Raw genomic sequence first — 115,343 nt, 5'->3', positions numbered from 1 at the left:
TAGCTACGATCAAGTTCCTCTGCGGGGATGATATTGGCATTGGCCAGACCCACCATCTCCTCCAGTGACTCAAACCCTTGATCGGCGAGGTAATGTGACAATCCGCTGCTCATATCCTCCACAATCCGATATCCATATTGCATGATCGCGGTGGTCACCTGCAGCGTGGCCGCGCCTAACAGTAAAAACTCAGCGGCATCCTCCCAGGTTTCAATTCCCCCTATGCCGCTAATTGGGAAATCGCGCAGTTCAGGGTGCATGCGCAGTTGTTGGATAAAACGCAGGGCGATAGGTTTAACGGCCTTGCCGGAGTAGCCGGAAATACTGGATTTACCATTGACGACCGGCATCCCGATCTTCCGCTTCAGGTCGATATTGGTGATGGATTTAACCGTATTGATGGTCGCGATACCGTCGGCACCTCCGCGTTTTGCCGCCAGCGCCACCTCGCACATATCACCAATATTTGGCGTCATTTTAGCCAGCATTGGCAGGATAGAGCCGCGTTTAACCGCCCGACAGTATTTTTCAACCAGCTCAGGGCTTTGCCCCACATCGCTGCCCATGGCATGTGAGGTCATTTGCGGGCACGAGAAGTTACACTCGATCATATCTGCACCCGCTTCTTCAACCAGACGGGCCAGTTCCTGCCATTGCTGCTCATTTTCTCCCATGATCGACGCAATCAGGACCTTGTCAGGGTAGTCCTGTTTCAGTCGGCGGATCGCGGCCAGATTCTCCTCCAGCGGATGCTCGGCAATTTGCTCCATGTTTTTGAAGCCAATGAAGCCAGTATCTTCTTTGGTGAGATGGTCGAAACGTGGGGAGACTTCATTCGCAATAAAGAAACCGATCGTTTTAAAAACAATACCGCCCCAGCCGCTATCATAGGCTTTGGCGCACATTTCATAACAGTTGCCTACCGGCGAGGAAGAGAGGCAGAATGGGTTGGGGAATTTGACGCCGCAAAAAGTAATAGAAAGATCTTTCGTTAACATGAGCAAGCTCCCTCTAAATAGTGATGAATGGCCTGAGCGGCTTCCTTACCGGTTTTCACGGCGTAAACCACCGTTTTATCGCCTTCAACAATATCGCCCGCAGCAAACAGGACCGGATCGGCGGTTTGGTAGTTTTGCGTATCAATAAGATTACGCTGCGGCTTTAACGCGGCGAAATTAGCAAGCTGAGCATGTTGGCCGACTGCGAGAATAATGTGTTCGGCTTCAAGCGTGAGTTCGCCCGGCAGGCGTACGTGCTTAAAGGTGACGCGATTTCCGCTAACCGCTACCGGCGTGAAACCGTCAATAATCGATACCCCTAATGCCTGAGTGCTGCTGAATTCTTTGTCGCTGGCCGGGAAGTCGGCCAGTTCTTCACGCGCGACGCAGGTGACTGATGGGCAACCCAGCAGCTTCAATGTACTGGCGACATCCATCGCCACGTCGCCGCCACCGATGATTAATGCACTTTGCGCGACGGTAATATCACCGCTGGCTTGCCGGGCCCGTTGCAGAAAATCGACGGCAATTTCGACGTTTTCCGCATGGTCAAACATGGGTAATGTGGAACCGTAAGACATGCCTACGGTAACCAGTACGGCGCGATATTCTGCTTTGAGTTGCTCAACGGAAAGGGCATTGCCGACTTCACAATTGCACTTGATAGTCACGCCCATTTCAACGATACGGGCAATTTCATGATCCAAAACCGAGTGCGGCAGACGAAACTCTGGAATGCCATGGCGCAACCAGCCGCCTGGCTGGGCCTGTTTTTCGAAGATGGTGACGTCATAACCCAGATTGCTCAGCGTTACGCTGGCCTGTAACCCTGCCGGCCCCGCACCGATGACGGCGACCTTACCCAACGTTTTTGTTGCGGGCTGATAGATTTTCATTGCAGTCTGCTGTTCAAAATCGGTAATAAAACGCTGCAGACGCGCAATATCAATAGGCTTATCAATTCCTGAGCGCGTGCATCCGCGCTGGCATAATTTTTCTGTCGGGCAAACCCGGGCGCACACCGCACCGAGCGCATTATTTTCGCGGATAGTTTCGGCGGCGCCTTTAAAATTACGAAAATAAATGGAGCGAATAAATTTCCCCGGGTCGGTTTGCGCCGGGCAATCCTGACTACAGGGAGCATCGTGACATAATAAACAGCGGGAAGCCTCTTTTATTGCTAATAATGGAGTAAAACCAGGCGTGAGCTCATCCAGATAATTTTGTAGTGGCATATTTTCTTCCTTAATGCTTGAGTAAATTAAGGCAAACCGTTAATAACAAAATATAAAAAGTGAAAGGCTATTCTTAAGGCTAAGCACTGCAGGAAGAGTATTCTGTGAAAGAATTCACAAATAGAAGATAGTTTGAGGGAAATGCTGGGGGACAGCATTAATCCCTTATATTGAAATGGTAACTATTATCAAAATATTAGCTATTCTCAAATGCTAATATAAAGGCAATATCCTTAACGATAAAAAACTAAGTAAATAACCATACCGAAGGATAAACATCCGCATCCGGCATAAACCAGTACATAAGACCAAAATTGCAGGGGCTCTTCATGGCGATAAGCGTAGACCGGTTCGCGCGCATTCTTCTTAATTTTATCTACGGCCCCGGAGCGCCAGCCTTTCCAGGCTTCGCGAAAACAAAATACGGGAATGAGCAGAAAGGCCAACACGACGAAAAGGGTTTGTACATCCATGCTTATTTTCCTTGTTTCTTTTGTAATTCGAGCAGTTGTTCAGGCGTAACCGCCGGATATCCCTGTGCGTCGTCCGGTACCTGATGCATGGTAGGGATAGGCACCAGTGGGCCTAAAAAGCGGGGTTCACGTTTAAAAATGTAGAGATCGGCAAGTGCGCCAAAACGGGCGCCAAATTCACGTACCCGCACGGTGAGCATATCCTTTGGCGAAGGTACGGCGTAGCACTGAGCCTGGATACCCATATGCAGCGCAATAAACAAGGCACGCTCGCAGTGGAAGCGCTGGGTAATAATGATGAAATCGTTGGTATCGAACACTTTGCGGGTACGCACGATGGAGTCAAGCGTCCGGAACCCGGCGTAATCAAGCACGATGTCTGCTGGATCGACGCCTGCGGCAATAAGATCCTTACGCATCGTCATGGGTTCGTTATAGTTTTGCTGCGCGTTGTCGCCGCTTAACAGCAGATAGTTAACCTTCCCGCTGTTATAGGCGTTCAATGCGCCCTGAATGCGGTAGCGATAATACTGATTGATGACGCCGGTGCGGTAATACTTCGCCGTGCCCAGAACCACACCAACCTGGCGGTAGGGTAAATCCTGCAATTCGTCGTAGATGTAGGGGGCTGTCTTCCAGCTCATCCACCGGTCGAGTCCAAGCACAGTCAAAAGCAGCAAGCCTACCAGGACTAACAGGCTGTAAAACACGCGCTTTAACATGCAGAAAACTCGTTATTTGGATGGAATTTCAATCAGGCTACTGTACCGGAAGACGTAGCGCAAGAAACAGCAATCTGATTGAGGGGATTTTCAGCAAAACGGTCATATTGAATGGTCGTCTTGCAGGCCGGACGGCGGTATTGGCCGATCCGCCCTGCAGTACGAATTTTTACGCTAACAAAACGCGCTCAATATTATCGCAGCCTAACGCTTTCAGGGTGGCGGAGGTCGCATCCCACTGAATCAACGGCGCATCGGCTTTTTCAGCCAGCACGGCGCGTTGGATGTCCGGGTAGTCATAACCATTCAAATTCAACAGGTTTAACGCGCCCTGCAGCGGCGGCAGGGTCGGATTGAAGGCGGCGTTCTCAGCATAGCTGCCGCTAAAAATTCGACCATCTTTGCATTCCAGCGCAACGCCGCTTGGGGATTTGCTGTACGGCATATGGCATCTGTTGGCGGCGGTAATTGCCGCCTGGGTCAACGCATCGCCCTGCAGCGCGAAGCCGTGATCCTGATCGTCCATCAGCAGCGTTTTGATCTCCAGATCTTTCGGTCCGAAGGCATCTGGCAGGTAATCGCGCAGCACGTGCGGCGCACGCCCCGGCAGATGAATGCGTAAGTCCAGTCCGCTGTTCAGTTCGTTCATAAACTGGCGACAGTGTCCGCACGGCGTGTAGTTGACGGTGATGGCGGCGAGCCCTTTTTCACCGCGCAACCAGGCGTGGCTGATGGCGCTTTGCTCGGCATGAACGGTTTGCTGCATGGTCGCGCCCAGGAACTCCATGTTCCCACCGAAGTACCAGTTACCGCTGATGCCGCGAGAAATTGCCCCAACGTTGAAATTGGACAGCGGGGTACGCGCGCAGGCCGCAGCCAGCGGCAGCAGAGCGAATGCCAGCGCGTCTTCGTCCAGTCCCGATTCGCGTTTCAGCAAAGAGACCTGCTCAGCAGTCAGCATGGCGGGGAAATGCACATCCGCCAGAACAGGCGCCAGGGCTGATTGCAAGTTATCCGCGAGTTGGGCAAAAGCAGTTTGAAAACGTGGATGCATGGCGATGCCTCATAACAATGTAATGGAATCGTAGTTTACGGGCCTGTTACGGCTTTATATGTGATCCAAATCTCATTGCGTGTGCAACTTATGAAACTTAAATGAAAAATGTGCAACGCATCGCAAATAAATTACCAAAAAATGAAGGTTAACCGACCACCGCCAGAATAATCGGGAACAGGAATGGGGCGACTAACGAGGTGATAATCCCGCAAATAACCAGCGCCAGAGAGCCAAACGCGCCTTCCTGGTAGTCCAGCTCCGCACAGCGAGCGGTGCCGAGGGCATGCGAAGCAGTGCCCATTGCCAGCCCACGTGCGGCTTTGGTGCGAATACGCATCGCATTAAGCAACGTATGTCCAAACACAGCTCCGAGGATACCGACAAAAATGACGCAAACGGCGCTGATAGCCGGAATACCGCCAATACTGCCTCCCACCGCCATAGCGATAGGCGTAGTGACCGATTTCGGCATGATAGACGCGGCAATTTGCGGCGATGCGCCCATTAACAGGGCGACTGTTGTACCCGTAACCATCGCCACGATGCTTCCCACAAAACAGATAGCGATGATTGATTTCCAGCGGGCGCGGATCTGGTGCAACTGTTCATATAACGGATAGGCCAGCGCGACCACGGCAGGTTGCAACAAATCGTTCAGCACCTCACTGCCTTTGAAATAATGATCGTAGGGAATACCGGTCAGCAGCAGAATGGGAATAATCACCACCATGGCGACCAGCAGCGGGTTCAATAGCGGCATTTTAAATCGTGCAGCCAGCTTACGTGCGCCGAAAAATACCGCCAGCGTCAGAGGTAACGACCACCATATATACGACATCATTCTTTAGACCCTTTTTGCCCAACGATTTTGCGCTCACCGTGCACAATGTGCGAACTCCAGCTCACCACCAGGAAAACGACCAGCGTACTGATGGTGCAGGACACCACCACCGGACCAAATTGTGCGCGGAGCAGATCAAAGTACTGCATGATCCCAACGCCAATTGGGACAAACAGCAGGGCCATATAACGAATCAGCACGTAGCAGCCAGGGTTAACCCATTTTGCTGGTAACACCTGCAAAGCCAGTAAAACAAACAGAATCAGCATGCCGATAATGCTGCCCGGAATGGTGATAGGAAGTAGTGACGCAAGAAAAATACCTGCATAGAGGCAGGCATAAATCAGGACGAATGCGCGCAAATATTGCCAGATAGTGTTCAGTGCTTTGCTCATAGTTGAAACCCTTGACGAGACTGATTCATCATACAATTAAACTTCAAAACGTGCTACCGATCACATCATGAATTCTAAGCATAGAGGAAATAGATATCTGGAACATCGGGCGATGGCCCTAACTATCCACGCTAAACCTGTGCCAGGTAATACAGAAAACGATTCAAAGCGGTAGTGGGCGTTTCATTGTTGCGCCAGAATACGCCTACGCTGCCTTTTTGTTCAATTTTCGGCAGATTCAGAATAGCCAACTGTCCCTGGGCGGCATAACGCTGCGCCAGGCGTAGAGAAAGAATAGAGATCATGTCGCTACTTTGCAGCAGGTTGGTGCTGACGTTAATCGACGCCGATTCAATGATGTTTTCCGGCAGCATGACGCCGTTATCTACTAGCGCGTTATCAATGCTTATCCGGATGGGCGTTCCCGTCGGCCAGACAATCCAGCGCCAGCTAGCCAGATCGTGCCAGGTGAGTAGGGGATATTTTGCCAGCGGATGGTCGGGACGTGCGACGAAGCAGACCGGCTCGGTATACAGCACCTGATAATTGAGCGGCAACTGAAGCGCCCGGCCGCCGACGCGACCGACGACGACATCCACCGAACCCGCAAGCAGATCGTGCAGCAGCGGGGTCATCACCTTTTCTTCAATATTAAGATGCAGGGTGGGCAGTTCTGTGAGTAAACCCAGTATCGCCTGTGAAACGCAGTCGGTCGCCACCGGCGAGCAACCAATCTTCAGGCTCCCTACCAGGCCGCCTTGCTTAAAACGGGCGATTTCATACTGCGAACGTTCCATATCATTGATCAGGCGTTGGGCATGCTGAAGTAGCAGTTTACCGCCTTCGGAAGGACGCAAGCCTTTGCTGTGACGTTCAAAGAGCGTGATGCCAATCTCATCTTCGAGCTGTGATAACCATTTTGACAACGCTGGCTGGGTGATATTCATCATCCGGGCAACGTGAGTCAAATTCCCCTGTTCGCCCAGCGCGATAAGCGTTTGCAGGTGGTGCAACTTCAGTTTCTGCGCCCAGTTAGCCATTTGCTATAACCTCCAGGTTATGCCTCTGCATGAAAAGCCATTGTACATTTCATCTCCAAACATACAAAGTCGCAACATACCGAAAACAAAACAGACATCTACTCTACCTGCACTGAGGCATTCACTATGACTCACCAACGTGATCTACAAGCACTGATCGATTCCGCCCCCGTCGGCAAGACCCAGTGGCGCGTTATCATCTGTTGTTTTCTGGTCGTCATGCTCGATGGTTTTGATACCGCGGCGATTGGTTTTATCGCACCCGACATTCGCACTCATTGGCAACTGACTGCCGGCGATTTGGCGCCGCTGTTTGGCGCGGGCCTGCTGGGTCTGACCGCTGGCGCACTGCTCTGCGGTCCGCTGTCCGATCGTTTTGGTCGCAAACGCGTGATAGAACTCTGCGTGGCGCTGTTCGGCGCACTGAGCCTTTTATCGGCTTTTTCTCCCGACCTACAAACGCTGGTCATTTTGCGCTTCCTTACCGGATTAGGTCTGGGCGGCGCGATGCCAAATACCATCACCATGACGTCAGAATACCTGCCAGCGCGTCGGCGCGGCGCGCTGGTTACCATGATGTTCTGTGGATTTACCCTGGGGTCGGCGATGGGCGGGATTGTCAGCGCGCAGCTGGTGCCGGTCATTGGCTGGCACGGCATCCTGGTGCTGGGAGGCGTTCTACGGCTGATGCTGTTTGTGGCCCTGTTGTTTGCCTTACCGGAATCCCCACGCTGGCAGGTTCGTCGTCAGTTGCCGCAAAACGTGATTGCCAGAACCGTTAGCGCCATCACCCGGGAACGTTATGAAAATACCCAATTTTATCTCAACGAGGGCACCGCGATTGCTAAAGGCAGCATTCGCCAGCTGTTCGTCGGGCGACAGCTACCCATTACCCTGATGTTATGGGTGGTGTTCTTTATGAGCTTGCTGATTATTTATCTGCTCTCCAGTTGGATGCCGACGCTGTTAAACCATCGCGGAATAGACCTGCAGCATGCCTCATGGGTGACCGCCGCCTTCCAGATTGGCGGTACGCTCGGCGCGCTGGCGCTGGGAGTGCTGATGGATAAATACAACCCTTTCCGCGTGCTGGCTGTGAGCTATGCGCTGGGTGCGGTGTGTATTGTCATGATTGGCCTGAGCGAAAACGGCTTGTGGCTGATGGCGCTGGCCATTTTTGGCACCGGCATTGGTATCAGTGGTTCTCAGGTGGGCCTCAATGCGTTAACCGCCACGCTTTATCCGACGCAGAGTCGGGCGACGGGCGTCAGCTGGTCTAATGCGATTGGCCGCTGCGGCGCGATTGTCGGCTCGCTATCTGGCGGCGTGATGATGGCGATGAATTTCTCATTCGATAACCTGTTTTTCATTATCGCCGTTCCGGCGGCCATCAGCGCGGTGATGCTAGCCCTGCTGACGGTTGTTATCCGCCAGTCGGCCTCTGCCTCAAATACTCTGCCACGTGCAAGTGTTGTGAATGAATAAGGAGAATCCCTATGTCTGAACTGAATCAGGATGTTAAGAACAGCCGTCAGCAGTTTTACCAGCATATTTCCGGGCAGAATCTGACCCCGTTGTGGGAGTCGCTGCATCGTCTGGTGCCGTCAACGCCGAACGCGAATTGCGCGCCTGCGTACTGGAACTATCAGGAGATCCGTCCGCTACTGCTGGAAAGCGGCGATCTGATTGGCGCGAAAGAGGCGATTCGCCGCGTGCTGGTGCTGGAAAACCCAATGCTACGCGGACAGTCTTCAATCACCCCGACGCTGTACGCGGGATTGCAGTTAATCATGCCGGGCGAGGTTGCGCCGAGTCACCGCCATAATCAGTCTGCGCTGCGCTTTATTGTCGAAGGGAAAGGGGCATTTACCGCCGTGGATGGTGAGCGTACCCAGATGCATGAAGGCGATTTTATTCTGACGCCGCAGTGGCGCTGGCACGATCACGGCAACCCAGGCAGCGAACCGGTGGTGTGGCTGGACGGTCTGGATCTGCCGCTGGTGAATCTTCTGGGCTGCGGCTTTGCAGAAGACTACCCGGAAGATCAACAGCCGGTCACGCGCAAAGAAGGGGATTATTTACCGCGCTATGCGGCCAATATGCTGCCGCTGCGTCATCAGAAGGGTAACTCATCGCCCATTTTCAACTATCGCTACGATCGCAGCCGTGAAGCGCTACATGACCTGACCCACATGGGCGACGCCGATGAGTGGGACGGTTACAAGATGCGTTACGTGAACCCGGTAACCGGTGGTTATCCCATGCCTTCAATGGGGACCTTCCTGCAACTGTTGCCGAAGGGCTTTGCTTCGCGGATGGCGCGTACCACCGACAGCACTATCTACCACGTGGTGGAAGGAAGCGGGCAGGTCACCATCGGCAACGAAACCTTCAATTTTTCACCAAAAGATATCTTCGTGGTGCCAACCTGGCACGGCGTGTCGTTCAAGACCCACGAAGATACCGTTTTATTTAGTTTTTCGGACAGACCGGTTCAGGAAGCGCTGGGGTTGTTCCGTGAAGCACGTTATTAATTTGGGAGAGAGAAAATGACGCAATACGTATTCGAACCACAAGCGCCTGTTACCGTTCCGGTGGTTGGCAGTGATGAACAATTTCCCGTACGCCGCGTGTACTGTGTGGGCCGCAACTATGCCGCTCATGCGCGTGAAATGGGCTTTGATCCTGATCGCGAACCGCCGTTCTTCTTCTGTAAACCTGCCGATGCGGTGGTTCCGGTGGCGGCAGGTCAAACCCTCGAACTGCCGTACCCTTCGCAGACCGATAACTATCACTATGAGATAGAGCTGGTGGTGGCGATTGGTAAAAAGGGCAGCGATATACCACTGGAAAAAGCGCACGAATATATCTGGGGCTATGCCACCGGTCTGGATATGACCCGCCGCGACAGGCAGATGGAGATGCGCCAGATGGGGCGTCCGTGGGAAATCGGCAAAGCGTTCGATCTCTCTGCCCCCATCGCGCCGCTGCATAAAGCCAGCGAAAGCGTGGATGTTAACCATGCGCCTATCTGGCTGCAGGTCAACGGCGACGATCATCAGCGGAGCGATATTCGCCACCTCATCTGGTCCGTTAATGAAACCATTAGCTATCTGTCCGGCTTTTTCGAACTGCAGCCGGGCGATTTGATCTACACCGGTACTCCAGAAGGCGTGGGGGCGGTGGTGAAAGGGGATGTGATCACCGGAAACGTAGACGGTTTAACCCCCATCGCCGTGAAGATTGTCTGAGGTGGATGATGAAGCTGTACAGTTTCTTTAATAGCTCCGCGTCATATCGTGTACGCATTGCGCTGGCGCTGAAGGGGCTCGATTACCAGACGGTGGGCGTCAACATTCGAATTGGTCAGCAGAACGAGTTGGCCTACCGGCGGATGAATCCTGTGGGGCTGGTGCCTACGCTGGTTACCGACGACGGAGAATCACTCGGGCAGTCGCTGGCGATAACCGACTGGCTGGACGGCCACTTTCCGCAGTCGCCGCTGCTGCCTGCCGATTTCCCGGCGCGTAGTAAGGTGCTGGAAATCGTCTATGCCATCGCCTGTGATATCCATCCCGTGAATAACATGCGGGTATTGCGCTACCTGAGTGAAGAATTAAAGGTCAGTGAAGAAGATAAAAAACGCTGGTATGCGCACTGGATCCAGCAGGGGTTAAGCGCGGTGGAACAGATGCTGCGCCAGAGTCATTCGGGGACGTTCTGCGTGGGTGATGCGCCGACGCTGGCGGATTGCTGTCTGATCCCACAGTGGGCGAACGCGTTACGTATGGGCTGCGATCTGAGCGGATATCCGCGTTGTAAGGCGGTATATGATGCCTGTATCCAGCTTCCGGCGTTTATCGCCGCCGCGCCCGAGAATCAACAAGACAAAATTCCAGCCTGATAAGGAGAACGACAATGGCTAAAGTGACACGCGCAATTATCGTGGGTGGTGGGATTGGCGGCGCGGCGACTGCGCTATCGCTGGCCCGTCAGGGCATTAAAGTGATGTTGCTGGAGAAAGCGCACGAGATTGGTGAAATTGGCGCAGGTATTCAGCTTGGACCGAACGCGTTCTCTGCTCTGGACAGCCTTGGCGTGGGTGACGTCGCCCGCCGGCGCGCCGTTTTTACCGATCACATCACCATGATGGATGCGGTAAACGCGAAAGAGGTGGTACATATTGAAACCGGGCAGGCGTTTCGCGATCACTTCGGCGGCCCTTATGCGGTTATCCATCGGGTTGATATTCATGCTTCTGTCTGGGAAGCGGCGCTGGTTCACCCCAACGTTGAGTATCGCACTTCAACGAACGTGGTTGATATTCGCCAGACCGAGAATGACGTGACGGTATTTGATGAGCACGGCAACAGCTGGACGGCGGATATTTTGGTGGGCTGTGACGGTGTGAAATCGGTCGTTCGCCAGTCTCTGATTGGCGATGCGCCACGCGTGACCGGGCATGTGGTCTACCGGGCGGTGATTGATTGCGATGATATGCCGGAAGATTTGCGCATTAACGCGCCAGTGTTGTGGGCCGGACCGCACTGCCACCTGGTTCACTATCCGCTGCGCGGCGGCAAACAGTACAATCTGGTGGTGACCTTCCACAGTCGTCAGCAGGAAGAGTGGGGAGTGAAGGATGGCAGTAAAGAGGAGGTTCTCTCCTATTTCGCCGGAATTCACGCGCGACCGCGCCAGATGCTGGATAAACCCACGTCCTGGCGGCGTTGGTCCACTGCCGACCGCGAACCGGTAGAAAAATGGGGCACCGAACGTATTACGCTGGTGGGTGATGCCGCACATCCGGTGGCGCAATATATGGCGCAGGGAGCCTGTATGGCGCTGGAAGATGCCGTCACGCTTGGTAGGGCGTTACAGCAGTGTGACGGCGATGCGGCTGATGCCTTTGCCCTGTATGAGTCGGTGCGTATTCCGCGTACCGCCAGGATTGTCTGGTCGACGCGCGAAATGGGCCGTGTTTATCACGCTGCGGGAGTCGAACGTCAGGTGCGTAATCTGCTGTGGAAAGGGAAATCACAGGCTGAATTTTATCGTGGTATGGAATGGCTGTATGGCTGGAAAGAAGATAACTGCCTGTTGCCGCGCTGAGCCTCTTTAATCTCCCTAACGGAGGCGCTACCATAGCGCCTCTTTTTTTGCGGGTGACGATATGCGTGTTTTACTGGCGCCGATGGAAGGCGTGCTCGACTCACTGGTGCGCGAGCTGCTGACAGAAGTGAATGATTACGACCTGTGCATCACCGAGTTTGTGCGCGTGGTGGATCAGCTCTTGCCGGCAAAAGTATTTCATCGGCTCTGCCCGGAACTGCATAACGACAGTCGGACGCCATCCGGCACGCGGGTGCGCATACAGCTACTGGGGCAGTATCCGCAGTGGCTGGCGGAGAACGCCGCGCGCGCGGTTGAACTGGGATCGTACGGCGTCGATCTGAACTGCGGCTGTCCGTCGAAGCTGGTCAACGGCAGCGGCGGCGGTGCTACGTTATTGAAAGATCCTGAGCTTATCTACCGGGGCGCAAAAGCCATGCGCGAAGCGGTTCCGGCTCATCTCCCGGTGACGGTGAAAGTGCGTCTGGGCTGGGATAACAGCGACCGGCAGTTTGAAATTGCCGATGCCGTCCAGCAGGCTGGCGCCAGCGAACTGGCCGTGCATGGCCGAACCAAGGAGCAGGGCTATAAGGCCGAACATATCAACTGGCAGGCGATCGGTGAGATCCGCCAGCGGCTTTCCATTCCGGTTATCGCGAATGGCGAAATCTGGGACTGGCAAAGCGCCCAGGATTGCATGGCCATCAGCGGATGCGATGCGGTGATGATTGGACGTGGCGCATTAAATATTCCGAACCTGAGTCGCGTGGTGAAGTACAACGAGCCGCGTATGCCGTGGCCTGATGTGGTGAGGTTGTTGCAAAAATATACCCGTCTTGAAAAGCAGGGGGACACCGGGCTGTACCACGTGGCGCGGATTAAACAATGGCTGGGGTATTTGCGAAAAGAATATTCAGAGGCAACTGCACTGTTTCAGGAGATTCGTGCGTTAAACAATTCGCCGGATATCGCGCGCACGATTCAGGCTATTACCCTGTAAACGCAGCCGATGCGCCAGACCGGATTAAATACTAATACCTTATCCGGCCTGGCTGATATCGTAGCAATATCAGAAAATCATCTTAAACACGCCCGTTACCACCAACAGTCCAATCAGAAAAATAATCAGAATTACCCACAGCAGAATTTTCATTAATTTTCCCTTTTTTTGGTAAGTTCAGATTGAGTATAGGAAAGTATCAATCATTCTGCCTGGGGGGACTGTTATGCTGGTTTACGTGCGCTGAGCAAAAACACCATTGGCCGCTCTTTTTCTTCATCCAGCGCCGGGTTTTCAGCAATCTGTTGCGCAGACGGTCCCCATTCATCGACACAGACGATGTCGAATCCGGCCCCAACCAACGCATTAATCCAGGTCGCCAGTTTACGGTGCTGTTTTTTGACGCCTTCAGCAAACCAGTTACTGATGCGTTCGCCTTCCTGCTGATAATGATTGACCGGCCAGGACTGTTGCCCGGTTTTATCTTTTATCCAGCCCTGGTTAAGCGGTGCGGTATAAATTGGATGCTCGGCAGAAAAAACTAACATGCCGCCTGGTGTTAATGACTGGTAAATCGTTACCAATAATCGTTCTATATCGCGCAAATAGTGCAGGGCAAGCGAGCTATAAACCAGATCAAAGGAATTTGGCGACAGGGTAAGCATTTCGAGATCTTCACGCTGATAAACGATGCCACTACCCTGAGTCATACTGTGCGCCTGGGTTAACATCTTTTGTGAAATATCCAGTCCCAATACGCTGGCAGCCTGATTATCGCGCGCGTAGCGACAAAACCAGCCATATCCACAGCCCAAATCGAGAATGTTTTTTCCCTGCAGAGAGGGGAGCATAGCTTGTATTGTCGGCCATTCTGGCGCGCCATCGAGTCCTTTCACCGAACGATCCAGCGTGGCGTATCCTGCAAAGAACTCAGGGTCGTCATAGATATTCTGTGACATAACGTCTCCATCTATTAATTATTAAAATTATTTAATCTATATTATTTGTCTGGTGTATATTTTTCCGATTATATAATTTTATTGCCAAAGATGTATTGCCACGCGTAACTAAAAAAGCAGGAACGACAAGTCGTAATCTCTGCACATCTTTTCTTACCTGTATATCTCCATGAATCGTAATTCCGTTTTAGTCCCGGCGGCATTGTTGCCGCTTTTTATTCTGATGTCAGGCTGCGCGCCAATGCATGATGACCGCCAGTCTCTGTCGCAGCAGGCTCCTGCTGCGAATGTCGATACCACATTGCCCGCAGCGTTAAAAAATGGCTGGCCGGACAGCCAGTGGTGGAAGGCATACCATGACCCCCAGCTTAATGCGTTGATTGACAGCACGTTGCGAAATTCTCCTGATATGCAGGTAGCGGAACAGCGCATTCAACTGGCGGAGGCACAGGCTAAGGCGGTGGAGGCGCAGGATGGCCCGGAGATCGACTTCTCCGCGGACGTTGAGCGTCAGAGAATGTCAGCCGAAGGGCTGATGGGACCGTTTGCCATTACCGATCCGGCCGCCGGGACGACAGGGCCGTGGTACACCAACGGCACCTTTGGTTTAACCGCAGGCTGGAATCTGGATCTGTGGGGTAAGAATCGGGCTGAAGTGACGGCGCGTATAGGGGCCGTTAAGGCGCGTGAAGCCGAGCGTGAGCAAACCCGACAGCTGCTGGCGAGCGGCGTGTCTCGACTGTACTGGGAATGGCAAACGCAGGCCGCGCTGAAAACCGTGCTGACGCAAATCGAAACTGAGCAGCAAAACGTGATTACCGTCGATCGTCAGCTGTATCAAAACGGTCTTACTTCTTCAGTGGAAGGCGTTGAAACTGACATCGATTCCAGCAAGACAGAGCAGCAGTTAAACGACGTCAGCGGTAAAATGAAGGTCATCGAGGCGCGACTGAGCGCGCTGACTAATGCCCAGTCCACTGCCCTGAAGCTCCATACGACCAAACTGCCTGCGGTCGAAAGTCAGCTCCCGTCCCAGTTAGGTTACTCGCTACTGGCCCGCCGACCGGATTTACAGGCGGCGCACTGGTACATCGAATCATCGCTGAGCAGCATTGATGCGGCGAAAGCGGCGTTTTATCCCGATGTGAATCTGATAGCGTTTTTACAACAGGATGCGTTACATCTGAGCGACCTGTTCCGCCATTCCGCACAGCAAATGGGTGTCACAGCCGGACTCACGCTGCCTGTCTTCGACAGTGGCAGACTAAATGCGAATCTCGACATAACCAAAGCCCAAAGCAACCTGACGGTGGCGAATTACAATAAAGCCGTGGTAGATGCAGTGAATGACGTGGCGCGAGCAGCTTCGCAGGTGGAAACACTGGCGCAGAAAAATCAGCATCAGCAGCAGATTGAGCATGATGCCCAGCGCGTCGTGGGTCTGGCGCAGGCGCGCTTTAATGCCGGTATTATTGCTGGCTCCCGGGTCAGCGAGGCAAAGATCCCGGCTTTACGCGAGCAGTGCAACGGTCTGCTTTTACAAGGCCAGTGGCTGGATGCCTCAATCCAGTTGACCAGCGCGCTGGGTGGTGGTTATCACGCGTCCTGACTGTTCGGCCCGCGGTGTTAAGCTGTCGGGCCATTTTCATTGCGCTTACGTGCGCTTCGCCGTTTCATCCACCAGCGGACGCCCGCGACTATCCCGATAACCAGCACCAGCCAGATGCCATGCTTGATATGCTGGTCAAGGCTGTGCAGCCACGGCGCAATCACTTCGCCACCGACATAGCCGAGAGTGGTAAATAGCGATGCCCAGACAAATGCGCCAAGAATATTCAACGGTAAAAAAATCTTCGGCGGCAGGTGACTGGCGCCAATCAGCAAAGGACCAATAACGCGAAAGCCATACATAAAGCGCGTACCGACCACAAACAGGTAAGGACGTCGCTGGATCATCTTTTGTGCATAATCAATTTTTGCCTGATGGCGCGAGAAACGCTGCAAAATTTTGCCGCCAAAACGGCGTCCGAGTAAATAGAGCAACTGATCGCCAATCATCCCACCCAGTGCGACCGAGAGTACCACCAGCGGAAATTTCAGAACGCCCTGATGTGCCGCCACGCCGCCTAACAGGGTAATGGTTTCGCCTTCCGCCAGGCTGCCGATGATTAACGCAGCATAGCCGTATTGCGCAACATAATGATTTATATCCATACGATTGTATGACCTCCACTACTAATAGCATACACCCTATGAATATTTGATGCCGGAAAAGCACAACCTGGCGCTTCGGTATTTTTCCTGTGTACATAAAATAATCAAAAGCTGAATTATACTTGAAGTGTTGAGGTCCGGAGCTGACAAGAAGGGGGCGGTATGAACCATGTCTGGGGGCTGTTTTCCCATCCCGATCGTGAAATGCACGTGATCAACAGCGAAAACGAAAGTGTTTCGCATCACTACACCCACCATGTACTGCTGATGGCGGCAATCCCGGTTATTTGCGCGTTTATCGGCACCACGCAAATCGGCTGGAATTTTGGCGATGGCAATATCCTGAAATTATCCCTGTTAACCGGATTGGCGATGGCGATTCTGTTTTACGGGGTGATGCTGGCAGGCGTCGCCGTCATGGGCCGGGTTATCTGGTGGATGGCGCGAAATTACCCGCAGCGTCCGTCGCTGGCGCATTGTATGGTGTTTGCCGGATATGTCGCGACGCCGCTGTTTTTAAGCGGGCTCGTCGCACTTTATCCGCTGGTCTGGCTGTGCGCATTGGTGGGGACCATCGCGCTGTTTTACACCGGCTATTTACTTTACCTCGGTATACCGACGTTCCTGAATATCACTCGTGAGGAAGGGTTAAGTTTTTCCAGTTCGACGCTGGCGATCGGTGTGCTGGTACTGGAAGTTTTGCTGGCTATTACGGTAATCCTGTGGGGTTACGGCTATCGGTTATTCTGACGGATAAACCTGTCTGCGCTGCGTTGTTGACGTAAAAGTCAGCAACGCAGCATTTCGAGACGATTCTCCTGTGGCGGCAAACCTGCCGGATCGCTATGATGCCTGAGCTAGCTTGAGATAATACTTAGTCTCAGGCGGTGTGCGTTGTGACGTGCGTGAACCATTATCAGAAATCTCATCATGCTGAAATTCCGAGTTTCATTATTAAGCCTTGCCCTGGTGCTGGCCGTTCCTTTTGCACCCCAAGCCGTGGCTAAAACGGCAACTACCGCAGCGGCTTCTCAACCTGAGATAGCATCCGGTAGCGCGATGATTGTTGATCTGAATACCAACAAAGTTATCTATTCGAACCATCCGGACCTTGTGCGTCCGATTGCGTCGATTACCAAATTAATGACGGCGATGGTGGTGCTTGATGCGCGACTGCCGCTGAATGAAAAGCTGAAAGTTGATATTAGCCAGACGCCGGAAATGAAAGGCATTTACTCTCGCGTTCGACTTAACAGCGAAATTAGCCGTAAAGACATGCTGTTGCTGGCGCTGATGTCATCAGAAAACCGCGCGGCGGCGAGCCTGGCGCATCATTACCCGGGCGGATATAACGCGTTTATCAAAGCCATGAATGCCAAAGCGAAATCGCTCGGTATGACTCAGACACGCTTTGTGGAACCCACCGGCTTATCGATTCATAACGTTTCGACGGCCCGGGACTTAACCAAACTGCTGATTGCCAGCAAACAGTATCCGCTGATTGGCCAGCTAAGTACGACGCGCGAAGATATGGCGACGTTTGCCAATCCGGCGTATACGCTGCCGTTTCGTAACACCAACCATTTGGTATACCGCGATAACTGGAATATTCAGTTAACGAAAACCGGGTTTACCAATGCGGCGGGTCACTGTCTGGTGATGCGCACGGTGATTAATAACAAACCGGTGGCGCTGGTGGTGATGGATGCATTTGGTAAATATACCCACTTTGCCGATGCCAGCCGTTTACGTACCTGGATTGAAACGGGCAAGGTGATGCCGGTTCCGGCGGCGGCGCTGAGCTATAAAAAGCAAAAAGCCGCGCAGATGGCGGCGGCAGGTTCGGCGACGGGCGAGCAAATCGCACAGAACGATTAAACAAGACGTCTTATCCGGCCTGCACAAAACTAATGTGGCTGTAGGCCGGGCAAGCGAAGCGCCCCCGGCAACATGCCCGGTGGCGCTTATCTTTTTTTTGCTTTACGACTCTTTCCAAAACTTCTGCTTACTCGTTTTCCCAATACCCGGATTCATACTGTTGGTGGGATCGTTCTCACGGTAAAAACGGGTCAAGGTTTCCGGCGCCTGATACAGATGCCCGACGTTGTGCTCTGCCGGATACTGCGCCCCACGCTCGCGCAGGAGTTCCAGCATTTGCTCTTTCAGCGCATGCGCGTCCACGCCTTTTTTCACAATGTAATCCTGATGGAAGACGTAGCACATAAAGTGACCGTAATAGAGTTTGTGCACCAGTTGGCTGTCGATCTCTGGAGGCAGATGCTCGTACCATTCGGTATCGTTACGGCGTAGCGCGATATCCAGCGCCAGAATATCTTCCACTTCATCGGCATGCACGGCCTGATAACGTATAGCCGCGCCAGCCGCCGCAAAGCGGTGTAAAAACGCCTTGCTGCCTTCTTCCGCGGTACAGGCAAAGAAATCGCCTTCAGCGGTTTTGAAATATTCGCTAAGCCAGTTTTGCGCTTCAGCCACGCCGCCGCCGGCCATTTTTAACAGCAGGTGATGTTCGTACTTATCGCGCCAGCTTTTCATGCGTGCCGGTAAGTGGCTGGGGAACAAATGACCAAATTTCTGCATTGCGCGATCGGTGAAGTGCGGACGGAAAATTTTCACTTTTTCCAGCATCGCATCGGTGCGACCTTTCAGGGTGAAGAAGAACGGCATTTTGTCGGTGCCGAGCTTGTCGATCATCAGAAACGTATCTTTGCCGTATTGCTCAGCAATGTCGTAAATATCGCGGTGCATGTATTCACCGGCGACCGGCAGATGCTCAAATTTTGCCAGAATATGCCGGCGGATCTCTGTCAATACCTCTGGCTGGTTGGTGCCGATATAAAAGACCTGCTGGTTTTTTTCGGCTTCGAAGGTGTCCAGGCGCACGGCGAAAACCGCGAGCTTGCCGGCACAACCGGATGATTCAAACAATCTATCCGGGTCGGCGTTATAGCGTGCAGGCGTGTCCGCCTCGATATCTCTGACGCGGGTAACGTAGTCGTGATCGTGCGCATGACGCCCGTCATGGCGGACATCGTCATCTTTAATCCGCTCGTCATCAAGTTTGCTCAGGATCTGCTCCGGGGTCTGGCCCAGCTCGATACCCAGATGGTTAACCAGCTGTAATTTGCCCTGTTCGTCAATACGCGCAAACAGCGACATCTCCGTGTATGCCGGACCGCGCTGTACCAGCGAGCCGCCGGAGTTGTTGCAAATGCCGCCGATAACCGAAGCGCCGATGCAAGACGAACCGATCACTGAATGCGGCTCACGGCCAAACGGTTTGAGCGCTTTTTCCAGCGAATAAAGCGTGGTTCCAGGGTAAGCCAAAACCTGTTCGCCTTTGCCAATGACGTGCAGCTTATCAAGACGCAGAGTGCTGATAATGACAATCTCGCGGTCATAATCATTACCGCTCGGCGTAGAGCCTTCGGTCAGACCGGTGTTTGCGGCCTGCATCAGGATGATTTTATCTGCGGCGACGCAGGCGCTCAAAACGCGCCACAGTTCTAAAAGCGAGCCCGGGAACACGACGGCAAGCGCATCGCCCTGGCCGGAGCGGAAGCCCTTGCGATAGCGGGCGGTTTTAGCAGGGTCTGTGAGCAGGTGTGAATGACCCACCAGACGGGTCAGTTCATTCAGAAAAGCTTTATTATCTGTTTTAATGGAAGACATTCTCCACTCCTTGTGGTGGGACTCAATATCAGGAACAAGCATAGCGCTTTGTATGACAATACGCTTTCTCATTCATAATGTCTCTGGTTCGTCTTCTACTGATTCGCGCTGGTTTTGAAAATTAGGAGAATAACCTTAGCTTTCTTTATCGCTCCCGTTTAGTCTTACGGCAAACTGCGGTTTTTGTTATATTTTCGCTGCCTCGTCGGGAAAAAATAAAGAGAGAATCAACATGAAATGGCTATGTTCTGTAGGTGTCGCGGTGAGTCTGGCGTTGCAACCCGCGTTGGCGGACACTCTGTTTGGTAACCATCCGCTGACGCCAGAAGCGCGGGATGCCTTCGTTACCGATTTACTCAAGCAGATGACCGTGGATGAGAAAATTGGGCAACTCCGTTTGATAAGCGTCGGGCCTGATAATCCGAAAGAAGCCATCCGCGAGATGATCAAAGACGGGCAGGTTGGGGCTATTTTTAACACCGTCACACGCCAGGATATTCGCAAAATGCAGGATCAGGTGATGGAACTCAGCCGCCTGAAAATCCCTCTCTTTTTTGCCTACGACGTATTACACGGTCAGCGTACCGTGTTCCCAATTAGCCTCGGTCTGGCGTCCTCCTTTAATCTCGATGCGGTCAGAACCGTTGGTCGGGTTTCTGCGTATGAAGCCGCCGATGATGGTCTGAATATGACCTGGGCGCCGATGGTCGACGTCTCGCGCGATCCGCGCTGGGGGCGTGCCTCAGAAGGATTTGGTGAAGATACGTATTTGACCGCCACAATGGGCAAAACCATGGTGGAAGCGATGCAGGGGAAAAGCCCGGCCGACAGGTATTCGGTGATGACCAGCGTTAAGCACTTCGCCGCCTATGGCGCGGTTGAGGGCGGCAAGGAATATAACACCGTCGATATGAGCCCGCAGCGTCTGTTCAACGACTACATGCCGCCGTACAAAGCCGGACTGGATGCTGGTAGCGGTGCGGTGATGGTAGGGCTTAATTCGCTGAACGGCACGCCAGCAACCTCGGATGCCTGGCTGTTAAAAGACGTGCTGCGCGATGAGTGGGGCTTTAAGGGCATCACCGTTTCCGATCACGGCGCGATTAAGGAACTGATTAAGCACGGCACCGCCTCCGATCCTGAAGATGCAGTGCGCGTGGCGATCAAGTCCGGCATCAACATGAGCATGAGCGATGAGTATTACAGCAAATACCTGCCGGGGTTGATTAAGTCAGGCAAAGTCACGATGGCGGAACTGGATGACGCCGCGCGCCACGTGCTGAACGTGAAATATGATATGGGGCTGTTTAACGATCCGTACAGCCATCTGGGGGCCAAAGAATCTGACCCGCAGGACACCAATGCGGAAAGCCGATTGCATCGCAAAGAAGCGCGTGAAGTGGCGCGTGAAAGTCTGGTGCTGCTGAAGAACCGTCTGGAAACATTGCCGCTGAAAAAATCCGCCACCGTGGCGGTTGTCGGTCCGCTGGCTGACAGCAAGCGTGATGTCATGGGCAGTTGGTCTGCTGCCGGTGTGGCCGATCAGTCGGTAACGGTGCTTACGGGGATTAAAAACGCCATCGGTGAGCAGGGTAAAGTGGTGTACGCGAAAGGGGCGAACATCACCAACGACAAAGGCATTGTTGATTTCCTCAATCTGTATGAAGAGGCGGTGAAGGTTGACCCGCGTTCGCCGCAGGCGATGATCGATGAGGCCGTTAACGCCGCGAAGCAGTCTGACGTCGTGGTCGCGGTCGTCGGCGAGGCGCAGGGAATGGCGCATGAAGCTTCCAGCCGCACCGATATCACTATTCCGCAGAGTCAGCGTGACCTGATTACTGCGCTGAAAGCCACGGGTAAACCGTTGGTTCTGGTGCTGATGAATGGGCGTCCGCTGGCGCTGGTTAAGGAAGACCAACAGGCCGATGCGATCCTTGAAACCTGGTTTGCCGGGACGGAAGGCGGTAACGCCATCGCCGATGTGCTGTTTGGCGATTACAACCCGTCAGGTAAGCTGCCGATGTCTTTCCCGCGCTCTGTTGGACAGATCCCGGTCTATTACAGCCATCTCAATACCGGCCGCCCATATAATGCCGATAAGCCGAATAAGTACACGTCGCGCTACTTTGATGAAGCGAATGGTCCGTTGTATCCCTTTGGCTATGGCCTGAGCTATACCACGTTCACGGTTTCTGATGTGAAACTCTCCTCCCCAACGATGAAGCGTGACGGGACAGTGACGGCCAGCGTGCAGGTGACCAACAACGGCAAGCGTGAAGGTGCGACGGTTATTCAGATGTATTTGCAGGATGTGACCGCGTCAATGAGTCGTCCGGTAAAACAGCTGAAAGGTTTTGAGAAAGTAAATCTTAAGCCGGGCGAAACCCAGACCGTAAGCTTCCCGATTGACGTTGAAGCGCTGAAGTTTTGGAACCAGCGCATGCAATACGATGCGGAACCGGGCAAGTTCAACGTCTTTATCGGCGTTGATTCCGCCAGAGTGAAGCAGGGCGAATTTGAGCTGCTGTAATTGATGAATAAAGCCACGCATCATGCCTGATGGCGTTACGCTTACCAGGCTGACTAAATAGAATCATCCGGCAAATTCACTTTGGGTTTGCCGGATTTTTTTATTTTATTATCGCCTTACCGCTAATAACTCTCAGTGTTACTACCCAATTGCCAGGTTAAGGCTTGATTTTTCGACTATGCTTTTTCCTCAAGTCTCTGAAAAGGGCCGCAAAAGGATGAGGAGTACAGCATGATAATCACAAAAGTATGGGTGGGCTCACTGGCGCTTTTAGCCGCGATAAGCTTACCCTTACAGGCCGCGTCACCCGTCACGGTCGGTTCAAAAATAGATACCGAAGGGGCGCTGCTCGGCAACATTATTTTGCAGGTGCTCGAAAGTCACGGCGTGAAAACCGTCAATAAAGTACAGCTGGGTACCACTCCGGTAGTGCGTGGCGCCATCACCTCCGGTGAGCTGGATATTTATCCGGAATATACCGGCAATGGGGCATTCTTTTTTAAAGATGAGAATGATCCTGCGTGGAAGAATGCGCAGGCCGGTTTCGACAAAGTGAAAAAGCTGGACGCAGAGCAAAATAAGCTGGTCTGGCTAACGCCTGCGCCCGCCAACAATACCTGGACCATTGCTATACGCCAGGATATCGCACAAAAGAACAAGTTAGAGTCGCTTGCTGATTTAGGCCGTTACCTGAAAGACGGGGGAACGTTCAAGCTTGCCGCCTCTGCGGAATTCATCGAACGCGCTGACGCGTTGCCTGCGTTTGAAAAAGCCTATGATTTCAAACTGAAGCAAAATCAGTTGTTGTCGCTGGCGGGGGGTGATACCGCGGTGACAATTAAAGCGGCGGCGCAGCAGACTTCTGGAGTCAATGCGGCGATGGCCTACGGCACCGATGGCCCGGTTGCGGCGCTCGGTCTGCAAACATTAAGCGATCCAAAAGGCGTCCAGCCCATTTATGCCCCTGCGCCCGTTGTGCGTGAATCGGTACTGAAGGACTACCCGCAAATGGGAGAATGGCTACAACCGGTATTTGCCAGCCTGGATGAAAAAACGCTGCAACAACTGAATGCCAGTATTGCCGTGGAGGGGCTGGATGCGAAAAAAGTCGCAGCAGACTACCTGAAGCAAAAAGGATGGGTGAAGTAACGGAGTTTGCAGCGGGTGGGTGTTTTGTCGAAAATTTCAGTAAATCGGGTGTTGCTGCTGCTGGTGCTTCTTACCTTCGCGGCGGCAGCGCTTCCTTTCATTAGCTATGCTCCCAATCGCCTGGTTTCCGGCGAAGGTCGTCAACTCTGGGATATCCGGCCCGACATGGCGTGGGGATTGGCGGTGGCTTGCTTGCTGCTGTTTCTTCTGTGCTTTGTACCGGGAAAGTCCGGCAATATATTGACGCTTGTTATTAGCCAGCTGTTGGTGATTGCGGCGCTGGTAACCGCAGGAGCAACGGCAACGTATCTGGCCCAGACCGGTAGCCCGCTGGCCAGAACCAGCCTGGGCAGTGGGTTCTGGTTGGGACTGGGGCTGATGCTGCTGGCCGCCAGTGACGCCATTCGTCGCATCACCGAACAGGCGTCATGGCGATGGCTGTTGCATGCGCAAATGTTTATTTTGCCGCTGGTGCTTTTGTTCTCCGGCACGTTTAGCGATCTTTCTCTGCTTAAAGAATATGCCAACCGTCAGGATGTCTTTAATGACGCACTGGCGCAACATCTGACAATTCTGTTCGCTACCGTGGTGCCCGCGATGCTCATTGCCGTGCCGCTGGGCGTCTGGTGTGCTTTTTCTGTCGCTCGCCAGGGGCCGGTATTCGCGGCACTGAATATCATCCAGACCATTCCCTCCGTCGCGCTGTTTGGCCTGTTAATTGCGCCCCTCGCCGGGCTGGTGAAGCACTTTCCGGTGTTGGGTTCGCTTGGCGTCGCCGGAACCGGTCTGACGCCTGCGCTTATTGCGTTGGTACTGTATGCGCTCTTACCGCTGGTTCGCGGCGTAGTGGCTGGATTGAATCAGGTTCCACGCGATGTGCTGGAAAGCGCCCGGGCGATGGGGATGAGCGCGCGGCAGCGGTTTATCTCGGTACAATTTCCACTGGCGTTGCCGGTCTTCTTGCGCAGCTTGCGGGTGGTCATGATCCAGACAGTGGGGATGGCGGTGATTGCCGCGCTGATTGGCGCAGGGGGATTTGGCGCGCTGGTCTTTCAGGGATTGCTCAGTAGCGCCGTTGATTTAGTTCTGCTGGGTGTGATCCCGGTAGTTGTGCTGGCAGTGTTGATTGATGCGCTGTTTGATTTAGGTCTCGCGCTGCTAAAGGTATCGAATAATGATTGAATTTCGCCATGTCAGTAAAACCTATGGTCAGCACAGGGCCGTCGATGACCTTAATCTGCAGTTAGGGGAGGGCAGCTTTTCGGTATTAATTGGTACGTCGGGTTCGGGGAAGTCCACCACGCTGAAGATGATCAACCGTCTGGTGGAGCATGACAGCGGGCAGATCCGATTTGCCGGGGAGGAGATCCGCAGCCTACCGGTGCTGGAGTTACGACGACGTATGGGGTACGCGATTCAGTCGATTGGTTTGTTTCCACACTGGACCGTTGCGCAGAACATCGCCACCGTACCACAGCTGCAAAAGTGGTCGCGCTCACGTATTGATGACCGAACAGATGAACTGATGGCACTGCTGGGTCTTGAGGCGAGTTTGCGTCACCGTTATCCGCATCAGCTTTCCGGCGGACAGCAGCAGCGGGTCGGGGTTGCGCGTGCGTTGGCGGCAGACCCGCAGGTGCTATTGATGGATGAGCCTTTTGGCGCGTTGGATCCGGTCACCCGCGGTGCGCTGCAACTGGAGATGACGCGCATTCACCGTCTGCTGGGGCGTACCATTGTGCTGGTGACACATGATATCGATGAGGCGCTGAGGCTGGCGGAGCATCTGGTTCTGATGGATGCAGGAAAGGTTGTGCAGCAAGGTGCGCCGCTGTCGATGCTGACTGCGCCAGCGAATGATTTCGTGCAAACCTTTTTTGGCCGTAGTGAACTGGGCGTAAGGCTGTTGTCACTGCGCACGGTAGGTGATTTTATCCGTCGCGGCGAACGCTCAGATGGTGAACCGCTGGTGGATGAGATGACGCTTCGTGATGCGTTGTCGGTGTTTGTGGCGCGCGGTTGCGAGGTTTTACCGGTTGTGACGCCGCAGGGGTTGCCTTGCGGGACGCTTCATTTTCGCGATCTGCTTTCGGAGATGCCGACCCGTGAAACGTCTTGCTGATCCGCTGCTTTGGCTGGTTGTCCTGTTCCTGATCCTGTTGGTCGGGTTACCGCACAGTCAGGCCCTGTTTAGTTCGCTGTTTCCTGAGTTGCCGCGACCGGTGTATCAGCAGGAAAGTTTTACGACGCTGGCGTTAAGCCACTTTGCGCTGGTGGGGATTTCAAGTTTTATCGCCGTCATCATCGGCACGGGGGCGGGAGTTGTGGTAACCCGGTCCTGGGGCGTGGAATTCAGGCCGATGGTGGAAACGATTGCCGCCGTGGGGCAGACTTTTCCTCCGGTCGCCGTGCTGGCAATCGCCGTACCGGTGATGGGGTTTGGGCTTGAACCCGCGATTATCGCGCTGATCCTGTATGGTGTGTTACCGATCCTGCAGGCAACGCTGGCGGGACTCGGCGGCATTTCTCCCAGCGTGATGGAGGTAGCCAGCGGAATGGGAATGAGTCAGAGCCAGCGGCTGCGCAAAGTGGAGTTGCCGCTGGCGGCGCCGGTCATCCTGGCGGGGATTCGCACGTCGGTGATTATTAATATCGGCACCGCAACAATCGCCTCAACCGTCGGGGCGAACACGCTGGGCACGCCGATTATTATCGGGCTTAGCGGGTTCAATACCGCTTATGTGATTCAGGGCGCGCTGCTGGTCGCGCTGGCGGCAGTGATAGTTGATCGCGGGTTTGAGCGATTAGCGAGCCGCCTTACCCGGCACGTAAAATGAATGTGTAGCCTGCCAGCATGACGCCGCCGATACCGCCGATAGCCATTAGCAGAAAGAGGGTGATAACACCGATTTTAGCTGCGCTCATTATGCACTCCTTATGTGAATTCAAGGATTGTACACGTTTGTTAATAGAATATTAAATACCGAGTGGATAAATATCGTGACCCAACGCGCGCCATTCGTTCAACTGTTGCTGCTGTGCGGGCGTTTGGCTCTCGCCGCACCAGACGAGTAAGGTTCGACCTTCAAACAACTCCGGTCGCAATTGGTTCAGCGAGTGGGCGAGGACGTCAACGCGCCATCCCTGCTGGCTGGCTACCCAACCCTCCAGCCATAAACGGGTGGTATCGTGAATGTTCCAGCCGACAACCAGGGCGTCTTTACCCTGTTTCTTGCGCGCCGAAGCCAGACAAATTGCGATGTAGTTGATGAGGACGCCGTCGAGGATCCCCAGTAACGCCTGCAGGATCGGCTGTTGGCATTGCAGGCGTCGGCGTAACGGAATGAACAAATGGGTGTTGAGCGTTTGTGCGGGATAATCCTGACCGCGCTCCTTGATCCACAGTCTGAGGCTATGCAAATTATTACTTTGCAAATAGCTCAATAGCGTCTCTTGTTGTTCGCGCCAGCCGTTATGGACATCAATGTTCTCATTGCTGAGCAGCATTTTTACCTTACTGACCTGAACGCCGTTGTTTATCCAGCGTTTTATCTCACGGATCCTGTCGATATCCGCGTCGTTAAACAGGCGATGCCCGCCGTCTGTCCGCTGCGGTTTGAGTAATCCGTAACGCCTCTGCCACGCGCGTAAAGTGACAGGGTTGATATCACAAAGCAAAGCCACTTCACCTATTGTGTAAAGCGCCATCGTCGTCTCACTTATGCTCGCGAGGTCCCAGTTTTACTTTAGACGCTCTTTTGCGAACCAGGTAGTTTTGTCTGTTTTTTGTTCAACGAATGGGTGAATTTGTAGTCATGCTCGCGCTTTCGAGTGATCGTTCTCACAAATTCCTTTTTTTTTGCAACACTTCAAAGAAAGTTACGCGCAGCCCATGTATGTTACGCGCTTTTAAGTGATATGTGGTTGGCGGGTATGTACGAGTTTAATCTGGTGTTGCTGCTGCTTCAGCAGATGTGTGTGTTTCTCGTTATCGCGTGGCTCATGAGCAAAACGCGTTTGTTTATCCCGCTGATGCAGGTCACGATCCGGCTCCCGCATAAGCTGCTTTGCTATGTCACCTTTTCCATTTTCTGCATTTTGGGCACCTATTTCGGGCTGCACATTGATGATTCTATTGCCAACACCCGTGCTATCGGCGCGGTGATGGGCGGGCTGCTTGGCGGCCCGGTGGTTGGCGGTTTAGTCGGCCTGACCGGCGGCTTACATCGTTATTCCATGGGAGGAATGACGGCGCTCAGTTGCATGATTTCAACCATTGTGGAAGGTTTACTCGGCGGGCTGGTGCACAGCGTACTCACCCGTCGCGGTCGCACCGATAAAGTCTTTAGCCCACTGACCGCGGGGGCTATTACCTTTGTTGCCGAACTGGTGCAGATGCTGATCATCTTGTTAATTGCTCGTCCGTTCGATGACGCGTTTCGACTGGTCAGCAATATCGCCGCGCCGATGATGGTGACTAATACCGTGGGCGCGGCCCTGTTTATGCGTATTTTGCTCGATAAACGGGCGATGTTTGAAAAATATACCTCCGCTTTTTCCGCCACAGCGCTCAAAGTTGCTGCTTCCACGGAAGGTATATTGCGCCAGGGATTCAACGAGGTTAACAGCATGAAGGTTGCCCAGGTGCTGTATGAGGAGCTGGATATCGGCGCCGTGGCGATTACCGATCGCGAGAAGCTGCTGGCATTTACCGGTATTGGCGACGACCATCATCTGCCCGGTAAACCGATTTCCTCCTCGTACACCCAACGCGCGATAGAAACCGGCGAGGTGGTGTATGCCGATGGGAATGAAGTCCCTTACCGCTGCTCTTTGCATCCGCAATGTAAATTAGGCTCAACGTTGGTCATCCCTTTGCGGGGCGAAAACCAGCGGGTGATGGGGACTATCAAGCTGTATGAAGCCAAAAACCGTCTCTTTAGCTCGATCAACCGCACGCTGGGGGAAGGGATCGCCCAACTGCTTTCGGCGCAGATTCTGGCCGGGCAGTATGAGCGGCAAAAAGCGATGCTGACGCAGTCGGAAATCAAACTCCTGCATGCACAGGTGAATCCCCATTTTCTGTTTAATGCGCTCAACACCATTAAAGCCGTGATCCGACGCGATAGCGAGCAGGCCAGTCAATTGGTGCAGTATTTGTCGACGTTCTTTCGCAAAAACTTAAAGCGCCCGTCGGAGATTGTGACGCTGGCCGATGAAATTGAGCACGTTAACGCCTATCTGCAAATTGAAAAGGCGCGCTTTCAGTCGCGCCTGCAGGTGACCTTAACGGTGCCAGATGCGCTTGCTCATCAGCAATTACCCGCTTTCACCTTACAACCGATCGTGGAGAATGCCATCAAGCATGGTACCTCTCAGCTACTGGATACCGGGGAAGTGTCGATTACCGCCCGCCGCGAAGGGCTGTATCTGATGCTGGATATTGAAGACAACGCCGGGTTGTATCAGCCAACGTCTGAGGCCAGCGGATTGGGTATGAATCTGGTCGATAAACGACTGCGCGAGCGGTTTGGCGACGATTTTGGCATCAGCGTAGCGTGTGAACCTGACCGTTTTACCCGAATCACTTTACGACTTCCTCTGGAGGAACTGGCATGATCAAAGTGCTGATTGTCGATGACGAACCGTTAGCGCGGGAGAATCTGCGGATCCTGTTGCAGGAGCAAAGCGACATCGAGATTGTCGGGGAATGCTCGAATGCGGTGGAAGCCATCGGCGCGGTACATAAGCTGCGTCCGGATGTCCTGTTTCTTGATATTCAGATGCCGCGTATCAGCGGCCTGGAAATGGTCGGCATGCTTGATCCCGAGCATCGCCCGTACATTGTTTTCCTTACCGCCTTTGATGAGTATGCGGTGAAGGCCTTTGAAGAACACGCGTTTGATTATCTGCTCAAACCGATTGAAGAAGCGCGGCTGGAAAAAACGCTGATCCGTTTACGCCAGGAGCGCACCAAGCAGGATGTATCACTACTGCCCGAGAATCAGCAGGCGCTGAAGTTTATTCCGTGCAGCGGTCATAGCCGAATTTATCTGCTGCAAATGGATGATGTGGCGTTTATCAGCAGCCGTATGAGCGGCGTGTATGTGACCAGTAGCGATGGTAAAGAGGGGTTCACCGAACTGACGCTCAGAACGCTGGAAAGTCGTACTCCTCTGCTGCGCTGTCACCGGCAATATCTGGTGAATATGGCGCAATTGCAGGAGATCCGTCTGGAAGATAACGGTCAGGCGGAGCTGATTTTGCGTAACGGCCTGACCGTTCCGGTAAGCCGCCGTTATCTTAAAAGTCTAAAAGAGGCGATTGGACTGTAAAACTGGTACACTGCGCGCCATTGCATCACCGACAGTTGAAGGCTCTATGCTAAGTAACGATATTCTTCGTAGCCTGCGCTACACCCTGAAAGCGAACAATAACGACATGGTGCGTATTCTTGCGCTTGCTGACATGGAATCCACCTCCGCAGGTTTCGATACCTGGATGACAAAAGAAGATGAAGACGGGTTTGTGCGCTGCCCGGATATCATTCTCTCCGGTTTTTTAAACGGACTGATTTATCATCTGCGTGGTAAAGATGATTCTGCGCCGGAACTGGCGCTTGAGCGTCGTGTTAACAACAATACGGTACTGAAAAAGCTGCGTATCGCCTTTTCGCTGAAAACCGATGATATTCTGGCCATTATGACCGGGCAGAAGTTTCGTGTGTCGATGCCGGAAATCACCGCCATGATGCGCGCGCCGGACCATAAGAATTATCGCGAATGCGGCGATCAGTTTCTACGTTATTTCCTGCGAGGTTTGACCTTCCACGTGCATAACGCGAAGTCTTAAAGCGTAAAGCGGGCGACCACGATGAATATCGGGTCGCCGGTGGTTTACTTCACTTCTTTAAAACCCGCCGATTCCATTACCGTTTGCATTTGCTTCATGCTGATGTTTTTATCGGCATTCTCAGAAAGCTTCATCCCGGAAATTGCCTGCAATGCTTTTATATCAACTTTTTCCATATCGATAGTGACATTTTCCTGCGCGTAGGTATCTGTATAGCTGAGCTTTTCTTCTATACCAGCGATATTTTGATATTTAGCGCTCAGCGCGTCGAATACTTTCGCGGCTTCTTCTTTATTGCTGGCGCCGATCGATGCATAGCTGATTTTACTTTCGGAGATCTGTTTCAGAACCTTATCGCCTTTATAGGTGTAAGAGACGGTAATATCCGAACCGTTAAGGTTGGCATTAAAGGTTTTTGTCTCTTCTTTATCACCACATCCCGTCAGAGAAAAAACGACAACCGACGCAGCGACAAGTGAAACTAATTTTTGAAACGCTTTCATGTAAAACTCCATTTCATGAATGTTGGATGCTAAATAATAGCGCCAATGAATTTGATGGGACCGAACGGCCTTAATAGCAGAGCAGTATAGAATAAATCTAATCGCGTTGGCTGAGCAGTCCGAAAATGGAGTGAGGCAGTGTGTTTAAGATTAGGGATAAAATCATTCAGCAAAAAAAGCGCTGCAGTTGCAGCGCTTGAGATGTCTGATTTACTTCACCTGTTGGCCAGGTTTTGCGCCTTCGTCCGGGCTTAACAGGAAGATATCTTTCCCGCCAGGACCTGCCGCCATTACCATCCCTTCAGAAATGCCGAAGCGCATCTTACGAGGAGCCAGGTTAGCAACCATAATGGTCTGGCGTCCAATCAGGGTTTGTGGATCCGGATAAGCAGAACGAATGCCGGAGAAGACGTTACGCTTCTCGCCGCCGAGATCCAGCGTCAGACGCAGCAGTTTGTCGGAACCTTCCACGAATTCAGCGTTTTCAATTAGCGCCACGCGCAGGTCAACTTTGGCGAAATCGTCAAAGGTGATGGTTTCCTGAATCGGATCATCCGCCAGCGGGCCGGTTACCGGTGCGGCAGCGGCTTTCACTTCTTCTTTCGATGCTTCCACCAGCGCTTCAACTTGTTTCATGTCAATGCGATTGTAGAGCGCCTTAAAGGTGTTGACCTTGTGACCGAGCAGCGGCTGCTCAATGGCATCCCAGCTCAGTTCGCAGTTCAGGAACGCTTCCACACGTTCAGCAAGCGTTGGCAGAACCGGCTTCAGGTAAGTCATCAGCACACGGAACAGGTTGATACCCATGGAACAGATCGCCTGCAGGTCGGCATCGCGGCCTTCCTGTTTAGCCACGACCCACGGGGCTTGTTCGTCAACGTAGCGGTTTGCCACGTCGGCCAGCGCCATGATTTCACGGATAGCTTTGCCGAATTCACGACTTTCCCACGCTTCGCCAATCACCGTTGCGGCGTCGGTGAAGGTTTTATACAACGCCGGATCGGCCAGCTCAGCCGCCAGAACGCCGTCAAAACGCTTAGCGATAAAGCCCGCGTTACGTGAAGCCAGGTTGACCACTTTGTTAACGATATCGGCGTTTACGCGCTGGACAAAGTCTTCCAGGTTCAGGTCGATGTCATCAATGCGTGAAGAAAGCTTCGCGGTGTAGTAGTAGCGCAGGCTGTCGGCATCAAAGTGCTTCAGCCAGGTGCTTGCCTTAATAAAGGTGCCGCGAGATTTGGACATCTTCGCGCCGTTCACCGTCACATAACCGTGTACGAACAGATTGGTCGGCTTACGGAAATTGCTGCCTTCCAGCATGGCAGGCCAGAACAGACTGTGGAAATAGACGATGTCTTTGCCAATGAAGTGATAAAGCTCGGCGTCGGAATCTTTCTTCCAGTACTCTTCAAAACTGGTGGTGTCACCACGCTTATCGCACAGGTTTTTGAATGAACCCATGTAGCCAATAGGCGCATCCAGCCAGACGTAGAAGTACTTGCCTGGCGCATCCGGGATTTCAAAACCGAAGTACGGGGCATCGCGGGAAATATCCCACTGCTGCAGGCCGGACTCGAACCATTCCTGCATTTTGTTGGCAACCTGCTCCTGTAACGCGCCGCTGCGCGTCCAGGCCTGCAGCATCTCGCTGAAGGACGGCAGGTCAAAGAAGAAGTGTTCGGAGTCGCGCATTACCGGCGTCGCGCCAGAAACGACGGATTTCGGCTCGATAAGTTCGGTCGGGCTGTAGGTTGCGCCACAGACTTCACAGTTATCGCCGTATTGATCCGGTGATTTACATTTCGGGCAGGTGCCTTTAACAAAACGGTCCGGCAGGAACATGCCTTTTTCCGGATCGTAATGCTGGGAGATTGTACGGTTCTTAATAAAACCGTTCTCCTTCAGGCGCGTGTAAATCAGCTCAGACAGCTCACGGTTTTCTTCGCTGTGCGTAGAGTGGTAGTTGTCATAGCTGATGTCAAAACCTGCAAAATCAGTCTGATGCTCCTGACTCATTTCACCGATCATCTGCTCTGGCGTGATCCCAAGCTGCTGCGCTTTCAGCATGATTGGCGTGCCGTGTGCGTCGTCCGCGCAGATGAAGTTAACCTGGTGGCCGCGCATTCGCTGGTAACGGACCCAGACATCAGCCTGGATGTGCTCCAGCATATGGCCGAGGTGGATTGAGCCGTTGGCGTACGGCAGTGCGCACGTTACCAGAATTTTCTTCGCGACTTGAGTCATAGTGGGCAATTACTTCTTTTGTAGTGAAAAGGGCTTTGATAGTACCAAAATGGTAATTACTGCGCCAAGCGATAAGGGCATTTATCCGTAAATGAATAATTGTTGCGGTTGGAGTAAACTACCTGGTGACTATTGTATATTCAGAACAACAAAAAGGAGTCGGGATGAACGCACAATCCCAGGCCAAATCACCAGAGACCCTGCGCGCCATGGTCGCCGGGACGCTGGCGAATTTTCAGCATTCAACCCTGAAGCATAATCTGACGACGCTTAAAGCGTTGCACCACGTCGCCTGGATGGATGACACGTTGCACGTTGAGCTGGTCATGCCGTTTGTCTGGCATACCGCGTTTGAGGAATTAAAAGAGCAATGTAGCGCCGATCTGTTGCGTATTACCGGTGCGAAAGCGATCGACTGGAAGCTGTCGCATAACATTGCGACGCTGAAACGCGTGAAAAACCAGCCAGGCATTAATGGTGTAAAAAACATTATCGCCGTCAGTTCGGGTAAAGGCGGCGTGGGCAAATCTTCTACCGCCGTGAACCTGGCTTTGGCGCTGGCTGCGGAAGGCGCGAAGGTAGGGATTCTGGACGCCGATATTTATGGGCCGTCTATCCCAACGATGCTCGGCGCGGAAAACCAGCGGCCAACCTCGCCAGACGGTACCCACATGGCGCCTATCATGTCTCACGGTCTGGCGACGAACTCTATTGGTTATCTGGTCACTGACGATAACGCAATGGTGTGGCGTGGTCCGATGGCCAGCAAAGCGCTGCTGCAGATGCTGCAGGAAACCCTATGGCCGGATCTTGATTACCTGGTACTGGATATGCCACCGGGCACCGGTGACATCCAGTTGACGCTGGCGCAGAACATTCCGGTCACGGGGGCTGTTGTGGTGACCACTCCGCAGGACATTGCGCTTATCGATGCGAAAAAAGGCATCGTGATGTTCGAAAAAGTCGAAGTGCCGGTGCTGGGTATTGTTGAGAATATGAGCATGCATATTTGCAGCAACTGCGGTCATCATGAGCCAATCTTTGGCACCGGAGGCGCGCAGAAGCTGGCTGAGCAGTATCACACCCAACTGCTGGGACAGATGCCGCTGCATATCTCTCTGCGTGAAGACCTCGATCGTGGTACCCCGACGGTTATCAGTCGTCCTGACAGTGAATTTACCGCCATTTACCGTGACCTGGCTGGGCGTGTAGCTGCCCAGCTTTACTGGCAGGGTGAAGTTATTCCGGGCGAGATTGCCTTTCGCGCCGTGTAATTAACCGCGTGACAGATATTCACCGCATCATAATAAATTGATGCGGTGAATGTATGGGGTGAATAAACTTCGTTATATTGTTTATCCTGCCTGTATAATCCATGTCTTTTTCTGAATAAATCGCTTCAATGCATCATTTGAATTGATCAAATTCATCCTATTAATCTACAATCTCAATTAGTTCTGGTGAGAGAGTTAACCATTACTCACAGCCAGACGGCTTGCACGCTGTTTCCGCCCAATACAGGAATAATGAATGCTATGAAAATTAGTTTATTCTTGGGAGTTATTACTCTGATGTATGGAATGAGCGCTTCTGTTTTTGCCGCAGAGACTGCCACCGTGAATATAAGTGGTCGAGTAACCGAGCCTACCTGCAGCACTGATGTTGTCAATAACGAAGTGCAGCAACGCTGTGGCAATGCCGTTTCCTTTTCAAACGTCAGAGAGGGTGTCTCCAAACCGACAAAAGGTGCGGTAACGGAAATTGTTACTGTTCCCGGCGACGCTACACGGCAGATTGTGCTGACTCGTTATGATTAAAAAGTCTTTTATTAACCATGTATTTTTGTGGTGAATAATGCGTGGTTAATTATTTCCTCAAAGAATTTCACTCCGGCAGTTAATCTCCTAAATTTATTAATTTATAAACAATAAAGAACTCTATTTATTTGTTGCAATTATATTGCTCTTTGCAACTTGTTTTAAATCAATAAAACAACGTGTTTACATTGCGGTAACGTTTCTGGTGTGCGAATTTAATTTCAAGAGTTAAACCCTCTTAATAAATAGAATTCAATTCATTAAGGAAGATACTATAAAACGTTCAGTTATTTCTGCTGTTGTGCTGTCTGCTGTATTTATGAGCGCTGGGGCTTTTGCTGCTGATACCGATCAGGGTGAACTGATTATTACTGGTAAGGTGGTTGGAACAACCTGTAAATTTACGGGTGACACCACGGCGACCATTGGTATGAACCAAATTGGTGCTGACAGATTAAATACCTTAAGTGCGGGTGGTGTTTATGACGGATACTCAAATAAGACTACCGTGCCATTGACTGTTGAATGTACGGGGGATAAAGCACCGAAAATTACTTTCTCCAGTTCTCAATTTGACAGCACTAATAAATATATTACACGAAATACTGCCGCAAATAATGGTGCTGGCTTCTCCGTTTACTATGGTGATGACTTTACTAAACAGGTTAACCCCGATACAGGTATTGAGTTAACCAAAACCGCAGACAATAAATATACGCTGAACTTTAGCGCACGCTACGCGAAAATTGGTACTGCCGCTGTTTCCGCTGGTGACGTTGCCTCTTCGCTGACGATGACTGTTGTTACTGATTAAGATTGCTATCCTGTTTATCGGCGGCTCTGGTCGCCGATTATTTCCGTAGTAAGGATAATTATAATGAAAAAAATAATAGTATTATTATTAGTTGGCACAGTATTGCCTGCGTGGGGTGGCGTGTACATTTACGGCACGCGTGTCATTTATCCGGCACAGAAAAAAGAAATTACCGTACAGTTAATGAATGAAGGTAGCCGTAGCTCCCTGGTTCAGTCCTGGATAGATGACGGAGATACCAGCCTGCCACCAGAAAAAATCCAGGTGCCATTTGTGATGAATCCTCCCGTGGCTAAGGTCAGCGGAGGTTCTGGTCAACAACTCAAAATCAAGCAACTAGCAAATACGCTGCCAAAAGATCGTGAAAGCCTTTTTTTTCTTAATGTGTTGGATATTCCTCCTAATTCTGCGGAATCAGCAGGGAAGAATATGATTAAATTTGCTATGCAGAATCGCATCAAATTTATATATCGTCCTCAGGGCATTGCCGGTGTAGATGAAAAAAGCTTTTCTCGCTTAAGCGTCAGATATGTCAGTGGTGGCATTAATATCAAAAACAATTCTGCCAACTGGATAACGATACCTGAGCTCGTGGGTAATTCAAAAATAAACAGCGAGACAGTGTTGCTTGCTCCGTGGTCAGATAAAAAGGTTGTCACTGCTGCTGTCGTTAATCATTACAAGGTTACTCTTATTGACGATCACGGAAACTACTTAAGTGAAAAAATAAAAACGGAAAGATAGTCAAGGACTGATTATGTCAAAGATAAACTCCATTACACTGGCAATCTTGTCAGTGTTAGCCACTTCATCCGCATGGGCTGAAGAAGACACGTTTGATACAAATTTTATGATCGGTGGTTTGAACGGCGAGAAAATCTCTCGCTATCAAATTGATGGTGATAAGCCAATGCCCGGCATATATGAAATGGATGTTTATCTTAATAACCAGTGGCGTGGCCGGTACGAAATTAATATCAACGCTGATCCTGATGCGACATGTCTGTCCTGGGCACAATTGCAGCAAATTGGTATTCGCACAGAGAATATTAAAACGGATAAAAAAGAGGAGTGCGTGCCGCTTCGTGAAGCAGTGCAGGGCGGCAGTGTTGGTTATGACATCGGGCAATTTATTTTGAATCTAAGCGTTCCGCAGGCGTATGTGCTGGAATATGAACCAGGATATATGCCGGCTGAAACCTGGGATCGCGGTGTTAACGCTTTTTATACCTCTTATTACGCCAGCCAGTATTACAGTAATTATAAACACGGTGGTGATGATAAAAGCAGCTATGTGAACCTGAATAGCGGGTTGAACCTGCTAGGGTGGCAGTTGCACTCAAATGCCAACTATACCAAAGGCAACGAGGGCAGCGGCAACTGGAAAAGTAACACGCTATATATGGAGCGAGGTATCCCACAAATACTTGGCACGCTACGTACCGGAGATATGTATACCGGCGCGGATATCTTTGATGCGGTACGTTTTCGTGGTGTGCGTATCTGGCGCGATATGCAAATGTTACCGAACTCAAAACAGAATTTTACCCCAGTAGTCCGCGGGATTGCCCAGAGCAACGCGCTGGTAACCATCGAACAAAACGGCTTTGTTATTTACCAGAAAGAAGTTCCACCTGGCCCATTTGCTATTGATGATCTCCAGCTCGCTGGCGGCGGTGCGGATTTAGATGTGAGCGTGAAAGAAGCGGATGGTTCGGTATCTCGTTATCTGGTGCCTTATTCATCTGTACCAAATATGCTGCAGTCGGGCGTATCGAAATATGATTTTGCTGCTGGGCGCAGTCATATAGAGGGGGCTGGCAATCAGTATGATTTCCTGCAAGGTAGCTATCAATATGGTCTGAACAATCTGCTTACGGTCTATGGCGGCACTATGCTGTCACAAAACTATACCTCATTTGTGCTCGGGACCGGTTGGAATACACCCATTGGCGCAGTATCGGTAGACGCCACGCGATCGCATAGTGAGCAGGACAATGGTGATGTTTTTGATGGTCAGAGTTATCAGGTTGCGTGGAATAAGTATGTCGCTCAGACCGGCACGCAGTTTGCGCTGGCAGCTTTTCGTTACTCCTCGCGAAATTATCGTACCTTTAATGACTACGTATGGGCGAATAACAAAAATCACTATGACCGCGATGAAAATGATGTTTATGACGTTGCGGACTACTATCAGAACGATTTTGGACGTAAGAACAGCTTTTCGCTGAATATCAATCAAGCGTTACCCGAGAACTGGGGATCCCTGGCCGTCAGCGGCCTGTGGCGCGACTATTGGCAGCGCAGTGGAACCGGCAAAGATTATCAGCTGAGCTACTCGAACGCCTGGCAGCGAGTCAGTTACACCTTGTCTGTTAGCCAGACCTATGATGAGGACAACCACGAGGATAAACGTTTTAACCTGTATATCTCCATCCCATTCTCGTGGGGGGATGGGATTTCCACGCCGCGACGCGATTTGTTCGTATCCAACTCGACGACGTTTGATAATGACGGCTTTCAGTCGAGTAACACCAGTCTCAGCGGTGTTGCCGGAAACCGCGATCAGTTTAGTTTAGGGGCAAATCTGAGCCATCAACGTCAGGAGAGTGAGACAACGGTAGGTGGTAACCTGGTCTGGCGCGCGCCGATGGCGACCTTTGGCAGCAGTTATAGTCAATCGAATAAATATCAGCAGGCCAGCGGCAATATTCAGGGTGGGTTAGTCGTGTGGTCAGATGGTGTCGCGTTAGCCCCTCGGCTTTCAGATACATTCGCCATTGTTAAAGCGCCTGGGTTACAGGGCGCGGCCGTGCAGGGACATCGTTATCTAACAACTAACAGCAAAGGTTACGCGGTTTACGACAGTCTGACGCCGTATCGTGAAAATATGCTGATGCTGGATCTTTCCGACAGTAATAGCGATGTGGCGTTGCTGGGCAATCGAAAAGGCACAGTACCTTATCGCGGCGCGGTCGTGATGACGGAGTTTGAAACCGATCGGCGTAAACCCTGGTATTTCATTGCCGAGCGTTCGGATGGCTCTCCGTTATCGTTTGGTTATGAAGTGGAAGATGAACTTGGTAATAATGTTGGCCTGGTGGGGCAGGGTAGCCGGTTATTTATTCGTACCAATGATATTCCCGCTTCGGTACGCGTTGCAGTTAATAAACAACAGGGGCAGTTCTGTACGATTACCTTCGATAAGGCGATTGATGAGAATAAAGTCTATACTTGCCGCTAAGGATGCAAGATATGAAAGGATACGTATTTTTGATGTTTCTGCTGCTGTCATCCTTTGGCGCCGATGCCGGATGTACATTTCAGACAAAAAATGGTGCATTAACGACAATTAATCTGGATATGACATCTGGAACAGCAACGAACAAAATCAATCTCAGCTCCGGTAGCGATATAGTGTGTACTGCCAATAGTGACAGCTTATATTATACAACACCTCTCAAGGATTACATTGTTGCAATTCAGGGTAGCGGTGGCAAAAAGGTTTTAATAAATATCAATCTAACCAGCAATGATTTTCCTGTTAGCATTGGGAAGAAAACGGTTAGTGCCAACGAAGTGTTGAATACCAAGATTTTCACTATTACAGCAAGTTATGTAAATTCAGGAACGGCTAAGCAAACGGTTTCCGGTGATGCATTTAGCCTGAGCGACTCGGCGGTAAGCATAACCTCTGATAACTCGTGTACTTCAAACTGGCTTGCTTATCTTTATTGTTGGATTACCGGGCGTTTATCGAGTAATTCTGCATTTACGCAGAATATTAACTTTACTGTTACGCATAAACCGACGACCTGCCAGTTCTCCTTACCTCGATACGAAATTAAAATGCCAGATACCACATTAAATGAAATGAATACGGCAAATAATACAAAATCAGGATCTGCAAATTTGGTACTGAATTGCAATAGTGTTTATAACGTTACTACCAACCCCGTGAGTTTTAAGGTGGCTCGCGGTGACTGGGATGAAAGCGGGAAAATACTAAAAAATACGCTAACGAATGGCGCAAAAGGAGTGGGGTTCCAGATATATAACGGCACCGCGACGACTCCCCTAAAACTGGGGGATACTCTGATGAACAGAATAGCTAAACTGGATACAATCAACAATCAGTACACTTTCCCTATTACTGCGAAATATGTTCGTGTGACAGGAGAATCGTTACGGCCTGGTGAGGTTCAAAGTAAAGTCATATTTGCGGTATCTTATGACTAATTAGTGCGGTGTGATGTTTCTAAAAAATGTACCTTCGTGATGAAGGTACGTTTTTTTTATCGGTGATAAAAAATCTCGCCGTCGTAGGCTTTAATGATCTTAGCATCAGCATCATTGACCAGCACGTACGCGCCACCCATGTAGGTCCAGTGGGTGCCTGCGGTCGGTGCAGGCAGGTTGCGCAGATTCCACTGTTTAATGGTGTATTCTTCGGTGAGATACAGTGGTGGAACCTTGTCACCGGGTTTGAAATGGGTGAAGTCAGCAATAAAGCTGCTCAGCTCATACTTATCGATACCTGTGGGCGCAGCTGTTGCAGCCGGCGCGGCCCAGACGACACTGCTTGCAAGCAGGAGTGCACCCAGCAACATTTTATTCTTCATACCCATCCTCTCTACCTCTTCGGGTCATCAAAATCAGTCATGTATCATTCCTGGCTTACAGGGCATCTGACAAGGACTTTTTTGTTATCACACCAGTAATTTCGTAAAAAGTGTAAATGAATGTACAGCATTGCGACAATTTCAAGCGGCATTTTAGCGATGAAGTATCACGTTTTTGCATATCAACTCAGAGTGGAGCTGTTACACGACATACAGGAGTTGCTCCGGTCTCTGTGACCCGGAACAGTTGTCTTCAAGAAGACCCATTACTGGAATAGCGTTAAAAATTGATGCTTGTTTAATCAATTTATTTACTTTACTGTAAAGTAAATAAATTCATGGGATTTTGCTATGGTTAACTGGGAAAAATTATTTTTTTTCATTATGTTAATGGCTTTTTCATGTCATCTTAACGCATCTCTGCATGAGGGGGTATCTGTGGAACCAAAGACTGTTGAACGCTGTCTGGTAACGCGGGACCGTGAGCTGGCTTGCTCTCAGTGCACTGATTTGAATTATCAGCATATGCAGCTACGACTCAGCTATTTACGTTTTTTACTACTACAAAATAGTTTCACTATCCAAACCTATGACTATCTCTGGCGTGAACATCAACGAACAATGTCTTGCCTTGAAATCAGCAGATACATTGTCGCAAAAGCAATCAATATTCTGCTATGCCCAGCAACGGTCACATTGCCCATACCTCAACCTGTTTTTAATTTGTGGCAAACATCGCATATGGCTTTTATTCAGCGTGCCAGGCCTCCGCACGTGTTTTCACTGCGCGACCCCAATGACTAAACGGAGGAAAACACGATGCTGGCTCACTTCTTTATTTTCCGTCCTGTATTCGCCGCGGTCATTGCTATTTGCATCGTTTCTGCCGGTATCCTGGCTCTTTTCACATTGCCTGTTGAGCAGTATCCGGATATTGCGCCTCCGGGGGTGAACGTTACGGCAAACTACCCAGGCGCTTCTGCGCAAAACGTTGAGGACAGCGTAACGCAGCTACTTGAACAGCAAATCAAAGGAATTGATGGTCTGCTTTATTTTTCTTCAACCAGCAGTTCAGCTGGTCAGTCTCGTATTAGTCTTAGCTTTGAACAAGGTATTAATCCCGATATAGCGCAGGTCCAGGTGCAAAATGCTGTAAATCAGGCTATGACACGGCTACCGCAGGAGGTGCAACAACAGGGGCTTTCTGTGACTAAATCACAGGGAGATAGCCTGATGGTTATCGCCTTATATGACCAGAACGATCGTTTAACCAGTGTCGATATTAGCGACTTCCTTATCAATACGTTGCAGGAGCCCTTAAGTAGAATAAAGGGGGTGGGAGAAACAACTGTTTTTGGTGCGCAATATGCCATGCGGATTTGGCTCAACCCACATCAACTCAATAATTATGGTTTGATGCCATCAGATGTACAAACGGCTATCGAAGCACAAAACTCGCAAGTGACCAGCGGAGAGATTGGCTCTCTTCCTTCTCTCAATGATCAGTATCTGAATGCGACGGTGACCGCCCAGTCCCGCCTGGAAACATCAACGCAATTTGAAAGTATCATTCTTCGGACAAATAATGATGGTTCAGCTGTATATTTGCGAGATGTTGCTCGAATCGAACTTGGGGCTGAAAACTATCAGAATCTGACCACACTTAATGGTCATCCTGCTGCTGGAATATCTATTCAACTCGCATCCGGAGCTAATGCACTGGAAACTGCTGAAAAGATTCGCGTTGAAGTTAACAGATTAAAAGATCGGTTTCCGCAAGGCATTGTCGTTGCTTATCCTCGTGACAGTACACCGTTTGTGACGGTGTCCATCGGAAATGTTGTGCAGACGCTGATTGAAGCGATTGTTTTTGTTGTGGCGGTAATGTATCTATTTTTACAAAACTGGAGAGCCACATTAATCCCCTCATTGACGGTGCCCGTCGTATTATTGGGCACATTCGGCATCCTCAGTCTGCTGGGTTATAGCATCAATACCTTAACACTCTTTGCCATGGTGCTTGCCATTGGGCTACTTGTCGACGACGCGATTGTCGTGGTTGAGAATGTCGAACGAGTGATGGAAGAAGAACATCTCGATCCGCTGCAGGCTACGCTCCACTCCATGCGGGAAATAACCGGTGCATTAATAGGTATCGCGCTGGTCTTATCCGCCGTTTTTATTCCAATTGCGTTTTTTGGTGGTTCAGTCGGCATTATTTACCGCCAGTTCACAGTGACCATTGTTTCTGCTATGTCGCTTTCCGTGCTGGTTGCACTGACTTTAACCCCTACGTTGTGCGCTCATTTGCTTAAAAGACGAAATGAGAAGAAAGGTAAATTCTTCACTCATTTCAACAGGTATGTCGAAAAAAGTCAGCATCGCTACATTAATATGCTTGCGCAAATATCAGCGCGTCCTGTGAGAATCATTATTCTCGCTTTTCTGATGTCGATGTTCATGGTTTGGCAATATCAAAAACTCGCGACCAGTTTTCTTCCGGAGGAGGACCAGGGGGCAATATCAATCCAGTTCACTCTTCCTCCAGGGGCGCCAATGTCAATGACTCAGAAGGTTGGAGATGAAATCACACGCTATTTTATGACACAGGAGAGTGCCAATCTTAACGCTATATTTACGGTCGCTGGCCGAAATAACGCAGGTAGCGGGCAAAATGTGGGAATGTCCGTTGCTGAGTTAAAGCACTGGGACGAGCGTCAGGGTGAAACGAACAGCGCTCAGGCTATTATCGCAAGGGCTAATCAATATTTTAATCAAACGTCTCAGAACGCCGCTATCAGCATTGTATCTCCACCCACAGTTCGTGGGCTGGGACAATCCAGTGGGTTCGAATTATGGCTTCAGGATATTTCAGACCGCGGTTATCACAGTCTTAATCAGGCGCAAACAATGTTACTTACGGCCGCCAGAGAAAACCAAAATCTGAACGCTGTGCGAGTGAACAGCCTTGCCGCAAAGGCGTTGCTGCAGGTAGATATTGACAGACAAAAAGCACAAGCTCACGGCCTTGAACAGGCGGATATCAACGAAACTCTTTCTGCTGCATGGGGAGGGATTTATGTTAATGACTTTATTGACCGTGGCCGAGTAAAACGGGTTTATATACAAGGTGATGCGCCATGGCGTTCAATACCTGAAAACTTATCCGCCTGGTTTGTACGTAACAGTAGCGATGATATGACCTCATTCGCCAGTTTTGCCTCCTTCCGCTGGACTACTGGTCCACAAATGCTTCAGCGATTCAATGGATTACCTGCTGTGCAATTTCAAGGAGATGCAGCTCCCGGCATAAGTTCTGGGGCAGCAATGGCTGAAATGGTCAGGCTGATAGCGCCAATCGAAGGATTTGATCTGCAGTGGAGCGGGATATCATGGCAAGAACAGGCTTCCTCGGCACAGACACTGTGGGTATATCTTGCCTCCGTTGCGTTCGTATTTTTGTGTCTGGCTGCTTTATATGAAAGCTGGTCTGTGCCTATTGCTGTGCTTCTGATTATCCCACTTGGGGTTCTCGGCGCAGTGAGCGCAGCCTTAATCGCCGGGTTCGAAAATGATGTCTACTTCCAGGTAGGTATACTAACAACGATGGGGCTGTCAGCAAAAAATGCAATTCTCATTATTGAATTCGCTTTGGCGCAAATCCGCAGGGGTAAACCGTTGATTCAGGCCGCTTTTGAAGGCGCAAGATTACGCTTACGTCCTGTCATCATGACGTCTCTGGCATTTGTTGTTGGAGTTATCCCTCTGGTACTCTCTACGGGCGCAGGGGCCTCCAGCCAGAAAGAGATTGGAACTTCGGTAATCGGCGGTATGCTCACAGGCACGTTACTGACGCTGCTCTTTGTCCCACTATTTTTTGTTCTCATTCAGCAGGGAATCTCGAGACTAAAAAAAGGCAAACGTAAGGAATGCAATAATGGTTAATCAACGTGGGCGGCCAATGAAGTCCCGCCCTCGCATTTTACAAACGGCATGTGAGCTGTTTCTCAAGCATGGCATTGACGTGTCCCTTGATACTATCGCCAGTGAAGCAGGGACAACGCGGCCGACCCTTTACAGCCATTTTCCGGGGGGAAAGGATGCTCTCCTGCTGGCGACGTTTGAATTTCTGAATGACAAAATGCAGCCGCCTTTACGCCAGTTACTCCAGGAGCAACTGGATTTTCCCGATCTCCTGAGAGGTTTTGCCCGGGTTGTACAGAATCATTTCTATACCCCTGAGAATATCCATTTCCAGCGATTATTGATTCAAGTGCTGGTTCAAAAGCCCGATTTACACGTCATGCTGGAGCAAAGAAACTCTGGACGCGTTTTGCAGGCGCTGACAGAAATTCTGGAACAGAAAAATAATGAAGGAATAGTCACGTTAGATAATCCGGAATTACAGGCTACTGCTTTCCTCGGGGCCATTATGGGATATCTGCTTCCTGGAGCAATAATCTCGCAAAAAGCAGTTGATCCCCATAAACTTGAGAAACTGGCTGAATGTTCAATTGCAACCTTTCTGTCTGCCTGGGAATTTAAGAGCGGATGATCGTGGTGTCTCAGCATTGAGACGCGCTACGAAATGCCTGAGTGGATGACGACGCCTGCGGCAATGAGCGCCCCTTCCAGAATAAACCGCTGCTGTTCACCTCCCTCGCTGGCTGGTAAAGTATGCGGTGTGGATACATTCCGCCATTCAGTAAATGGATAGCAGGGGCTTAAGTATGTAAGTTTCCCTTACTGTCCTTTTAATATTATTGAGTTTTATGTAACAACGACTCGGGGTGCCCTTCTTCATTGAAGGCTGAGAAATACCCGTACCACCTGATCTGGATAATGCCAGCGTAGGGAAGTCTGACACTGCTCGTGTCCCTTCTTCGCGCGGGCAGGAGCTGAACCATGCAGCCTGACCTGCACAGCCGCGCACTCGCGGCTCACACCTTGCACCAATTTAGAACGCTTTCACCACTCACACACTGTATGACCAACGAGGTCGTGCAAAGCTTTACGGCCAATACGCTACTGGCGCTGGGCGCATCCCCTGCGATGGTAATCGAGCCTGAGGAAGCCAGCCAGTTTGCGGCTATCGCCAGTGCGTTGCTGGTGAATGTCGGCACTTTAACCCAGACGCGGGCTACGGCGATGCGTGCCGCCGTTGAGCGGGCACATCTCGTTAAAACCCCGTGGACGCTCGATCCCGTTGCCGTGGGCGCGCTAGAGTTTCGCCGTCGCTTCTGTCTGGATTTACTGGTACTACAGCCTGCCGCTATCCGTGGCAACGCCTCGGAAATACTTGCTCTGGCGGGTATGAACAGCGGGGGCCGCGGCGTCGACACGACAGATACGCCAGCCGCTGCGCTTTCCGCTGCGCAGGCGTTGGCTCGTCAGGTTGGGACCATTGTCGTGGTTACCGGCGAAGTGGACTACGTGACCGATGGTCAGCGTACCGTCTGCGTGAACGGCGGTGATCCGTTGATGACCCGCGTGGTGGGCACCGGATGCGCGCTGTCGGCGGTCGTTGCGGCCAGTTGCGCCCTGCACGGTGACCGGCTTGATAACATCGCCTCCGCCTGTAGCTGGATGAAACAGGCCGGGCAAATAGCCACACAACAATCAACCGGACCGGGCAGTTTTGTCCCGGCTTTTCTCGATGCCCTCTATAACCTGAACGCACAGGAGCAAGCATGAAACGGATTAACGCATTAACGATCGCCGGAACCGATCCAAGCGGCGGTGCGGGTATTCAGGCCGATTTAAAAACCTTCTCGGCGCTGGGCGCTTACGGCTGTTCGGTTATCACGGCGTTGGTGGCGCAAAATACGCGCGGGGTGCAGTCGGTTTATCGCATAGAACCTGACTTTGTTGCCGCACAACTGGACTCGGTGTTGAGTGATGTGCGTATCGACACCACCAAAATCGGTATGCTGGCGGAGACGGATATTGTTGAAGCGGTTGCCGAACGTTTGCGTCGCCATCGGGTGCAAAATGTCGTACTGGATACGGTGATGCTGGCGAAAAGCGGCGATCCGTTGCTGTCGCCCTCGGCGGTAGAAACACTGCGTACCCATTTGCTGCCGCAGGTTTCGATTATCACCCCTAATTTACCCGAAGCTGCGGCACTGCTCGGGGCTCCCCATGCGCAGACTGAGCAGGAGATGCTAGAGCAGGGAAGGGCACTGCGGGCGCTGGGCTGCGAGGCGGTGTTGATGAAAGGCGGTCATCTGGAGGATGCGCAAAGCCCCGACTGGCTCTTTACCCGTGAAGGAGAGCAGCGTTTTACCGCGCCAAGGGTGATGACCAAAAATACCCATGGCACCGGCTGTACGCTATCCGCGGCGCTGGCGGCGCTGCGTCCGCGCCATGACAACTGGGCACAGACAGTGCAGGAAGCTAAGTTGTGGCTTTCTGCGGCGTTGGCGCAGGCCGACACCCTGGAGGTTGGTGAGGGAATTGGTCCGGTACATCATTTCCACGCGTGGTGGTAATGGGTATACTGGCTGCAGAGAAGGCTGCAGGAAAAAGATAAATGGAACAAGCGCATACCCAGCTTATCGCGCAACTGAATGAACGCATTGCAGCGGCAGATAACACGCCGCTGTATATGAAATTTGCGCAAATAGTGAAAAACGCTGTGCGTAGCGGGATTCTGGAGCATGGAAATATCCTGCCCGGCGAGCGCGATCTCAGCCAGTTAACCGGCGTTTCGCGAATTACGGTACGCAAGGCGATGCAGGCCCTGGAAGAAGAAGGCGTAGTGACGCGCGCCCGTGGTTACGGGACGCAGATCAACAACATCTTCGAGTATTCGCTAAAAGAAGCGCGTGGTTTTTCACAGCAGGTGGTTTTGCGCGGTAAAAAGCCAGATACGCTGTGGGTCAACAAGCGTATTGTGCCTTGCCCGGAAGAGGTGGCTCAGCAGTTGGCTGTTGCCGCGGGGAGTGACGTCTTCCTGCTCAAGCGCATTCGCTATGTAGATGAAGACGCGGTTTCTATTGAAGAGTCATGGGTTCCTGCCCATCTTATCCATGACGTGGATGCCATCGGCGTTTCACTGTATGACTATTTTCGCAGCCAGCATATTTTCCCGCAGCGCACGCGCTCCCGCGTCAGCGCCCGAATGCCTGATGCGGAGTTCCAGGCGCACATTCAAATGGACAGCAAAGTGCCGGTACTGGTGATCAAGCAAGTAGCGCTTGACCAGCAGCAACGGCCCATTGAATACAGCATCAGCTATTGTCGAAGCGATCTATACGTCTTTGTGTGCGAGGAGTAACGCCTCGCGCGAAGGGGCGCAATCGCCGCCGCGATGCCCTACCACCCAGGACGCAACTGCGTTACCCAGCAGTACGGCATCAGCCAGGGTCCAGCCAGACGCCAGTCCGGCCAGCATGCCGCCCGCGTGGCTGTCGCCTGCGCCGATAGTATCAACGACCGCTGTCGCAAATGCCGGTACGCAACCGGATGTCTGAGCGCTGAAATACCACGCGCCGTCTTTATCGTGGCGTACCACTACCGGCGCGGCGAAACGTTGTACCCATTCTGCGCCAAAACCTTCTACATCATGACTTAATGTAAACCGCTCGGCGGCAATTTCCGCCTCCTGACGATTAAGTGACACCAGCGGATGGCAGGCCATAATTCTTGCCAGTAAGGGCTCGGGAATGTCGCCGATGCGTGGCCCAAAATCAATAAACGGCGTCACCTCCTCCAGACCTTCCAGCCACTGCACCAGCAGTTCGCCACACCCAGAGGCTAACTGATAGCCCGAGAGATACACCAGACTATGGCGTGGGATATCCAGCTGTGCCAGCCAGTCAGCGTTCCACTGATTTTCAACGCCGCTAAAGGACATAAAGGTACGTTCGCCATCCGGCTCGACCAGAGCCAGACACCAGCCGTTATCGCCCGCGGCATTGTCGATCAGGCTGTGCAATCCCTCTTTTGCCATCCGGTTGCGGATAATGTCGGCCCACACCCCTTGACCCAGCGGTAAAGCATTACTGGCGTCGATACCTAAACGTTTGAGCGCCACGGCAATATTGAGCGCGCAGCCGCCAACGTTCACCCCCTGCTGTTTGAGTTCAATGTCACATCCGCGCCAGGGAAGGGCATATGCATCGGCAATGACATCAATTACCGCCGCACCCACCACCGTAACGGGCCGCTGTGTACGCAACTGCGGGAGGAGGTGTTGCAGATGCGTGGCGATCATAGCGCCTCCCGCTGCTCGCGCAGTCGCATCAATCCACTGGCGTAACGGATAAAGTCGAGCTGATTTACCGCATCCAGCTCATGTTTCAATGTCGGGTTAATCGCGCTTACGCCATGGATAGCGCCACAAATGGCGGTTGCCATCGCCCCGATGGTGTCGGTATCACCCCCGAGGTTTGCGCACAGAATAGCGCAGCGGTTAGGATCGGTCTGCGCCAGTTCAACCATAGCAATGGCGCAAGGCACGGATTCAATGGTACTGGTTCCGGCGCCCACAACCTGATACAACTGCTCGCAGGCAGACTCAATGCCGTCAGCATTACGGACGATTTTCAGTGCCAGCTCAAGTCGTGCAGAGAGTGATGCGCTAAAGGTCGTGATCCTTTTTTGCTGCGCATGTTGGGCAATGGCAGGTAGCGCATCGACAATCTCTGACCACTGGCCTCCGTCGATAGCGCGTGATACCGCCCACGCGACCACAACAGCGCCAGCGATAGCCAGATCCGATTTATGCGTCGGGCTGGAGGCCAATGCCACATCATCGATAAAAGCATCGACATCGCGGGCGGGTAGCAGGCATCCCAGCGGCGAAACGCGCATTGCCGCTCCGTTGGTCACGCCGTTGTTTTCCAGTTCGGCGACAGGTTTGCCGTCGCGAATGGCTTTTAGCGCGATTTTTGAAGTTGGGCCGAGCACGTTTTTATTAAAGGCGTCAAAACGTTCGGCCCAGGCCAGAATATTGCGGCCAATAACGTCTGGCACAATCTCTCCGTCGCACTCGAGCAGGGCATCAGCCAGACACAGCGCCATTGACGTGTCATCAGTGAACTCCGCCTGGTTAAAATAGCAGGCGGCATTATTCTCCGCTGGGCCGGGCAAAAAACGGTCGATCCAACCGAAATGAGCTTTTACCCGGGTTCGTGGCCACAGTTCCGACGGCATACCCATCGCATCCCCTAACGCCTGCCCGTAAAGAGCACCGAGAATACGTTCTGCTTTCATTTCACTTCCCCTTGTTTCAACGCTACATCGCGATCGTCCACCTTAATGGCGGTGATTTCTTTATCTGATTCGCGAAAGAAAATCATAAACATCACGGCAATGACGGCGATCATGACTGCGCCAAATCCCCACATGCCAGCCCAGTTGAAGGTAAGACCATTAACCGGTTCCTGATAAGCAAACATTTTTTCCATCATCACGCCGCCCAGACGGTAACCGAGCAGGCTGCCGAATCCCTGACAGCAGAGGGTGATAAGCCCTTGCGCAGCGGTGCGCATATGTACCGGTGCTTTTTTATCGACATAAATGTAGGCCGTGACGTAGTAGAAGTCGTAACTAACGCCGTGCAGCAGAATGCCGAGAAACAGCAAAGCATAAGTGAAATATTCCTCCGCGCCGCCGTAAACGAAAAATCCGTAGCGGATAGCCGCAGTAATAAGACCAAGCAGCAATACCTTTTTAATGCCAAAGCGTTTGGTGAAAAACGGTAACGCCAGCATAAAGAAGATTTCAGAGAACTGGCCCAGCGTCATCCAGCCGGTGGCGTTTTTCATTCCAACTTCTGTCAGGTAGCCGTTGGCGAAGATGTAATAGAACGCCAGCGGCATTGCGAACAGGAAAGAGCAAAAGAAAAAGACGAGGAAGTTCTTATCACGCAGCAGGATCAGCGCATCCAGACCCAGCATGACTTTGAAATCCATCTTGCCGGTACTTTTTGGCGGCGTATCCGGTAAAAAGAACGCAAAGACGCCCAACAGCGCAGAGCTTCCGGCAGTGATAAGCAGGGGGATATTAGTGGGTGAAATATCGCTATAGCCAAGCATTTGCGGTAAGAAACCGCAGGCCAAACCAGAAGCAATCCAGCCGATGGTCCCCATCACACGGATGCGTGGGAAATCACGTTCAACGTCCGGTACGTTGGCAAAAGCGATGCTGTTGGTCAGCGCAATCGTCGGCATATAGGTTAACGAATAGGCCAGTAACAGCGGGAAGAATCCACTGAAGGTGGTTTGCTGGGCGGCGAAATACATCAAAATAGCGCCAGCGAACATCAATACCGCCAGCACTTTCTGCGCGGAGAAAAAGCGGTCAGTGATTGAGCCGACCAGGATGGGCGACAGGATCGCGGCAATCGCGGTACAGGCGTAAGACCAGCCGATCTCCCCGGCGCTAAAGCCGCTTTTACTCAGCCACAGCCACAGCGGTACAAACCAGGCGCCCCAGATAAACCACTCTACAAACATCATGAACGACAGCTTAACTGTAGTTTTCATCTTTAAATCCTTCATGACAGGTAAGGTACGCCATGATAGTACCATTCGATAATACCTTTAAAATACCTTTGAGGTCTAAATTTGACCGCCTTAACATTATTTCTTCCTGAATCGAGCCAGCAGAAGTTGCTGAAAAGTGCGCTAAAGATGGAAAAAAAACGCAGTCGGTACCAGGCTTATTGCTGCCCGCAACAAAACGGGCCAGGACAATCCACATTCCGTTTTCAAAGCGGAACTTACGGGAGCATAGCTATGACTGATATTGCGCAGTTGCTTGGCAAAGACGCCGACAACCTTTTACAGCATCGTTGTATGACCATTCCTTCTGATCAACTTTACCTGCCTGGACATGATTACGTCGACCGCGTGATGGTGGATAACAACCGTCCGCCAGCCGTGCTGCGTAATATGCAGACGCTGTATAACACGGGCCGACTGGCCGGGACAGGTTATCTGTCTATTCTACCGGTGGACCAGGGCGTGGAGCACTCCGCTGGGGCATCGTTTGCGGCTAACCCGCTGTACTTTGATCCGAAGAATATTGTGGAGCTGGCTATCGAAGCAGGGTGTAACTGCGTGGCATCGACCTATGGCGTGCTGGCTTCTGTTTCCCGTCGCTACGCGCACCGCATTCCGTTCCTGGTAAAAATTAACCACAACGAAACGCTGAGCTATCCCAATACGTTTGACCAGACGCTGTATGCCAGCGTAGAGCAGGCGTTCAATATGGGTGCGGTTGCGGTGGGGGCAACCATCTATTTCGGTTCAGAGGAGTCTCGCCGCCAGATTGAAGAGATTTCTGCCGCATTCGAGCGTGCTCATGAGCTGGGTATGGTCACGGTGCTGTGGGCGTATCTGCGTAACCCGGCGTTTAAAAAAGATGGCGTGGATTACCATGTTTCTGCCGATCTTACCGGGCAGGCTAACCATCTGGCGGCCACTATCGGGGCGGATATCGTGAAGCAAAAAATGGCGGAAAATAACGGCGGGTATAAAGCGGTCAATTTTGGCTACACCGACGATCGCGTCTATAGCAAGCTGACCAGCGACAACCCGATTGACCTGGTGCGGTATCAACTGGCGAACTGCTATATGGGACGCGCCGGGTTAATTAACTCTGGCGGTGCGGCTGGCGGCGAAACCGATCTGAGCGATGCGGTACGTACTGCGGTGATTAACAAACGTGCGGGCGGTATGGGGCTGATTCTTGGGCGCAAGGCATTCAAGAAAACCATGGCCGACGGCGTTAAGCTGATTAACGCCGTGCAGGATGTTTATCTGGATAGCAAAGTCACCATCGCCTGATTTCAGGCGACTGCCATCGTGTTAGCGCAACAGCGGACAACCCGGCGGCAGTCGGCAACGTAACGCCGCGGGCAGGATTTCAATATGAAACTCTTGTCCGCTGAGCGGTTCGCCATCGAGATTAAAGGTAATTTCATGCGGGGCGCGGATATCAAACCACGATGATGCGCCCTCGATAATGTTAGGGTTGTCTTCGGATTGCGTTAACGCCGAAAGCAGCCCAGGCAACAGCTCTTCTCCGGTAAAAATACGCAGTTGCAGCAGACCATCGTTGATAAGCGCTGTCGGGCATAGCTGTTGCCCCCCACCGGCCTGGCGACCATTACCGATACCAATTACCAGCGCTTTACCCTGCCAGTGAAAGTCTTCCCCTCGAATATCGCAGATGTCGGGTTTGAGCGTATCCATGCGCATTAATCCGTGAATAAAGTACGATACGCCACCCAGCGCAGCCTTGAGTTTTTCTGGTGTCTCGGTCGTGATGCGTGTGCCGAAGCCACCGGTTGCCATGTTGATAAAACAGGTTTTATCATTGACCTGCACCATATCGATCGCCGTCGCATTTGCGGCGATAGCCAGCTTTAACGCCTTATCAAGGTCCTCGGGTATACCAACGCTGGTGGCAAAGTCATTCGCCGTTCCCAACGGTAAAATACCCAGCGCCGGAATATTGCCGCCCTGCGACTGGATAAGCGCCGTCGAGACTTCGTTTATTGTGCCGTCGCCGCCACCGGCAATCACTGTTTCAACGCCCAACTGACGAGCTTCATCAACGTATCGTTGGGCGTCGCCTTTTTCCCAGGTAACGCGAACATGGATTTCCACACCCTCATCACGCAGATTCGCAATGGCGTCACGCAGCGGAAGGTTATCAGCACTTTTTCCATTGAGGATCAGTAAACTGGCAGGGAATGCTATCATCCTTTTGCCTCACTTTTTTTCGTTTTAACAAGTGTACGCCAGGAATGCGTTTATGGCGTAAGAACTGACTGAAAGCGCAGGCGAAGAGACAAAAAAAGCCGCAGAGCGCGGCTTTTCAGGTTGGGCAGACGTTACTGTGGGAACCACTGATCGCTGATTTTCTGGTACGTGCCGTCAGCTTTGATTGCCGCCAGCGCGCTGTTCAGTTTTTCCAGCAGGGCTTTGTTATCCGGGCGAACCGCGATGCCAAGGCCAGTACCGAAGTATTGTGGGTCGGTCACTTTATCAGTGGCTACGCCTAGCTGCGGGTTGGTTTTAAGCCACTCGTTAACCACAGCGGTATCGCCAAATACGCCATCAATACGACCATTTTTCAGGTCGATAATCGCATTCTGATAGCTGTCGTAGGCCACGGTTTTCACTTCAGGATGTTTGTCCTGCAAGTATTTCTGGTGCGTGGTGCCGTTTTCCATGCCGATGCGTTTTCCTTTCAGGTCGGCAAAGGTTTTATAGGTGTCTTTTTTCGCAATCACCAGCGCGGAGTTTGCATAGTACGGCTGAGTAAATGCAACCTGCTTGCTACGCTCAGGCGTGATATCCATTCCGGAAATTACCGCATCATATTTCTTAAATTTCAGCGCGGGGATCAGGCTGTCGAAAGCGTGATTGGTGAAAGTACAGTCAGCCTGCATTTGTTTGCACAGCGCCGTTGCCAGATCGATGTCAAATCCGACAATTTTATTGTTTGCGTCGAGCGACTCAAATGGCGGGTAAGTTGCTGATACACCGAAACTAATTTTATCAGCGGCTGAGGCGCCAGCGGCGAAAGTAGCAAGTAATGCAGCCAGTACTAAATTTTTCATGGTGGAACTCCCGTCTGTCAATCTTATGATTATTTACCGTGTCTGCGGCGTGGATTAACAATGCCATTTAATGAATTTATATGCAATAAAAATGATTAAATATTTTTTCTGATATAAAAAAAGACGGACAATTTAGGTTCTTGTCCGTCTTCATGTTTTTTACTTTATGCATATTTGCCGGATGGCGGTGCTAGCACCTTATCCGGCCTACAAAAGGTGCATGAACCGTAGGCCTGATAAGCGTAGCGCCATCAGGCATATGTTTAATTCCGCTGTTCAAACGCCAGCGCTTTACGTTCGATTAAGCGCATCATCAGCGTCAGCAAACCGTTGACGATCAGATAAATCACACCCGCCGCACCGAAAACCATGACGTCATAAGTGCGACCGTACAGCAGTTGGCTATAGCCCATGACTTCCATCAGCGTGATGGTGTATGCCAGCGAAGTACTTTTAAACACCAGCACCACTTCGTTGGAATACGAGGAGAGGGCGCGTTTAAAGGCGTACGGCAACAGAATCGCCAGCGTATCCTTCTTGCTCATCCCCAACGCTCCGCAGGACTGCCATTGGCCTTCCGGGATTGCACGAATAGCGCCGTAGAACAGCTGAGTGGTATAGGCCGCACTGTTTAACGACAGCGCAATTAAAGCGCACAGCCACGGTTCTGACAGCAGATGCCACAGCACCGGATACTCTTGCAACGTCGGAAATTGTCCTGGCCCGTAGTAGATCAGGAAGATTTGCACCAGCAGCGGTGTACCGGTAAACAGCGTGATATAAGCGCGAACCAGCCAAACCAGAACCGGTGTTTTCAGCGTCAGGATGACGGTGAAAATCAATGCCAGCACCAGAGCAACCACGATGGAGGCGACCGTCAGCATCAGGCTGGTATGCAGCCCTTTCAACAATTCAGGTAAATACTCAAGCATCAGCCTGGTCTCCGCTCAAAACGTGTCGCGCGCAGGTCAATGCGTTTGAGAATGTACTGGCTCACCAGCGTAATCACCAGGTAAATAGCCGCCGCCACAATGTACCAGGTAAACGGCTCCTGGGTACGGGTGGCGATGCTCTTGGTTTGCAGCATCAGATCGTTCACGCTGATAAGGCTGACCAGCGCAGTATCTTTCAGCAATACCAGCCACTGGTTACCCAGTCCCGGTAGTGCATGACGCCACATCTGCGGCATCACCAGACGGAAGAAGATCGCAGCTTTAGACAAACCTAATGCCTGACCTGACTCCCATTGTCCGAGTGGCACGGCCTTCAGCGCGCCACGCAACGTTTGCGACGCGTAAGCGGCATACAGCAATGACAGCGCAATCACACCGCACAGGAATGGACTGACGTCGAAGTTTTCGATCTGCATCTGAACCGGGATTTGTACAAACCCGAGATTGATCGTAAAGCCATCGGCTAGCGTCAGCAGCAGCTGCGAGGAGCCAAAATAGATAAACAGAACCACCAGAATTTCCGGCAGACCGCGCAGGATGGTGACCAGAGCTGAGCCGGCCCATGCCACTGGACGCCATTTAACTGACTCCCAGACGGCAAACAACATGGCAAGCGCGAGGCCAATGATCAGCGCACAAACGGCAAGGCCGACGGTCATCCCGGCGGCGCTTGCTAAAGGAAAAAATTCATTCATCAAATATTACTTCTGGAACCATTTGTTGTAGATGGTCTCGTAAGTCCCATCTTTCTTCACTTTTTCCAGCGCAGCGTTAAATTTCTGCTGCAGTTCGGTATTGCCCTGGCGCACAGCAATGCCCAGACCGGTACCGAAGTAATCTTTATCCGTCACTTTGTCGCCAACCGCGGCGAGCTTAGGATTATCTTTCAGCCACTCGGTCACCACAGCGGTATCGCCAAATACGCCGTCAATACGACCGTTTTGCAGATCGAGTTTGGCATTCTGGTAGCTGTCATACGGCACGGTAGTCACTTCCGGATGTTTATCCATGATGAATTTCTGGTGTGTAGTCCCGTTTTGTACGCCGACTTTTTTGCCTTTCAGCTGATCAATGCTGGTGTATTTACCCTGTTGGCCAACAAACAGCGCAGAGTTGTCGTAATACGGGGTGGTGAACAGCACCTGTTTTTCACGCTCTGGGGTGATGTCCATACCGGCCATTACCGCGTCAAAACGACGGAACTTCAGGCTCGGAATCAGGCTGTCGAAGGCCTGATTGGTGAAGGTACAGGTAGCGTCAATCTCTTTACACAGCGCATTCGCCAGATCAACGTCAAACCCGACGATCTTGTTATTAGCATCGATTGATTCAAACGGAGGATAAGACGCTTCGGTGGCGAAACGAATGGTTTGGGCTGCGGTAGCGGAAAGGCTAAAACCTGCGATTAGCGCGGCAATCAGAACTTTTTTCATTGTATTGTCCCGAATCTTAGTGAGAAAGATAGTTTTTAAACGCTTCGGTTTGCGGGTTGGCAAAGCAGCTCGCATCCCCAAACTCGACGATATGACCGTTTTCCATATACACCACACGGCTGGCTGTTTTACGGGCAACTTCCACTTCGTGAGTGACGATCACCTGAGTAATGTTGGTTTCCGCCAGTTCACGAATGATGCTGACGATTTGGGCGGTAATTTCCGGGTCAAGCGCGGCGGTCGGTTCATCAAACAGCAGCACCTGTGGCTCCATCATCAACGCGCGGGCAATGGCCACACGCTGTTGCTGGCCGCCTGAGAGATGCAGCGGATAGCGATCGCTGTATGGCTTCAGGCGCAGACGTTCCAGCAGTTTCTCGGCGCGCGCCATCGCTTGCTCTTTTGTCAGACCCAGTACGCGGCAGGGCGCTTCAATCAGATTCTGCACAACCGTGAGATGTGGCCAGAGGTTGTATTGTTGGAAGACCATGCCCACGTTTTGACGCAGATCCCGAATGGCTTTATCTGACGGGGTCTTAGTGAAGTCGAAACGGTTACCCGCAATAGAGAGCGTGCCCGAGCGCGGCATCTCAAGCAGGTTGAGTACGCGCAGCAGCGAGCTTTTCCCGGCGCCACTTGGGCCAAGTAACACCAGTGTTTCACCCTGAGGGCAATCCAGCGTGATATCGAACAGCGCCTGATGTGCGCCGTAGAAGCAGTTAATGCCGTTTAATTGAATACTCATTGACACTCGATACTGGCAGTCTGATAGCTATTGAAGCCGCAGATACTACCTTTGACAGAATAGTTATGCAATATTTATGCGTTAAAAGTTAAATGAAAACCGCATTCTTATCTAAACATAGCACAAAATAGCGGGGCCACCAGTGGGCAAGAATAATTGTCGGCATTCTATGCAGAATGCCAGACAATTTATGGGGGTTATGATTTAAGCAGGTGAATGGGGCGGTTAGCGGTTTTCGACAGACTGGCGCAGCGTCCCGGCTGGCGCGTGTACGCTGCCGCCCAGATAGCGGACATCGTCAACGACCCAGCACTGGCCTTCACGGATCATCAGCACTTCATCACGCCAGCTTTGGTCACCTTGTTTCAGCTCTACACGCAGTGGAATGTTGCGTGCATCACTATTCGGAATAGTCGATGCGCTGGCGACGCTGGCGCTGTCCGGTAATGTGGCGCGACTGGAGAACGGATCGCTGTTAAACAGTTCGCGATGCGCGTTATCACGGCTGGCATCGTTCAGCAGCTTAGCCAGGTCGTCGCTGAGGTACGGGCGAAGGGAGGTAATGTCATTATTTCGATGCTGAATACGGTAATCATAGAATTGTTGAGCCACGCTGTCTGGCCCGCCTTCTACGCATGAACCGCTACGCGTGCCGTTATCTTTATAGACCGGCGTCACGGTAGTACAGGCGCTGAGAAGTAGTGCACAGGGAACCAGCAGAGAGAGTTTCGAGTAGCGCATAATGATTTCCTTATTAGCTTTCTACTATTAGTGTTCTACGTTGATAGAATATATCCTTTCAATGATAGTGGATCGGTTCGATAATGCTTTTGAGATCGTGCTCTTAGCGCAAAAAGGAGATTAATCATGCAGTTTTCGACAACCCCTACGCTGGAAGGACAGAGCATCGTGGAATATTGCGGTGTTGTTACTGGCGAAGCCATTTTAGGCGCGAATATCTTCCGCGATTTTTTCGCCGGCATTCGCGATATTGTCGGCGGTCGCTCCGGCGCGTATGAAAAAGAGCTGCGTAAAGCGCGTGAAATTGCTTTTCAGGAGCTTGGTGAACAGGCGAAAGCACTCGGTGCTGATGCGGTAGTCGGTATCGATATCGATTACGAAACGGTGGGCAAGGACGGTAGCATGCTGATGGTGAGCGTCAGCGGCACCGCGGTGAAAACTCGTCGATGAAACGTTTGTTGTATTTGCTGGCATTAACGCTACTGCTGGTGGGGTGTGCTGGCGAAAAAGGAATAGTCGACAAAGACGGGTATCAGTTAGATACCCGCCGTCAGGCGCAGGCTGCTTACCCGCGCATTAAAGTGCTGGTTATCCATTACACGGCGGATGATTTCGACGCTTCTCTGGCTACGCTGACCGATAAAAACGTCAGTTCACACTATCTGATCCCGGCAGTGCCGCCGCTCTACCACGGCAAGCCGCGTATCTGGCAACTGGTCCCGGAAAAAGATCTGGCCTGGCATGCAGGGATTAGCTTCTGGCGCGGCGCTACGCGTATCAACGATACTTCGATCGGCATTGAGCTGGAAAACCGCGGCTGGCAAAAATCAGCGGGCAGCAAGTATTTTGCGCCGTTTGAGCCCGCGCAAATTCAGGCGTTAATCCCATTGGTGAAAGATATTATCGTCCGCTACGACATAAAACCGCAGAACGTGGTGGCCCATGCGGACGTCGCTCCGCAGCGCAAGGACGATCCCGGCCCGCTATTTCCGTGGAAAGCACTGGCCGCTCAGGGCATCGGCGCGTGGCCGGATACCCAGCGCGTGGCATTTTATCTTGCCGGACGAGCGCCCCATACGCCGGTAGAAACCGCATCATTACTCGATCTGCTGTCGCGCTACGGTTATGAAGTAAAACCTGATATGACGCCGCGTGAACAGCAGCGGGTGATTATGGCGTTTCAGATGCACTTCCGCCCGACGTTGTGGAACGGCGTGGCGGATGCAGAAACTCAGGCAATTGCCGAAGCGTTACTGGAGAAATACGGGCAGGGTTAACGCGGCAGCTTACCGTGGTCACGCAGCCAGGCCGCGGTACGCTCAATTCCTGCATCCAGCGTCACAACGGGCTGATAACCCAACTCTTCCTGAGCGCGGGTAGTATCCAGCGTAAAATCGAAATTCAGCTTCGAGACGCCGTAATGCGTAAGCTTTGGCTCTTTCGCCGATTTATTGCCTAAACGCTCCATGCTGCGGGCAATCATATCCAGCATCGGGTAGGGCACGGAGCGGATACGGCAATCAATATTCAGCTCGTCGATAAGTTTCTGCACAATGCTGCGCAGGGTGCGATGCTCGCCGTTGGTAATGTTGTACGCGCGTCCCGACGGCAGCTTATCGCAGGCTTGTTGACTGGCCAGCCACATCGCGTGCACTGCATTCTCGTAGTAGGTCATATCCACCAGCGCGCTTCCGCCGTGCGGCAGCAGGATGCTGCCGTAGTGATACATCATATGGGCCAGGCGTGGAATAAAGACTTTATCGTGAGGTCCGAACAGACTTTGTGGGCGCAATACCGTGAAGCGGGTCTGCGGGTTAGCCTGCGCGAGCAGCGCAATTACCTCTTCGCCTGCCGCTTTGCTGCGGGCGAATTCATTGGCGAAGCGATGTGGACGGAAATCTTCTTTGATATCGCGATGGTGGTGATAATCAAAATAGAGCGATGGAGAGGAGATATGAATGAAGTTACGTACGCCCCAGGCCACGGCCCACTCGCCCAGACGTCGGGTCGCTCGAACGTTGGCCAGATCGAAGGCTTCCTGAGTTCCCCACGGTGAGGTAAAACTGGAGCAGTGCCACAGCGTGTCGATGCCGGCAAGCATCACTTTTGCCTGTGAAGACACCAGCTCGGTCAAATCGGCATGTACAAACTCTGCGCCCATTTTCTCCAGCAGCTTGCCCATCGCTTCATTGCGACCGGTAGCTCTGACGCTGACGCCTTTGCTGCATAGAAACTCAACCGCGTTTCGGCCCAAGCCGCTGGTGGCTCCGGTAACCAGTACCTTCATATCAATCCACTGTGTTTAAAAAACATCGTGCGCATTCTTCCGTGAAATACGCCTGTATGCAATGGGAAACATGAAAGAATACAGGCTCTTTTTATCATTAGTCTGTGATTTGTTCTGCAAGTTTAGCAATACGCTTCGCCATCCCTCTGAAAATGAACAGATGAGCTGGGATCATCAACAGCCAGTAGAAGAGTCCTGGCATGCCGTGCGGATGCCACCAGGCACGTACATCAATGCGTCGGTGATCGCCTTTATCTTCCAGGGTGAAACTCAGGCGACCCAAACCAGGCGCTTTCATCCCAAACAGCAGCGTCAGCTGTTTTTCTGGTTCAACGATGATAACTTTCCAGCTATCGACGGTATCGCCAACCTGCAACAGAGAGTGTTCTGGTCGACCTTTAGCCAGCTTATGGCCAACCAGCAGGTCTAACGCCGCCCGCGTCTTCCACAAAATATTGCCAAAAAAATAGCCTTCTTTGCCGCCGAGTCGATTCACAACCTGCCATAGCGCTTTTTTGCTGGCGGAGGTTTCAACGCTAAAGCCTGCTTGTTTGGCAAAATAGCCATATTCAGGGCGCCAGCGGGCAAACGCCTGCGCGTCGTAACCCCAGTCGCTGGAATTGACCAGCTTCTCCTCTTCTTTCAACGTGCTGCGTACCGCGTCATCAAAGGCAATCAACTTTTGCGGGATCAGCGCGCGTAATTCGGTGTCATCGGCCAGCAGATCGTGTTTTAAACCCTGGATAAGCGCTTTGGCCGTGGTCGGCGGTACTGACGTAATGACGTTTAAAAACCAGACCGAAATCCAGCGGGTAGGAAAGGGGATGGGGATGAGCAGGCGATGTTTACCGCTGACCGCCATAAAATGCTCGAACTGTTCCTGATAGCTCAACACCTGCGGCCCGGCAGCTTCGAGTATGCGGTGATGGCTTGTGGGATGGTCCAACAGCGCCACCAGATAGTACATCAAATTTTCCAGCGCGATGGGCGTGGTACGCGAACGTACCCAGCGCGGAGGGGTGAGAACCGGCAGGTTATAGACCATGTCGCGCATCACTTCAAAGGCGGCGGAACCTGCCCCTACGATAATGCCAGCGCGCAATTCCGTCATTGGCACGCCTGACTCTCTCAGGGTGTCAGCGGTTATTTGCCGCGCACGCAAATGATCGGACTGTTCATGCCGGGGAGCCTGTAATGAGCTCAGGAAAATAAGCTGTTTAACTGGCGTATTACGCAGCGCATCGCGTACGTTCATCGCCACATGGCGTTCGTGGGCGATAAAATCACCGCCTTCACCCATACCATGAACCAGATAGTAAACCGTATCAACACCCGTCAACAGCGGGGTGAGGTTATCTGGCCAATTCAAATCGACCTTATGGCAACTGACGTTGGCCAGTTGCTGCTTTTCCAGACGTTCAATGCGGCGTGCCGCAGCCAGCACCTGATGCCCTTGCTGGCTGAGCGCTTGAACCAGATGCTGACCAATGTAGCCACTGGCGCCAAGAACCAAAATCCGTTGCGGCACGCCCATCTCCTTAGCGGGTTAAAAAAGCGCGCCAGTGGGCGACGACTTCAGCAAGTTGTTCACGCGATACGTCCAGATGCATCACCAGGCGCACAATCGGGGAGGCGTTAATCAGCACGCCTTGCGCTTTCATGTATTCACCCAGCGCGGCAGCGTGCTCTTCACCAACGCGAACAAACAACATGTTGGTGTCGTGGCGCATGACGTCTGCCCCTGCTTCGCGCAGTTGTTCTGCCATCCAGGCGGCGTTGTCATGGTCTTCCTGCAAACGCGCCACGTTATTTTTCAGCGCATACAGTCCCGCCGCCGCCAGAATACCGGCCTGGCGCATTCCGCCACCGGTCATTTTGCGCCAGCGAATGGCGCGCTTGATGTAGTCCTGGCTGCCGACCAGCAGCGAACCTACCGGCGTTCCCAGACCTTTGGAAAGACAAATGGTGAACGAGTCGCAGTATTGCGTGATGTCTTTAAGCTCACAGCCATAGGCGACGATGGCGTTAAAAATACGCGCGCCGTCGACGTGTAGGGCAAGATTGCGCTCACGGGTGAATTCCCAGGCGTCTTTCAGATACTCGCGCGGAAGCACTTTGCCGTTGTGGGTGTTTTCCAGACTGAGCAGACGGGTGCGGGCAAAATGGATATCGTCAGCTTTGATTTTCGCTGCCACTTTGTCTAACGGCAGGGAACCATCCGGGGCGGCGTCGATGGGTTGCGGTTGAATGCTGCCAAGCACCGCTGCGCCGCCCGCTTCATAGAGATAGTTATGTGCGCCCTGACCGGCAATATACTCTTCGCCGCGCTGGCAATGACTGAGCAGCGCAACCAGGTTTGCCTGAGTGCCGGTGGGTAGGAAAATAGCGGCTTCTTTGCCAGAGAGCTCTGCAGCGTATTGCTGGAGAGCGTTAACGGTAGGGTCATCACCGTACACGTCGTCCCCGACCGGGGCTGCCATCATCTCTTCCAGCATGGCGCGACTTGGCCGGGTGACGGTATCACTGCGTAAATCAATCATGGTGTCTCCTTATTACACTTCATCCTTCAAGCTGCCTCTACGTTGGCCGCACCCTTAAACCCCAGTCACATAGTTTACCTATGCTCCTGGGGGTTTTCGGGCTAGCCGCCTTGATGCATCATGAATGATTTTGTGTGTGATTTAATAAGGATGTTTTACCTGAGCCAGTTAGTTTTCGCCAGTTCCATCACTTCATCACCGCGCCCACTAATGATTGCGCGCAACATATACAGGCTAAAACCTTTCGCTTGTTCGAGTTTGATCTGTGGCGGGATGGCTAACTCTTCTTTCGCCACAACCACATCGACCAGCACCGGGCCGTCAATCGACATTGCCCTTTGCAGCGCTTCATCAACCTCTGAGGATTTCTCCACACGAATGCCCGTAATACCGCAGGCTTCGGCAATCCGCGCGAAGTTGGTATCGTGCAGCTCCGTGCCGTCGGTCAGATAACCGCCAGCCTTCATCTCCATCGCCACAAATCCCAGTACGCTGTTGTTAAAGACGATAATCTTCACCGGCAGCTTCATCTGGACCACCGACAGAAAGTCGCCCATCAGCATACTAAATCCGCCGTCCCCGCACATTGCGACAACCTGGCGTCCCGGTTCGGTCGCTTGGGCGCCGAGTGCCTGCGGCATGGCATTGGCCATCGAACCATGATTAAACGAACCGAGCAGGCGACGTTTGCCGTTCATTTTCAGATAGCGTGCCGCCCACACCGTTGGCGTGCCAACGTCGCAAGTGAAGATGGCGTCGTCTGCGGCAAAGTGGCTGATTTGCTGTGCCAGATACTGCGGGTGAATGGCTTTATCGCTGGGTTTAGCTAAATCATCCAGCCCTTTGCGCGCTTCACGGTAGTGCTCCAGCGCTTTGTCCAAAAACTTCCGCTCGGTTTTTTCTTCCACCAGCGGCAGCAGGGCGCGGAGGGTGGATTTAATATCGCCCACCAGCGCCATATCAACTTTACTGTGCGCGCCAATACTCGCCGGATTGATATCAATCTGAATAATTTTGGCGTCGGTTGGATAGAACGGGCGATAGGGAAACTGGGTGCCGAGCAGGATCAGCGTGTCGGCATTCATCATGGTATGGAAGCCGGATGAAAAGCCAATTAGCCCGGTCATGCCCACGTCGTACGGGTTATCGTACTCAACATGCTCTTTACCCCGCAGGGCGTGCACAATCGGCGCTTTGATTTTAGCCGCAAACTCAACCAGCTCTTTATGCGCACCGGCGCAGCCGCTGCCGCACATCAGAGCGATATTGCTGGAGTAGCGCAGCAGTTGCGCCAGTTTTCTGAGCTCTTCTTCTTCCGGAGTGACCACCGGCAGCGGCGCATGGTACCAGTGCGTGGTGGCGCTCTCAGGGGCCGGCTTCAGCGCGACATCGCCAGGTAATACCACCACAGAGACACCGCGGTTGAGCACCGCTTTACGCATGGCAATTGCCAGCACCTGTGGGATCTGTTCAGGGCTGGAAACCAGCTCGCAATAATGGCTACATTCGCGGAACAACTCTTGCGGGTGGGTCTCCTGGAAATAACCGCTGCCTATCTCGCTGGATGGAATATGTGCGGCAATGGCCAGCACCGGGACGTGGTTGCGGTGGCAATCAAACAGGCCATTAATCAGGTGCAGGTTGCCTGGCCCACACGAGCCTGCACAGACGGCCAATTCACCCGTTAACTGCGCTTCAGCACCTGCGGCGAAGGCAGCAACCTCTTCATGACGGGTTGGCATCCAGTCAATCGTTCCCATACGATTCAGACTATCACTTAGGCCATTGAGTGAGTCACCCGTTACACCCCAAATGCGTTTTACGCCAGCTTGTTCGAGTGTTTTAGCAATAAAAGCGGCAACCGTTTGTTTCATGGTTTTCCTTCTCCTTTAATGTGATACCGGTTACAAGTTTAGATGAAGATAATAGTTATGCTTCTCATTCCCCCTTATTTCCGGCAGGTTTCATTTGACCTGTACTAAGCGTAGTTTGTTATTGGACATGGCGAAACAAGGAATAAATTCAGATGGTTATAAAACTATTAAATAGCGTTAACCGGGTACTGACTCATGAAGATTTTGGCAAGTTTTTGTTACGCCTTGCCGTGGGGGGGCTGATGCTTTTTCATGGGTTGCATAAACTGTTCGCGGGTATTGATGGCATCAGCGGCATGCTGATAGCGAAAGGTTTCCCGGGCTTTATTGCGTATGGCGTCCTGCTGGGAGAAGTTGTAGCGCCGTGTCTGATTATCCTTGGGATCCTGACGCGTCCTGCAGCGTTGGGGCTGGCGTTTACGATGGTTGTGGCATGGCTGATGGTTGGGATGGGCGAAACCTGGTTACTGGATAAAACCGGTGCATGGGCGATTGAAAGTCTGGTGTATTTCTTCATCGGCGCGCTGGCCGTGGCGTTTTTGGGGGCGGGGCGATTCTCCCTTGCCGGAAATTCAGCCTGGCGATAGTTTGCCATCCGAGAATCAATACAGAGGCGGGAACGCGTAGCCTTGCTCCGCCTCGTCGTTCATTGTGTAGCTAATCTATGTCGTCTCTGTTCCAGAGTTTGTGCCGACGTCTCAGCGCTCGCTGCGTCAATGCTTTGGCCATCGCGGCGCCTATTTCAGCGCTGACCACCAGTCCCTGAATGAACGGACGATCGTGCATCAACCACGGCAGCCCGCCAAAAGCGATGCGATTGCGGGCATACTCCGGCGCTTGCAGTGTGTAATCCTCGCCAATCTCCGGGATCTCATCGCCACAAGCCAGCAGTTGATCGCGTAGCGTTGGGAACGGGATATCTTTGCTCTGCAATGCCCGTTGTCCTCGGGCGTCAATAAATACATCAAATTCGTGGCGCTGGCTCTGGTGGTAAATCACCGTCATTCCCTGTTCATTCATACGCTCATAATCTGAGCAGAGCGCGAGGATCTCTATCAGCCCGGCGTCGTGCAGCGCCAGCAGTCGGCGGACAGACTCAGACGGGATAGCCGCATAGTTATCAATAAATACGCGCGCCAGTCCGCGCCTGAAACGTTTTTCGTCGCAGTCATCAAGATGAGGGACTATCTCTTCGATAACCTCGTGCAGGCGCAGCAAGGTATATCGCCAGGCGACGGTATGTTGTACCTGCTTGTTGCGTTCAACCTCCACCAGATTACGTCTCGCCCAGTCAAAAGGGTCATGCCTGATCCTGTCGGCAAAATAGACTTCGGGGAATGTGTCGGCGTTAAGCGTCGCAAGTGTTATCTGTTGGCACCACCCTGGCGCCGCATCTTGCAGTTGTCGAGCAATAAGGCGGAAGATGCGGTCCAGCAATCCGTTTTGGCCCCGGGCAATGGCGTCTTCAATCGCTTCTGGCGTCGCGATATTCAGCGGTTCATAGGGAAGAGGGCAGTAAAAATCAGCTTCAGGCAGCACCCCGCTGCGCGACATCAGGGTCAGTTTCAGATTTTGGCTGTCAGGTTTACGTGTGAACCGCAGTGAATGGTCGGTATTGGTCGTAAAGGTGCCATGCTGACAGACCACGGCCATCGCTGCGTCGATAGCGCTTAGCGATGTGCCCAGAATCCCCACCCTGCAAGCGCTAATCTCGGCGTCCATCAGACCGGTCCACGGACTGGGGAAAAACTTGCGTGCCTGAGCATCCGTTTCGGGCCACAGATGACCGGTAGCGATAGCGGCGAAATCCACCTCAACGGGTTCGGACGCGCGGTTGATCCACAGGGAGACCCCATTCGACGTTGCTTGCAGGTCGGTGACCTGGCTTGATTCATATATGCGAATTGTAAAACCGGCTCTTTGTGCGTTATCGACGATGGCTAAAAAACGATCGCGATAATAGTCGCCGAGGATCACGCGGGGCAAAAATTGCCGCTCATGCAAAGAGGTGCGTTCAATTCGAAACTGCGCCAGGTAGTCATCGCTTTGATTTTGTAGCCACGTCAGATAGCTGATATAAATCGGTGGGATCTCGATGCTGGCTATATTTGCCAACATGTGTTCTGCGTTGTTGTCGCTGTTATAAGGCATGCCGACGCCCGCTTCCTCAGCTTGCTCATAAAGCTGTATCTCCAGCGGTTCACCACGCTCAACCAGGGCATAAAACGTATAAATACCGGTGGGACCGACGCCGACAATGGCCACTTTTTTCATGGGGATCCTTGTAGAAAGTTCGACGTGGTAGTCGGGGATATTGCTTACGTTGTGCAGGGTAAGTGTGGTCGATAATTGGCGGGAGGAAGGTGCTATTTTGCCCTTGGGGATGGAAAAATCAGAATTTTGCAGCGCCTGACAGGATAAAAAAAGGCCACCCGGTATAGCCAGGTAGCCTTTTGTACATCTGATATCAGGCGATTACGCCAGCACTAAGTCACTCTGCGGATGGCAGGAGCACGCCAGTACATAACCTTCAGCGATTTCTGCGTCGGTCAGCGTCATGGTGCTGCTTACCGTGTAGTTACCGTCAACCACTTTGGTTTTGCAGCAGCCGCAAACGCCTGCACGGCAAGCGGCAACAACCGGTACTTTATTGCTTTCCAGCGCTTCCAGCAGCGTACTGCCCACCGGCGCATAAAACTCTTTCGCCGGCTGCAGTTTAGTGAACTTCAGACCGCTGGTGGCGGCTTCAGCCACCGGGGTAAAGAACTGCTCTTTAAAGAAGCGCGTCACGCCCAGCGCTTTGACTTCTTTCTCGACCAGATCCATGTACGGCGCCGGGCCACAGGTCATCACGGTGCGCGAGGCGAGGTCCGGAACGCTTTGCAGCAGTTCGGTAGTCAGTCGGCCGGAAACAAAACCTTCAGTGGCATTGTTTTCAGCAACTAATGTCACCGGATACTCGCGCCATTCGTCGGCAAAAATAACATCTTGCGGAGAACGTACGTTGAAGATCACCTGCACATCAGCCTGTGGGCGGTATTTTGCCAACCAGCGGCGCATTGACATGATTGGCGTAACGCCGCAGCCGGCGGCCAGCATCAGGAACTTGTCTTCCGCTTTATCTTCACAGGTGAATTCACCCATTGCATCAGACAGCCAGATATAGTCGCCGCGCTTCACGTCGCGGGTCAGCCACTGTGAGCCTGCGCCATCGTCAATCCGGCGGATGGTCAGCGTGATGTATTCGCTAACGCCCGGCGTTGAAGAGATGGTGTAAGCACGCAGCGTGTCCGCTGAATTACGTACGCTGACCAGTGCATACTGCCCGGCGCGGTATGGATAATAGTCGTGGCACAGCAACGAAATTGTCCATACATCCGGCGTTTCCTGATGGATGTGATGAACCTGCATCCGCCATGGGCACTGATGAGTTGGCATTGTCATTCTTTACTCCTTACGCGCTCAGCAATTGCTTCATGTCTTCTTCAACGGTGGTCACGGAACGCAGACCGAACTTCTCGTTGAGCACGGCCAGCAGGTCCGGTGTGAAGAAGCCTGGCGCGGTCGGGCCAGTAACGATATTTTTCACGCCCAGAGACAGCAGGGTCAGCAGGATAACAATCGCTTTCTGTTCGAACCAGGAGAGCACCAGAGACAACGGCAGATCGTTCACGCCACAGCCCAGTTTCTCAGCCAGGGTTACCGCCAGGATGATGGCAGAGTAAGCATCGTTACACTGACCGGCATCCACCAGACGCGGCAGACCTTCGATATCGCCGAACTCCAGTTTGTTGAAACGGTATTTACCGCACGCCAGGGTCAGGATCAGGCAGTCGTCCGGTACGCTGGTCGCGAAATCGGTGAAGTAGTTACGTTCGCCACGTGCGCCGTCACAACCGCCCACCAGGAAGATGTGACGCAGTTTTTCACGGCTGACCAGGTCGATCAGGGTATCCGCGGCGCCCAGCAGGGTTTGACGACCAAAACCTACGGTTATCAGGTGCGGAATTTCGCTATACGGGAAGCCCGCCATTTGCTGTGCCTGAGCAATTACCGGACCGAAGTTGTCGCCTTCGAGATGGCTCACGCCCGGCCAGCCGACGATGCTACGGGTCCAGATACGGTCGTCGTACGCGCCAACGGTTGGGTCGATGATGCAGTTAGAGGTCATCACGATTGGACCTGGGAAGCGGGCGAATTCAACCTGCTGATTCTGCCAGCCGCTGCCGTAGTTACCGATCAGGTGTTTGAATTTACGCAGTTCTGGGTAACCGTGTGCCGGCAGCATTTCACCGTGGGTATAGACGTTAACGCCGGTACCTTCGGTTTGCTCCAGCAGGTTGTACAGATCTTTCAGGTCGTGACCGGAGATCAGAATGCACTTACCTTCGGTGGCTTTGACGTTGACCTGAGTCGGAGTCGGGTGACCGTATTTGGTGGTTTCACCGGCGTCCAGAATGCTCATCACTTTGAAGTTCATCTGGCCGATTTCCATTGAGCACTCCAGCAGAGCGTTCATATCGGAAGGCCAGGTACCCAGCCACGCCATGATTTTGTGGTACTGAGCATAGATGTCGTTGTCGTACTGGCCGAGAACGTGCGCGTGCTCCATGTAAGCTGCCGCACCTTTCAGGCCGTAAAGGCACAGCAGACGCAGGCCGAGAATATTCTCGCCGATGGCTGCTTTGTCTTTGTTCGGGGTAAATTCAGCGGCCTGACGTTGCAGGTCGCCCAGATCGTCGCTGACCAGTTGCAGATCGGCCATCGGGTTGGCGACCGCTGCGTTCGCGTCGATGTTCAGGCATTGCGCTTTCAGGGCGTCGCGCATGGCGATAGCTTCACGGGCATAGCCAACAATACGTGGGGAATCGAAGTTTACGTTGGTCAGCGTGGAGAAGAATGCACGCGGCGCAAAGTTATCAACCTCGTGGTCGATAATGCCGTATTCACGTGCTTTAACAGCCCATGCAGACAGACCTTGTAGGGAAGCAATCAGCAGATCCTGCAAATCGGAGGTTTCAGCCGTTTTACCGCACATACCCTGCGCGTAAGAGCAGCCGTTTCCTGCCGGAGTACGGATGGTTTGTTCACATTGCACACAAAACATGGTCACACCTTTTTAAAGTTATATTTAATATACATGTTTAAGGTTATGCCTGTGCGCGAAGGGATAAAAGGGATTTCTGCTACAACTTGCAGGGAGATTGATTTAGCGCAATTTTGGCGGTAGCTGACTACCGCCAGGGAGGTATTTGTTCGGGTTTCAGGCGGAGAAAAACGCCATCAGCAGAGGCACTAACAGACTCAGAATAAAACCGTGAACGATGGCTGCCGGGACCATTTCCAGGCCGCCGCTGCGTTGTAGTACGGGCAGGGTGAAATCCATTGATGTCGCGCCACATAGCCCCAACGCGGTAGAGCGGCTACGGCCAACCAGTCCTGGAATCAACATAATGGCGATCAGCTCGCGCGCCAGGTCGTTGAAGAAGGCTGCACTCCCAATTACCGGGCCGAACGATTCGGTCAACAAAATACCTGACAGGGAATACCAGCCAAAACCTGACGCCATCGCCAGCGCGGTTTTCAGCGGCAGGCCGAGAATCAACGCATTGATAACCCCCGCCAGCATCGAACTGGCGACCACCACCACCGCCACAATCATCCCCCGGCGATTCAGCACAATTTGCTTTAAGGTCATACCGCTGTTGCGCAGTTGGATCCCCACCAGGAACAGTAAAAAGATTAACGTATATTCGCTGGCTTCGGTGGCGTGCTGCAGAATGGGAAGACCGGTGAGGCCGAGCAGAAAACCGACGACGACGACGCCGCAAAGCTGAAGTGACTCAAGCGCCATTGCAATTCGTGAGGGGAGCTTTTCTTGCTTGTGATTATGTCGCCAGGGCAGCGTACGCTCCAGCCAGAACAGCGCCGCGATATTACACAGCAAAATGACCGTCACGCTGACTGCAGAATAATGAAGAATGGCCAGCAGGTTACTGGCGAGATTATCCAGAAACGCCAGACTGATACCCATAAAAAAGAGAATAAGGTAGACGATCCAGCTCAACAGGCGATTGATGAGTTTTAATGCAGCCCTGTGCCGAAGCGGAATAAGGTAGCCCACAATAAGGGGAACCAGAATGATTAACAGCCCTGAAAACATGAAAACCCGATCCTTGCTGAGATGTAAGACGAAATGCGCCAGCACACACTACTCAATGCAAAGAGGGGAGTAAAGTTGCAAATAAAAGGAAATATAGAGAGGAAAAAAAAGACCTGACTTTCGCCAGGCCTTTTTGTTAGCGATTAATCGCGTTTTTCGAGCAGGGTGCGGTAAATAAGACCGCCGAGAACCCCACCGATAATCGGCATAACCCAGAAGAACCACAATTGTTGTAACGCCCAGCCACCCTGGAAGATGGCTACTGCGGTACTACGCGCCGGGTTTACCGACGTGTTGGTAACCGGAATACTGATCAAGTGGATCAGGGTTAACGCCAGACCAATCGCAATGGGGGCAAAACCTGCCGGAGCATGTTTATCAGTTGCGCCATGGATTACTAATAAGAAACCAGCGGTCAGAATAATTTCAATTACTACGGCAGAAAGCATGGAATAGCCGCCTGGTGAATGTTCACCAAAGCCGTTCGAGGCAAAACCGCTGGCGGAGGCATCAAAACCTGCTTTACCGCTGGCAATAAGATACAGCGCCGCTGCTGCAACAATACCGCCCACAACCTGAGCAATAACATAACCAATAACGTCTTTTGCCGGGAAGCGACCGCCAGCCCATAAACCGAAGGTTACCGCTGGGTTAAAGTGCCCACCGGAAATATGACCTACGGCGAATGCCATGGTCAGTACGGTCAGACCAAACGCCAGGGCCACACCGGCAAATCCAATACCCAACTCCGGGAATGCTGCGGCCAGTATTGCGCTACCGCACCCGCCAAAGACGAGCCAAAACGTACCGAAGAATTCGGCTGCTAATTTCCTGAACATAACCACCTCAATTAAAAGTTCCGGGTTCGTGTTCCTTGCCCGGTAATTCATCGCTAAAAAGGGACGATGATGAAAGAGCGGGTATTTTAGATAAAAAAATCATCCCTTCGCCAGTTAAATTGATGAAAAAATTTGATTTAAGGCAATATGTTGTTATTCCTTTATGAATATTGGATGAATGAAGCATAGTTCAATTAGAAAAAGGTGATGATTGAGTTCTGAAATAATATTCCGAGGAAAACATAAGAAGAATATTCTTATATTATTCAATTTCTGCGACTAACCTCCTGATGATATCGGGTGTCCTGCGCGCCCGCTTGCCGTTATACTCCTGATAACTTGAAGGAAAAAGTTAGCATTTCCGGAGGCTATATGATTCTCGAACGCGTTGAGATTGTTGGATTTCGTGGTATTAACCGTCTGTCGTTGATGCTGGAGCAGAGCAACGTGCTGATTGGGGAGAACGCGTGGGGGAAGTCCAGTCTGCTGGATGCCTTAACCCTTCTGCTGTCACCGGAAACTGATTTGTACCACTTTGACCGCGAAGATTTTTGGTTCCCGCCGGGTGATATACAAGGGCGGGAACATCACCTGCATATCATCCTGACCTTTCGTGAGTCTCAACCGGGTCGCCACCGCGTACGCAGATATCGTCCTCTGGAAAACTGCTGGACGCAGTGCCAGGATGGCTATCACCGCATTTTCTATCGGCTGGAAGGTGAATGTGCGGATGATGGTAGCGTTCTGACGTTACGCAGTTTTCTTGATGGCGAGGGCCACCCGCTCACTCTTGACGACATTAACGATATGGCGCGGCATCTCGTGCGTTTGATGCCGGTCCTGCGCCTGCGCGACGCGCGTTTCATGCGACGTATCCGTAACGGTACGGTGCCGGATTCGGCGGATGTCGAAGTGACCGCCCGGCAACTGGATTTTCTGGCGCGCGAATTGGCCACCCGACCGCAAAACCTGACAGATGGGCAGATACGTCAGGGGCTATCGGCTATGGTCCAGCTGTTAGAACACTATTTTTCTGAGCAGGGTTCCGGCCAGTCCCGCTATCGTCTGATGCGTCGGCGTTCTAATAACGAACAACGTAGCTGGCGCTATCTGGATATTATCAACCGGATGATTGATAAACCCGGCGGACGCACGCACCGGGTGATCCTGCTGGGCCTGTTTTCAACGTTGTTACAGGCCAAAGGTACGCTGAGACTGGATAAAGACGCCCGGCCTTTGCTGCTGGTCGAAGATCCGGAAACGCGTTTACATCCTATTATGCTCTCCGTTGCCTGGCACCTGCTGAATTTACTGCCTCTGCAGCGGGTAGCGACTACCAACTCTGGTGAACTGCTGTCCCTCACGCCCGTGGAACACGTTGTCCGCCTGGTGCGTGAATCCTCCCGGGTTGCTGCCTGGCGGCTTGGACCGGGTGGGATCAGCGCAGAAGATGGTCGGCGCATTGCCTTCCATATTCGTTTCAATCGTGCTTCGTCGTTGTTTGCTCGCTGCTGGCTACTGGTGGAAGGCGAAACGGAAACCTGGGTCATTAACGAACTGGCCCGACAGTGCGGCCACCATTTTGACGCGGAAGGTATCAAGGTGATTGAATTTGCCCAGTCTGGACTTAAGCCGCTGGTTAAGTTTGCCCGCCGGATGGGAATCGAGTGGCATGTGCTGGTCGATGGAGATGAAGCCGGGAAAAAGTATGCCGCTACGGTGCGGAGTTTATTGAATAACGACAGGGAAGAAGAGCGCGATCATTTAACCATGCTCCCCGCGCTGGATATGGAACACTTTATGTATCGCCAGGGATTCGCTGACGTTTTTCACCGGGTGGCGCAAATCCCCGAAAACGTGCCCATGAATATGCGCAAAATTATCTCAAAAGCGATTCACCGGTCGTCAAAACCAGATTTAGCCATTGAGGTGGCGATGGAAGCCGGGCGGCGCGGCGTTGACGCGGTGCCAACGTTGCTGCGAAAAATGTTTTCCCGCGTGCTGTGGTTGGCACGCGGCAGAGCGGATTAGTGGCGAAACATCGACGACAGCTGCGAGTGGATGCTGTCCAGTAGCTGATAGCGACGGCGGTATTCCGCGCGTTTTTTGCTGGCAATGTCCGCTTCGCTTTTTCGCGCCATTGTGCGTGGAATATGATAGTAACCGTGGCTGTCGCACTCACCGCCAACCGACTCCCAAAATGTGTTGTAGTCGGAAAGGATTACCTTGTTTTTGTCGTGGTAACGAGGGCTGCGAAAAATATGCTGTTCATTGCTGACAGCAAGAATTTGTTCGACATTCAATTGTTCTGCAAAACAGCAAATGGCTTCCATCACAATACGTTTTGGGAAAATCCCATGGCATGACTTGGTCGCTTTTTGAATTTCTTCATGTGGCAGTAATCGGCTGCCTCCCTGTAACCCGCCAATAAACAACGTACTGCTTCCATGATAATTGCATAGCGTAAACGTCATTTCCGCTAAAGTCTCGCCAGCGCAATTACGTACCAAAATGGTGCTTTCACCTTCTTTATCCAGTGAGATAAATGAGGCCATTATTACGTTAAATATTTCGCTGTTTTTGCCTTCAATTTGTGCCAGTTGTAATCCATCTGCACTTAAATAATCCTTAAACTCAGTGGTTGAAAAAGAGCTGCGGATAGCATGGTAATGATAACGCACAGCATCCAGTTTCGTCTTCCGGTCAAGGTTTTGCGCAAGATAGGCGCGATGCAAACGAACCGGCAATCGAGGCTGGCGTGCAAGTACGCTATCCAGGTCAGGCCATTGTGCCAGCTCAGACATCCATTCACGCGTTAATCTCGGCATAAGCGCTGAGCGCAACAAAAACTTACGACGAAAGCTTCGCTGATGCCAAAATTTTCCGGGGCGCCAATGTCCGGTCATCAGGCTACAAAAGAGACTAAAACTTGTGACTGGTTTTGAAGAATGAAAAGTGCTGTCAGTTAGCTGGCTCATAATAACAATCCGATGGATACTCTGGCACTAATTTCAGCACAGCGGATCTTAACCATTCATCAATAACTCTGTTATTCTTGCATTTTTCAACGGCTATTTATTTAACGTTGATGTTTAACACTTCACTCTGGTGGACGTATTGGGGGAAATTGGGACATTTATGAAGCTCAAGGGAAAAATCAAAAAACGCTATATTCTTTTCGCCATCATCATTATTGTGGCGATAATTGCACTTTGGCGAACGCTTAATGCGCCTTTACCTCAGTATCAAACCTTAATTGTTCGTCCGGGCGATCTGCAGCAAAGCGTACTGGCAACCGGGAAACTGGATGCGCTGCGTAAAGTTGACGTCGGGGCGCAGGTCAGTGGGCAGTTAAAAACGCTGTCTGTCGCGATTGGCGACAAAGTAAAAAAAGATCAACTGCTCGGCGTTATCGATCCTGAACAGGCGCAAAACCAGATCAAAGAGGTCGAAGCGACGCTGATGGAATTACGCGCCCAGCGGTTACAGGCTGAAGCCGAGTGGAAACTGGCGCGGGTGACGCTTTCCCGTCAGCAACAGTTGGCGAAAACCCAGGCGGTCTCACAGCAGGATCTCGACACCGCGGCTACCGAGATGGCGGTAAAACAGGCGCAAATCGGCACAATTGACGCACAAATTAAGCGTAATCAGGCCTCTCTTGATACGGCAAAAACTAACCTTGATTACACCCGCATCGTCGCGCCAATGGCAGGTGAAGTCACGCAAATTACTACCCTGCAGGGGCAAACCGTTATTGCCGCCCAGCAGGCACCTAACATTCTGACGCTGGCCGATATGAGCACCATGCTGGTGAAAGCGCAGGTTTCCGAGGCGGATGTGATTCATCTGCATCCTGGGCAAAAGGCCTGGTTTACCGTTCTCGGCGATCCGCAGACGCGTTACGAAGGTAAGCTCAAAGATGTTCTTCCGACGCCAGAAAAAGTGAATGACGCTATTTTCTACTATGCTCGCTTCGAAGTTCCCAACCCGAAAGGGATCCTGCGCCTGGATATGACCGCGCAGGTCCATATTCAGCTTACGGATGTTAAAAATGTCTTGACGATCCCGCTGTCGGCATTGGGCGATCCTATCGGCAACAATCGTTATAACGTCAGGCTGCTGCGCAACGGCGAAACCCGCGAACGTGAAGTGATTATCGGCGCGCGTAATGACACCGATGTGGAGATCGTGAAAGGGCTTGAAGAGGGGGATGAAGTCATCACCGGTGAGGGCAACGCTGGAGCTGCAAAATGACGGCATTGCTTGAACTGAGCAATATCCGCCGCAGCTATCCGTCAGGCGAAGGCCAGGTTGAGGTGTTGAAGGACGTATCCTTGAGCATTCAGGCCGGGGAAATGGTGGCGATTGTCGGGGCGTCTGGCTCGGGTAAATCGACGCTGATGAACATTCTCGGCTGTCTGGATAAACCCACCAGCGGTACGTATCGGGTTGCCGGGCGTGATGTCTCCACGCTGGATAGCGATGCGCTAGCGCAACTGCGTCGTGAGCATTTCGGTTTTATCTTCCAGCGTTATCATTTGCTGTCGCATTTAACCGCCGCGCAAAATGTTGAGGTACCCGCGGTCTACGCTGGCACCGAACGCAAACAGCGCCTGGCTCGTGCGCAGGAACTCCTTCAGCGGCTGGGGCTGGGTGACAGAGTTGACTATCAGCCTTCTCAACTTTCCGGTGGTCAGCAGCAGCGGGTCAGTATTGCGCGTGCGCTGATGAACGGTGGGCAAGTGATCCTTGCTGACGAACCCACCGGTGCGCTGGACAGCCATTCCGGCGAAGAGGTGATGGCGATTTTGCATCAGTTGCGCGATCGCGGGCATACGGTGATTATCGTCACTCACGATAGCCAGGTCGCCGCGCAGGCTGAACGCGTCATTGAAATTCGTGACGGCGAGATTGTGCGCAATCCTCCGTCGCACAAGCCCTCTGGCGGGCGCGACATCGTGGAGCCGACGGTGAAAGCGGCGTCCGGCTGGGGGCAGTTTGTCAGTGGTTTTCGTGAAGCCCTCACTATGGCCTGGCTGGCAATGGCCGCGAATAAAATGCGAACGCTGCTGACCATGCTTGGGATCATCATCGGTATTGCTTCGGTGGTGTCGATCGTGGTGGTTGGCGATGCGGCTAAACAGCTGGTGCTGGCGGATATTCGCGCTATCGGCACTAATACCATCGATATCTACCCTGGCAAAGACTTCGGCGACGACGACCCGCAATATCAACAGGCGTTGAAGTATGACGATTTAACGGCGCTACAGAAGCAGCCATGGGTAAGTTCGGTGACGCCTGCGGTGTCGAAGAACCTGCGGCTACGTTATGGCAATATCGATGTGGCAGCCAGTGCTAACGGCGTGAGCGGCGACTATTTCAACGTCTATGGCATGACGTTTAGCGAAGGGACCACTTTTAACGCTGAACAACTGGCGGGCCGCGCTCAGGTGGTGGTGCTCGACAGCAATACCCGGCGTCAGTTGTTCCCCAATAAAGCGAAAGTCGTTGGCGAAGTCGTGCTGGTGGGGAATATGCCTGCCACGGTTATCGGCGTTGCAGAAGAGAAACAGTCGATGTTTGGCAGTAGCAAGATCCTGCGGGTATGGCTGCCTTACAGCACCATGTCCGGGCGAATTATGGGGCAGTCGTGGCTGAACTCGATAACCGTGCGGGTGAAGGACGGTTTTGATAGTGCCCAGGCCGAGCAGCAGCTCACCCGATTGTTGACGTTGCGCCACGGTAAGAAAGATTTCTTCACGTGGAACATGGACGGCGTCTTGAAAACTGCCGAAAAGACCACACGTACATTACAACTCTTCCTGACGCTGGTGGCGGTGATTTCGCTGGTGGTCGGTGGGATTGGCGTGATGAATATTATGCTGGTTTCGGTAACCGAGCGAACGCGCGAGATTGGCATTCGTATGGCGGTTGGCGCTCGCGCCAGTGACGTGCTGCAGCAGTTCTTAATTGAAGCGGTGCTGGTATGTCTGGTGGGCGGTGCGTTAGGTATTAGCCTGTCGATGTTGATCGCCTTTACGCTTCAGCTATTCCTGCCTGGCTGGGAAATTGGTTTCTCACCCGTGGCCTTGTTGACGGCGTTTCTGTGCTCAACCGCGACCGGGATTTTGTTTGGCTGGCTACCAGCACGAAATGCGGCGCGGCTGGATCCGGTAGATGCCCTGGCGCGGGAATAATGCCACTGAGATAAAAATGCCAGCCGCAAGGGCTGGCATTTTGACTGCGGGATGTACACAATGAGACAGAAGAGTTATGCGACAGCTTCTGCTTCAATGACAGGCACGATGACACTGGCATGATTGCCTTTTGGCCCCTGGTGGACATCAAACTGGACAGACTGTCCGGCTTTTAGCGTTCTGTAACCATCCATCTGAATGGTGGAGTAATGGGCGAAAATATCTTCGCCGCCGCCTTCGGGGCAGATGAAACCAAACCCTTTGGCGTTGTTGAACCACTTAACAGTACCCGTTTCCATACTTCGACATCCTTCGTAAATCTTATATAAGTAAGATGGAATGAACCGGTGGCGGAGTGGGGGCTGTTCAAAACCTCGCCAACTCTCGAAACTACAATTTAGAGAAATCAGGCGAGGCGTCAAGCGCCAGGCAGACGGAATAGGGTAAAAATGCATCAAAATTTGAAGCAGTTAACGCTATTGTCGGTTATGTGACAGATGTCGCGGATGGCACTAATAGATGATAGTTATCTAATACTTGAGGTAGATTGATTGTGCGCATAGGCTGCTTGTCAGCGGCAAGATTTTCTGCCGGAAACCGTAACTGAAGATGACGACAGACAATGGGTAAGACGAACGACTGGCTGGATTTCGATCTGCTGGCGGAAGATAAATTGCGCGACGCGCTAAAACCGCCATCTATGTATAAAGTGATATTAGTCAATGATGATTACACTCCGATGGAGTTTGTTATTGACGTGTTACAAAAATTCTTTTCTTATGATGTAGAACGTGCAACGCAACTGATGCTTGCAGTTCACTATCAAGGTAAAGCGATCTGCGGCGTATTCACTGCCGAAGTAGCTGAAACCAAAGTGGCGATGGTGAACAAGTATGCGAGGGAGAACGAGCATCCGTTGCTGTGTACGCTAGAAAAAGCCTGAATGCAGGCATAAATATTGGGGGAGGTGCCTATGCTCAATCAAGAACTGGAACTCAGTTTAAACATGGCTTTCGCCAGAGCGCGCGAGCACCGACATGAGTTTATGACCGTCGAGCACTTGTTACTGGCGTTGCTCAGTAACCCATCGGCCCGCGAAGCGCTGGAAGCGTGTTCTGTGGATCTGGTGGCGCTGCGTCAGGAACTCGAAGCCTTCATTGAACAAACCACACCCGTATTGCCTGCCAGTGAAGAAGAGCGCGACACGCAGCCAACGTTGAGTTTTCAGCGAGTGTTGCAACGTGCGGTCTTCCATGTTCAGTCCTCCGGGCGCAATGAAGTTACCGGCGCGAATGTGCTGGTCGCTATCTTCAGCGAGCAGGAATCTCAGGCGGCTTATCTGCTGCGTAAGCATGAAGTGAGTCGCCTTGATGTGGTGAATTTTATTTCTCATGGCACGCGCAAAGACGAACCAAGTCAGTCTTCTGACTCTGGTAATCAGCCGAATAACGAAGAGCAAGCTGGCGGGGAGGACCGTATGGAGAACTTCACGACTAACCTTAACCAGCTTGCCCGTGTGGGCGGAATTGATCCGCTCATTGGCCGGGACAAAGAGCTGGAGCGCGCCATTCAGGTACTGTGCCGTCGCAGAAAAAACAACCCGCTGCTGGTGGGAGAGTCTGGCGTCGGTAAAACCGCGATTGCTGAAGGCCTCGCCTGGCGTATCGTCCAGGGCGATGTGCCTGAAATTATGGCTGATTGTACCCTTTATTCTCTGGATATCGGCTCGCTGCTAGCGGGTACCAAATATCGCGGCGATTTTGAAAAACGCTTCAAGGCGCTGCTGAAACAGCTGGAACAGGATACTAACAGCATTCTGTTCATCGATGAGATCCATACCATTATCGGTGCGGGTGCGGCATCGGGCGGCCAGGTGGATGCGGCTAACCTGATCAAGCCGTTGCTCTCCAGCGGTAAGATCCGTGTGATAGGGTCTACTACTTATCAGGAGTTCAGCAATATCTTTGAAAAGGACCGTGCGTTAGCGCGCCGTTTCCAGAAAATCGATGTCACTGAGCCATCGGTCGAAGAGACCGTGCAGATAATCAACGGTCTGAAGCCGAAATACGAAGCGCACCATGATGTCCGCTATACCGCCAAAGCGGTGCGTGCAGCGGTCGAACTGGCGGTGAAGTACATTAACGATCGTCACCTGCCGGATAAAGCGATTGACGTGATCGACGAGGCGGGCGCGCGTGCGCGTCTGATGCCGGTCAGCAAGCGCAAGAAAACCGTCAACGTGGCGGATATCGAGTCCGTCGTGGCCCGCATTGCGCGGATCCCGGAGAAGAGCGTTTCGCAAAGCGATCGTGATACGCTGAAAAACCTGGGTAACCGTCTGAAGATGCTGGTATTCGGACAGGATAAAGCCATTGAGGCGCTGACTGAAGCGATCAAAATGAGCCGTGCCGGTCTGGGACACGAGCATAAACCGGTCGGTTCGTTCCTGTTTGCCGGACCAACTGGCGTCGGTAAGACCGAGGTCACGGTACAGCTATCCAAAGCGTTGGGTATTGAACTGCTGCGTTTTGATATGTCCGAATATATGGAACGCCACACCGTTAGCCGCCTGATTGGTGCGCCTCCGGGATATGTTGGTTTCGACCAGGGCGGTTTGCTGACCGATGCAGTCATTAAGCATCCGCATGCGGTACTGCTGTTGGATGAAATCGAAAAAGCGCATCCGGACGTCTTTAACCTACTGCTGCAGGTAATGGATAACGGCACGCTGACCGACAATAACGGGCGTAAAGCGGATTTCCGCAACGTGGTGCTGGTCATGACCACTAACGCCGGCGTGCGTGAAACCGAGCGTAAATCGATTGGGCTTATTCATCAGGACAACAGTACCGATGCAATGGGCGAAATCAAAAAAGTGTTTACGCCGGAATTCCGTAACCGTCTCGACAACATTATCTGGTTCGATCATCTCTCTACAGAGGTGATTCATCAGGTTGTTGATAAGTTTATCGTCGAACTTCAGGTTCAGCTGGATCAGAAAGGTGTCTCTCTGGAAGTGAGTCAGGAAGCCCGTGACTGGCTGGCAGAGAAAGGCTACGACCGTGCAATGGGCGCACGTCCAATGACGCGTGTGGTCCAGGATAACCTGAAAAAACCATTGGCTAACGAACTGCTGTTCGGTTCGCTTGTGGATGGCGGTCAGGTGACCGTTGCGCTGGATAAAGAGAAAAATGAGCTGACCTATGGTTTCCAGAGTGCGCAAAAGCACAAGCCAGAAGCAGCACATTAATTTCTAATCACCTAATAAGCCGGGCATAATGCCCGGTTTTTTTTCGCCTGAAAGTAGTGAATAGAATAGGGGGGACTCGCAGAGTTTAAACGGCAGGCAAAAAATAAGCCTGCGTAAGGGAGATTACGCAGGCTAAGGAGGTGGTTCCTGGTACAGCTAGCATTTATGGGTTATGTTTTTCAGCGGAAGCGATAATACCCTTAATGAACGAAACGGTATGTGATCGATTTCTAAGAATCTTCCGAACGCTGAAAAATAACCGTAATTAACTACTTAGCATGCGGGTTGCGCGTGGACTCACCGGTAAAATTACGCATCAACAATGCATAATTCAGATCGATATCCTCCGGTACAGGCATCCACACGGTGTAACCATCGCCTGGCGCAACTGGCATCGCTTCGCCTTTCGCGTTTTCCATCTGCTCGAGAGTAAAGTTGATGTTGCCCTGTGGGGTCATCAGCTCCAGGCTGTCGCCAACGGTGAATTTGTTTTTCACCAGTACGGCTGCCAGCTCGCCTTTACGCTCGCCAGTGAATTCGCCGACAAACTGCTGACGCTCGGAAACGGAGAAACCGTATTCATAGTTCTGATAGTCGTCATGCGTATGGCGGCGCAGGAATCCTTCGGTGTAACCGCGATGGGCCAGGCCTTCCAGCGTTTCCAGCAATTGCGGGTCGAACGGTTTACCGGCCGCGGCATCATCAATGGCTTTGCGATATACCTGCGCGGTACGTGCACAGTAATAATATGACTTGGTACGGCCTTCGATTTTCAGCGAATGCACGCCCATCTGCGTCAGACGTTCAACGTGGGCAATGGCACGCAAATCCTTTGAGTTCATGATGTAAGTACCATGCTCGTCTTCAAACGCGGTCATGTACTCACCCGGACGCTGGGCTTCTTCAATCATAAAGACTTTGTCTGTCGGTGCGCCAATACCTAACGTTGGCTCAACGTTTTGTACCGGGATAGGCTCGTACTTATGCACGATATTGCCCACCACGTCTTCTTTGCCTTCCTGTACGTTGTATTCCCAGCGGCAGGCATTGGTACAGGTACCCTGGTTTGGGTCACGCTTGTTGATGTAGCCAGAGAGCAGGCAGCGACCGGAGTAGGCCATGCACAGGGCGCCGTGAACGAAGATCTCAAGCTCCATATCCGGCACCTGAGTGCGGATTTCTTCGATTTCTTCCAGTGACAGTTCGCGAGAGAGGATCACTCGGGTCAGCCCCATCTGCTTCCAGAATTTCACTGTCGCCCAGTTTACGGCGTTAGCCTGTACTGAAAGGTGAATGTCCATGTCGGGGAAGTTTTCGCGCACCAGCATGATAAGACCCGGGTCCGACATGATCAATGCATCCGGTCCCATTTCCACCACCGGTTTCAGGTCACGAATAAAGGTCTTCAGCTTGGCATTGTGTGGGGCAATGTTAACCACCACATAGAATTTTTTACCCAGTTCATGGGCTTCATTAATGCCGAGCTGCAGGTTTTCGTGGTTGAATTCGTTGTTACGTACGCGCAGTGAGTAACGCGGTTGGCCCGCATACACAGCGTCTGCGCCATAGGCGAAAGCGTAACGCATGTTTTTCAGCGTTCCCGCCGGGGAAAGGAGTTCCGGTTTAAACATAATTTTCTCGTTCTGATGACAGGTCAGACTCGCCTCACTCAATGAGGCGGTTAGGGGAGTGCCCCCATATTAAGGGCGGGCATTGTAGCGCTGCGCGAAGATGCCGTAAACCTTGTAGGCTCAATCAACCCGTAGATAGTGTCCGTCGGCGCTGACATTCATACCGAAACCGCAGTTTTGCGGGTCGTCGGTTCTGGCGTCGATACCCTCAGGCGTGACCGTAAGTGAGATATCGCAGTGGATATAGTCGCCCTCTCTGAGCGCGATCACGCCTTTATCGTTTTTCAGCGTGACCAGTTCTGAGAATTCACCCATGTTTGGGCCATAATAAAGAGCCATCATGCCAAAGTAATAACCCTGAAAATCAACCTGATAGTCTGATTTATTCTCTGTAGGTTTAATGACCAGCGTTTCCCAGGATGCCAGACCGGCGTAGTTCCAGTATTCACCGGCAGGAGAATCGTTCTTTGGCAGTGCGGCCAGCTTATCTTTGATAAGACCCAGGTTGTAGACCGACTTCGTATCATTGGGATTGATCATCAGCCAGGCCTGCGCCTTACGCCATTGTCCTTCGCGCATCCAGGTCAGGGCCACGTTGTTGTAAGCCGTCGCTACGGTTTTATCATCAAGGCGGCAGCCTTCGCTCCAGGTGACCTGCTTTTCAAAAGCTTCACGCGCTTTTGCGTAGTTCTTAGCTTTGTAGAACTGTTCGCCCTGGCTGGCGTAGGTCGGGACTTTGGCACAGTCAGCTTTGATTTGCTGCTCGGTGATTTCAGCGTGGGTAAAACCTGAGGCCAGTAAAAACAGTAACGGTCCGCAGCGTAAGTCCATTTTCATGTATGCATCCTTTAAAGACATTAAGCAATTCGGCAGGCGTCCGCTTCCCAGCGATATCCTACGCCATAGACCGCGCGGATAAACGACTGCTCCGCATCCAGCGACTCCAGCTTGCGTCGCAGGTTCTTAATATGGCTGTCGATGGTGCGGTCGGTGACGACGCGGTAATCGTCATAGAGATGATTGAGCAACTGTTCACGAGAGAACACTTTTCCCGGTTCATGCGACAGCGTTTTGAGTAAGCGAAATTCAGCCGGCGTTAAGTCGAGCATTTTCCCCCGCCACGATGCCTGAAAGCGACCTTCATCGACAATCAGCGGGCTGTCGGCATCCATTTGTTGCAGTTCGCGCTGCGGTTTACAACGCCGCAGAATTGTTTTCACGCGAGCCACAACTTCGCGCGGGCTGTAGGGCTTGCAAATATAATCATCCGCACCAATCTCCAGCCCCAGCAGGCGATCAATTTCTTCTATCTTGGCGGTTACCATCATGATAGGGATTTCAGAGAAACGGCGAATTTCCCGACACAGGGTCAGGCCATCGGTACCGGGCAGCATCAGATCCAACAGGATCAGATCGGGCGGCGTTTGACGCACGTAAGGCAGCACCAAATCGCCATGGCTGATGAGCGTAGGCGCGTAACTTGCCGCACGCAGATAATCGATAAGCAGTTGTCCCAGCTTGGGCTCGTCTTCCACGATCAGAATACGCGGCGTGTTTTCATCAATGGGTAACTCAGTCATACATCTCTCTGTAAATCGCGTTCCAGCGGTAACTCTACTGTAATGCTAACCCCGCCAAAAGGCGAATGGGCGGCACGGATCAGACCATTATGCGCCTGTACGATATTGACGCAAATCGCCAGCCCCAACCCGGAACCTCCGCTGGCGCGGTTACGCGAGCCTTCGGTGCGATAAAATCGCTCAAACAGCTTCTGTAACTGGCCGTCACTTACGCCGGGAGCGGAATCCGCAAAGGTTATTAAAACCATACGCTCGCGTTGTTCGGCGCTGATGTGCAGCCCGCCGCCGCTGTCGGTGTAGCGCAGGCTGTTTTCCAGCAGATTGTTGAACAACTGCATCAGACGATCCCTGTCGCCAAATACTGTCATGCTGTCGGGGAGCGAAAGTTGTATCGTCAGTCCACGGCTGGCGAAGCGTTCACGAAATGCGCCGCTTGCTACTTCCAGAAGGGGTATGAGATCCAGCGAGGTTTTCTGGTAAGCCAGCGCGCCTTCGTCAGACATAGAGAGCTGATGAAGATCGTCCACCAGCTTGGTGAGGGTACCGACTTCAGCCTGCAACGAGGCGACGGAGTCAGGGGTAAACTGGCGTACGCCATCCTGAATGGCCTCCAGTTCACCGCGTAACACCGCCAGCGGCGTGCGCAGCTCGTGAGAAATATCGGCCATAAAATCTCGACGCATCTGCTGGTTTTTTTCCAACGTACTGGCGAGCTGGTTGAAGTCCTGCGCCAGTTTGCCCAGCTCATCCGTACTGGTTGGCGCAACGCGAGTGGTGAAATCGCCTGCCGCCAGTTTATGGGTGCCTTCCACCAACCGCTTGACCGGGGCCAGCAGGCTGCGCGCCAGCGTAAACGTTGCCAGTGCCGCCAGGATTGTGGAGAGCGCGACGATGAGCCAACTGGAACGCCTTTGCTGCATGTCGAAATTGATATCCGTATTCCGCGTTAAGCGTTCCACGGGAGAGGCAATCACGGCGCCCACTTCGCTACCGTTGACGCGGATAGGGTGGCGCATACCGTCGCGGGGGACCGGAGCACGCGGACCGACCAGAACGTGGGCATTTTGATCAACAACCCAAAACTGCGTACGCCAGCCGTGCGGCGGCATGCCTGGACCTGGCTTATCATCGTCGTTGTCGTGTTCAAAAGAGCGCAGGATCTGAAAAACAAAACGATCGTTATTGCGCAAGAACCGCCAGTTGCCGTGCTGCTCATACTGCTCGCTTAATGCGTCGCTGAGCATTTGCAGCCGCTGTTCGTTACCGTGCTTGATATAGTCAATAAAACCACGTTCGAAGCTTATGCGTACGGCCCAGTGCATGCTGATCAGCAATACGATGCAGGTGGCGAAAATCGCCAGAAACAGTTTGCCGGTGATACCGGGCCGCCAGAACTTCATCAGGTGCTCCTTTTGCGCCGTGAAATCACCGCGTTGGTTTGCGTGTCGTTCGGCACGCGGGCAAAAATAATGGCGGGCAGCGCAATAATGAAGGCGATGCACAGCCAGGTATACATAAAGACGGTATGCGTACTACCGCTATCGATGGCAATATGCTGCTGACCGAACATACCTAGCAGCAGGCCTGCGATGGTTACCCCAATACTCATCGACAGTTGCATGATCATCGACAGCAGGCTATTGCCGCTGCTGGCGAGATCGTCAGGCAGGTCTTTTAACGTCAGGGTGTTCATGGATGAAAAGCGCGTTGAGTTGACCATTCCCTGTAAGAACAGCACGAAGGGGAGAGCGTAATACCAGCCGAGCAGCGCGGTGGTCATCAGCAGCAAACTGACCAGCGACAGGCCAAGCGTTGTGGCGACCAGTACGCGACGGTAGCCAAAGCGGTTAACGACCTGTACCACAATGCGCTTCATACCCATACTACCCAGCACCATTGGGATCATCATCAGCCCGGCATGAAAAGGTGAAAAACCGAGACCAATCTGTAAAAACACCGGCGTCATAAACGGCAGCATGCCGCTGCCGATGCGTCCGGCAAAACTGCCGAACAGCCCCAGCGAGAAGGTTGGTGTGCGAAACAGATTCAGGCTGAACAGCGCGCGTGGATTTCGATGGGCGTGTTTCAGATACAGCGCAATAGCCAACACCCCGCAGATAACCAGCGCCGCCAGCGTGAAACTGGAGAGGCCAGTTCCTTTACTGCCATCGAGCGCCAGCGTCAGTACCGCCATGCCGACCGCCAGCATCGCGAATCCCGAGAGGTCGAAGCGTCGGGTTTGCATGGTGTAGTTGGGCATCAACATTAACGTCGCTATCGCGCCGACAATACCAACCGGAATGTTAATCAAAAATATCCAGTGCCAGGAGGCGTACTCAACCAGAATCCCGCCTAATGCCGGCCCCAGCAGAGGACCAATCTGACCGGGCAAAGTGACAAACGTCATCGCCGCCATATATTGCTCACGCGGGACGATTTTCATCACCGTTAGCCTGCCGACCGGCACCATCATCGCACCGCCAACGCCTTGTAAGACGCGCGCCATCACCAGCTCGTTGAGGGTGCTGGACCCGGCACAAAACAGCGAGCCAAGCGTAAACAGGATAATGGCGGTGAAGAAGATATTACGCACGCCAACTTTGTCCGCCAGCCATCCGCTGGCGGGCAGCATCACGGCAACGGTTAAAACATATGACACAATGACCATATGCATGTGTAACGGGCTTTCCCCGAGGCTTGCCGCCATTGAGGGAAGCGCGGTATTAACGATGGTGGTATCCAGCGACTGCATAAAAAAGCCGAATGCCACAATCCAAAGTTGCCAGCGGGTGCTGTCGGGAAGTTCTGTCATAGCTCTGCTACCGGTTTGCTGTTTTTACGCGAAAAACGCAGACGCAGACGGTCGAAAAAGAGATAGACCACGGGCGTGGTGTACAGCGTCAGGAGTTGGCTCACAACCAGCCCACCGACAATGGTTATCCCCAAAGGCTGGCGCAGTTCGGAGCCATCCCCTGCGGATAACACCAGCGGCAACGCGCCAAACAACGCCGCCAGCGTGGTCATCATTATTGGGCGAAAGCGCAACAGGCAGGCCTGGAAGATAGCTTCTTCCGGCTGCAGCTTACCGTTTCTCTGCGCTTCCAGCGCAAAATCGACCATCATGATGGCGTTTTTCTTCACAATGCCAATTAATAGCATGATCCCTATCAGGGCGATTAGGCTGAACGGGGCATTGAACAGTTCCAGTGCCAGCAACGCTCCGACGCCAGCCGAAGGTAGCGTGGAGAGAATGGTCAGCGGATGGACATAGCTTTCATACAGCATACCCAGCACGATGTAGACCGTGGCGATGGCGGCAATAATCAGGATCACCTGTGAGTTCATGGTGTCCTGAAATACCTGTGCCGTTCCGGCAAAGCTGCCGCGAACCGTGGACGGGACGCCGAGCTGGGTCATGGTTCGGTTGATGGCCTCTGTCGCTTCGGACAGTGAAGACCCTGTCGGCAGGTTAAACGACACGGTTGAGGCGGCGGACAAGCCCTGATGGTTCACCGACAGCGGGGCATTCGCCGGTTGCCATTTTGCAAAGTACGATAGCGGGATGGCCTTACCGTCATTGTTGATGACGAACATTTTATCCAGCGCGCTGATGTCCTGGGTGTAACGTCGATCGACTTCCATCACCACTTTGTACTGGTTCATCGGTTGATAGATAGTTGAAATCTGCCGTTGTCCGAAAGCGTTATTCAACAGGCTGTTGGCGGCGGCAACGTCGATCCCCAAACGAGACATGGTGTCGCGATCGTAAATCAGATTCATCTCCGCGCCATTGTCCTGCTGATCGGAGTTGACGTCCGCCAGTTGGGGCAGGGCGGCAAGCGCCTTACGGATCTTCGGTTCCCACTCGCGCAGTGCCGCGAGGTCATCTGACAACAGAGTGTATTGATAGCTGGCGTTGGCCTGACGACCGCCGACGCGAATGTCCTGCACCGCCATCAGAAACAGGTTTGCTCCGGGTTCTTTGGCAAGCGCGACACGCAGGCGGTCGATCACCTGCTGAGCGGTTTCATGGCGCTCACCGCGTGGCTTGAGGGTAATAAACATCATCCCGCTGTTAACCCGTGAACCACCGGTAAAGCCGGTGACGTTATTCACCGCCGGGTCGTCGCGGATTATCTTCATAAAATCCTGCAGTTTGCCGCGCATCGCCTGGAAAGAGATGCTCTGGTCGGCCTGGATCCCCCCCATCAATACGCCCGTATCCTGCTCCGGGAAGAAGGTTTTGGGGATGGAAATATAAAGCCAGATATTCAGCGCAATGGTGCCAAGTAACACCACGCCTACCAGTCGCGTATGGCGCAGCACCCATTTAAGCGAAGTGCCGTAACTTTGCTGCAGCGCGACCAGCACACGACCAAAACCCCGTTTCCGGGACTGTTCGCGCGGGGCGCTCGATTTAAGCATCCAGCCGCACATCATTGGCGTTAAGGTCAGCGATACCAGCAGCGATATACCAATAGCAACCGACAACGTGACGGCAAACTCGCGCAGCAAGCGCCCAGGTAATCCACCCATTAACAGTAGCGGCAGGAACACCGCCACCAGCGACAGGCTCATGGAGAGCACCGTGAATCCCACTTCACGCGTTCCTTGTAACGCCGCCTGGAGCGGCTTCATTCCCGCTTCCAGGTGACGGGAAATATTTTCCAGCACCACGATGGCATCATCAACGACAAATCCTGTGGCAATGGTTAACGCCATCAACGACAGGTTGTTCAGACTGAATCCACACAGATACATGGCGGCAAACGTCCCGATGAGCGAGACCGGAACCGCTACCGCGGGGATCAGGGTCGCGCGCCCGGAGCGCAGGAAAACAAAGACCACCAGGATAACCAGCGCAACGGAGATAATCAGCGTCTGTTCGACTTCCTCCAGTGAGGCGCGAATAGTCGGCGAACGGTCCTGAGCGATTTGCAGATCGATGGCGGCCGGGACCATCGTTTGTAACTCCGGTAATTTGGCGCGAATGCTGTCTACCGTCTGAATAATATTGGCTTCCGGCAGTTTGCGGATCATCAGCAGAATGGCCGGTTTGGCATTGGTCATCCCCGCGTTACGAACGTCCTGCACCGAATCAGTTACAGACGCAACGTCGCCCAGTCGCACTGCAGCGCCGTTGTTGTAGTGAATGATAATGGGTTGATATTCGGCGGCGGTTTTCAGCTCATCGTTGGTTTGTACCTGCCAGCGATGGGCATCATTCTCGATAGCGCCCTGCGGCTTACGCACGTTGGCGTTGTCAATTGCGCTACGTACGTCGTCCAGCGACACGCCCTGGTTAAACAGCGCTTGCGGATTGAGCCCTACGCGCACGGCAGGCAAAGAGCTGCCTCCAACGTCTACATCGCCCACTCCGTCGATTTGCGCGATGGTCTGCGCTAATTGAGTTGATGCGAAATCGTATAATTCACCCTGCGAGTAAGTGTCCGATGTGAGCGTCAGGATCATGATTGGCGCATCGGAAGGGTTGGCTTTGCGGTACGTTGGTCGGCTTGGCATTCCGCTTGGTAGCAGGCTTTGCGCCGCGTTAATTGCGGCCTGAACATCCCGCGCCGCACCATTGATGTCGCGGTCGAATTTAAATTCGAGAATAATGCGCGTACTGCCAAGCGAACTGCTCGACGTCATTTCGTTCACGCCCGCGATGCGCCCCAGCGAGCGCTCCAGCGGGGTGGCAACGGATGATGCCATTGTCTCAGGCGACGCCCCCGGTAACGAGGCGCTGACCATGATCACCGGAAAATCCACCTGCGGCAGCGGAGCGACCGGCAGCAGACGAAAGCCCAGTATCCCGCACAGGGTGATCGCTACCGAAATGAGAATGGTCGCCACCGGACGATGAATGAAAAGCGCAAAAAATTTCATTTACGCTTCCTCTTCCTGGCGCGGGAAGCGGCTTTTCACATACAGCGACAAACGGTCAAACAGCAGATAAATCACCGGGGTGGTAAACAGGGTTAATACCTGGCTTACCAGCAGCCCGCCGACCATACCAATTCCTAATGGGCGGCGTAATTCGGCACCTACGCCGGTACTTAACATCAGCGGCAAGGCGCCGAGCAGTGCTGCCAGCGTGGTCATCAGAATTGGGCGAAAACGCAGCAGGCAGGCCTGGAAAATGGCTTCGCGCGGTGCCATGCCCTGTTCGCGCTCTGCAGCCAGGGCGAAGTCGATCATCATGATGGCGTTTTTCTTGACGATACCAATGAGCAAAATAATGCCGATAATCGCGATGACGTCCAGTTCGCTCCCGGCAATCATTAACGCCAGAAGCGCCCCGACGCCCGCCGTGGGTAGCGTGGAGAGAATGGTAATCGGGTGAATAAAGCTCTCATACAGCACGCCGAGCACGATATACATCGCGACAACCGCAGCCACAATCAACCAGATGGTGTTACCCAGCGCGGCCTGGAAAGCGAGCGTGCTGCCCTGGAACTGGGTGGTAATATTCACGGGCAGGTTAAGCGTTTTTTCGGCATCCAGAATCGCCTGCACCGCATCGCCCAGTGAATGATCGTCCGGCACGTTGAACGAGATGGTGGTGACCGGGAACTGATCGAGATGGTTAATCGACAGTGGGGCGAAACGCTGTTCAATGTTTGCTATCGCGCTGAGCGGTACCACGCCGCCTTCGCTACTGGTCAGGCGGATAGTGTCGAGCGCGGCAAGTCCCGGCGTACTATTAGTGTCATGCTCTAACACCACGCGATACTGGTTTGCCTGGGTGTAAATGGTTGAAATCAGTCGCTGGCCGAAGGCGTTGTACAGAGCGTTATCGACATCCGCCATGCTGATGCCTAAACGGCTGGCGCTGTCGCGATTGACGTTCACATACGCCACCAGGCCTTTATCCTGCCAGTCGCTACTGACATCGGACAGTTGCGGTAGCTGATGTAGTTTTGCTAACAGTTGTGGAACCCAGGTGCTGAGGGCATCCAGGGACGTTGCTTGCAGCGTAAACTGATATTGCGTCCGGCTGACCTGGGTATCAATCGTCAGATCCTGGGTGGGCTGAAGATAAAGGTCGACGCCGGGTACTCTGTCAACCGCGTCCTGTAGCCGCGCGATCACTTTCTGTACGCGATCGTCGCGCTCATCCAGCGGTTTAAGATTGATTTGCAAACGTGCGCTGTTCAGTGCCGGGTTAGTGCCATCCACGCCAATAAAAGCGGTCAGGCTCTCTACCGCCGGATCCTGAAGGATGACATCTGAAACCTGACGCTGGCGCTGGGCCATGCTGGCAAATGAGCTGGACTGCGGTGCCTGTAGCGTACCCTGGATAATGCCGTTGTCCTGGATTGGGAAGAAACCTTTGGGAATAAAGACCCAGAGCATGACGCTCAGTGCCAGCGTGCCGAGTGCCACGCCCAGCGTGAGCCAAGGGTGGTTAAGCACTTTTGCCAGCCAGTGTCCGTACCCGGCAATGATGCGTTCGAACATTCGCTCCGAAGCGCGGGAGAAGCGGTTCTGCTTACGCAACGAGGCCTGACTAAGCATACGTGCGCACATCATCGGCGTGAGGGTGAGTGAGACGACGGCGGAAATCAGAATCGCCACGGCCAGCGTAACGGCAAACTCACGGAACAACCGGCCCACGATATCCCCCATAAACAACAGCGGGATTAGCACGGCGATCAGTGAAAATGTCAGAGAGATGATGGTAAACCCAATCTCACCTGCACCTTTCAGGGCGGCGGTCAGCGGTTTTTCGCCTTTTTCGATATAACGTGAAATGTTCTCAATCACCACGATGGCGTCATCCACCACAAAGCCGGTGGCGATGGTTAGCGCCATGAGGGTCAGGTTATTGATAGAGAAATCAAGAAATACCATTACCGCGAAGGTGCCGATTAACGATAGCGGAACGGCAACCGCGGGAATAATAGTCGCCGGAATATTGCGCAAAAACAGGTAGATAATCATGACTACCAGCGCAATCGCCAGCATTAGCTCGAACTGGGTGTCAGCAACAGACGCACGAATATTGGTCGTACGATCCGAAAGCACGCTGACCTTAACTGATTTGGGCAGGCTGTCGGTGAGCTGCGGCAGCATCTGGCGGATACTGTCTGCCGTGGAGATGATGTTCGCTCCAGGCTGGCGCTGAACATTCATGACTATAGCTTGTTGCTTATTGGCCCATGCGCCCAGCCAGCTGTTTTCTGCACCTTGTTCGACGGTGGCGACATCGCCCAGACGAACCGGCGCACCATTTTTATAGGCAACAATGAGCTGACGATATTCGTCTGCGGACTGCATCTGGTCGTTGGCTGAAAGGGTAACGGCACGCGTTGGGCCATCAAGACTCCCTTTTGCCGAATTGACGTTAGCGCCGGTAATGGCCGTACGGATGGTTTCGCTGGTCAGACCGAGCGCGGCAATGGCCTGCGCATTAAGCTTCACGCGCACTGCTGGACGTTGCCCACCGGACAGCGTCACCAGACCGACGCCGGAAACCTGGGATATTTTCTGCGCGACGCGGGTCTCGACCATATCTTCCACCTGCGTCATCGGCATGGCGCTGGAGGTGACCGCCAGCGTCATGATCGGTGGATCCGCCGGATTTACCTTGCTGTACACCGGCGGGTTAGGCAGATCGTTCGGTAACAGGTTGGTGGCGGCGTTAATCGCAGCCTGGACTTCCTGTTCAGCAACGTCCAGCGGCAGCGTGAGCTGGAACTGCAGTGTTACTACCGATGCGCCGCCGGAACTTTGCGAGGACATCTGTTTTAAGCCTGACATCTGTCCGAACTGACGCTCAAGCGGCGCGGTGACTGCTGAGGTCATGACGTCCGGGCTGGCGCCGGGATAGAGCGTAACAACCTGGATCGTGGGGTAATCGACTTCGGGTAAGGCAGCGATCGGCAGGAAGCGATAACCGATAACACCGGCAAGCATAATCGCCACCATCAGCAGCGTGGTGGCGACGGGGCGCAGAATAAACAGGCGCGATGGCCCGCCTGTGTTGTCCGGAGGTAACACCTGCATCAGGAGTTGGCTCCTTTTTTGCTGTATCCGCGTGGCGCAGTTTTTTCGCCCGTCGCTGAGGCATCGTGCGCCTCAACGACTTCGACTTTTGCGCCTTCCGTCAGGCGGTCAATGCCGTCGGTTACGACCCGATCGCCTGCGGACAATCCAGCGGAGATCACCACTTTTTGGCTATCCTGAATACCGGGTTTAACAAGATGTTTGCTCACTTTGTTATCGCTGTTCAGTACCCAGACAAAATGGCCCTCATTGCCCATTTGCAGGGCAGCTGTTGGGATCACAACGGCATTTTGTTGTGTGTCGACCAGCATGCGAGCGTTAACGAACTGGTTAGGGAATAAAGCATCATCCTGATTGTTAAAGCGGGCTTTAACTTTAATGGTTCCGGTGGTGGCATCAATCTGATTGTCGAGACTGAGCAGGACGCCTTCGCTCAGCTTTTGCGAATTGGTTCGGTCCCAGGCTTCGACCTTTAACGGCGTTCCCGATTTTTGCGCCTGGATTACGGTAGCAATGTCATTTTCAGGCAAAGTGAATATCAGGTCGATAGGATGCGTTTGCGTAATAACGACGATACCGGTGGTATCGCCGCTGGAAATTTGGTTGCCGATATCGACCAGTTTCAGACCGACACGACCATCAACAGGGGCGGTTATCCGGCTCCAGTCGAGCTGCAACTGAGCGCTGGCGACGCTGGCTTCATCAGCTTTGATTGTCCCTAACGTTTCATTTACCAGTGCCTGCTGGGCATCCAGCTCCTGGCGGGAGACCAGATTGGTTTTTACCAGCTGTTGATAACGGGCAAGATCGCGACGGGCATTCGCCAGCGTGGCTTTATCTTTTGCCAGTTGTCCCTGCGCCTGCGCCAGAGCGACTTTGAACTGGCTGGGATCTATCTCTGCCAGCAGGTCGCCGGCTTTCACCTGCTGTCCTTCCTCGAAGTGCAAGGCGATGAGCTGACCATCTACCCGACTACGTACCGTAGCGGTATTTGCGGCAGTAATGGTACCCAGCCCTGTCAGATAACGCGGAACGGCTTCAACGGCGGCGGTGGCAGCCTGGACGGGAGCTAACGGTCCGGAGCGCATTCCACGCCGCCCTGAACCTGGCGCATTCTGCGCGGGTTTGGTCGCGCCCGGTGCGGTTTCCTGGGAGCCGCTGCGGCTATGCCAGAACCAGATGGCGGCGACGGTGGCCACGACGATCGCGATTGCTATCACCCAGCGGGATTTTTTACTGCCTTTCATTGTTATAAGTTTCTCATCCTGAAACGATTCGCGGAATGATACTAGTTTAGCCAGCGAACAAGGGAGAAAAATGGAGGAATTATGAAACACTGTCGGGATTCGTCTGAATGCTGACGCGGCTTTGCGAGGCGTTACGCAACATTAAGCGCTGAAAACGGCGAAGAAGAAATAGTGCGCTAGAGTGCGTTTAAGGCAAAAAGGAGGAAAGCCAGAGATTTCAGCGGGACGCTGGAACGGGAAAGCCCCTCCCGAGGAAGGGGCCAAAATAAGGAAAGGGTTATGATGAAGCAGGTCATCATACTGGTGATACTCTTAGTCATTAGCTTCGCGGCATACTAAGACACCAGGGGGAGGGGAAACCCTCCCTAACCCTCACTCCTGAAAATAAGCCACTGCAACAGTGATGTCAATACGCACACCTTTCAGCTTGCGAGCGGCTTAGCGGAAAACAACATCAGCCCAGCGGGCCAGTCCGGCGGTAACGGAACCGAAATCATCGCCACCTGCAATCGGGATCCCGGGAAGCTGCTGGGCAAGTGCTTTTTTAATCAGCGGCGAACGCGCGCTGCCGCCGGTCAGGTAAATCACGTCCGGTTTTTCCTGCGCGTTTTCCAGCGCCAACTGAACCTGCTCAAGAATGCGCGCCAGGGGCTGGTTGAGCGCAGCTTCCAGTCCGTATTGACTGATATCGGTTGCCAGCGTGTTGCTGATAAACGGTATCGCCGCCGTAACAATGGCCTGATCGGAAAGCGCGATTTTGCTCTCTTCTGCACTGCGTACCAGGCGATAGCTCAGACGCTCGCGCCAGACTTTAAGCAGCAGAGCGACTTTATCGGCTTCTCTCGCGTCGCGGACAAGATCGTTGAGCAATCGACCGTTGGCGCTGCTGTAGAAATCACTTTGCGCGGGAACATCGTTGATTGCGACCGCGTTCCACCAGGGCAGAATAGGTAAAGCGATACCTTTTTCAGTTTCGCCGCCCATACCAAGCAATGGCATCAGGTGTTTAAACGCCAGCGCGATATCCAGATCGTTCCCGCCTACGCGGCAGCCACTGTGTCCCAGCAGGCTGTTTTCGCGATCGGCGCGCTGATGCCATTGCGGCCCCATCAGCAGCAGTGAACAGTCGGTCGTACCCCCGCCAATATCCACCACCAGAACGCGTTTCTCATCCTGCAACGAGGCTTCGTAATCCAGTCCCGCCGCTACCGGCTCGTACTGGAAGACGACATCCTGAAAACCGGCGCGTTTGGCCGCACGTTCAAGAATACCTTGCGCCTGGGCGTTGGCGTCATCGCCACCTAACCCCTGGAAGTTGATGGGACGACCAATAACAGCCTGAGTGATGGCTTCCGGCAACTGGTTTTGCGCCTGGTTGCGTATGTGCAGCATCATCGCGCAGACCAGATCTTCAAACAGCGCAACCTGCTGCGGCTTCAGACCGCTGGCACCCAAAAATGATTTTGGCGATTTAACGAAGTACACCTCTTCCGGGTCTTCAATATACTGACCCAGCGACGCCAGACCGAACTGCACGCTGTTGGCGTTAACGTCAATGTCTTCTTCGCGGTTATAGCGCATTGCACGGCGAAGCAGCGCCTGCGTTTCATCGTCCGTGGTCGGGACGTCGTGGTGGCGATACAGCCACTCGCTGACCGCTTCGCGCGTTGGTGCGCAAAGCATTGAGGGCAGAAGCGTGCTGTTATTTTCCATTTTGAGCAGGTGAGGCTGCCCGTCACGCATAACGGCCACTGAACAGTTTGCCGTACCGTAGTCAAAACCAATAAACACCGTAAAAATCCCCATGCCAGTGAAGAAGGGGCGTGACTTTAACGAAATGTTGACGCTCCGACAACTGGAATATGAAAGCAAGGCGCATCAGTTGAATACCGTTTATGCTGTAGGTTTGCTTAAAAAGGAAAACCGAATGTTCACGCTGAGCTGGCAACCGCCTTATGACTGGCCCTGGATGCTGGGATTTCTTGCCGCCCGTGCGGTTGAAGGTATCGAAACTGTAGAAGAACTGAGTTATGCCAGAAGCCTGTCCATAGGGAAGCATCAAGGTCTGGTGCGCGTCGTACCAGATTTGCACGCCAACGTGCTACACGTGACGTTAAGCTCAGGATTGCAACCGGTAGCCTCCGAGTGCCTGGCAAAAATAACACGCTTGTTCGATCTTACCTGTTGCCCGCAGCAAATTGTCAGCGCGCTGGGCAACCTCGGTGCGGCGCGTCCGGGACTGCGCCTGCCGGGATGTGTCGATGCGTTTGAGCAAGGGGTTCGGGCAATTTTAGGCCAGTTAGTCAGCGTGGCGATGGCAGCAAAACTGACGGCGAAAGTAGCGCACGCTTATGGGGATACGCTGGAAGATGCGCCGGGGTACGTTTGTTTTCCTGTGCCTGAAGCGCTTGCTAACGCAGATCCACTGGACCTGAAAGCGTTAGGCATGCCGCTCAAACGCGCTGAGGCGTTGATTCACCTTGCTCGCGCAACGCTTGAGGGCACGCTTGCGACAACAGCCCCGGACGATATTGAGCAAGGCGTTAAGCAGCTACAAACCTTTCCCGGGATAGGACGCTGGACCGCCAACTATTTCGCGCTACGTGGTTGGCAGGCGAAAGATGTTTTTCTGCCGGATGATTACCTGATTAAACAGCGTTTTCCCGGCATGACGCCAGCGCAGATCCGGCGCTATGCCGAGCGCTGGAAGCCCTGGCGCTCCTATGCGCTTTTGCATATCTGGTATACGGATGGCTGGAATCCGTCAGTTGATGGCGAAATTACTGGTATTCAGTAGCAGATCCAGCGGTTGGGCATCGGCAATAATATCGCCATAAATCATGTCGATACCGATGCCTGAAAGTGCATCCATGATCAGCGGCAGTTGCACCGGGCCAGCGATGGTTTTAATGTCCAGGCGCTGGGCATGGCCCTGGATAATGGACACCCACATTTCATCAATCAGGTCGCCGTGAGCGCTGGCGCTTAGCTCGCTGTCGAGCAACAGGTAATCGACAATGTGATACTTCAGGTTGTCAAAAAGCTCTAAATCACGACCGACCTGGCTTAACACAATTCGACAGCCGAACTGACGTAGCCGATGCAGGGCGGATATCGCCTGCGTTGAATTGGTTTTGATGGCGCTAGCCGGAACGGTCAGATGCAGCAACCGTGGCGGTAACGGACTGTGTTGCAATTGATCCAGTAGCTCATCTATAAGTTCTGAATTGAGCAGCCCGGCGGCTGAAAGGGGCAGGGCAATACTGAGGCCCTTGCTGGCGACAGCCGAAGCAGCATTCTGGAAGAATTCGCTGAATACCCGCCGGTCGAGCGCTTGATTCAACGCGGGATCGACCAACCCATTACGGAAAGTGTGCTCTTCAATCACTTCGCCTTCTGCGGTCCCTAAGCGTAACGATATCAGCCAGAAGCTAAACGTCTCTGGGATACGCGGTGAAGCCACGCCTCTGGCGATCATCAGCATGGGGTTGTGTGTGATGGTGTGTCTTTGTTCGTCCAGTGACAGTTGGCTACGCGAGGCATGGGCCTGGCTTTGCTGGGGTTCATAGACGCAGACTCGTCCACGTCCGCTGTTTTTCGCCGCGTAGCAGGCGATATCCGCCTGAGACATAACGTCGGTCGCGATATGGTTTTTCTCATCAATCAACGTAATCCCCGCGCTGGCGCCAATACGGTGCAAACGGCCTTCCCACATAAAGTGGTAATCGTTAACCGCGCTGATGATGCGACCTGAGATAAAGCGGGCGCTTTCGATATTACAATCTGGCAGCAGCAGGCCAAACTCATCGCCGCCAAGGCGCGCCAGCATATCGCTGGATCGCAGCATGCTTAGCATCAGCGAAGAGAGTTCACGCAGCAGGGCATCGCCCGCGGCATGGCCTGCGCTATCATTCACCGCTTTAAAGCGATCCAGATCGATAAAAACCAGCACATGACGCTGGTGCGCGTCGTGTACCGTATGCAGCAACTGCTTGAGATGGTTTTCAAAGCTGACCCGATTTGCCAGCTGCGTCAGGTCGTCATGCGAGGCACTGTAGCTAAGCTGGCGCAGCATTTTACGTGACTCGGTGACATCCTGAATGACCAGCACCGAGCCAATGCTACCGCCATCGAGAGTGCTGAGGGGGGTGATGCTGTACTGAATGTCATAACTGTTGCCGTTGCGACAATGCAACACCACTTCCTGTTCGATGGCCGTACGCGACATGTCTGCACTGTAGATATTTTCCATCAGCGGGCCGTTATCGCCGAAAGTAATTCGCAACACCGTCAGGAGCGGAATGCCGATCGCGCTTTCCTGCTGCCAGCCGCTCATTTTCTCGGCGACCGGGTTCATAAAAGTCACATTCATGTCGACATCAATACAAATAACCGCTTCGCCGATGGAATCCAGCGTAATGTGCAGACGTTCTTTTTCCTGGAACAACGCTTCGTTGAGCTGCTTTACTTCTGTCATATCCATATTGATGCCAAGTAAGCGTTCAACTTCGCCGTCTTTATTCAGCACCCGGTTAGCCAGAGAGCGGATGTGCCGGATGCCATCTTTTACCGCAATACGAAACTCAAGCTTAAAGGGAGCCCGAGCGGCCAGCGAATCGCGAATCACATTTTCGGCGTGTTCGCGATCTTCAGGTACAACGCACTCATACCAGACTTGCCAACTGGGTTTGATATGCGCAGGGACTTCGTAGAGGTCAAACATACGCTTATCCCAGCTGATCACATCAGGCTGCAGTTCCCATTCCCAAATGCCGATCCCCCCGGCTTCATTAGCGAGCGTGATGCGCTCCATCAGCCGTTTGTTGATCCACTCGGTATGCTTCAGATCGTTAATGTCTTCAACCTGCGCAATAAAGTAGAGTGGGGTATCGTCGCTATGACGTACCAGTGACACCGCCAGCAAGGCCCAGACGACCTCGCCCTCGCGGGTGTAATAGCGTTTTTCCATGGAATAGCTGTTGATTTCACCGCGAGTCAGCATCTCCAACTGTTCGAGGTCATTATTCAGATCTTCCGGCCAGGTTAATTGCTGGAAGGTGAGCGAACGCAGCTCATCCTGGCTATAGCCCAGAAACTGGCACAAGGCTTTATTGGCCTGTAGCCATTGCCCCTCGGTACCGACCAGCGCCATGCCAATTGCCGAATACTCCATTGCGTTGCGAAAGCGCGATTCGCTTTCTGAGATGTGCTTGCGTTCGGCCCGAAACGCATACATCACCATGGTCATCATATTGGCTGGTAGCAAAATCATCAAAAACGGCAGCCAGGGGATATCCGTCATCATATTGGGCTTGGGGGTATAGAGCAGCGAAGGGTCGGCGGCAAGCATCAGCGAAACCATCATCACGGTGCTGAGGAAAATTAAAAACGCCTCCATGCGCGGCAGACGCACAGCGCTCCACATCAACAGGACGATTACGCAGGTAAAAGGCCATGGAAGATACATCATGGACAGCCAACTGAACGTTAGGGTTACCAGGAGCGTAATTAACGTCTCGAACAGTAATCGCGGATTGCGGTGGCGCAGCAAATAATGTGGCTTAAACAGTAAACCTAACGGCACCAGCGCTAGCGCGCCGATGGATTCTGAAAGCACCCAAATAAGAAAAGTATTTAACGACGTTTCCCGCGGTAAAAGTAACCACAATAGTAAACCACCCAATAGCGGAGGGACAACGGCGCTGCCGAACGCCAGGCGTGCCCAGTCGTTAAGATTTTTTAAGGGATTGTACCAGGGCAGTAGTTTGCGCAATAACATTGCCCCAACGACAGCCTCAATAATGTTGATGGCTGTGTAGGTAAAGCTAAGCGACTCGCCGGGGAAAAAGAGTAAAGAAGCCCCGATGTTACCAAATGAGCACGCCAGCGCGATTCCTGGCCACATTTTTCCTGCATGACGATAAAAAGCCACCATCATGATCGAGGTCGGAAACCACAGCGGCGCCAGTTGTGCACCGAATCGAGACAGTTCCAGCGAGAACAGCGTAAAGATGAAAGCCACCAGACCTAAACTGGCCAGGCGCAGTAGAGGATGAGGTAAGGTAACTAAAACATGTTGGGATTGTTTACTCATTACCACTCTACCCAAATAGCCGGTGTCGCCCAGTAGAGATGCCGGACGCATCACATTTAATCTGGGATTATGCTAGTACAAATAATTTACAATTTATACGCCAGCTGCTCATAAATTAACACTCTCAAGCTATTAATTACTAAGGCTGATGAATAAATGTAGCGCATGCTTTAAATATGACCGTTTAAATTTGCGACAGGGACAGCATTGGTGCAGGCTGGGCTGGCATCGCGCTGCTGAAATCCCTATAATTGCCGCGTTTGGCGTTTCGGCGCCGCCCTTCCTTACATCCAGGTTAATCAGGTCGCTAAATTTATGACTGATCAGTCCCATCAGTGCGTCATTATCGGCATTGCCGGCGCATCGGCTTCCGGCAAGAGTCTTATTGCCAGTACTCTTTATCGCGAATTGCGTGAACAAGTCGGTGACGAACATATTGGCGTTATTCCCGAAGACAGCTATTACAAAGATCAAAGCCATCTGTCGATGGAAGAACGTGTAAAAACCAACTACGACCATCCGAACGCGATGGATCACAGCCTGCTGTTCCAACATTTGCAAACTCTGAAACGCGGCAGTGCCATTGAGCTGCCTGTGTACAGCTACGTTGAGCATACGCGCACGCAAGACACTATTCACATCGAACCCAAAAAAGTCATCATCCTGGAAGGCATTTTGCTGCTCACGGATGCGCGTTTGCGCGATGAGATGAACTTCTCTATTTTTGTCGATACGCCGCTGGATATTTGCCTGATGCGCCGTATCAAGCGGGATGTGAACGAACGTGGTCGTTCAATGGATTCTGTGATGGCGCAATACCAGAAAACCGTCCGCCCGATGTTCCTGCAATTTATTGAGCCTTCAAAACAATACGCCGACATCATTGTGCCGCGCGGGGGTAAAAACCGCATCGCCATCGATATTCTGAAGGCTAAAATCAGTCAGTTCTTTGAATAAGTTCAGCGAATTGTGTACCGTTCAGTGATAACCTGGTTCACCCTTAACGCACCTGGCATTAAGGGGTTGAAGCACGAAAGGAGAAAGTGCCATGCGTTTATGTGACCGAGATATTGAAGCCTGGTTGGATGAAGGTCGCCTGTCGATCAATCCACGCCCTCCTGTCGAGCGAATCAACGGCGCCACGGTAGATGTGCGCCTTGGCAACAAATTCCGTACGTTCCGCGGTCATACGGCGGCGTATATCGATTTGAGCGGGCCGAAAGATGAAGTCAGCGCCGCGCTGGATCGCGTGATGAGTGATGAAATCGTCCTTAAAGACGGCGAGGCGTTTTTCCTGCACCCGGGCGAACTGGCGCTGGCAGTGACGTTCGAATCCGTGACGCTGCCTTCCGATCTCGTCGGTTGGTTAGATGGACGTTCTTCGCTGGCGCGTCTGGGACTGATGGTACACGTCACCGCACACCGCATCGATCCGGGCTGGTCTGGCTGCATCGTACTGGAGTTTTACAACTCCGGGAAACTACCGCTGGCCCTGCGTCCAGGCATGCCGATTGGCGCATTAAGCTTCGAACCGCTTTCTGGTCCGGCGGCGCGACCTTACAACCGTCGTCAGGATGCAAAGTATCGCGATCAGCAGGGCGCCGTTGCCAGCCGAATCGATAAAGACTGAGTTTTTTCAGTCCATTGGGGATAGCATGAGACGATTTCTGACGACGCTGATGATCTTACTGGTTGTGCTGGTGGCCGGTTTTTCTGCGTTAGTACTGTTGGTGAATCCGAACGATTTCCGCGCGTATATGGTCAAGCAGGTTGCGGCGCGTAGCGGATATCAACTGCAGTTGGATGGTCCTCTGCGTTGGCACGTATGGCCTCAACTGAGTATCCTCTCGGGGCGCATGGTGTTAACCGCTGAAGGCGCCAGCGAACCCCTGATTCGTGCCGATAATATGCGTCTTGACGTCGCGTTGTGGCCACTATTGAGTCACCAGCTCAGCGTGAAGCAGGTAATGCTCAAAGGCGCGGTGATTCAACTGACCCCGCAAACTGAAGCGGTGCGCGGCGAAGATGCGCCCGTGGCTCCAAAAGACAATACGTTGCCCGACCTGGCTGAAGACAGAGGGTGGTCGTTTGACATTGCGCGCCTGCGCGTTGCCGATAGTGTCCTGGTCTTCCAGCATGAAGACGATGAGCAGGTCACGGTTCGCGATATTCGTCTGGACATGGAACAGGATAACCAGCACCGCGGCACGTTTGATTTCTCTGGGCGCGTGAACCGCGATCAGCGTGACCTTGCTTTATCTTTCAACGGCACCGTCGATGCTTCCGACTATCCGCACAACTTATCCGCGAATATTCAACAGCTAAGCTGGCAACTGCAGGGAGCCGATCTGCCGGCGCAGGGGATCAAGGGTCAGGGACAGCTTCAGGCACAGTGGCTGGAAGAGAAAAAACAGCTCGCGTTTAGCCAGATTCATTTGACCGCTAACGACAGCTCTCTCGCCGGGCAAGTTCACGTGTCATTGTTGGATAAACCAGAATGGATCGTCGACCTCAAGTTTGGCCAGCTCAATCTGGATAATCTGCTCGTACAACGTGAGGCTGCGACGACCACTAACGGTGAGGCTCAGCAAGGTCAGAGTCAGCCAACGCTGGCGCGCCCCGTCATTGCTTCGCAGGTTGATGCCGTTTCGTATCAGGGACTTAAGGGCTTTTCGGCAGACATCGCTTTGCAGGCTGACAAAGTGCTGTGGCGGAAAATGGCGTTTGACAATGTCTCGGCAAAAATTGACAACCAGTTCGGCTTATTGAACGTTGCCCAGTTGCAGGGGAAAAGTGACGGCGGGCTGGTGTCGCTTCCCGGTACGCTGGATGCCAGAAAAGGGCAGCCGCGAGCGGTCTTCCATCCGCGGCTGGATGGCGTAGAAATTGGTACTATCCTGAAAGCTTTCGACTATCCAATCGCCCTCAGTGGCAAATTGTCGCTGGCGGGTGATTTCTCTGGCTCAGATATCGATGCTCAGGCGTTTCGTCATAGCTGGCAAGGGCAGGCCCATGTCGAAATGAACGATACGCGAATGGAAGGGATGAACTTCCAGCAGATGATACAACAGGCCGTCGAGCGTAGCGGTGGGGATGTTAAAGCCCAGCAAAACCTGGATAACGTGACTCGCCTCGATCGTTTTGTAACCGATATGACGCTGGATAATGGCGAGGTTACGCTGGATAACATGGCCGGTGAGTCGTCGATGCTGGCGCTGACCGGTAAGGGAACGCTGGATCTGGTGAAGCAGAATTGCGACACGCTGTTTAATATTCGCGTCCTCGGCGGCTGGGATGGCGAAAGTAAGCTGATTAACTTCCTGAAGGCCACCCCGGTACCTCTCAGAGTCTACGGTCAGTGGCAGGCGCTGAACTACAATCTGCAGGTCGACCAGCTTTTGCGTAAGCATCTGCAGGATGAAGCGAAACGTCGTCTGAATGACTGGGCCGATCGCAACAAAGACTCTCGCAACGGCAAGGATGTTAAAAAGTTGCTGGATAAACTCTGATTCATATTGCCGGATGGCGGCTGATGCCGCCTCCGGCTCTTGAACTACACTTCGTAATCCATCTCTTCTTCATTGTGCAGCGGTATCAGCTGGACTTTTTGCACGCGATGATTTTCCACCTGCAGGGTTTTCAATCGGAAATCGCCAACCTGTACTTCCTCCCCGGTTTTCGGGATGCGCTGCAAGTACTCCATTAACAGCCCGGCAATGGTGTGATATTCACGCTTATCGTCCAACGGGATAGGCACGTACTGCACCAGGTCTTCCAGCGGCATATGTCCGTTAGCGGTCCAGGTACCGTCAGCATTTTTCTGGATATCATGGCGGGCATCAATCTCTTCTACCTCGTTCGGCAGGTTACCTGCGATGGTTTCCATGACGTCGCTGAGTGTGACAATCCCTTCGACGGATCCAAATTCATCGGCCACAAAAGCGAAGTGCGTTCGGGCATTACGGAACTGCTCAAGCGCCGGAAGCAGCGGCAGGGTCTCCGGGAACACCAGCGGCTGACGAATCAAGACGCGTAAATCGAGCGGCTCACCGCGCAGGGACTGCTGCAACAGGTCGATGACATGCACCACGCCGAGCAACTCTTCCTGCTCATCTTCGCCGGTGACCACCAGACGCGTATGCTGGTTTTTTTCCAGCAAAGCGCGGATTTCTGCTTCGGGCGCATTGAGGTCGATGTGTTCAATATCGTGGCGCGAGGTCATGATGCTGCTGACGGTACGCTGATTAAGGTTCAGCACGCGTTCAATCATCCGCCGTTCCTGAGGGGCAAAAATCTGTCCTTCATGATGATCCGCCAGCATCGCCGCAGTTTCGGCATCCAGTTCGGCGTCTTCTTTTTGCCCGCTCAGCAGCCGCATCACCGCCTCAGCGGTGCGCTGGCGTAAGGTATGGTTGGCAGACAAGAAGCGACGACGGTTAAAGATAGCCAACTGATTCAATGCTTCAATCATCACCGAGAAGCCGATGGCGGCGTACAGGTAACCTTTCGGGATATGGAAACCAAATCCTTCGGCAACCAGGCTGAAACCAATCATCAGCAGGAAGCTCAGACAAAGAATGACAATCGTTGGATGGCTGTTAACAAAGCGCGTCAGCGACTTGCTGGCCAGCACCATCAGGCTGATGGCGATGATTACCGCAGCCATCATCACCGCCAGGTGATCGACCATCCCAACGGCTGTAATGACGGAATCCAGAGAGAAGATGGCGTCCAGCACCACGATTTGCGCGACGACACCCCAGAACTTTGCACCTTTACGTTGGGTGGGGTTATCGCTGTCTTTTCCTTCCAGCCGTTCATTTAGCTCCATAGTGGCTTTAAACAGCAGGAAGAAACCACCGAATAGCATGATCAGATCGCGGGCGCTGAAGCTCAGGTCGCGAATGCTGAACAGCGGCGTAGTCAGCGTCACCAGCCAGGATATTGATGCCAGCAGCAGCAGGCGCATGACCATCGCCAGCAGTAGCCCGGTAATACGCGCCTTATCCCGCTGGGCTGGAGGCAGTTTCTCCGCGAGGATGGCAATAAAAACAAGATTATCAATGCCAAGAACAAGTTCGATCACGATTAACGTGACCAGTCCGGCCCAGATTGACGGATCGGCAATCCATTCCATAGTAAATGCTATACCCATAGTTGTATGACAATTGTCACAATTCGATCATGGGTAAAACTGGCGAAAAATGCAATGGCGAGGAGGGATTTCTCTGTCAGCGATATCCGGTCAAATGCAGGATATGAGCCTTAATGTAACTACAGGAAATAATTTTATTAATCCAAATATATTTAGGAAATATCGCAGGTGGATATTTCTATATCAATATTGTCAACATCAATAAAATCCTAAAAATATACAAATTCAATGCTTAATATTAATCTTAAAAGCGAGTTGCTGGCGGCTTGTTATCTTGCCTGACATTCTCTTAGCTGCAACAATTCTTGCGGTAATAATCAAAAGGCAAATATTTCCTCATCAATCAGAGGCGCTATTTCTGATGCGTTGCCGCTGTAAATGTGATGAAAATAAAGGAGAAGATAAAAATTTAAATTAATCAGTGCATTGGTAGCTATTGAAGCCAGGGGCGGTAGCGTGTCTGGTCGCCTGAAACAAGCCTAAATTATTCTGTCAAGAGACCGCAGATGAATTCATTTTTTTTAGGATTGATGCCAGTTAAATTCCATTTCAATTAACGGCAAGGTAAATGCGTACAGGCGAAGTCGCTATTTAGATTGCATGTGATAATTACTCTGCCAAAGTGATAAATAATCAATGATGAAATCCAAACTTAAATTGATGCCAGTATTGGTATCGGTAATCTTGATAAACGGTTGTACCGTGCTTCCGGGCAGCAATATGTCTACGATGGGCAAAGATGTGATTAAACAGCAGGACGCTGATTTTGATATCGATCGCATGGTGAATGTTTATCCACTCACCCCGCGGCTGGTCGAACAATTACGTCCCCGACCAAATGTTGCACAGCCTAATATGTCTCTCGACCAGGAGATTGCCGGGTATCAGTATCGGGTCGGTCCGGGTGATGTCCTGAATGTGACCGTCTGGGACCACCCTGAACTTACCACCCCCGCCGGGCAGTATCGTAGCTCAAGCGATACCGGCAACTGGGTGCAGCCTGATGGCTCCATGTTTTACCCCTACATCGGCAAAGTCAGCGTAGTAGGAAAGACGTTGGCTGAAATTCGTAGTGATATTACCGGGCGCTTAGCGAAGTACATTGCTGACCCGCAGGTGGACGTTAATATCGCCGCTTTCCGCTCGCAGAAGGCTTATGTCTCCGGGCAGGTAAACAAATCCGGCCAGCAGGCCATTACCAACGTGCCGCTTACTGTTCTCGATGCCATCAACGCCGCTGGCGGTCTTACCGAGGCGGCAGACTGGCGCAACGTTGTACTGACTCATAAAGGGCAAGAGCAACGCATTTCACTGCAAGCGCTGATGCAAAATGGCGACCTGAGCCAGAACCGTCTGCTCTATCCTGGCGACATTCTGTTTGTGCCGCGTAATGACGATTTGAAAGTCTTTGTGATGGGCGAAGTGAAAAAACAGAGCACCCTCAAAATGGACTTCAGCGGCATGACGCTTACCGAAGCGCTGGGCAACGCGGAAGGTATCGATCTGACCACCTCCAACGCCAGCGGTATTTTTGTTATTCGACCATTGAAAGGCGACGGCGGGAACAACGGCAAAATAGCCAATATCTATCAGCTTGATATGTCCGATGCGACATCGCTGGTGATGGCGACCTCATTCCGACTTCAACCCTACGATGTGGTGTATGTCACGACTGCGCCGGTTGCTCGCTGGAACCGTTTGATCAATCAGTTGCTGCCGACTATTAGCGGTGTTCGCTATATGACGGACACGGCCAGCGACCTTCACAACTGGTAATCATCATGTTTAACAAAATATTAGTTGTCTGTGTGGGAAACATTTGCCGCTCCCCGACGGCAGAGCGCTTGTTAAGACAATTTCATCCGGCGTTGACGGTATCTTCTGCTGGCCTCGGGGCGCTGGTGGGCAAAGGTGCGGATCCGAACGCCATCAGCGTGGCGCAGGCGCACAACCTGTCTCTGGAGAATCATTGTGCCCGGCAGATCTCGGGACGAATGTGCCGGGAATATGACCTGATCCTGACCATGGAAAAACGCCATATTGCTGCTCTGTGCGAAATGGTGCCGGAGATGCGCGGCAAAGTGATGCTCTTTGGTCACTGGGACAGCGAGCGTGAAATCCCCGATCCGTATCGTAAAAGCCGGGACGCGTTTGACGCGGTGTACGCATTACTTGAACGGTCTGCCCGCCAATGGGCTCAGGCATTGAACGCAGAGCAGGGAAAATAATGACAGAAAAAGTTAAACAGTCTGCTGCGCCGGTAACGGGCAATGATGAAATCGATATTGGTCGTCTGGTCGCAACGGTGGTGGAAGCCCGCTGGTGGGTACTTGGCATCACCGCGGTATTTGCATTGTGCGCCGCGATCTACACGCTGTTTGCCACACCAATCTACAGTGCGGATGCGCTGGTGCAAATTGAGCAAAATACCGGAAATTCACTGGTGCAGGATATTGGCTCGGCGTTGTCGAACAAACCTCCGGCCTCTGAAGCGGAAATTCAGCTCATCCAGTCACGGCTGGTATTGGGGAAAACGGTAGACGATCTCAATCTGGATATTGCCGTTACCAAAGATACGTTCCCCATTTTTGGCGCGGGCTGGGATCGGTTGATGGGCCGTCAGAACGAAACAGTAAACGTGACCACCTTCACGCTGCCAAAGGCAATGAATGAACAGACCTTCACAATCAGCGTGCTGAATGACAAACGCTATCAACTGGTGAGTGACGGAGGATTTAGCGCCCAGGGGCAGGTAGGACAGATACTGGAACATGATGGCGTGACGATGCTGGTGGAGGCTATTCATGCCAGCCCTGAGAGCCAATTTACCGTGCGTAAATTCTCCACGCTGGGCATGATAAACACCCTGCAAAATAATCTGATGGTGACGGAAACCGGAAAAGATACCGGCGTATTGAGCCTGACCTTTACCGGCGAAGATCGTGAGCAAATCCGCCAGATCCTTGACAGTATTACCCGCAACTATCTGCAACAAAACGTGGAGCGTAAATCTGAAGAGGCCGCTAAAAGTCTGGCGTTTCTGGCAAAGCAACTCCCCGAGGTGCGTAACCGGCTGGACGTTGCCGAAAACAAGTTAAATGCTTTTCGTCAGGACAAAGACTCCGTGGATTTGCCGCTGGAAGCCAAAGCGGTGCTGGATTCAATGGTGAATATTGACGCGCAGCTTAATGAGCTGACCTTCAAAGAAGCGGAAATTTCCAAGCTGTTTACTAAAGCGCATCCGGCGTACCGCACGTTGCTGGAAAAACGCCAGGCGTTGGAAGATGAGAAAAGCAAGCTGAACGGACGCGTAACAGCGATGCCAAAAACGCAGCAGGAAATTGTCCGTCTGACGCGCGACGTGGAGTCCGGTCAGCAGGTCTATATGCAGTTACTGAACAAGCAACAGGAACTGAAGATCACCGAGGCCAGTACTGTCGGAGATGTGCGTATCGTCGATCCCGCGATTGCCCAGCCTGGCGTGTTGAAACCGAAAACGGCACTCATCATTCTCGGCAGTATCATTCTCGGTTTGATGCTTTCAGTGGTGGGCGTATTGCTGCGGTCGTTGTTTAATCGCGGCATTGAAAGCCCGCAGGTGCTGGAAGAACATGGTATCAGCGTGTATGCCAGTATTCCGCTGTCTGAATGGCAAAAAGCGCGTGATAACGTTCAGACCATCAAAGGTGTGAAACGCTACAAGCAAAGCCAGTTACTGGCGGTGGGAAATCCGACGGATCTCGCGATAGAAGCGGTCCGCAGCCTGCGTACCAGCCTGCACTTTGCCATGATGCAGGCGCGCAATAACGTATTGATGCTGACCGGCGTCAGCCCGTCGATTGGTAAAACATTTGTCTGCGCCAACCTGGCGGCGGTCATCAGCCAGACCAACAAACGCGTGCTGTTGATCGACTGCGATATGCGTAAAGGCTATACCCACGAGCTGCTGGGGACCAATAACGTTAACGGTCTGTCTGAGATCCTCATCGGCAAGGGGGATATCTCATCTGGCGCGAAACCGACATCCATTGCGCATTTCGATCTGATCCCTCGCGGTCAAATCCCTCCCAATCCTTCCGAACTTTTGATGAGCGAGCGCTTCGGCGAACTGATTGCCTGGGCCAGCTCGCACTATGACCTGGTGCTGATTGATACGCCGCCAATACTGGCTGTGACCGATGCGGCTATCGTGGGTCGTCACGTCGGAACCACGCTGATGGTGGCCCGTTATGCGGTCAACACGTTGAAAGAGGTGGAAACCAGCCTGAGTCGCTTCGAGCAAAACGGCATTCAGGTGAAAGGGGTGATCCTCAACTCTATCTTCCGCCGCGCCAGCGGGTATCAGGATTACGGTTACTACGAATACGAATACACGTCGGATTCGAAATAGATAACGAACAGCAACGCATATCGAATGTAGGCCTGATAAGCGTAGCGCCATCAGGCAACTTTATTTGGGAAACGAAAATGACGACAGACAACCCGCTAATTTCAATTTATATGCCAACCTGGAACCGTCAACAGTTGGCTATCCGGGCGATTAAATCGGTATTGCGCCAGGACTATCCTCACTGGGAGATGATCATTGTGGATGATTGCTCTTCCTCGTATGAGCAACTGCAGCAGTTTGTTGAGGAACTCAACGATCCGCGGGTGTCGTATACGCATAATTCCACTAACTCCGGGGCCTGCGCGGTGCGTAATCAGGCCATTATGCAGGCCAGTGGGCAGTATATTACGGGAATTGATGATGATGATGAATGGACGCCGAACCGCCTGAGCATCTTTCTTAACTACCGCCATCACCTGGTCACGCGGGCGTTTCTGTACGCCAATGACTATGTCTGCGAAGGCGAAGTGTATTCGCAACCGGCCAGCCTGCCGCTGTATCCGAAATCCGGTTATTCACGTCGTAAATTTTATAAGCGTAATATCATTGGTAATCAGGTGTTTACCTGGGCGTGGCGGTTTAAAGCATGCCTGTTCGATACCACGCTGAAAGCGGCGCAGGATTACGACATCTTCCTGCGTATGGTAGTGGCGTACGGTAAACCGTGGAAGGTAAAAGAGGCAACGCAGATCCTGCATGTCAATCACGGTGAAATGCGTATCACCTCATCGCCGAAAAAATTCTCCGGCTACTTTCAGTTTTACCGTAAACACAAAGGCAAATTTGACCGGGCCAGCAAGAAATATCAGCTGTTTACTCTCTATCAGATCCGCAACAAACGGATGAACTGGCGCACGTTGCTGACGCTGCTTTCTGTTCGCAACAGCAAGCGTCTGGCCGACGGAATGCGAGGTCGTTAAGTATGCTGGAAGATTTACGCGCTAATAGCTGGAGTCTTCGCCCCTGCTGCATGGTGGTGGCCTATCGGATTGCCCATTTTTGCTCCGTCTGGCGTAAAAAAAATGTCTTGAATAACCTGTGGGCCGCCCCGGTGCTGGTGATGTATCGCCTTATCACCGAATGCCTGTTCGGCTATGAAATCCAGGCTGCCGCATCTATTGGTCGTCGTTTCACCATCCATCATGGCTATGGGGTGGTTATCAATAAACACGTGGTGGCAGGGGATGATTTTACTCTGCGCCACGGTGTCACCATCGGCAATCTGGGTACCAACGATCCGTCCTGTCCGGTTATTGGTAACGGCGTTGAGTTGGGAGCGAATGTCACTCTGCTCGGCAACGTTGTTATTGGCAATAACGTGACGATTGGCGCCGGGAGCGTCGTGGTGGATAGCGTCCCGGACAATGCGCTGGTCGTGGGTGAGAAGGCTCGGGTGAAGGTAATAAAATGAAGATATTACAGTTTAATGTGCGGCTCGCAGAAGGTGGGGCGGCTGGCGTGGCGTTAGATTTACATCTGAGGGCGCTGGAGAAAGGGCTGTCCTCGCGTTTTGTCTATGGCTATGGCAAAGGCGGTAAGAAAAGCGTCAGCCATGCGAATTACCCGCAGGTTTTCAAACATACGCCACGCCTGACGTCGGCGGTAAACATTGCGCTGTTTCGTTTCGCGAACCGCGATCTGTTTGGCAATCTCGACAAGTTATACCGTGAAGTTATCCGCACCAGCGGCCCGCTGGTCCTGCATTTTCATGTGTTGCACAGCTACTGGTTGAACCTGGAAGAGGTGGTCACCTTTTGCCAAAAAGTGAAGGCGTGTAAACCGGATGTTTCCTTCGTCTGGACGCTGCACGATCACTGGAGCGTGACCGGGCGCTGTGCCTTTACCGATGGTTGCGAAAACTGGAAAACGGGCTGCCAGAAATGCCCAACGCTCAGTAACTATCCGCCGGTAAAAATCGATAAAGCCCATCAGCAGTTGCCCGGTAAGCGGCAGATGTTTCGTGCCATGCTGGCGCTGGGCTGCCAGTTTATCTCGCCCAGTCAGCATGTGGCCGACGCATTCAACAGCCTGTATGGCGTGGGACGCTGCCGTATTATTAACAACGGCATCGATGTAGCAACTGAATCCATTCTTGCCGATCTTCCCGCTAAGCATGAGGGGAGCGGTAGACCGAAAATCGCCGTGGTGGCTCATGATCTGCGCTATGACGGGAAAACCAGCCAGCAACTGGTGCGAGCGATGGTAGCGCTCGGAGACAAAATTGAACTGCATACTTTTGGCAAATTTTCGCCATTTGCGGGAGATAACGTCATCAATCACGGGTTTGAAAGCGATAAGCGCACGTTGATGAGTGCGCTAAATGAGATGGATGGCCTGATGTTCAGCTCCCGAGTTGATAACTACCCGCTGATCCTGTGCGAAGCGCTTTCCATTGGCATACCGGTTATTGCCACGCACAGTGATGCCGCGCAAGAAGTACTGGCAAAATCGGGCGGCAAAACGTTCAGCGAAGCGGACGTATTGCAACTGGTGCAACTGAAAAAATCAGACATTGCGCAGGCGGTATTTGACACGTCGCTTGCTGCGTTCAGCCAGCGCAGCCGGGTGGCATACAGTGGGCAACAGATGCTGGAGGAATATGTCTCGTTCTATCAGAATCTGTAGCTATCTGGTGCTACCGCTGCTTTATTTGCTGGTCAACGTCAAACTCGCCCAGCTTGGCGAGAGCTTCCCGATAACTATCGTCACCTTCTTACCCGTCCTGCTGTTGCTGTTTGTCGAGCGCATTAATATCAAAAAATTAATGATTGCGTTGGGCATGGGGGGCGGGCTGACGGCGTTTAATTATCTGTTCGGTCAGTCACTGGATGCCAGCAAGTACGTGACGTCCGCAATGCTGTTTATTTATACCGTGGTGATCATTGGCATGGTGTGGAGTATTCGCTTCAAAACCATTTCACCGCATAACTACACTAAGATCTTGCGGTTTTTCTGGCTGGTGGTGGGACTGGTGGTGGGGTTAGCTGCAGTTGAAATGGCGCAGATAATTCTCAGTGGCGGCAGCAGTTTAATGGAAGTTATTTCGAAATATCTTATTTACAGTAACAGCTATGTTCTGAACTTTATTAAATTTGGTGGAAAACGAACTACTGCGCTCTATTTCGAACCGGCATTTTTCGCTCTGGCGTTAATCTCAATTTGGCTCAGCATCAAACAGTTTGGTATCAAAACGCCTAAGTCCGATGTTATGATTCTGGCAGGGATAATATTATCAGGATCGTTTTCAGGGGTAATGACGTTTATTTTGTTTTATCTTCTGGAGTGGGCGTTCCAGTATCTGAATAAGGATGCGATAAAAAAGAAGCTACCGCTGGCGATAATCTCATTAAGCGTATTTGTAGTTGGAGTGATATTTGCTTTCCCATACATCGCAACACGCCTTGGAGATTTAGGAACTGAAGGTTCGTCATCGTATTATCGGATCGTAGGACCATTAGTGATGGTCGGTTATTCGTTACTTAACGTTGATGGGGTAGTGAGATTTGGCTCACTTTATGAATATGTTGCGTCATTCGGAATTTTTAACGGTGCAGATGTTGGCAAAACGATAGACAATGGCTTGTATCTGCTGATTATTTATTTTTCATGGTTCGCGGTGATATTAGCCCTATGGTACATGGGAAAAGTCATGAAAATGATGATCAATGCGTTTGGTGATAATCAGAATTATCGGGTGCAGCTTTATCTTTTTACGCCACTGTCGCTATTTTTTACAGGTTCAGTATTTAGTCCGGAATACGCGTTTTTAATTGTGTGTCCGTTTATTTTGCGCAAGGCGCTGAATATCGCGAGGTAAATCACATGCTGCTCAGTATTATCACCGTCGCCTTTCGCAATCTGGAAGGGATCGTCAAAACTCACGCATCACTGGCACATCTGGCGCAGGCGAATGATATCAGTTTTGAGTGGATTGTTGTTGATGGCGGCTCTTCTGATGGTACGTCATCCTTTCTTGAAGGACTTAGCGCAGAGCACCGGTTACGGTTTGTCAGCGAGCCGGATAAGGGCATCTATGATGCGATGAACAAAGGTATCGCTATGGCGCGCGGTCGGTTTGCGCTGTTCCTCAACTCCGGGGATATTCTGCATGCGGATGCAGCTTGTTTTATCCGTCAGCTAAAAACGCAAAGCGATAAAACTATGGTTATTGGCGATGCGTTGTTGGATTTCGGCAATGGCAACAAAATTAAGCGGCGAGCTAAGCCGGGTTGGTATATTTATCACAGCCTGCCCGCCAGCCATCAGGCCATCTTCTTTCCGCTCTCGGGACTGAATGTCTGGCGCTATGATTTGCAATACAAAATATCTTCCGATTACGCATTAGCTGCCCGATTATACAAATCCGGTTATGCATTTAAAAAACTGAGCGGGCTGGTGTCAGAGTTTTCCATGGGTGGCGTGTCAACGACGAATAATCTGGAATTGTGCCGGGATGCCAAAAAGGTACAGCGCCAGATATTACATATGCCAGGTTTTTGGACCGGGTTGTCAGAATATTTACGTCTGCGCACAACCGGTAAAACAAAAACTTTATATGGAAAAACGTAAGGGCAAATTATGCAGGATTTAAGCGGATTTAAAGTGCCTGCTGGTTTTCGTGGTGGTGGCGCCATTAAAGTCCAATTATGGTGGGCAGTGCAAGCAACATTGTTTCGCTGGTCACCGCAGGTCATGTACCGCTGGCGCGCATTTTTATTACGCATGTTTGGCGCGAAAATAGGAAAAAACGTAGTTATTCGACCTTCAGTAAAAATTACTTATCCGTGGAAATTGACCCTGGGAGATTATGCCTGGGTGGGTGATGACGCGGTTTTATATACGTTGGGTGATATTACGATTGGTGCTCACGCGGTTATTTCGCAAAAAAGTTATTTATGCACCGGGAGCCATGATTATGCCAGTCAATATTTTGATATTAACGCCACACCGATTGTGGTTGGGGATAAATGCTGGCTGGCGACAGATGTCTTTGTCGCGCCTGGCGTGACCATTGGCGATGGCACCGTCGTCGGAGCACGAAGCAGCGTTTTTAAATCGCTGCCAGCAAATGTCGTTTGTCGGGGAAATCCCGCAGTAGTCACGCGCAAACGCGTCGAAAAAGTTACTCCCTGAGGGGATCATTTAAGAGGTAATAACATGTCAAAAGTCGCTCTCATTACTGGCGTAACCGGGCAGGATGGTTCTTACCTGGCAGAATTTCTGCTGGAAAAAGGGTATGAAGTACACGGCATTAAGCGCCGCGCTTCATCATTCAACACCGAACGTGTGGACCACATTTACCAGGATCCGCATTCGGGTAATCCCAAATTTCATCTGCACTATGGCGATTTGACGGACTCCTC

At 52.4% G+C, this 115,343-nt stretch carries 102 protein-coding genes and 1 riboswitch (2 of these 103 cut by a window edge); of the genes, 53 read left to right on the top strand and 49 right to left on the bottom strand.

The annotated features are described in order from the left end of the window. The 8 genes from preA to OGV94_RS08635 all read right to left on the bottom strand — a co-directional run. Nucleotides 1–998, bottom strand: partial view of an NAD-dependent dihydropyrimidine dehydrogenase subunit PreA gene (gene preA, locus OGV94_RS08670; RefSeq protein WP_286523093.1) — the 5' portion only. It extends 238 nt beyond the left edge of the window; 998 of the gene's 1,236 nt are visible here — the first part of the coding sequence; its start codon is at nt 996–998; its stop codon lies off the left edge, out of view. Next, nucleotides 992–2,233 (bottom strand): NAD(P)-dependent oxidoreductase, encoded by a 1,242-nt coding sequence (locus OGV94_RS08665; protein ID WP_043016956.1) that lies wholly within the window; start codon nt 2,231–2,233, stop codon nt 992–994. Before OGV94_RS08665 ends, preA begins: the two co-directional genes overlap by 7 nt. 233 nt (nt 2,234–2,466) lie before the next feature. Further along, nucleotides 2,467–2,706 carry a DUF2542 family protein gene (locus OGV94_RS08660; RefSeq protein WP_047409976.1) on the bottom strand — a complete coding sequence of 80 codons (240 nt, stop codon included), beginning with the start codon at nt 2,704–2,706 and terminating at the stop codon, nt 2,467–2,469. 2 nt (nt 2,707–2,708) lie between these two features. Beyond that, entirely contained in the window at nt 2,709–3,428 is a 720-nt protein-coding gene (gene sanA / locus OGV94_RS08655; RefSeq protein WP_043016954.1) for an outer membrane permeability protein SanA, read from the bottom strand. A gap of 169 nt (nt 3,429–3,597) precedes the next feature. Beyond that, the gene (cdd, locus tag OGV94_RS08650) at nt 3,598–4,482 is read right to left on the bottom strand and encodes a cytidine deaminase (RefSeq protein ID WP_043016953.1); all 885 of its coding nucleotides are present in this window, start codon (nt 4,480–4,482) and stop codon (nt 3,598–3,600) included. A gap of 148 nt (nt 4,483–4,630) precedes the next feature. Next, on the bottom strand, nt 4,631–5,326 hold the full coding sequence (locus OGV94_RS08645) for a CidB/LrgB family autolysis modulator (protein WP_043016952.1): 696 nt from the start codon (nt 5,324–5,326) through the stop codon (nt 4,631–4,633). Beyond that, nucleotides 5,323–5,721 (bottom strand): CidA/LrgA family protein, encoded by a 399-nt coding sequence (locus OGV94_RS08640; protein ID WP_043016951.1) that lies wholly within the window; start codon nt 5,719–5,721, stop codon nt 5,323–5,325. The genes OGV94_RS08645 and OGV94_RS08640 overlap by 4 nt, the downstream gene beginning before the upstream one ends. Before the next feature lie 131 nt (nt 5,722–5,852). Beyond that, on the bottom strand, nt 5,853–6,761 hold the full coding sequence (locus OGV94_RS08635; RefSeq protein WP_286523092.1) for a LysR substrate-binding domain-containing protein: 909 nt from the start codon (nt 6,759–6,761) through the stop codon (nt 5,853–5,855). 126 nt (nt 6,762–6,887) lie between these two features. Here OGV94_RS08635 and mhbT point away from each other — a divergent pair, with 126 nt between their 5' ends. From mhbT to dusC, 6 genes are all read left to right on the top strand, one after another. After that, the gene (mhbT, locus tag OGV94_RS08630; protein WP_286523090.1) at nt 6,888–8,246 is read left to right on the top strand and encodes a 3-hydroxybenzoate transporter MhbT; all 1,359 of its coding nucleotides are present in this window, start codon (nt 6,888–6,890) and stop codon (nt 8,244–8,246) included. Nucleotides 8,247–8,257: 11 nt separating this feature from the next. After that, a complete protein-coding gene (gene gtdA / locus OGV94_RS08625) occupies nt 8,258–9,295 on the top strand; it encodes a gentisate 1,2-dioxygenase (RefSeq protein WP_075145914.1) in 1,038 nt (345 codons plus the stop codon). Nucleotides 9,296–9,310: 15 nt separating this feature from the next. After that, complete coding sequence (locus OGV94_RS08620) at nt 9,311–10,012, top strand: fumarylacetoacetate hydrolase family protein (RefSeq protein ID WP_075145915.1); 702 nt, start codon at nt 9,311–9,313, stop codon at nt 10,010–10,012. Between the two features lie 8 nt (nt 10,013–10,020). After that, nucleotides 10,021–10,665, top strand: a complete 645-nt coding sequence (maiA, locus tag OGV94_RS08615; protein ID WP_043016946.1) for a maleylacetoacetate isomerase — start codon at nt 10,021–10,023, stop codon at nt 10,663–10,665. A 14-nt stretch (nt 10,666–10,679) separates the two neighbouring features. Then, a complete protein-coding gene (locus tag OGV94_RS08610; RefSeq protein ID WP_213733312.1) occupies nt 10,680–11,873 on the top strand; it encodes a 3-hydroxybenzoate 6-monooxygenase in 1,194 nt (397 codons plus the stop codon). Between the two features lie 61 nt (nt 11,874–11,934). Next, nucleotides 11,935–12,873, top strand: coding sequence for a tRNA dihydrouridine(16) synthase DusC (gene dusC, locus OGV94_RS08605; RefSeq protein ID WP_075145917.1), 939 nt, complete (start codon nt 11,935–11,937; stop codon nt 12,871–12,873). Between the two features lie 69 nt (nt 12,874–12,942). Here the strand turns inward: dusC and yohP are convergent, their stop codons facing one another. Together yohP and OGV94_RS08595 are read right to left on the bottom strand one after the other, a co-directional pair. Next, a complete protein-coding gene (gene yohP / locus OGV94_RS08600) occupies nt 12,943–13,026 on the bottom strand; it encodes a small membrane protein YohP (protein WP_015572324.1) in 84 nt (27 codons plus the stop codon). 71 nt (nt 13,027–13,097) lie between these two features. Continuing rightward, complete coding sequence (locus OGV94_RS08595; RefSeq protein WP_087052528.1) at nt 13,098–13,832, bottom strand: class I SAM-dependent methyltransferase; 735 nt, start codon at nt 13,830–13,832, stop codon at nt 13,098–13,100. Between the two features lie 169 nt (nt 13,833–14,001). Here OGV94_RS08595 and mdtQ point away from each other — a divergent pair, with 169 nt between their 5' ends. Then, nucleotides 14,002–15,441 (top strand): multidrug resistance outer membrane protein MdtQ, encoded by a 1,440-nt coding sequence (gene mdtQ, locus OGV94_RS08590; protein ID WP_087052529.1) that lies wholly within the window; start codon nt 14,002–14,004, stop codon nt 15,439–15,441. Nucleotides 15,442–15,458: 17 nt separating this feature from the next. Here mdtQ and OGV94_RS08585 read toward each other — a convergent pair whose 3' ends face one another. Next, nucleotides 15,459–16,046, bottom strand: a complete 588-nt coding sequence (locus tag OGV94_RS08585) for a DedA family protein (protein WP_043016941.1) — start codon at nt 16,044–16,046, stop codon at nt 15,459–15,461. A 162-nt stretch (nt 16,047–16,208) separates the two neighbouring features. Here OGV94_RS08585 and OGV94_RS08580 point away from each other — a divergent pair, with 162 nt between their 5' ends. Together OGV94_RS08580 and pbpG are read left to right on the top strand one after the other, a co-directional pair. Next, nucleotides 16,209–16,796 carry a Yip1 family protein gene (locus OGV94_RS08580; protein WP_043016940.1) on the top strand — a complete coding sequence of 196 codons (588 nt, stop codon included), beginning with the start codon at nt 16,209–16,211 and terminating at the stop codon, nt 16,794–16,796. A gap of 180 nt (nt 16,797–16,976) precedes the next feature. After that, entirely contained in the window at nt 16,977–17,924 is a 948-nt protein-coding gene (gene pbpG, locus OGV94_RS08575; RefSeq protein ID WP_043016939.1) for a D-alanyl-D-alanine endopeptidase, read from the top strand. A 102-nt stretch (nt 17,925–18,026) separates the two neighbouring features. Here pbpG and dld read toward each other — a convergent pair whose 3' ends face one another. Then, complete coding sequence (gene dld / locus OGV94_RS08570; RefSeq protein ID WP_286523085.1) at nt 18,027–19,736, bottom strand: D-lactate dehydrogenase; 1,710 nt, start codon at nt 19,734–19,736, stop codon at nt 18,027–18,029. A gap of 232 nt (nt 19,737–19,968) precedes the next feature. Here dld and bglX point away from each other — a divergent pair, with 232 nt between their 5' ends. The 5 genes from bglX to OGV94_RS08545 all read left to right on the top strand — a co-directional run bounded on the left by bglX (nt 19,969) and on the right by OGV94_RS08545 (nt 26,252). Next, nucleotides 19,969–22,266, top strand: a complete 2,298-nt coding sequence (bglX, locus tag OGV94_RS08565; RefSeq protein ID WP_100194589.1) for a beta-glucosidase BglX — start codon at nt 19,969–19,971, stop codon at nt 22,264–22,266. A 231-nt stretch (nt 22,267–22,497) separates the two neighbouring features. Then, nucleotides 22,498–23,415 (top strand): glycine betaine ABC transporter substrate-binding protein OsmF, encoded by a 918-nt coding sequence (gene osmF, locus OGV94_RS08560; protein WP_100194588.1) that lies wholly within the window; start codon nt 22,498–22,500, stop codon nt 23,413–23,415. Nucleotides 23,416–23,430: 15 nt separating this feature from the next. Beyond that, on the top strand, nt 23,431–24,597 hold the full coding sequence (locus OGV94_RS08555; RefSeq protein ID WP_275943481.1) for an ABC transporter permease: 1,167 nt from the start codon (nt 23,431–23,433) through the stop codon (nt 24,595–24,597). Next, nucleotides 24,590–25,537 (top strand): ABC transporter ATP-binding protein, encoded by a 948-nt coding sequence (locus OGV94_RS08550; protein WP_123915549.1) that lies wholly within the window; start codon nt 24,590–24,592, stop codon nt 25,535–25,537. The genes OGV94_RS08555 and OGV94_RS08550 overlap by 8 nt, the downstream gene beginning before the upstream one ends. Next, a complete protein-coding gene (locus tag OGV94_RS08545; protein WP_181634549.1) occupies nt 25,521–26,252 on the top strand; it encodes an ABC transporter permease in 732 nt (243 codons plus the stop codon). The genes OGV94_RS08550 and OGV94_RS08545 overlap by 17 nt, the downstream gene beginning before the upstream one ends. Here the strand turns inward: OGV94_RS08545 and OGV94_RS08540 are convergent. Both OGV94_RS08540 and mlrA read right to left on the bottom strand, forming a co-directional pair. Next, complete coding sequence (locus OGV94_RS08540) at nt 26,233–26,340, bottom strand: protein YohO (protein WP_003027354.1); 108 nt, start codon at nt 26,338–26,340, stop codon at nt 26,233–26,235. The genes OGV94_RS08545 and OGV94_RS08540 overlap by 20 nt on opposite strands. 51 nt (nt 26,341–26,391) lie before the next feature. After that, nucleotides 26,392–27,123: an HTH-type transcriptional regulator MlrA gene (mlrA, locus tag OGV94_RS08535; RefSeq protein WP_043016933.1), complete on the bottom strand. Its 732-nt coding sequence runs from the start codon at nt 27,121–27,123 to the stop codon at nt 26,392–26,394. Between the two features lie 225 nt (nt 27,124–27,348). Here mlrA and OGV94_RS08530 point away from each other — a divergent pair, with 225 nt between their 5' ends. From OGV94_RS08530 to OGV94_RS08520, 3 genes are read left to right on the top strand one after another with little or no spacing between them, the layout of a single operon-like run. Then, nucleotides 27,349–29,034: a sensor histidine kinase gene (locus OGV94_RS08530; protein WP_043016932.1), complete on the top strand. Its 1,686-nt coding sequence runs from the start codon at nt 27,349–27,351 to the stop codon at nt 29,032–29,034. After that, nucleotides 29,031–29,750 (top strand): two-component system response regulator BtsR, encoded by a 720-nt coding sequence (btsR, locus tag OGV94_RS08525; RefSeq protein WP_003840155.1) that lies wholly within the window; start codon nt 29,031–29,033, stop codon nt 29,748–29,750. Before OGV94_RS08530 ends, btsR begins: the two co-directional genes overlap by 4 nt. A 46-nt stretch (nt 29,751–29,796) precedes the next feature. Beyond that, nucleotides 29,797–30,267: a YehS family protein gene (locus OGV94_RS08520; RefSeq protein WP_043017948.1), complete on the top strand. Its 471-nt coding sequence runs from the start codon at nt 29,797–29,799 to the stop codon at nt 30,265–30,267. A 44-nt stretch (nt 30,268–30,311) separates the two neighbouring features. On the opposite strand, the gene OGV94_RS08515 is transcribed toward OGV94_RS08520, so the two are convergent. Then, nucleotides 30,312–30,770: a YehR family lipoprotein gene (locus OGV94_RS08515; RefSeq protein ID WP_047410014.1), complete on the bottom strand. Its 459-nt coding sequence runs from the start codon at nt 30,768–30,770 to the stop codon at nt 30,312–30,314. Between the two features lie 210 nt (nt 30,771–30,980). Beyond that, nucleotides 30,981–33,014, bottom strand: a complete 2,034-nt coding sequence (gene metG, locus OGV94_RS08510; RefSeq protein ID WP_286523078.1) for a methionine--tRNA ligase — start codon at nt 33,012–33,014, stop codon at nt 30,981–30,983. A gap of 164 nt (nt 33,015–33,178) precedes the next feature. Between metG and apbC the strand changes: the two genes are divergently transcribed. The 6 genes from apbC (at nt 33,179) to OGV94_RS08480 (ending at nt 39,884) form a co-directional block, all read left to right on the top strand. Then, complete coding sequence (gene apbC, locus OGV94_RS08505; protein WP_075145925.1) at nt 33,179–34,288, top strand: iron-sulfur cluster carrier protein ApbC; 1,110 nt, start codon at nt 33,179–33,181, stop codon at nt 34,286–34,288. A gap of 261 nt (nt 34,289–34,549) precedes the next feature. Then, on the top strand, nt 34,550–34,831 hold the full coding sequence (locus tag OGV94_RS08500; protein WP_075146373.1) for a DUF2574 family protein: 282 nt from the start codon (nt 34,550–34,552) through the stop codon (nt 34,829–34,831). 274 nt (nt 34,832–35,105) lie between these two features. Beyond that, nucleotides 35,106–35,645, top strand: coding sequence for a fimbrial protein YehD (gene yehD, locus OGV94_RS08495; RefSeq protein ID WP_043016928.1), 540 nt, complete (start codon nt 35,106–35,108; stop codon nt 35,643–35,645). Between the two features lie 63 nt (nt 35,646–35,708). Beyond that, the gene (locus OGV94_RS08490) at nt 35,709–36,389 is read left to right on the top strand and encodes a fimbrial assembly chaperone (protein WP_172863181.1); all 681 of its coding nucleotides are present in this window, start codon (nt 35,709–35,711) and stop codon (nt 36,387–36,389) included. A gap of 13 nt (nt 36,390–36,402) precedes the next feature. Next, nucleotides 36,403–38,889 (top strand): fimbrial biogenesis outer membrane usher protein, encoded by a 2,487-nt coding sequence (locus tag OGV94_RS08485; protein WP_286523076.1) that lies wholly within the window; start codon nt 36,403–36,405, stop codon nt 38,887–38,889. A gap of 11 nt (nt 38,890–38,900) precedes the next feature. Further along, entirely contained in the window at nt 38,901–39,884 is a 984-nt protein-coding gene (locus OGV94_RS08480) for a fimbrial protein (RefSeq protein ID WP_286523074.1), read from the top strand. A gap of 56 nt (nt 39,885–39,940) precedes the next feature. On the opposite strand, the gene OGV94_RS08475 is transcribed toward OGV94_RS08480, so the two are convergent. Beyond that, nucleotides 39,941–40,273, bottom strand: a complete 333-nt coding sequence (locus OGV94_RS08475; RefSeq protein ID WP_003834436.1) for an RcnB family protein — start codon at nt 40,271–40,273, stop codon at nt 39,941–39,943. 345 nt (nt 40,274–40,618) lie between these two features. On the opposite strand from OGV94_RS08475, the gene OGV94_RS08470 reads away from it, so the two are divergent. The 6 genes from OGV94_RS08470 to OGV94_RS08445 all read left to right on the top strand — a co-directional run bounded on the left by OGV94_RS08470 (nt 40,619) and on the right by OGV94_RS08445 (nt 47,546). Next, on the top strand, nt 40,619–41,071 hold the full coding sequence (locus OGV94_RS08470) for a hypothetical protein (RefSeq protein WP_286523072.1): 453 nt from the start codon (nt 40,619–40,621) through the stop codon (nt 41,069–41,071). 15 nt (nt 41,072–41,086) lie between these two features. Next, nucleotides 41,087–44,212 (top strand): efflux RND transporter permease subunit, encoded by a 3,126-nt coding sequence (locus tag OGV94_RS08465; RefSeq protein ID WP_286523070.1) that lies wholly within the window; start codon nt 41,087–41,089, stop codon nt 44,210–44,212. Continuing rightward, the gene (locus OGV94_RS08460; RefSeq protein WP_047410037.1) at nt 44,205–44,822 is read left to right on the top strand and encodes a TetR/AcrR family transcriptional regulator; all 618 of its coding nucleotides are present in this window, start codon (nt 44,205–44,207) and stop codon (nt 44,820–44,822) included. Before OGV94_RS08465 ends, OGV94_RS08460 begins: the two co-directional genes overlap by 8 nt. Before the next feature lie 221 nt (nt 44,823–45,043). Then, a riboswitch (TPP riboswitch) is annotated at nt 45,044–45,141 on the top strand. A gap of 31 nt (nt 45,142–45,172) precedes the next feature. Beyond that, a complete protein-coding gene (thiM, locus tag OGV94_RS08455; RefSeq protein ID WP_181634554.1) occupies nt 45,173–45,961 on the top strand; it encodes a hydroxyethylthiazole kinase in 789 nt (262 codons plus the stop codon). After that, the gene (thiD, locus tag OGV94_RS08450) at nt 45,958–46,758 is read left to right on the top strand and encodes a bifunctional hydroxymethylpyrimidine kinase/phosphomethylpyrimidine kinase (protein WP_043016921.1); all 801 of its coding nucleotides are present in this window, start codon (nt 45,958–45,960) and stop codon (nt 46,756–46,758) included. Before thiM ends, thiD begins: the two co-directional genes overlap by 4 nt. Nucleotides 46,759–46,799: 41 nt before the next feature. After that, nucleotides 46,800–47,546, top strand: a complete 747-nt coding sequence (locus tag OGV94_RS08445) for a GntR family transcriptional regulator (protein WP_286523067.1) — start codon at nt 46,800–46,802, stop codon at nt 47,544–47,546. On the opposite strand, the gene OGV94_RS08440 is transcribed toward OGV94_RS08445, so the two are convergent. The 3 genes from OGV94_RS08440 to OGV94_RS08430 are packed head-to-tail and all read right to left on the bottom strand — an operon-like array spanning nt 47,520 to nt 50,760. Further along, nucleotides 47,520–48,485, bottom strand: coding sequence for a PfkB family carbohydrate kinase (locus OGV94_RS08440; protein ID WP_172863173.1), 966 nt, complete (start codon nt 48,483–48,485; stop codon nt 47,520–47,522). The two genes, OGV94_RS08445 and OGV94_RS08440, sit on opposite strands and share 27 nt — an antisense overlap. Continuing rightward, complete coding sequence (locus OGV94_RS08435) at nt 48,482–49,486, bottom strand: ADP-ribosylglycohydrolase family protein (protein ID WP_043016918.1); 1,005 nt, start codon at nt 49,484–49,486, stop codon at nt 48,482–48,484. Before OGV94_RS08435 ends, OGV94_RS08440 begins: the two co-directional genes overlap by 4 nt. After that, nucleotides 49,483–50,760 (bottom strand): nucleoside permease, encoded by a 1,278-nt coding sequence (locus tag OGV94_RS08430; RefSeq protein WP_043016917.1) that lies wholly within the window; start codon nt 50,758–50,760, stop codon nt 49,483–49,485. Before OGV94_RS08430 ends, OGV94_RS08435 begins: the two co-directional genes overlap by 4 nt. A 252-nt stretch (nt 50,761–51,012) precedes the next feature. Here OGV94_RS08430 and fbaB point away from each other — a divergent pair, with 252 nt between their 5' ends. Next, entirely contained in the window at nt 51,013–52,065 is a 1,053-nt protein-coding gene (fbaB, locus tag OGV94_RS08425; RefSeq protein ID WP_043016916.1) for a class I fructose-bisphosphate aldolase, read from the top strand. A gap of 21 nt (nt 52,066–52,086) precedes the next feature. On the opposite strand, the gene yegS is transcribed toward fbaB, so the two are convergent. From yegS to OGV94_RS08390, 7 genes are all read right to left on the bottom strand, one after another. Next, nucleotides 52,087–52,986, bottom strand: coding sequence for a lipid kinase YegS (yegS, locus tag OGV94_RS08420; protein WP_080624937.1), 900 nt, complete (start codon nt 52,984–52,986; stop codon nt 52,087–52,089). Between the two features lie 131 nt (nt 52,987–53,117). Further along, nucleotides 53,118–53,849 (bottom strand): arginine ABC transporter substrate-binding protein ArtJ, encoded by a 732-nt coding sequence (gene artJ, locus OGV94_RS08415; RefSeq protein WP_213733317.1) that lies wholly within the window; start codon nt 53,847–53,849, stop codon nt 53,118–53,120. 263 nt (nt 53,850–54,112) lie between these two features. Then, the gene (artM, locus tag OGV94_RS08410; protein ID WP_286523065.1) at nt 54,113–54,781 is read right to left on the bottom strand and encodes an arginine ABC transporter permease ArtM; all 669 of its coding nucleotides are present in this window, start codon (nt 54,779–54,781) and stop codon (nt 54,113–54,115) included. Beyond that, nucleotides 54,781–55,497 carry an arginine ABC transporter permease ArtQ gene (gene artQ, locus OGV94_RS08405; RefSeq protein WP_043016913.1) on the bottom strand — a complete coding sequence of 239 codons (717 nt, stop codon included), beginning with the start codon at nt 55,495–55,497 and terminating at the stop codon, nt 54,781–54,783. The genes artM and artQ overlap by 1 nt, the downstream gene beginning before the upstream one ends. A gap of 6 nt (nt 55,498–55,503) precedes the next feature. After that, nucleotides 55,504–56,235, bottom strand: coding sequence for an arginine ABC transporter substrate-binding protein ArtI (gene artI / locus OGV94_RS08400; protein WP_003027298.1), 732 nt, complete (start codon nt 56,233–56,235; stop codon nt 55,504–55,506). Between the two features lie 16 nt (nt 56,236–56,251). After that, nucleotides 56,252–56,980, bottom strand: a complete 729-nt coding sequence (artP, locus tag OGV94_RS08395; protein WP_003027295.1) for an arginine ABC transporter ATP-binding protein ArtP — start codon at nt 56,978–56,980, stop codon at nt 56,252–56,254. 225 nt (nt 56,981–57,205) lie between these two features. Further along, nucleotides 57,206–57,721: a lipoprotein gene (locus tag OGV94_RS08390; RefSeq protein WP_286523064.1), complete on the bottom strand. Its 516-nt coding sequence runs from the start codon at nt 57,719–57,721 to the stop codon at nt 57,206–57,208. 126 nt (nt 57,722–57,847) lie between these two features. Here OGV94_RS08390 and OGV94_RS08385 point away from each other — a divergent pair, with 126 nt between their 5' ends. Both OGV94_RS08385 and OGV94_RS08380 read left to right on the top strand, forming a co-directional pair. Continuing rightward, nucleotides 57,848–58,171, top strand: a complete 324-nt coding sequence (locus OGV94_RS08385) for a heavy metal-binding domain-containing protein (RefSeq protein ID WP_001160725.1) — start codon at nt 57,848–57,850, stop codon at nt 58,169–58,171. Then, the gene (locus tag OGV94_RS08380; RefSeq protein ID WP_043016910.1) at nt 58,168–58,998 is read left to right on the top strand and encodes an N-acetylmuramoyl-L-alanine amidase; all 831 of its coding nucleotides are present in this window, start codon (nt 58,168–58,170) and stop codon (nt 58,996–58,998) included. The genes OGV94_RS08385 and OGV94_RS08380 overlap by 4 nt, the downstream gene beginning before the upstream one ends. Here OGV94_RS08380 and OGV94_RS08375 read toward each other — a convergent pair. The 4 genes from OGV94_RS08375 to poxB form a co-directional block, all read right to left on the bottom strand. Then, entirely contained in the window at nt 58,995–60,008 is a 1,014-nt protein-coding gene (locus OGV94_RS08375; protein ID WP_075145934.1) for a 3-beta-hydroxysteroid dehydrogenase, read from the bottom strand. The two genes, OGV94_RS08380 and OGV94_RS08375, sit on opposite strands and share 4 nt — an antisense overlap. 97 nt (nt 60,009–60,105) lie before the next feature. Beyond that, complete coding sequence (locus OGV94_RS08370) at nt 60,106–61,536, bottom strand: SDR family oxidoreductase (RefSeq protein ID WP_043017946.1); 1,431 nt, start codon at nt 61,534–61,536, stop codon at nt 60,106–60,108. 10 nt (nt 61,537–61,546) lie between these two features. After that, nucleotides 61,547–62,548, bottom strand: a complete 1,002-nt coding sequence (ltaE, locus tag OGV94_RS08365; RefSeq protein ID WP_043016908.1) for a low-specificity L-threonine aldolase — start codon at nt 62,546–62,548, stop codon at nt 61,547–61,549. A gap of 155 nt (nt 62,549–62,703) precedes the next feature. Further along, nucleotides 62,704–64,422, bottom strand: coding sequence for a ubiquinone-dependent pyruvate dehydrogenase (poxB, locus tag OGV94_RS08360; RefSeq protein ID WP_043016907.1), 1,719 nt, complete (start codon nt 64,420–64,422; stop codon nt 62,704–62,706). 152 nt (nt 64,423–64,574) lie between these two features. Here poxB and OGV94_RS08355 point away from each other — a divergent pair, with 152 nt between their 5' ends. After that, on the top strand, nt 64,575–65,009 hold the full coding sequence (locus OGV94_RS08355) for a DoxX family protein (protein ID WP_043016906.1): 435 nt from the start codon (nt 64,575–64,577) through the stop codon (nt 65,007–65,009). 70 nt (nt 65,010–65,079) lie between these two features. On the opposite strand, the gene OGV94_RS08350 is transcribed toward OGV94_RS08355, so the two are convergent. The 5 genes from OGV94_RS08350 to aqpZ form a co-directional block, all read right to left on the bottom strand. Further along, nucleotides 65,080–66,696: an FAD-NAD(P)-binding protein gene (locus OGV94_RS08350; protein ID WP_286523061.1), complete on the bottom strand. Its 1,617-nt coding sequence runs from the start codon at nt 66,694–66,696 to the stop codon at nt 65,080–65,082. 201 nt (nt 66,697–66,897) lie between these two features. Next, nucleotides 66,898–67,866, bottom strand: a complete 969-nt coding sequence (gene hcr / locus OGV94_RS08345; RefSeq protein WP_043016904.1) for an NADH oxidoreductase — start codon at nt 67,864–67,866, stop codon at nt 66,898–66,900. Between the two features lie 10 nt (nt 67,867–67,876). Next, on the bottom strand, nt 67,877–69,529 hold the full coding sequence (gene hcp / locus OGV94_RS08340; RefSeq protein WP_047410063.1) for a hydroxylamine reductase: 1,653 nt from the start codon (nt 69,527–69,529) through the stop codon (nt 67,877–67,879). A 156-nt stretch (nt 69,530–69,685) separates the two neighbouring features. Then, complete coding sequence (locus OGV94_RS08335) at nt 69,686–70,585, bottom strand: LysO family transporter (protein ID WP_075145938.1); 900 nt, start codon at nt 70,583–70,585, stop codon at nt 69,686–69,688. Between the two features lie 143 nt (nt 70,586–70,728). Then, nucleotides 70,729–71,424 carry an aquaporin Z gene (gene aqpZ, locus OGV94_RS08330; RefSeq protein WP_043016901.1) on the bottom strand — a complete coding sequence of 232 codons (696 nt, stop codon included), beginning with the start codon at nt 71,422–71,424 and terminating at the stop codon, nt 70,729–70,731. 372 nt (nt 71,425–71,796) lie between these two features. Here aqpZ and OGV94_RS08325 point away from each other — a divergent pair, with 372 nt between their 5' ends. Next, nucleotides 71,797–73,455 (top strand): ATP-dependent endonuclease, encoded by a 1,659-nt coding sequence (locus OGV94_RS08325; RefSeq protein ID WP_043016900.1) that lies wholly within the window; start codon nt 71,797–71,799, stop codon nt 73,453–73,455. Here the strand turns inward: OGV94_RS08325 and OGV94_RS08320 are convergent. Then, entirely contained in the window at nt 73,452–74,402 is a 951-nt protein-coding gene (locus OGV94_RS08320; protein ID WP_286523059.1) for a VirK/YbjX family protein, read from the bottom strand. The two genes, OGV94_RS08325 and OGV94_RS08320, sit on opposite strands and share 4 nt — an antisense overlap. Nucleotides 74,403–74,562: 160 nt before the next feature. On the opposite strand from OGV94_RS08320, the gene macA reads away from it, so the two are divergent. Together macA and macB are read left to right on the top strand one after the other, a co-directional pair. After that, complete coding sequence (macA, locus tag OGV94_RS08315; protein ID WP_080624943.1) at nt 74,563–75,678, top strand: macrolide transporter subunit MacA; 1,116 nt, start codon at nt 74,563–74,565, stop codon at nt 75,676–75,678. Beyond that, nucleotides 75,675–77,621: a macrolide ABC transporter ATP-binding protein/permease MacB gene (gene macB, locus OGV94_RS08310; protein ID WP_043016897.1), complete on the top strand. Its 1,947-nt coding sequence runs from the start codon at nt 75,675–75,677 to the stop codon at nt 77,619–77,621. Before macA ends, macB begins: the two co-directional genes overlap by 4 nt. Nucleotides 77,622–77,695: 74 nt before the next feature. On the opposite strand, the gene cspD is transcribed toward macB, so the two are convergent. After that, nucleotides 77,696–77,920, bottom strand: a complete 225-nt coding sequence (gene cspD / locus OGV94_RS08305; RefSeq protein ID WP_003036813.1) for a cold shock-like protein CspD — start codon at nt 77,918–77,920, stop codon at nt 77,696–77,698. Between the two features lie 323 nt (nt 77,921–78,243). Here cspD and clpS point away from each other — a divergent pair, with 323 nt between their 5' ends. Together clpS and clpA are read left to right on the top strand one after the other, a co-directional pair. Then, the gene (gene clpS, locus OGV94_RS08300; RefSeq protein WP_003036810.1) at nt 78,244–78,564 is read left to right on the top strand and encodes an ATP-dependent Clp protease adapter ClpS; all 321 of its coding nucleotides are present in this window, start codon (nt 78,244–78,246) and stop codon (nt 78,562–78,564) included. 30 nt (nt 78,565–78,594) lie between these two features. After that, a complete protein-coding gene (gene clpA, locus OGV94_RS08295; protein WP_003036804.1) occupies nt 78,595–80,871 on the top strand; it encodes an ATP-dependent Clp protease ATP-binding subunit ClpA in 2,277 nt (758 codons plus the stop codon). A gap of 269 nt (nt 80,872–81,140) precedes the next feature. Here clpA and trhP read toward each other — a convergent pair whose 3' ends face one another. The 8 genes from trhP to OGV94_RS08255 all read right to left on the bottom strand — a co-directional run bounded on the left by trhP (nt 81,141) and on the right by OGV94_RS08255 (nt 94,341). Next, nucleotides 81,141–82,502, bottom strand: coding sequence for a prephenate-dependent tRNA uridine(34) hydroxylase TrhP (gene trhP, locus OGV94_RS08290; protein WP_043016896.1), 1,362 nt, complete (start codon nt 82,500–82,502; stop codon nt 81,141–81,143). Nucleotides 82,503–82,622: 120 nt separating this feature from the next. After that, a complete protein-coding gene (locus OGV94_RS08285) occupies nt 82,623–83,333 on the bottom strand; it encodes a tetratricopeptide repeat protein (RefSeq protein WP_043017945.1) in 711 nt (236 codons plus the stop codon). 26 nt (nt 83,334–83,359) lie between these two features. After that, on the bottom strand, nt 83,360–84,082 hold the full coding sequence (gene baeR / locus OGV94_RS08280) for an envelope stress response regulator BaeR (RefSeq protein ID WP_043016895.1): 723 nt from the start codon (nt 84,080–84,082) through the stop codon (nt 83,360–83,362). Beyond that, nucleotides 84,079–85,482 (bottom strand): envelope stress sensor histidine kinase BaeS, encoded by a 1,404-nt coding sequence (gene baeS, locus OGV94_RS08275; RefSeq protein WP_043016894.1) that lies wholly within the window; start codon nt 85,480–85,482, stop codon nt 84,079–84,081. Before baeS ends, baeR begins: the two co-directional genes overlap by 4 nt. After that, the gene (locus OGV94_RS08270; RefSeq protein WP_080624946.1) at nt 85,482–86,894 is read right to left on the bottom strand and encodes an MFS transporter; all 1,413 of its coding nucleotides are present in this window, start codon (nt 86,892–86,894) and stop codon (nt 85,482–85,484) included. The genes baeS and OGV94_RS08270 overlap by 1 nt, the downstream gene beginning before the upstream one ends. Next, on the bottom strand, nt 86,891–89,971 hold the full coding sequence (mdtC, locus tag OGV94_RS08265; RefSeq protein ID WP_080624947.1) for a multidrug efflux RND transporter permease subunit MdtC: 3,081 nt from the start codon (nt 89,969–89,971) through the stop codon (nt 86,891–86,893). The genes OGV94_RS08270 and mdtC overlap by 4 nt, the downstream gene beginning before the upstream one ends. Then, nucleotides 89,972–93,094, bottom strand: a complete 3,123-nt coding sequence (locus tag OGV94_RS08260; protein WP_043016891.1) for an MdtB/MuxB family multidrug efflux RND transporter permease subunit — start codon at nt 93,092–93,094, stop codon at nt 89,972–89,974. Next, complete coding sequence (locus tag OGV94_RS08255; protein ID WP_043016890.1) at nt 93,094–94,341, bottom strand: MdtA/MuxA family multidrug efflux RND transporter periplasmic adaptor subunit; 1,248 nt, start codon at nt 94,339–94,341, stop codon at nt 93,094–93,096. Before OGV94_RS08255 ends, OGV94_RS08260 begins: the two co-directional genes overlap by 1 nt. Nucleotides 94,342–94,620: 279 nt before the next feature. Here OGV94_RS08255 and OGV94_RS08250 point away from each other — a divergent pair, with 279 nt between their 5' ends. Then, nucleotides 94,621–94,680 (top strand): type I toxin-antitoxin system Ibs family toxin, encoded by a 60-nt coding sequence (locus OGV94_RS08250; protein ID WP_100280300.1) that lies wholly within the window; start codon nt 94,621–94,623, stop codon nt 94,678–94,680. 99 nt (nt 94,681–94,779) lie between these two features. Here OGV94_RS08250 and yegD read toward each other — a convergent pair whose 3' ends face one another. Next, complete coding sequence (gene yegD, locus OGV94_RS08245; RefSeq protein WP_213733603.1) at nt 94,780–96,132, bottom strand: molecular chaperone; 1,353 nt, start codon at nt 96,130–96,132, stop codon at nt 94,780–94,782. A 136-nt stretch (nt 96,133–96,268) separates the two neighbouring features. Between yegD and alkA the strand changes: the two genes are divergently transcribed. After that, on the top strand, nt 96,269–97,138 hold the full coding sequence (alkA, locus tag OGV94_RS08240) for a DNA-3-methyladenine glycosylase 2 (protein WP_193145552.1): 870 nt from the start codon (nt 96,269–96,271) through the stop codon (nt 97,136–97,138). Here alkA and OGV94_RS08235 read toward each other — a convergent pair. Beyond that, a complete protein-coding gene (locus OGV94_RS08235) occupies nt 97,106–100,435 on the bottom strand; it encodes a diguanylate cyclase (RefSeq protein WP_043017943.1) in 3,330 nt (1,109 codons plus the stop codon). The two genes, alkA and OGV94_RS08235, sit on opposite strands and share 33 nt — an antisense overlap. A 315-nt stretch (nt 100,436–100,750) precedes the next feature. On the opposite strand from OGV94_RS08235, the gene udk reads away from it, so the two are divergent. From udk to asmA, 3 genes are all read left to right on the top strand, one after another. After that, nucleotides 100,751–101,392: a uridine kinase gene (gene udk, locus OGV94_RS08230; protein ID WP_003036776.1), complete on the top strand. Its 642-nt coding sequence runs from the start codon at nt 100,751–100,753 to the stop codon at nt 101,390–101,392. 91 nt (nt 101,393–101,483) lie between these two features. Continuing rightward, entirely contained in the window at nt 101,484–102,065 is a 582-nt protein-coding gene (gene dcd / locus OGV94_RS08225; RefSeq protein WP_003036774.1) for a dCTP deaminase, read from the top strand. 25 nt (nt 102,066–102,090) lie between these two features. Then, the gene (gene asmA, locus OGV94_RS08220; RefSeq protein WP_286523055.1) at nt 102,091–103,944 is read left to right on the top strand and encodes an outer membrane assembly protein AsmA; all 1,854 of its coding nucleotides are present in this window, start codon (nt 102,091–102,093) and stop codon (nt 103,942–103,944) included. Nucleotides 103,945–103,988: 44 nt separating this feature from the next. Here the strand turns inward: asmA and OGV94_RS08215 are convergent, their stop codons facing one another. Next, nucleotides 103,989–105,572 (bottom strand): TerC family protein, encoded by a 1,584-nt coding sequence (locus OGV94_RS08215; RefSeq protein WP_043016886.1) that lies wholly within the window; start codon nt 105,570–105,572, stop codon nt 103,989–103,991. Between the two features lie 654 nt (nt 105,573–106,226). On the opposite strand from OGV94_RS08215, the gene OGV94_RS08210 reads away from it, so the two are divergent. From OGV94_RS08210 to gmd, 10 genes are all read left to right on the top strand, one after another. After that, nucleotides 106,227–107,366, top strand: a complete 1,140-nt coding sequence (locus OGV94_RS08210) for a polysaccharide export protein (protein WP_043016885.1) — start codon at nt 106,227–106,229, stop codon at nt 107,364–107,366. Nucleotides 107,367–107,371: 5 nt separating this feature from the next. Then, on the top strand, nt 107,372–107,818 hold the full coding sequence (gene wzb / locus OGV94_RS08205; protein WP_043016884.1) for a low molecular weight protein-tyrosine-phosphatase Wzb: 447 nt from the start codon (nt 107,372–107,374) through the stop codon (nt 107,816–107,818). Next, complete coding sequence (gene wzc, locus OGV94_RS08200) at nt 107,818–109,980, top strand: tyrosine-protein kinase Wzc (protein WP_043016883.1); 2,163 nt, start codon at nt 107,818–107,820, stop codon at nt 109,978–109,980. The genes wzb and wzc overlap by 1 nt, the downstream gene beginning before the upstream one ends. Nucleotides 109,981–110,057: 77 nt before the next feature. Continuing rightward, nucleotides 110,058–110,900, top strand: coding sequence for a colanic acid biosynthesis glycosyltransferase WcaA (wcaA, locus tag OGV94_RS08195; protein WP_286523047.1), 843 nt, complete (start codon nt 110,058–110,060; stop codon nt 110,898–110,900). 2 nt (nt 110,901–110,902) lie between these two features. Next, nucleotides 110,903–111,391 carry a colanic acid biosynthesis acetyltransferase WcaB gene (wcaB, locus tag OGV94_RS08190; RefSeq protein WP_047410100.1) on the top strand — a complete coding sequence of 163 codons (489 nt, stop codon included), beginning with the start codon at nt 110,903–110,905 and terminating at the stop codon, nt 111,389–111,391. Further along, the gene (gene wcaC, locus OGV94_RS08185) at nt 111,388–112,605 is read left to right on the top strand and encodes a colanic acid biosynthesis glycosyltransferase WcaC (protein ID WP_286523045.1); all 1,218 of its coding nucleotides are present in this window, start codon (nt 111,388–111,390) and stop codon (nt 112,603–112,605) included. The genes wcaB and wcaC overlap by 4 nt, the downstream gene beginning before the upstream one ends. Continuing rightward, nucleotides 112,580–113,797 carry a colanic acid polymerase WcaD gene (gene wcaD, locus OGV94_RS08180; RefSeq protein WP_100194541.1) on the top strand — a complete coding sequence of 406 codons (1,218 nt, stop codon included), beginning with the start codon at nt 112,580–112,582 and terminating at the stop codon, nt 113,795–113,797. The genes wcaC and wcaD overlap by 26 nt, the downstream gene beginning before the upstream one ends. 5 nt (nt 113,798–113,802) lie before the next feature. Further along, complete coding sequence (gene wcaE, locus OGV94_RS08175) at nt 113,803–114,549, top strand: colanic acid biosynthesis glycosyltransferase WcaE (RefSeq protein ID WP_043016878.1); 747 nt, start codon at nt 113,803–113,805, stop codon at nt 114,547–114,549. 9 nt (nt 114,550–114,558) lie between these two features. Next, entirely contained in the window at nt 114,559–115,113 is a 555-nt protein-coding gene (wcaF, locus tag OGV94_RS08170; RefSeq protein ID WP_043016877.1) for a colanic acid biosynthesis acetyltransferase WcaF, read from the top strand. A 24-nt stretch (nt 115,114–115,137) separates the two neighbouring features. Next, nucleotides 115,138–115,343: the 5' portion of a GDP-mannose 4,6-dehydratase gene (gmd, locus tag OGV94_RS08165; protein WP_047410111.1), read on the top strand. It continues 916 nt past the right edge of the window; the window shows 206 of its 1,122 coding nt (coding positions 1–206); the start codon lies at nt 115,138–115,140; its stop codon lies off the right edge, out of view.

Origin of the sequence: Citrobacter sp. Ce006 (assembly GCF_030336535.1) — a bacterium.
GTDB classification, from domain to species: Bacteria; Pseudomonadota; Gammaproteobacteria; order Enterobacterales; family Enterobacteriaceae; genus Citrobacter; species Citrobacter europaeus.
Note: the sequence above shows the minus strand (reverse complement) of the source record. Positions and strands in the feature narration are given on the sequence as shown.

Excerpts from the sequence above, each read along its gene's own strand:
- OGV94_RS08665 (WP_043016956.1), bottom strand. The coding sequence starts at position 2,233 with ATGCCACTACAAAATTATCTGGATGAGCTCACGCCTGGTTTTACTCCA.
- OGV94_RS08660 (WP_047409976.1), bottom strand. The coding sequence starts at position 2,706 with ATGGATGTACAAACCCTTTTCGTCGTGTTGGCCTTTCTGCTCATTCCC.
- sanA (WP_043016954.1), bottom strand. The coding sequence starts at position 3,428 with ATGTTAAAGCGCGTGTTTTACAGCCTGTTAGTCCTGGTAGGCTTGCTG.
- cdd (WP_043016953.1), bottom strand. The coding sequence starts at position 4,482 with ATGCATCCACGTTTTCAAACTGCTTTTGCCCAACTCGCGGATAACTTG.
- OGV94_RS08645 (WP_043016952.1), bottom strand. The coding sequence starts at position 5,326 with ATGATGTCGTATATATGGTGGTCGTTACCTCTGACGCTGGCGGTATTT.
- OGV94_RS08640 (WP_043016951.1), bottom strand. The coding sequence starts at position 5,721 with ATGAGCAAAGCACTGAACACTATCTGGCAATATTTGCGCGCATTCGTC.
- OGV94_RS08635 (WP_286523092.1), bottom strand. The coding sequence starts at position 6,761 with ATGGCTAACTGGGCGCAGAAACTGAAGTTGCACCACCTGCAAACGCTT.
- mhbT (WP_286523090.1), top strand. The coding sequence starts at position 6,888 with ATGACTCACCAACGTGATCTACAAGCACTGATCGATTCCGCCCCCGTC.
- gtdA (WP_075145914.1), top strand. The coding sequence starts at position 8,258 with ATGTCTGAACTGAATCAGGATGTTAAGAACAGCCGTCAGCAGTTTTAC.
- OGV94_RS08620 (WP_075145915.1), top strand. The coding sequence starts at position 9,311 with ATGACGCAATACGTATTCGAACCACAAGCGCCTGTTACCGTTCCGGTG.
- maiA (WP_043016946.1), top strand. The coding sequence starts at position 10,021 with ATGAAGCTGTACAGTTTCTTTAATAGCTCCGCGTCATATCGTGTACGC.
- OGV94_RS08610 (WP_213733312.1), top strand. The coding sequence starts at position 10,680 with ATGGCTAAAGTGACACGCGCAATTATCGTGGGTGGTGGGATTGGCGGC.
- dusC (WP_075145917.1), top strand. The coding sequence starts at position 11,935 with ATGCGTGTTTTACTGGCGCCGATGGAAGGCGTGCTCGACTCACTGGTG.
- yohP (WP_015572324.1), bottom strand. The coding sequence starts at position 13,026 with ATGAAAATTCTGCTGTGGGTAATTCTGATTATTTTTCTGATTGGACTG.
- OGV94_RS08595 (WP_087052528.1), bottom strand. The coding sequence starts at position 13,832 with ATGTCACAGAATATCTATGACGACCCTGAGTTCTTTGCAGGATACGCC.
- mdtQ (WP_087052529.1), top strand. The coding sequence starts at position 14,002 with ATGAATCGTAATTCCGTTTTAGTCCCGGCGGCATTGTTGCCGCTTTTT.
- OGV94_RS08585 (WP_043016941.1), bottom strand. The coding sequence starts at position 16,046 with ATGGATATAAATCATTATGTTGCGCAATACGGCTATGCTGCGTTAATC.
- OGV94_RS08580 (WP_043016940.1), top strand. The coding sequence starts at position 16,209 with ATGAACCATGTCTGGGGGCTGTTTTCCCATCCCGATCGTGAAATGCAC.
- pbpG (WP_043016939.1), top strand. The coding sequence starts at position 16,977 with ATGCTGAAATTCCGAGTTTCATTATTAAGCCTTGCCCTGGTGCTGGCC.
- dld (WP_286523085.1), bottom strand. The coding sequence starts at position 19,736 with ATGTCTTCCATTAAAACAGATAATAAAGCTTTTCTGAATGAACTGACC.
- bglX (WP_100194589.1), top strand. The coding sequence starts at position 19,969 with ATGAAATGGCTATGTTCTGTAGGTGTCGCGGTGAGTCTGGCGTTGCAA.
- osmF (WP_100194588.1), top strand. The coding sequence starts at position 22,498 with ATGATAATCACAAAAGTATGGGTGGGCTCACTGGCGCTTTTAGCCGCG.
- OGV94_RS08550 (WP_123915549.1), top strand. The coding sequence starts at position 24,590 with ATGATTGAATTTCGCCATGTCAGTAAAACCTATGGTCAGCACAGGGCC.
- OGV94_RS08540 (WP_003027354.1), bottom strand. The coding sequence starts at position 26,340 with ATGAGCGCAGCTAAAATCGGTGTTATCACCCTCTTTCTGCTAATGGCT.
- mlrA (WP_043016933.1), bottom strand. The coding sequence starts at position 27,123 with ATGGCGCTTTACACAATAGGTGAAGTGGCTTTGCTTTGTGATATCAAC.
- OGV94_RS08530 (WP_043016932.1), top strand. The coding sequence starts at position 27,349 with ATGTACGAGTTTAATCTGGTGTTGCTGCTGCTTCAGCAGATGTGTGTG.
- btsR (WP_003840155.1), top strand. The coding sequence starts at position 29,031 with ATGATCAAAGTGCTGATTGTCGATGACGAACCGTTAGCGCGGGAGAAT.
- OGV94_RS08520 (WP_043017948.1), top strand. The coding sequence starts at position 29,797 with ATGCTAAGTAACGATATTCTTCGTAGCCTGCGCTACACCCTGAAAGCG.
- OGV94_RS08515 (WP_047410014.1), bottom strand. The coding sequence starts at position 30,770 with ATGAAAGCGTTTCAAAAATTAGTTTCACTTGTCGCTGCGTCGGTTGTC.
- metG (WP_286523078.1), bottom strand. The coding sequence starts at position 33,014 with ATGACTCAAGTCGCGAAGAAAATTCTGGTAACGTGCGCACTGCCGTAC.
- apbC (WP_075145925.1), top strand. The coding sequence starts at position 33,179 with ATGAACGCACAATCCCAGGCCAAATCACCAGAGACCCTGCGCGCCATG.
- OGV94_RS08500 (WP_075146373.1), top strand. The coding sequence starts at position 34,550 with ATGAAAATTAGTTTATTCTTGGGAGTTATTACTCTGATGTATGGAATG.
- OGV94_RS08490 (WP_172863181.1), top strand. The coding sequence starts at position 35,709 with ATGAAAAAAATAATAGTATTATTATTAGTTGGCACAGTATTGCCTGCG.
- OGV94_RS08485 (WP_286523076.1), top strand. The coding sequence starts at position 36,403 with ATGTCAAAGATAAACTCCATTACACTGGCAATCTTGTCAGTGTTAGCC.
- OGV94_RS08480 (WP_286523074.1), top strand. The coding sequence starts at position 38,901 with ATGAAAGGATACGTATTTTTGATGTTTCTGCTGCTGTCATCCTTTGGC.
- OGV94_RS08475 (WP_003834436.1), bottom strand. The coding sequence starts at position 40,273 with ATGGGTATGAAGAATAAAATGTTGCTGGGTGCACTCCTGCTTGCAAGC.
- OGV94_RS08470 (WP_286523072.1), top strand. The coding sequence starts at position 40,619 with ATGGTTAACTGGGAAAAATTATTTTTTTTCATTATGTTAATGGCTTTT.
- OGV94_RS08465 (WP_286523070.1), top strand. The coding sequence starts at position 41,087 with ATGCTGGCTCACTTCTTTATTTTCCGTCCTGTATTCGCCGCGGTCATT.
- OGV94_RS08460 (WP_047410037.1), top strand. The coding sequence starts at position 44,205 with ATGGTTAATCAACGTGGGCGGCCAATGAAGTCCCGCCCTCGCATTTTA.
- thiM (WP_181634554.1), top strand. The coding sequence starts at position 45,173 with ATGCAGCCTGACCTGCACAGCCGCGCACTCGCGGCTCACACCTTGCAC.
- thiD (WP_043016921.1), top strand. The coding sequence starts at position 45,958 with ATGAAACGGATTAACGCATTAACGATCGCCGGAACCGATCCAAGCGGC.
- OGV94_RS08445 (WP_286523067.1), top strand. The coding sequence starts at position 46,800 with ATGGAACAAGCGCATACCCAGCTTATCGCGCAACTGAATGAACGCATT.
- OGV94_RS08440 (WP_172863173.1), bottom strand. The coding sequence starts at position 48,485 with ATGATCGCCACGCATCTGCAACACCTCCTCCCGCAGTTGCGTACACAG.
- OGV94_RS08435 (WP_043016918.1), bottom strand. The coding sequence starts at position 49,486 with ATGAAAGCAGAACGTATTCTCGGTGCTCTTTACGGGCAGGCGTTAGGG.
- OGV94_RS08430 (WP_043016917.1), bottom strand. The coding sequence starts at position 50,760 with ATGAAAACTACAGTTAAGCTGTCGTTCATGATGTTTGTAGAGTGGTTT.
- fbaB (WP_043016916.1), top strand. The coding sequence starts at position 51,013 with ATGACTGATATTGCGCAGTTGCTTGGCAAAGACGCCGACAACCTTTTA.
- yegS (WP_080624937.1), bottom strand. The coding sequence starts at position 52,986 with ATGATAGCATTCCCTGCCAGTTTACTGATCCTCAATGGAAAAAGTGCT.
- artJ (WP_213733317.1), bottom strand. The coding sequence starts at position 53,849 with ATGAAAAATTTAGTACTGGCTGCATTACTTGCTACTTTCGCCGCTGGC.
- artM (WP_286523065.1), bottom strand. The coding sequence starts at position 54,781 with ATGCTTGAGTATTTACCTGAATTGTTGAAAGGGCTGCATACCAGCCTG.
- artQ (WP_043016913.1), bottom strand. The coding sequence starts at position 55,497 with ATGAATGAATTTTTTCCTTTAGCAAGCGCCGCCGGGATGACCGTCGGC.
- artI (WP_003027298.1), bottom strand. The coding sequence starts at position 56,235 with ATGAAAAAAGTTCTGATTGCCGCGCTAATCGCAGGTTTTAGCCTTTCC.
- artP (WP_003027295.1), bottom strand. The coding sequence starts at position 56,980 with ATGAGTATTCAATTAAACGGCATTAACTGCTTCTACGGCGCACATCAG.
- OGV94_RS08390 (WP_286523064.1), bottom strand. The coding sequence starts at position 57,721 with ATGCGCTACTCGAAACTCTCTCTGCTGGTTCCCTGTGCACTACTTCTC.
- OGV94_RS08385 (WP_001160725.1), top strand. The coding sequence starts at position 57,848 with ATGCAGTTTTCGACAACCCCTACGCTGGAAGGACAGAGCATCGTGGAA.
- OGV94_RS08380 (WP_043016910.1), top strand. The coding sequence starts at position 58,168 with ATGAAACGTTTGTTGTATTTGCTGGCATTAACGCTACTGCTGGTGGGG.
- OGV94_RS08375 (WP_075145934.1), bottom strand. The coding sequence starts at position 60,008 with ATGAAGGTACTGGTTACCGGAGCCACCAGCGGCTTGGGCCGAAACGCG.
- ltaE (WP_043016908.1), bottom strand. The coding sequence starts at position 62,548 with ATGATTGATTTACGCAGTGATACCGTCACCCGGCCAAGTCGCGCCATG.
- poxB (WP_043016907.1), bottom strand. The coding sequence starts at position 64,422 with ATGAAACAAACGGTTGCCGCTTTTATTGCTAAAACACTCGAACAAGCT.
- OGV94_RS08355 (WP_043016906.1), top strand. The coding sequence starts at position 64,575 with ATGGTTATAAAACTATTAAATAGCGTTAACCGGGTACTGACTCATGAA.
- OGV94_RS08350 (WP_286523061.1), bottom strand. The coding sequence starts at position 66,696 with ATGAAAAAAGTGGCCATTGTCGGCGTCGGTCCCACCGGTATTTATACG.
- hcr (WP_043016904.1), bottom strand. The coding sequence starts at position 67,866 with ATGACAATGCCAACTCATCAGTGCCCATGGCGGATGCAGGTTCATCAC.
- hcp (WP_047410063.1), bottom strand. The coding sequence starts at position 69,529 with ATGTTTTGTGTGCAATGTGAACAAACCATCCGTACTCCGGCAGGAAAC.
- OGV94_RS08335 (WP_075145938.1), bottom strand. The coding sequence starts at position 70,585 with ATGTTTTCAGGGCTGTTAATCATTCTGGTTCCCCTTATTGTGGGCTAC.
- aqpZ (WP_043016901.1), bottom strand. The coding sequence starts at position 71,424 with ATGTTCAGGAAATTAGCAGCCGAATTCTTCGGTACGTTTTGGCTCGTC.
- OGV94_RS08325 (WP_043016900.1), top strand. The coding sequence starts at position 71,797 with ATGATTCTCGAACGCGTTGAGATTGTTGGATTTCGTGGTATTAACCGT.
- OGV94_RS08320 (WP_286523059.1), bottom strand. The coding sequence starts at position 74,402 with ATGAGCCAGCTAACTGACAGCACTTTTCATTCTTCAAAACCAGTCACA.
- macA (WP_080624943.1), top strand. The coding sequence starts at position 74,563 with ATGAAGCTCAAGGGAAAAATCAAAAAACGCTATATTCTTTTCGCCATC.
- macB (WP_043016897.1), top strand. The coding sequence starts at position 75,675 with ATGACGGCATTGCTTGAACTGAGCAATATCCGCCGCAGCTATCCGTCA.
- cspD (WP_003036813.1), bottom strand. The coding sequence starts at position 77,920 with ATGGAAACGGGTACTGTTAAGTGGTTCAACAACGCCAAAGGGTTTGGT.
- clpS (WP_003036810.1), top strand. The coding sequence starts at position 78,244 with ATGGGTAAGACGAACGACTGGCTGGATTTCGATCTGCTGGCGGAAGAT.
- clpA (WP_003036804.1), top strand. The coding sequence starts at position 78,595 with ATGCTCAATCAAGAACTGGAACTCAGTTTAAACATGGCTTTCGCCAGA.
- trhP (WP_043016896.1), bottom strand. The coding sequence starts at position 82,502 with ATGTTTAAACCGGAACTCCTTTCCCCGGCGGGAACGCTGAAAAACATG.
- OGV94_RS08285 (WP_043017945.1), bottom strand. The coding sequence starts at position 83,333 with ATGGACTTACGCTGCGGACCGTTACTGTTTTTACTGGCCTCAGGTTTT.
- baeR (WP_043016895.1), bottom strand. The coding sequence starts at position 84,082 with ATGACTGAGTTACCCATTGATGAAAACACGCCGCGTATTCTGATCGTG.
- baeS (WP_043016894.1), bottom strand. The coding sequence starts at position 85,482 with ATGAAGTTCTGGCGGCCCGGTATCACCGGCAAACTGTTTCTGGCGATT.
- OGV94_RS08270 (WP_080624946.1), bottom strand. The coding sequence starts at position 86,894 with ATGACAGAACTTCCCGACAGCACCCGCTGGCAACTTTGGATTGTGGCA.
- mdtC (WP_080624947.1), bottom strand. The coding sequence starts at position 89,971 with ATGAAATTTTTTGCGCTTTTCATTCATCGTCCGGTGGCGACCATTCTC.
- OGV94_RS08260 (WP_043016891.1), bottom strand. The coding sequence starts at position 93,094 with ATGCAGGTGTTACCTCCGGACAACACAGGCGGGCCATCGCGCCTGTTT.
- OGV94_RS08255 (WP_043016890.1), bottom strand. The coding sequence starts at position 94,341 with ATGAAAGGCAGTAAAAAATCCCGCTGGGTGATAGCAATCGCGATCGTC.
- alkA (WP_193145552.1), top strand. The coding sequence starts at position 96,269 with ATGTTCACGCTGAGCTGGCAACCGCCTTATGACTGGCCCTGGATGCTG.
- OGV94_RS08235 (WP_043017943.1), bottom strand. The coding sequence starts at position 100,435 with ATGAGTAAACAATCCCAACATGTTTTAGTTACCTTACCTCATCCTCTA.
- udk (WP_003036776.1), top strand. The coding sequence starts at position 100,751 with ATGACTGATCAGTCCCATCAGTGCGTCATTATCGGCATTGCCGGCGCA.
- dcd (WP_003036774.1), top strand. The coding sequence starts at position 101,484 with ATGCGTTTATGTGACCGAGATATTGAAGCCTGGTTGGATGAAGGTCGC.
- asmA (WP_286523055.1), top strand. The coding sequence starts at position 102,091 with ATGAGACGATTTCTGACGACGCTGATGATCTTACTGGTTGTGCTGGTG.
- OGV94_RS08215 (WP_043016886.1), bottom strand. The coding sequence starts at position 105,572 with ATGGAATGGATTGCCGATCCGTCAATCTGGGCCGGACTGGTCACGTTA.
- OGV94_RS08210 (WP_043016885.1), top strand. The coding sequence starts at position 106,227 with ATGATGAAATCCAAACTTAAATTGATGCCAGTATTGGTATCGGTAATC.
- wzb (WP_043016884.1), top strand. The coding sequence starts at position 107,372 with ATGTTTAACAAAATATTAGTTGTCTGTGTGGGAAACATTTGCCGCTCC.
- wzc (WP_043016883.1), top strand. The coding sequence starts at position 107,818 with ATGACAGAAAAAGTTAAACAGTCTGCTGCGCCGGTAACGGGCAATGAT.
- wcaA (WP_286523047.1), top strand. The coding sequence starts at position 110,058 with ATGACGACAGACAACCCGCTAATTTCAATTTATATGCCAACCTGGAAC.
- wcaB (WP_047410100.1), top strand. The coding sequence starts at position 110,903 with ATGCTGGAAGATTTACGCGCTAATAGCTGGAGTCTTCGCCCCTGCTGC.
- wcaC (WP_286523045.1), top strand. The coding sequence starts at position 111,388 with ATGAAGATATTACAGTTTAATGTGCGGCTCGCAGAAGGTGGGGCGGCT.
- wcaD (WP_100194541.1), top strand. The coding sequence starts at position 112,580 with ATGTCTCGTTCTATCAGAATCTGTAGCTATCTGGTGCTACCGCTGCTT.
- wcaE (WP_043016878.1), top strand. The coding sequence starts at position 113,803 with ATGCTGCTCAGTATTATCACCGTCGCCTTTCGCAATCTGGAAGGGATC.
- wcaF (WP_043016877.1), top strand. The coding sequence starts at position 114,559 with ATGCAGGATTTAAGCGGATTTAAAGTGCCTGCTGGTTTTCGTGGTGGT.